We start from the raw sequence: 109436 nt of genomic DNA on the forward strand, positions 1-109436 counted from the left end.
CCTCGTCCACCGTCCCGACGTATTCGGCGAGCGCCGAGCGCACCAGCTGGTACTCGTCGGCGTCCAGGCTGATCGCGCCGTACACCCGCGGCATCAGCGTGGTCTCGATGAACCGCTGCATGGTCGCGTGGACCAGGTCGTTCTTGTCGGAGAAGTAGCGGTAGAGCACGGTCTTGGAGACGCCGATCTCCGCGGCGATCTCGTCCATGCCCGCGTTGCTGCCGCGGGCGCGCACCGCGGCGAGGGTTCCGTCGACGAGTTCCTCGCGGCGGTCGATCTTGTGTTGCCGCCACCGGCGCTTGCGGCCATCCATCCGGCCGCCGCGCACCGCCGACGGTCGCTCGTCGACATCGACAAGGTCTTCGGTGGACAGCGTGGGCTCCCTCGTTCGTATGGGCTCGGTGGCTCCAGCTTAGGTCCCCGCTACCCGTGATATGCGCTTTTGAGCCCGGATGCGGTAGGAACCACAGCTTCGGCCGCGTCCGGCGTGTCCACATCGCGCTCGGCCGCTCGCCCACTTCGCCGCGCACAGCAGAATGGGAGGCATGGAGAAAGCTCCCGGCAACACCGCGGTGGCGGATGCCCCCGCCGGGCCTGCCGCCGCGCCCTTCGGCCTAGCCGCCGTACTCGACGAGGCGGCCAAGCGTCGTGACCTCTGGCGGATGAAGGCGTTCGCCACCGGCCTGCTCGCCTTGGCCACCGCGATCTATCTGTTCTGCCGCTGGACCGAATCGCGGGGGGCGGGTGGCGACTGGGTCGGCTACCTGCGGGCCGCGTCGGAGGCGGGCATGGTCGGCGCGCTGGCGGACTGGTTCGCGGTGACCGCCCTGTTCCGTCATCCACTCGGCCTGCCGATTCCGCACACGGCGATCATCCGGCGCAAGAAAGACCAGCTCGGCGCCAGCCTCGGTAGCTTCGTCGGCACGAACTTCCTGGCCCCGGAGGTGGTGTCGGCGAAGGTGAACTCGGCACAGGTCTCCTGGCGGGTCGGGCGCTGGATGGCCGATCCCGGTCATGCCGCTCGCGTGGCGCAGGAGAGTTCGACGATCCTGCGGGCCGTCGTCGGCGTGCTGCGCGACGAGGACGTGGAGCAGGTCATCGACAACACCATCGTCAAGCGGATCGCCGAGCCGCTGTGGGGTCCGCCGATCGGGCGGGTGCTCGCCGAACTGCTCGCCGACAACCGGCAGCAGGCGCTGCTGGATCTGCTCGCCGAGCGCGCGCACCAATGGGCGCTGGGCTCACAGGAGACGATCGATCGGATCGTGCTGCGGGACGCGCCGCAATGGGCGCCGAAATTCGTCAACATCCTGCTTTCCGAACGGATCTACCGGGAACTGGTCGAGTTCACCTGGAAGATCCGCTCCGACCCGGAGCACGAAGTCCGCCTCGCCGCGAATCGGTTCCTGGAGGAATTCGCCGAGGACCTGCAGAACGACGACGCCATGATCAAGAAGGCGGAGCGCATCAAGGCGCAGATCATGGGCAGAGAGGAAATCACCGGACTCGCCTCGGCCACCTGGCGCGCGGCGAAGCGGCTGATCCTGGAGTCCGCCGACGATCCGCGCAGCACGCTGCGGCGCAAGGTCGCCGAGAACGTGCAACAGCTCGGCGAGCGATTGCGCGACGACGCGGACATGCGCGCCAACGTGGACGGCTGGATCGACCGCGGCGCGCGCTACTTGGTGGAAAACTATGCCGGTGAGATCAGCACCCTGGTCACCGACACGGTTGCCAGGTGGGATGCCGAAGAGGCGAGCAAGAAGATCGAATTGCAGGTCGGCCGGGATCTGCAATTCATCCGCATCAACGGAACCGTCGTCGGTTCGCTTGCCGGACTGGCGATCTACACGATTTCCCATTTGATGTTCGGCGGTTGAGCCGCGGCACGCGGACCGTTTGCCCGAACACTGCTAGCAGACTGCTTGCAATAGCTAGCACCCTGTCCTAGAATCGAACTCGTACAACCGCCAGAAGGTGAGTGATGGCAGACCAGCCCGAGGTTTCCGCCGAGTACACCGACAGATCGGACGAGCACTCGTCCGGCGTCGGCGAACGAGGGGGACGCGTCGTCAACGCGGCGCACGACATCGGAGGCTTCATCAGGGCGCAGCGAGAAGCCGCGCAAGTCTCGCTGCGTCAGCTCGCCCAGCTGGCGGGGGTGAGCAATCCGTACCTCAGCCAGATCGAGCGCGGACTGCGTAATCCGTCCGCCGAGGTGCTCACGCAGATCGCGAAAGCGCTGCGGGTCTCCTCGGAGGTCTTGTACGTACGGGCCGGCTATCTCGAGCAGCGGCCGCACAGTCCGGTCCGGGATGCCCTGCTCGCCGACACGTCTATCAGTGAGCGGCAGAAGCAGGTGCTGCTGGACATCTATGAATCGTTTCGCCGGGAAAACGGAGGAAACGAGGCAGGGGGGGACGTATGGGACAGCGACGTTCCGCGCACGACAACCGACACTCCGCCACGCCAGGAGAACGAAACACCATGACCGAGAAGAACGCCACCGTCACCAAGCCCTTGCTCGCCACCGTCGGTGCGGGTGACGCCCTCTACGCCGCCGTCAACGACGTGGTCGCGCAGGTGCGCGAACGCGCGGTCACCACCGATGTGCAGGCCCGGGTCGAGGAGGCGCGCGAGCGCTTCGCCACCGTCCCCGCCGACGTCCAAGCGCAGTTCGAGTCGCTGCGCGAGCGGCTGTCCGGACTGCCGTCGGAGCTGCCGGAGGACCTCGCCGAGCTGCGCGAGAAGTTCACCGCCGACGAGCTGCGCACGCTGGCCGAGAAGTACTACCGGCAGGCGCTGGACCTCTACGCCGATCTCGCCGTCCGCGGTGAGGAGGCCATCGAGCGGCTGCGCGCCAACCACTTGGTCGAGGAGCGGATCGGCAAGGTCGAGACCATCTACGGCGACGCGGTGAGCCGCGCCGAGGACGTGTTCGGGCGCGTCAATGGGCTGCTCGGCCGCCCGGCCAAGGTCGAGGACGCCGAGGACGCGCCGGTGGCCGAGCCCGCGCCGGTCGTCGAGGCCGAGGTCGTCGAGGTGACCACCGAGGCCACCCCGGCTCCGGTGACGAACGGTGCGCCGAAGAAGGCTCCGGCCAAGAAGGCGACCACCCCCGCCGCCGCGGCCAAGAAGGCTCCGGCGAAGAAGGCCGCTCCCAAGAAGGCCTGACCACCCGCAGCCGAAGCTGTCCGACGCCCCCGCGCACCCCTGGTGCGCGGGGGCGTTGCTTCTATGATGGGTGGGGTGAATATGGTGCACGGATTGACCGGGATGATCCTGCTGGTGTTGTGGCTGGCGGCGCTCGGTGCGACGATTTTCGCGCTGATCCACGCCGTTCGTCAGCGTCCGGACGCGTTTACCGCGGTAGACAAGCTGACCAAGCCGATCTGGCTGGCGATTCTCGGGGCGGCCGTGCTCGTGCTCCTCCTCTCGCCCGCGGGTCTGGGCCTGCTTTCCTTCGCGGCGATCATCGCCACCGGCATCTACTTGGCCGACGTCCGGCCCAAGGTCGACGAGGTGCAGCGGGGTCCACGCTGGTGAGAGCGGAGATCGCCGACGGGTAAGGGTGCTTGCACTAGCAAGCGGTGCGAATCGGGGTTACTGTATCTATCAGTAACACAAAGGAGTGTCCGATGCGTGCCATGCTGCCGACCGCGTTGACGAGCTTCCCGGGGCTGCTCCGGAGCTTGCGCGACGCGCACAGCGCCGACTTGCGTTCCCGTACCTACCGGATCGCGGCGTTCAACCCGCCGGCCGTGCCCCACGAGGTGATCCCGGTCCGCGCCGGGGACGGAGCCCGGCTGCGCGTCCATGCCTACGGTTCGTCGGACAAGCCGGTCATCGTGCTCGTGCACGGGTGGACCTGCTGCCTCGAATACTGGAATCCGCAGATCAACGCGTTCGCGGGCGAGTACCGAGTGATCGCCTACGACCAGCGCGGCCACGGCGAGAGTGAATACGGGTCGAGCGAGTTGAGCATGGACCTGCTGGCCGACGACTTGGCCGCGGTGCTCGACGCGGCGCTCGCGCCCGGACGGCGTGCCGTGCTGGTGGGGCACAGTCTCGGCGGCATGACGTTGCAGGCCTGGGCGGGACGCTACCCCGAGCGGGTCGCGCGCCAGGCGCAGGCGGTGCTGCTGACCAATACCGCGGCCGATCGGCTGATCCTGGAGACCACGGTGGTGCCGCTGCTGAACCGGCCGTGGCGGATGCTGCAATTGAAGGTGCCGCTGCCGTTCCTGTTCGGCAGGCTGGGGCTCGGTGCCCCGATGGTCTTCCCGCCCATCGCGCCGGTGCGCTGGCTGTTCGCGCGCCAGATCCTCAGCACCGCGGCCAAGGGCGAGCTGCTCGACTTCAGCATGGCCATCGTGCGGTCCTGCCCGGCCCGGGTGCGTTCCAGGTTCGGTTTCCTGCTCGCCACGATGGATGTGGGGGAGTCGGCGCGCAATCTCGTGGTCCCCACGACGGTGCTCTCCGGACAATTCGACGACATGACGCCGCCGGTCCACTCCGAGCGGATCGTCGAGCTGCTGCGGGAGACCGGCAGCCTCGTGCGTTACCAGATGCTGCCGACCGGCCATCTCGGCAATGTCGAGGCCTACGAGCGGTTCAACGAGGAACTCGGGCGCCTGCTCGCCGAGGTGGGCAAGCGCGCCCGCGCCGACCTCGCGGGCTGACGCGCCGGGGCGGCGTTCGCCCCGTCAGGAGAAGACGACCGTCCGGCGGCCGTGCACCAGCACACGTCCCTCCAGATGCCAGCGCAGCCCGCGCGCCAGGACCACCCGCTCGATGTCGCGGCCCTGGCGGACCATGTCGCGCACTTCGTCCGCGTGATCGATGCGAATGACGTCCTGCTCGATGATCGGGCCCGCGTCCAGTTCCGCGGTCACGTAGTGACAGGTGGCGCCGATCAGCTTCACGCCGCGGGCGAACGCCTGGTGGTAGGGGCGAGCGCCGACGAACGACGGCAAGAAGCTGTGATGGATGTTGATGGCCTTGCCCGCCCAGTGCTCGCACAGCTCGGCGGGCAGCACCTGCATGAACCTCGCCAGCACCACCGCGTGCGGGTTGTGCGCGTCCACCAGGGCGCGGACCTCCTCGAACGCCGGACCGCGCTCGGCCGGGTCCTTCGGGAACGGCACGTGATGGAACTTCACCCCGTGCGCCTCGGTCATCGCCGCGAGATCCGGGTGGTTGCCGATCACCGCCTCGATGGTGGCGGGCAGTTCACCGCTGGCGGCGCGCCCGAGCAGATCGTGCAGGCAGTGGCCGTCCTTGCTGACCAGCAGCACCGCGCGGCGGCGGGCGCGGGAGTCCAGCAATTGCCATTCGGTGTGCGGACCCAGGTCGGCCGCCACCCCGGCGAACCGGTCGCGCAGTTCCTCGATCCCGAACGGCACCGTCGCCGCCTTGATCGCCTGGCGAGTGAAGAACCAGCCCGTCTCCACGTCGGAGTGGTAGCCCGCCTCCACGATCGAGCCGCCGAACTCGGCGATGAACGACGTGATCCCGGCGATGATGCCCGGACGATCCGGGCAGCCGAGCGTCAGCACGTAGCGGCGGTCGTCCAGGACGGGTGGAGCGGAACTCATGCGTTCATCCTCGCAGGTGCGCCAGGCGGGATTCGCCGCGCCTTCGCCCAGTCTTCCCGTTGCAGGTGGTCGGCCCTATGCTTGAAGTCAATGAAGTCAATGAAGGCAATGGCGCTATTGCTGACACATGGAGTAGGTGAGTGGACATGGCGAGACTGACCGTCCGGGATCTACCCGACGACGTACGCGAGGCGCTGCGTGTCCGCGCGGCACAGCACGGCCGCAGCACCGAGGCCGAGGTCCGCGCGATCCTCATCGAAGCAGTTACCCCGGCCGCCCAAGTCGAACTCGGTACATTGCTGGCGGAGATCGGTCGCGAGATCGAACTCACCGACGACGAAATCGACGCGCTGACCGCGCGTGACCGCCGCCCGGTTGTACCCCTGGAGTTCGAGTGATCCTTCTGGACACCACTGTCCTCTCCGAACCGCTTCGCAAGGCGCCGGACCCTCGTGTAGTCGCCTGGATCGATGCTCAGCCCTTGCGCACCTTGTACCTGTCGGCGACTACCGTGGCCGAACTGCGGTTCGGCATTGCCGCGATGCCAGAGGGCAGGCGACGAGAAGTTCTCCGCGACAGGCTCGAGACTCGGGTATTGCCTCTGTTCGCGGGGCGAGTTCTCGCTTTCGACCTGGCCGCCTCCACCGCGTACGCCGAACTCATGGCCGCCGCCCGCGCCGCCGGGGCCGCGATCGGAACCGCCGACGGCTATATCGCCGCGACGGCGGGCGCCGCGAACATGGCCGTGGCCACACGCGATACCGCGCCCTTCCGGGCTGCCGGAGTACCTGTCATAGACCCATGGTGTTAGTGCCCGCTAGGCGCTCGGCTCGGGCGGGCCGAACTCCACCCGGCGGCGGCGAGTCGTCTTCGCTCGACTATTCGTGTCGTGGTCAGAGGTTGTAAAACGGCTCCGCGTAGTGGAATTCGCCGGCGATCCGGGAGTCGTAGGCCGACAAGGAGCGGACCTGGAAGTGGCTGATCCAGGCCGGGTCGTCCGGGGTGATGCCGAGACGGGCGGCGGGGACGAAACCGAAGCGCGGGTAGAACTCCAGGCTGCCGAGCAGGCCGATCAGGGGTTCGTCGAGGGCGTCGGCGGCGCCGAGCGCCGCGTGCATGAGGGCCGAACCGACCCCGGAGCCTTGATGATCGGCGAGCACACCGATCGGGCCGAGCGCCAGCACGGGGAACGGGCCGACGGCGGCTCTGGTCAGGCACAGGTGGCCCACCACGCTGTCGTGCTCGATCGCCACCAGGGAGAGCGTCGGGATCCAGCCCTCGTCGCTGCGCAACCGCGTGATCAGGTTCACCTCGGGCGGATCGGCGCTGCCACCGGGCACGGCGGCGCCATCGGTATCGCCGGCACCGGCATAGCGCGGTGCGAATGCGCTGCGGTGCACCGCAGCGATCGCAGCGGCATCGTCGGCGCGTTCGCGACGGATCAGCACGGTCGTCTCCTCCCGAACGAAGTAGGGCCCATCCGCACACGTTAGTCAGTCGACCGTGGCGAAACGTTCTCCGATGCGCCATCAGCTACGAGTGTGCGGGAAGTGGCGCCAGGCGCGCAACGGAATTCGCCTCCGGTGTGCCAGACTCTCACCCCATGGCAAGTTCCGCGTCGCTGACCAGGGCCGAAGTGGCCGCCATGATCGATCACACGCTGCTCGCCCCGGAGGCGGCGCCCGCCGAGGTCGACGTGTTGATCGAGGACGCGCGGGCATTGGGCGTGCTCGCGATCTGTGTGTCGCCGTCCATGTTGCCGGTGCGCGCGCCCGGACTGGTGGTCGCGACGGTCGCCGGATTCCCTTCGGGGAAGCATCATTCGCTGGTGAAGGGCGCCGAGGCGCGGCTCGCGGTGGACCAGGGCGCGGCCGAGGTCGACATGGTCATCGATGTCGGCGCGGCCCGCGCGGGGGATTACACGGCGGTGCTCGCCGACATCGTCACGGTGCGCGAAGCGGTGGGCGATCGGGCCCTGTTGAAAGTGATCATCGAATCCGCCGCCCTGCCGGACGAAGCGATCGTGCAGGTGTGCCGGGTCGCCGAGCGCGCGGGAGCCGATTTCGTGAAGACCTCCACGGGGTTTCATCCCGCCGGCGGCGCGAGCGTCCACGCCGTGCGGTTGATGGCCGAAACGGTCGGCGGGCGGCTCGGCGTCAAGGCCAGCGGCGGGATCCGGACCGCCGAGGCGGCCGCGGAGCTGATCGCGGCGGGCGCGACCCGGCTCGGGCTGTCGAGATCCCGCGAGGTGCTCAACGGCTTCGCGCCCTGATCGGCAGCCGAAAAGCGTTCGTGGATATCCGGTCTTCCCCCGTCTGTTTACGCAACGCCCGAAGGCGTTGTGGCGGGGCGCGTTCAGCAGCGCATGTCGGAGCTGTCGCCCGCGGGCTCGAGCTGGGTGCGTCCACCCGACAGGTGGACCGCGACGCCGGAGTCGGTGACCTGTAGTTCGGTCGCCGCCATGCCGAGCGGGTAGCTCTGCAAGCTCTGGGTGAACAGGTCGACGATGCTCTGCACCAGGTCGGCGGGCAGGCCCATGCCGAGCAGCTCCGCCGACATCGTCTCCACCTGCACCGTCCCGTTCACGATCTGGGGCTTCAGCTGGAGCTGGGCGAGGCCGCCGAGCACCGACAGGGTGAGCAGGCCGGTACTCGCCGAGGAGCTGACGTCACTGACCATGCTGCCGAGGGTCTCCTTGATCCCCTCGTTGCTCCACGTGACATCGGCCGAGGAACTGCCGATCTCGCCGCCACCGTGGTCGGCGAGGTCGACGTCCCGGAAGACGGCGTGCACCACCATCCCGACGGCGGGACCGAACTTGGTGTCGTCGCTGTTCACCCGCACCGAGGGCACCTTGCCGTCGATCCAGGTGATCAGCATCGGCTTGGGGCCGAAGCCGACGTCGATCTTCGATCCCATCTCCTTCTCGAACTGCGAACTGATGCACTTCGACACCGTGTGCCTGGCATAGGCCTCGCCGCCGACCAGGATCGTGGCGAGCAGAACAGCTACCACGGTCAGGGCGATCAGCAGGGCTCGCCGGTTGATCGTCTTGGTGGAGGTTGTGTTCGTACTCATGGCGAAAATTCTTCCCGACCTTTCTGTGCCGTCTCTGAGGAGGCAGTGAGGGGTTCGAATGTGACATGCAGCACAAAAACCGAGCGTAGCCTGATGCCCATGGCTGGCGATGTGGCAAGCCGCGCGATCGGATCCGCGGAACAAGGATGGCGTGTTCTGCGCCGCTGGGCCGGTCGGCACGCCGGTTTCTTCACGACTCGGCAGGTACTGCGCACGGGGTGCGGGGCGCGAGTGCGGGCAGGCCTGGGCGACGGTTCGGTGACCAGGGCAGGAATCGGCATGCTGCGGTTGGCCGGGTGGCCGGAAGGTCCGCTCGACGAATACGCGATGTGGGCTGCCTGGTTCGACGGCGCCGCGGTGGTCTCCCATCAGAGTGCGGCGGAGCTGCACGGGCTCGGCAGCCTCGGTCCGCGGTTCCTGCACCTGTCCGTGCGCGCGGGACGTCCACCGGTGACGCCGCGGCTGGCGGTCGTGCGCCGGTCGCTGGCCGGCGCCGATGTGGAATCGGCGGGCCCGTTCCTGGTGACGACGCCGGTGCGCACGGTGCTGGACCTGGCCGAGGGCGATATCGGGCAGGCGGCGTTGAACGAGGTGGTCGCCGACGCGGTCGCCATCGACCGCTGCGCGGGCCGGGAGATCACCGACGCGGGAGCGCGCCTCTCGCCCCGCGCGGCGAGACGGGTGTACCAGGCGCTAGCCGTAGCGTGACGAAACTCCGGCTAGCTCGGATCGAGCGGCGCGACGGCCGACCACGGCACCGAGAGCACATTGTCGCGCAGGCGACGGCGGTAGGGGCGGATCGGGAAACCTTCCGCGCGCAAGGCCTGGGCAGCCACACGCCAGCGGACACGAGGACCGAACGGCGCCATCGGCGCGGCGTGAGCCCACGCACGATCGGCTGCCGCGAGCAGCGCGTGGATGGGTTCCCCGGGGACATTGCGGTGGATCAGCGCCTTGGGCAGGCGTTCGGCGAGGTCGGAGGGCCGCTCGACGGTGAACGGATCCCAGGCCAGCGTGAGCGAGCGCGGCCCGTCGCGGTCGAGCAGGATCCACGCGCAGCGCCTGCCCAATTCGTCGCAGGTGCCGTCGACCAGCAGTCCGTCCGGCGCCAGCCCCGCCAGGACGGTCGACCACGCGTCCGGGACCGCCGATTCCGGATACTGCCGCAGCACATTGAAGGCGCGAACGAGGACCGGTCGCAGCCCCGCCAATTCGAAGCCGCCGCGTGCGAAGGTGACGCCGTCGCGGCCGGGCACCACGCGCTGCGGGTCGATCTCGAGCCCCACCACGCGCACGTCGGCGCGGATCGTGCGCAGGCGCGCCGCCAGCTCGAAGGTGGTCCACGGGCTCGCGCCGTACCCGAGGTCGACCACCAGCGGATCGGGTGCGCAGGCCAGCCGGTCGGCGACGAGGTCGTCGTTGATCAGCCGGCGGTCGCTGCGACGGAGGCGGTTGACGGCGGTGGTGCCACGGGTGATGTTGCCGACCGGTCGGGTCAGCGAGTGGGGTGCTGTTCTTCCAGCCACTTGACCGTGAACTCGGCCTCGCCGCGGAATAGGTCGACCAGGTTCACCAGCATCAGCTGCTCCAGGCGCGGCCCGACCATCGGGATGAACACCTTCGCCTCCGAGGAGAAGCGCATGGTGCAACCGGTGTCGGTGGGGAAAAGGCGGATGGTGCCGCCGAGGCTGCCGGGGCCCGCCGGAATGGCCGCCGAGTACTTGCCGGTGACCTCGTCCGGGGCGAACGGGCTGTAGGTCTCCTTGCGGGTGATCACCATGTCCTTGCGGATGACCGTCTGGGCGATCTCCGGCAGCATCTCGCGGGGCAGGATGTGGTGCAGTTCGACGTCGATCCCGCCGTCGCCCGCCTCCAGCCGGACCACCTCGTTGCCGGGCGAGTACTTCCTCATCTCCTGCATCCGCGCGTCCCAGTAATCGCGGTTCGACAGCGCCGCGTACAGCTCTTTTGTGGTGTGCAGCGGATAGCGGGCGGAGTAGTCCAATCGGCGTGCCATGGGCTCACACGTTACTGGGTGCGGCACCGCCGACCTCGGCGGGCGGGGGGAGTGCGGACCTGCCACGAACGCGGGGACCGCAGGTGTGACGTCGAACAAAGTCCGCATTCCCCGCGTGGATCAGTGCTCCGCGAGCCAGCGGCCGGTGAATTCCGCCTCGTTCTTCAGCAGCTCGGTGAGATGCTCCGCGATCGCCTTCTCGATCTTGCTGCCGAACAGCGGGATCTTCACCTCGATGGTGCCATCGACCGTGGCGACGGTGCCGGAGCCGTCGGCGGCCAGCGTGACGGTGCCGCGCACCTCGGCGGGCGCGCCCTCGACGCGGGCTTCGAAGTCGGCCCGATCGCCGGTCCAGTCTTCGACGCGCGGGATGATCAGATCGCCGGGGCGCACCGCGGTGACCGCGGCGGGCAGCTGTTCGGCGGCGATGGCCTGCACCATCTCGACGCGCACCTGATCACCGCTGACGGCGACCGAATCCAACCGGGCATTGGGGCCGCCGACCGCCGCGATGCGATCCTTCCAGTACTGATCGTTCGCGAACGCCGCGCGCACCGCGGCGGGCGGATGAGAGTAGCGGGCCGTGTACGCCAGCGGTGTAGCCATGGGTGCACACGCTACCGTGCAGCGCCGGAGCCACACGAGTGGTGTTGTCCGATCCGCTCGCGGGCCGAACGACGCCCCTGCGGCCATCGGCGCGCCGCTATCGGGTGGCGCTCGTGCCGTCCGAGTGGTGCCATCCGATCCGCCGCCAGAGGAATACACCAGCGTGTAGCCGTCAGCACGCACGCTACCGTTTAGCACCGTGCGAACTTCACGAGTTGTGCCGTCGGACCTCCTCGCCGGTACCGGTGCGCGGCTGCGCGCCGACGTGCGGCTGGCGGAGCTGACCACACTGCGGGTCGGCGGCCCCGCCCTGGTCGCCGAATGCGCGACGACCGAGGCCCTGGTCGCGACGGTGCGCGCACTGGACGAGGCGGGCGTCCCGGTCCTGCTGCTCGCGGGTGGCTCCAATCTGCTCATCAGCGACGACGGCTTCGACGGCGTAGTGGTCCTGGTCGCCACCACCGGCGTCGAGATCGGCGACGGCGGTGTGATCGCCGAGGCGGGCGCGAACTGGGACGCCGTGGTGCGTGCGACGGTCGACGCCGGTCTCGGGGGACTGGAGTGCCTGTCCGGCATTCCCGGTTCGGCGGGCGCGACGCCCGTGCAGAACGTGGGCGCCTACGGCGCGGAAGTGGCGGGCCTGCTGCGCCGGGTGCGCCTGCTGGACCGCGCGAGCGGGGAGATCCGCTGGGTGGAGCCCGGCGAACTCGGATTCGGTTATCGCACCAGCGTGCTCAAACACCGTGACGACGCCGTCGTGCTCGCGGTCGAGTTCGCGCTGCGCCCGGACGGTTCCAGCGTGCCGCTGCGTTACGGCGAACTGGCCTCGGTGCTGGGCGCCGGGGACGGGGAGTCCCGGCCCGCGGCACAGGTCCGGGACGCGGTGCTGCGGTTGCGCGCGGGCAAAGGCATGGTGCTCGATCCCACCGACCACGACACCTGGAGTGCGGGCTCGTTTTTCACCAACCCGGTCGTCGCGCCGGAGCGGGTGGCGCAGGTGCGCGCCGCGATCGCCGCGCACCTGGGCGATGTCGCGGTGCCGACCTATCCGGCGCCGGACGGGGTCAAGTTCTCGGCGGGCTGGCTGATCGAGCGCGCGGGTTTCGCCAAGGGCTTCCCCGGCGCCGGAGCGCCCGCTCGGCTGTCGACGAAACACACACTGGCGCTGACCAATCGCGGCGCCGCCGGTGCCGCCGATCTGGTGGCGCTGGCCCGGACGGTCCGCGACGGCGTCGCCGAGCGCTTCGGGATCCGGCTGGAGCCGGAGCCGGTCACCGTGGGCGTCACGCTCTGACGCGCTGAGGCCGACACCACACGCCGCGGAAACGAGACCGGCCGCGCGCCGCGCGTAGATTCGACGAAGTGAACCACCGTCCGATGATCCGCCGATCGGTTGCCGTGGCGTCGGCCGTCCTGCTGGTGGTCGTCGCCCTGGTGGCCGGTTGCACGATAGACCGTGACTCCGGCCCGTCGAGTCGCGACTCCGGCCCGATCGCCAAAGTGAAGTTGACCCCCGCAGACGACGACACCGATGTCAACCCGACCGCCCCGGTCTCGGTGACGATCAGCGACGGCACCATCGATCAGGTCGCGCTGACCAACGCCGCTGGCAAGCAGGTGCGCGGTGAGTTCGCTCCGGATCGGCGCGGCTACACCATCACCGAGCCGCTCGGCTACGACGCCACCTACACCTGGTCGGGCACCGCCGTCGGCACCGATGGCAAGCCGATCCCGATCGATGGCTCGTTCCGCACCCTCGCGCCCAAGAACACCGTCCCCGCGACCCTGAACATCGGTGACAACCAGGAGGTCGGCATCGCGGCGCCGATCATCTTGCAGTTCAAGTCCTCGGTCGTGAACAAGGCCGCGGTGGAGAAGGCGCTCACGATCACCACCGACCCGCCCACCGAGGGCGCGTGGGCCTGGTTCCCGGACGACGGCGGCTCCCGCCTGCACTGGCGTCCGAAGAACTACTGGACCCCGGGGACGAGCGTGCACGTCTCGGCTCGGCTCTACGGATTGGACCTGGGCGCGGGCAACTACGGCGATTCCGATCTGACCACGGATTTCCGCGTCGGCCGCAGCCAGATCGTCAAGGCGAGCGCTCCCAGCCACCGCATCCAGGTGGTGCGTGACGGGCGGACCGTGTTCGATCTCGCGGCCAGTTACGGCGAGGGCAACGAACCGCGCAACGTGACCCGCTCCGGCGTTCACGTGGTCACCGAGAAATACGAAGACTTCATGATGTCGAACCCGCCGTACTACACCAACGTTCGCGAACGCTGGGCGGTACGCATCTCCAACAACGGCGAATTCATCCACGCCAACCCGGAATCGCTGTCGGCGCAAGGCTCGGCGAACGTCACCAACGGGTGCATCAACCTGTCGCCCGCCGACGCCCAGGCCTATTTCCCCACGGCTTTGTACGGCGATCCGGTGGAGGTGACCGGAACCTCGATCCCGCTCTCGGCCGCCGACGGCGACCTCTACGACTGGACCATCGACTGGAGCACCTGGAAGACCATGTCGGCGTTGCAAGGCGCGCCGTCGCCCGTGGTCTCCGCCACGCCCCTGCCCCCGCAGCCCGCGGGAGCGCGCTGACCGGTTCTAGCGCGCCTTCACGTTCTGATCTTCGAACTCGCTGTCGGCCGAGTGTTCCGCTTCGATTCTGCGGTCGGCGGATTGTTGCGCGCGGACCGCTTCGTGCCGCTCGGCCAGCAGGTCGCGGATCTCGGTCAACAGCTCGATCTGGGTCGGTTCGGCGGCCTTGGGAGTGCCGAAGCGGTTCTTGATCGTCTTCATGGGCAGGATCAGCACGAAGTACAGCACCGCGGCGACCATGACGAAATCGATGGCGGCCGTGATGATCGGGCCGATGGCGATGAAGGTGGCGGGCTTGGAGGGGATCAGCTGAACGCCGAGGCCGAGCGCGTTGGTGCTGCCGAACACCGCGAGCAGCGGATTGACGACGCCCTTCGTCACCGAGGTCACCACGGAGGTGAACGCGGTGCCCATCACGACGGCGACCGCGAGGTCGATGACGTTCCCGCGCATCAGGAACTCTTTGAAGCCCTTGAGCATGAGCCGAACCACTCCCATCCGATGTCCTTGAACTGACGGCTCCTCGGATGCTAACGGCTCGGAACGCACAGCGAAGACCGAGCAATCCGCGACCCGGCTCAGGTCGCCGAACGAGTAATGCGATTCTGCTATGAAATGTTCAGGTGCGGCGGGCGAACCGCCCCGCGTCGGCCTGGTCACGCGGCTTGATGATGATCTGGTCCAGGTTGACGTGCGCGGGCCGCGACGCGACGAACCCGATGACCTCCGCGATGTCCTGGGCGACCAGCGGGTCGATACCCTCGTACACCTTTGCCGCCCGCTCGGCGTCGCCATCGAATCGCACCAGCGAGAACTCGGTCTCCACCGCGCCGGGAGCGATCTCCGTCAGGCGTACCGGCTGCCCGAGCAGCTCACCGCGCAGGGTGCGGTGCAGCACGGCCTGCGCGTGTTTGGCGGAGGTGTAACCGGAACCGTTGTCGTAGGCGGTGAACGCGGCCACCGAGGTGATGGTGACGATCAATCCGTCGCCGGAGGCGATCAGTTTCGGCAGCAGGGTTTTGGTGACACGCAGCGTGCCGAGCACGTTGGTCTCCCACATCCAGCGCCAGTCGTCCAGGTCGGCCTCGGCCACCGGCGCCAGGCCCTTGGCGCCGCCCGCGTTGTTGACCAGCACGTCGACGCGTTCGACCGCGTCGCCGAACGCGCGCACGGACTCGTCGGAGGTGACGTCGAGTTCCACTGCGGTGCCGCCGATCTCCTCGGCGAGGCGGCGCAGCCGATCGACCCGGCGCGCACCGACGTAGACGTGATAGCCCTGCTTCGCCAGCTCCCGGGCGGTGGCCTCGCCGATGCCCGAGCTGGCTCCGGTGACGACGGCGCTGCGAGTGCTCATGCCGTTAGATCCTAGGTGCGGGAGGTTTGCCCGATCACCCGCGGTCACCGGAACGACGGTTAGCCTCGGTGGCATGGCTATTCGGGACGTGGTGAGCGCGGACGGAACGAACATCGTCTATCGGGTGAGTGGTCCGGCGCACGGTCGTCCCTTGCTGCTGGTGCACGGCTGGTCGGCGGATCTGCGCTGCTGGGGTGCGGCCGCCGACGACCTCGCCGCGCGGTTCCGGGTGATCGCCGTCGACCTGCGCGGCCACGGCTACTCCGACGCGCCCGCGACGGGCTACGACGATCCGAAGAACTGGGCGGCCGACCTCGCGGCGGTACTGGCGGCCGAGGGCATCGCGTCCGGCGCGGTGCTGCTCGGCTGGTCTTACGGGGGGATCGTGCTGTCGGACTACTTGACCGCCTACGGTACGGACGCCGTCGCGGGCGTCGTCTACACCGGCTCGATGGCGAACATCGGTCCCGGTGTGCCGGGCGCGGCGACCGGCCGCATGATGGGCGAGGCCATACCGGGCGTCTTCGAGGAGAGCGCGGGGCGGGCCGTGCGTGCCTTCGGTGTGTTCGGCAACGCCAACACCGGACCCGGCGCGGACAAGGGGCCCGACGCGCAGCGCCTGTTCGGTGCCGGCCTCGCCACCCCGCCCGCGGTGCGCAAAGCGCTGTTCTACCGGACCGTCGACAACACCGAGACACTGCGCACGCTGGACGTTCCCGTGCTCGTCCTGCACGGCACGGCCGACCAGGTCGTCCCGATCGAGAACGGCCGCTACATCGCCGAGGCCGTCCCGGACGCGCGCGCGTCGTTCTGGGAAGGGGCCCAGCACGGGCTGTTCATCGAGGACCGCTCCCGCTTCGTCGCCGAGGTGAGTGCGTTCGTCGACAGTCTGTGATCGGATTCACGTCCGCCCTGTGATAGCTCTCACTTGCCGCGGATAGCGTGTCTGGGCCGGGGAAGGCAACGTGCACTATGGATAGTGTGAGCCAGCGCCCGGGCCTACGGCCGAACCGTATCGCCGTGTTATCGGTGCACACCTCACCACTTGCGCAGCCGGGCACCGGCGACGCGGGCGGCATGAACGTCTATGTCCTGCAGACGGCCGTCGAGCTGGCCCGCCGCGGCACCGAGGTGGAGATCTTCACCCGGGCCACGTCGTCGAACGTCCCGCCCGTCCAGGAGGCCGCGCCCGGCGTGCTGGTGCGCAACGTGGTGGCAGGCCCGTTCGAGGGGCTGGACAAGCACGATCTGCCCACCCAGCTGTGCCCCTTCACCGCGGAGGTGCTGCGGCAAGAGGCCCGGCATCTGCCCGGTTACTACGACCTGGTGCATTCGCACTACTGGCTGTCCGGCCAGGTCGGCTGGCTGGCCAGGGACCGGTGGCGGGTGCCGCTGGTGCACACCGCGCACACCCTGGCGGCGGTGAAGAATTCCGCGCTGGCCGAAGGCGACTGTCCCGAACCGGTGACCCGCGAGATCGGCGAAAAACAGGTGATCGCCGAATCCGATCGGCTGGTCGCCAACACCGCGGAGGAGGCACGCCAGCTGGTCGAGCTCTACGGCGCCGACCCGGAGCGCATCGACGTGGTACCGCCCGGCGCCGACCTGAGCCGCTACCACCCCGGTGACAAGGCGGCCGCCCGCGCCGAACTGGGGCTGGCCGCCGACGAGCGGATCGTCGCGTTCGTCGGCCGGATCCAACCGTTGAAGGCGCCCGATGTGCTGGTGCGCGCCGCGGCCGAGGTGTTGCGCGCCGACCCGGAGCGCAAGCTGCGCGTGCTGATCGTGGGCGGTCCGTCCGGCAGCGGGTTGGAGCGGCCGCACGCGCTGATCGATCTGGCCGCCGAACTGGGCATCGCCGCACGGGTCAGCTTCCTGCCCCCGCAGCCACCGCAGCGGCTGGTGCAGGTCTACCGCGCCGCCGACCTGGTCGCGGTGCCGAGCTACAACGAGTCCTTCGGCTTGGTCGCCATCGAGGCGCAGGCCAGCGGCACGCCGGTGCTGGCCGCCGACGTCGGTGGTCTCGGTACGGCCGTGCGGCACGATGTCTCCGGTCTGCTGGTCCCCGGGCACCGCACCGCGGACTGGGCGAACGCGCTGGGCCTGCTGCTGGACGACCCCGACCGCCTGCGCCGGATGAGCGAGCAGGCCGTCACGCACGCGGCCAACTTCTCCTGGGCGCACACCGCCGACGGGTTGCTGGCCAGCTACGCCGCGGCCCTGGCCGGTTTCCGGGAGGAGCGGACGGCGTTGGGCGGCCGCGGCTTGGCGCACAGCGTCGTGCGGGAGGATGCGTACGATTCGGACACCGCCGACCGCACCGGCCCGGCCGGGGAGCGGACGGCGGCCCTGCTCGGTGAGACCAGCCAGGCCAGATCACGGGCGCTGTGGCGGCGCCGGATGGGAGTACGCCGGTGAACGAGGTGCAGGCGACCGCGCAGCTCATCGACGAGACGCTGCGCGACAGGGAGATCGAGTACACCCGGCCGGGCGAGGAGACCTTCGTCGTCGTCCTGCCCGGTGAGCGCAAACTCAAGACCACGGTGATGCTCACGGTGGGCAAGCACGGTGTCCGGGTCGAAGCGTTCGTCTGCCGCAAGCCGGACGAGAACTTCGAAGGCGTCTACAAGTTCCTGCTGCGCCGCAATCGCAGGCTTTACGCCGTCGCCTACACCCTCGACCGGGTCGGCGACATCTATCTGGTCGGCCGCCTGTCCGCGCATGCCGTCACCCCTGACGAACTGGACCGGGTATTCGGGCAGATTCTCGAGGCCGTCGACGCCGACTTCAACGTGCTGCTGGAACTCGGCTTCGCCGAATCGATTCGGCGGGAATGGAAGTGGCGCGTCTCGCGCGGTGAATCGTTGCAGAACCTGCGCGCTTTCGAGCACTTGGTCGACTCCGCCGACAAGCCCTGACCGGTCGCCGGATCCGGCCCGTCGTGGCACCGACCGGGTGACAATCGCAGGTGGCTCGGCTCGGCGAAGGGACACGGCGTTGGCGATTCTCGCTCTGGACATCGGCGCGACCAAGTTCGCGGCCGGAGTGGTTGGCCCCGGTCCCGAGGTGCTCGAAGTACGCCGGGTGGACGTGCCGGACGCGGGTGTCTGGGAGGCCTGTCGGGAACTGCTGCTCGCGGTGGCGGGGGCGGAACCGGTCGGCGCCGTAGGGATCGGTGCGGCCGGTCCGGTGGACGTGCGGGCCGGCGTCACCGGTCCGTTGAACATTCCCGAGTGGAAAGCGGGCTTCCCGGTGGTCGCCGCCGTGCGAGAGCTGTTCCCGGCCGCCACGATTCGTTTCGCCATCGACGGCGCCTGCCTCGCGCTGGCCGAACACCGCCTCGGCGCGCTGCGCGGCGTGCCCGACGCGCTGGCCATGACGGTGTCGTCGGGGATCGGCGGTGGGATCGTCGCCGGCGGAAAGGTGCTGCTGGGGCGCACCGGTAACGCGGGCCACGTGGGGCACATCGTCGTGCCCGGCTGGGACACACCCTGCGGTTGCGGCGGCCGCGGTTGCGTCGAGGCGATCGCGAGCGGCATGTCGTCGGTGCGCTGGGCGCGCGAGCAGGGCTGGTCCGGCGGCACGGGTGCGCGACTGGCCGCGGACGCGCACGCGGGTGACGAGATCGCGGTCGCCGCCCTGCACCGGGCGGGCACCGCGCTCGGCACGGCGATCGCCTCGGCCGCCGCCCTGCTGGACGTCGACCGGGTGGTGATCGGCGGCGGGTTCGCGCAATCCGGTGCGCCGCTGTGGGATCCGCTGCGCGCCGCGGTGGACGCGCACGCCGGGCTGAATTTCCTGCACGGCCTGCGGGTGGAACCCTCCGCGATCACCGAGGGCGCGACGCTGGTCGGAGCGGGCGTGCTCGCCACCGATGAACCGGTCTGACATCGCGCTTTGCCGCGTAGGCGGTGGCGGCGGGGCGGGAACCGATGCGACCCGGCCGGACGCGCATGGGAGGATGGCCGCATGACGTACACCCTCGTGCTGCTGCGCCACGGCGAAAGCGAATGGAACGCCCTGAACCTGTTCACCGGCTGGGTGGACGTGCACCTGACCGACAAGGGCATCGCCGAGGGCAAGCGCGCCGGGGAGCTGCTGGCCGAGCACGGCATCCTGCCGGACGTCGTCTACACCTCCCTGCTGCGCCGGGCGATCTCCACGGCGAACATCGCGCTGGACGCCGCCGATCGGCACTGGATCCCGGTGATCCGGGACTGGCGGCTCAACGAGCGCCACTACGGTGAGCTGCAAGGCAAGAACAAGGCGCAGGTCCGGGAGAAGTACGGCGACGAGCAGTTCATGCTGTGGCGCCGCAGCTACGACACCCCGCCGCCGCCGATCGACCCGGCCAACGAGTACAGCCAGGAAGGCGATCCGCGCTACGCGGGCATCGATGTCCCGAAGACCGAATGCCTGCTCGACGTGGTCAACCGGATGGTTCCGTACTGGGAGTCGACCATCTCCAAGGACCTGCTGTCCGGCAAGACCGTGCTGGTCGCCGCGCACGGCAACTCGCTGCGCGCCCTGGTCAAGCACCTCGACCAGATCTCCGACGAGGACATCGCGGGTCTGAACATCCCCACCGGGATCCCGCTGCGGTACGAGCTGGACGAGGACCTCCGCCCGGTGCGCCCGCACGAGTACCTGGACCCCGAGGCGGCCGCCGCGGGCGCCGCCGCCGTCGCCGGTCAGGGCGGCAAATAGCCGGCACATCGCGAACTGCGCAACGCGCTGTCACCCCTTCGGGTGGCAGCGCGTTGTCGTTTCGGGCGCGGGCTCAGGGGGTTGCGGGCGACACGCCGGTAGAGGGGCCATCGAACGGTGCTACAGCATCGGCCGATTAAGTTACCCACTGTTTTTACCGGCAAGTAGGTCGGTACACTCTGGTCGTTCGACCAGCCGAGAGGTGGATCACGTCCGATGAAGTACGCGTTGCGGGCCACGGTGGCGGCAGTTGCCGTCACGATGCTCGCCCCCTTCCTCGCAGGCGGCGCGGATGCCGTCGCGCCGCCCACCGGCCCGGACGGCGGCGCCGCCGGAGCGGAGTGGGCGGCCACGCAAGACGGCCCCCAGCAGTACCCGGGCATCAACATCCAATGGGACGTCCCCATCACGATGAGTGACGGGACCGTCCTGAAGGGCAACGTCTACCGCCCCGCGGACGCGTCCGGCCGGCCCATCGACACGCCCACGCCGACGATCGTCAACCTCACGCCCTACACCAAGCTGGTGTCGAACCTGGCCGATCACGCGCAGTCGATTCCCGGCCTTTCCGACGCGCTGATGGAGTTCTTCCGCCAGATCGATATGAGCGGCACCCCGCTGTCCGGCGTCACCGATCTGACCAAGGCGTTCGGCGGCGGCGAACTGCGCAACTTCACCGTCGACCGGCAGCTGATCAAGAGCGGTTACTCGCAGGTGGTCGTCGACGTGCGCGGCACCGGTTTCTCCCAGGGCGTCTGGGACATGCTGCGCGACCGCGAGCAGCAGGACACGGTCGAGGTGATCGACTGGGCGTCCCGGCAGCCGTGGTCCAACGGCCGGATCGGCATGAACGGCATCTCCTACTCCGGGATCAACCAGGTGCAGGCCGCCGAGCAGCGCCCACCCGCCTTGCGGGCGATCTTCCCGGTGGTGCCGGGCAGCGACCTGGTCAACGACGTGCTCGCGCCCGGCGGCGGCTTCGGTTTCAACTTCATCCCGCTGTGGCTGACCGCGATCAACGGCCTCAAGCTGATTCCCGATCTGGCTTCGGTGCTCAACGGGCAACTGGACACCACGTGGCTGGCCGACCGCGCCCGAGATCCGTTGACGTTCATGGACGTCCTGCTGAACGTCTACACCACCGCGCGCTTGGAGGATCTCGACCCGCGCGCCAAGGAACTGCTGACCGACGGTTCCCGGCCGCGTCAGGACTGGCTCGGTGATCCGAGCGGGATCCGGACGCCGACCTTCGTCACCGGCGGTTGGCACGACCTGTTCGCCTACTCGGAATCCAAGATCTACAACGAGATTCCGCTGCCGCCGGGCCGGAAGCAATTGCTGATGGGCAACACCTACCACCTCAATTCGGGCAACGAGTACGGCCGACCGGGTCTGCCGCCGCGGCTGGACGTGTTGCAGCGCGCCTGGTTCGACAAGTGGCTCAAGGACGTCGACAACGGCATCGACCAGTACGGCCCGATCACTCTGCGCCAGCAGGGTGGCGGCTGGATCACCACCGACTCGTTCGCCGCGCCGGCTCCTGCGGCGGAGGCGCGACAGGCGGTGCACCGCAGGATGTATCTGTCCGCAGCGCCCAGCGGCACCGCCAACAGCGTCTACGACGGTTCGCTCAGCCCCGAGGGCAGCGGCGAGCCCGCCCGCCTGACCGTCGCGCCCGGCCTGACCAGCCTGTGCTCCAACGACGCCGCGCAGGGCACCGCCGGTGTGCTGTCGGTGATCGACGGTTGCGCCAAGGACTCCAGGGTCGAGGAGCTGAACGGCCTGACCTTCACCGGTGCACCGGTCGCCGAACCGACCTCGATCTCCGGGCGGATCGCGGTGCGGCTCAACACCGTGCAGGACGCCGCCGACGGCTACTGGGTGGTCACCGTGAACGACGTCGCGCCGGACGGGCAGTCCAGCGTGCTGTCGTCGGGGCAGCTCATGGCTTCGCTGCGGGCGATCGACGACGCGAACAGCAGCAAGTCGGCCAACGGCGACTACACCGATCCGCGGCCGTTCACCTCGCTGGAGCAGCGGCAGCCGACGGTCCCCGGCGAGGCGACCACACTGGACATCGCGCTGCCCGCCACCGAGGCGCTCTTGCAGCCGGGCCACCGCCTGCGCGTCGACGTGTACGCGGGCAACTTCCCCAAGGGCCTGCCCATCCTGCCGATGCTGATCGACACCGGCCTGCGGCCACAGCATCTGGAGCTGGATCCCGGCCGTCCGAGCTTCGTCAACATCCCGGTCAGAGGAAATCCGGGCTGGTAGATCCGGGCGTGTGCCCTTCGCGCATCATGATCGACGCTGCGGGGTATGGGCGAGGGCACACGCTCCGATCGAAGGTCCGGCGAACCGGATCGAAAAAATTTCGGCGCGTCTGTCGATCTCCGAAGGCCCTCGTTCGACCTATGGGTGAGAGGGTCCGGAGAGGGACTCGACAGCCAGGGAGACAACCATGAAGTACATGCTGATCATGCGCGCCACCGACGAGGCCTACGCGGGGATGGTGAACACCGACTTCGACCAGCTGCTCGACACCATGGGCAAGTTCAACGACGAGCTGATCCGGGCGGGCGTGCTGCTCGCGGCGGAGGGGTTGGAGGACGCCGCCGAGGGCGTGGTCGTCGACTACTCCTCCGAGACACCCGTCGTCACCGACGGCCCGTACGGCGAGACCAAGGAGCTGTTCGGCGGGTTCTACATTCTCAACGTGGCCTCGAAGGAGGAGGCGATCGAATGGGCCAAGCGGATGCCGATGACCGGTCCCGGCTTCAAGACCGAGATCCGCCGGGTTCCGACGATCGACGAGTTCCCGCAGGACAACGTGTGGATTCAGAAGGAGCGGGCGTGGCGCGAGGCCACCGGTCAGCTCTGAGCGGATCGAGCGGCGATGGGCGACCACACCGGCCGTGAGGCCGTCGCCGCGGTCTGGCGGATCGAGTCGGCCCGGATCGTCGGTGCGCTCGCGCGGTATACCGGCGACTTCGCGCTGGCCGAGGATCTGGCGCAGGAAGCGCTGGCCGAGGCGCTCGTGACCTGGCCGCGCGACGGCGTGCCGCGCAATCCCGCCGGGTGGTTGCTCACCGTCGGCCGCCGCCGCGCGATCGACGCGTTCCGGCGGCGCTCCGCCCTCGACGAGCGGTACACCGCCCTCGCCCGGGATCTGGGCGAGGGCGGCGCCGTCTCGGGAGGAGCGCCGATCGATCCGGCCCGGGACGCCGAGGATGTGCTGTGGGATCCGGACCGGATCGATGACGACCTGCTCGCGCTGATGTTCATCTCCTGCCATCCCGTGCTGTCACGGGAGGCGCGGGTCGCGCTCACCCTGCGTGTGGTCGGCGGTCTGACCAGCGACGAGATCGCCAAGGCTTTCCTCGTTCCGGCCGCCACCGTGCAGGCCCGGATCACCAGGGCGAAGAAGACCCTCGCGGCGGCCCGGGTGCCTTTCGAGGTGCCACCGGCCGAGCAGCGCACCGAGCGCCTCGGCTCGGTGCTCAGTGTGGTCTACCTGATCTTCACCGAGGGGTCATCGGCCAGCTCCGGCGCGGACCTGATCCGGCTCGACCTCGCCAGCGGGGCGTTGCGCCTGGCTCGGGTGCTGACCCGGCTGGTGCCGGAGGCCCCCGAGACGCACGGCCTGCTGGCGCTGCTCGAATTGACCGCGGCGCGGTTCCCCGCCCGAACCGGCCCGGACGGCGAGCCGGTGCTCCTCGAGCACCAGGACCGCCGCCAATGGGACCGCGCCGCGATCCGTCGGGGCCGAGCCGCCTTGGCCCGCGCCGAGCAGGTCGGCCGGGGACTGGGCGCCTACGGGTTGCAGGCGGCGATCGCCGAATGCCATGCCATAGCCCCGTCGGTCGAGGCGACGAACTGGGAGCGGATCGTGCTCATCTACGAGGCGCTCGGCAGGCTCGCGCCCTCGCCGGTGGTGGACCTCAACCGGGCGGTGGCCGTCTCGATGGCGCGCGGGCCCGCCGCGGCGCTGCCGATCGTGGACGAGCTCGCCGCCGCCGCGGCGCTGTCACATTGGCATCTGCTGCCGAGCGTTCGCGGGGAACTGCTCGTCCGGTTGGGACGCACGAAGGAGGCGCGCGCCGAACTGGAGCGCGCCATCGGCCTGTGCGGCAACCAGCGCGAGCGGGTGGTGCTGGAGCGCAAGCTCGCCGAGCTCGGCTCTGTCGATCCGGCTTGACGCCCCGCCGGTCAGTCGGTGACGGCGAACGCGGCGTCCACGGGCGGGAACATGGCGCGAGCATCATGTCCGCCGAACCACAGACCGACGGTGAACACCGACATAGCCTCCAGATAGCGGGCCCGGTGCAGCCCACCCGCCGGGATCGGTTGCAGCCCGAGGTCTTCGGCCAGCGCCGCGACCGCTCGCACCGCCGCCTCGTCGTCGCCGCACAGCGGCATCGCGAGGCGGCGGCCGTCGAAGATCCGCTCCTTCGCCTCCCATACCTCGGCGGCACAGAGGTTGAACGCCTTCACTACGTGCGCGCCGGGCGCCTGCGCCGCGATCCCCTCCGCGACAGCGTCTTCGGCGAGCACGAACGCGGTGGTTCCCTCGGGTGCCGCGGCATCCGGCGCGAAGGCGTTCGTACAGTCGACGATCGTGCGACCGGCCAGCAGGGTCCCGACGGCGCGCAGCACCTCCGGCAACGCCTGGACCGGCAACGCGAGCACGACGACATCGCCGAATCCGGCCGCCTCCCTGATCGTTCCGGCCCGCGCGCCGATCGTGGCGGCCAGTTCTCCTGCGGCGGTGGCGGACCGGGCGCCGACGAGCACCTCGTGACCGGCCGCGCTCCAGCCGCCGCCGAGCGCCCGCGCCATCGCGCCCGCGCCGATGATTCCGATTCGCATTCCAACTCCTGACTCGACAGTGTTCGCTCACAACGCTAGGAATCCCGATGGGCACTCCGGGGTGCGCGACGGCGCTGGCAAGCTGGAGCGGTGAGCACGGCACCGATCGAACCGGTCACCGCCGAGCGGGTGGAGTTCGCGCCGTACGGCGCCTTCGAATCCGATTGCCCCGCGCGGATGGGTGTGGACATCTTCGGCAACTCCTGGTTGCCGGTGATCGTGTACATGCTGCGCGAGGGGCCCATGCGGCCCGGCGAGTTGCGCGCGGCCATCGGCGGGATCAGCCAGAAGATGCTGACGCAGACGCTGCGCCGGATGGAGCGGATGACGCTGGTGCGCCGTCACCGCTACGCCGAGGCGCCGCCGCGAGTCGAATACGAGCTGACCGCCGCGGGCGCGGACCTGCTGATCCCGATCTACGCCCTCGGCGACTGGGTGGACAAGCACGGTCGCGCCGTGAACGAGGCGCTCGCCGGGGCCGAGGACGAAGCAGACTGACCGCCCGGTGAATACGTTGCCGGTACCCCATGCCGAACAGTGCGTAAACATGCGGCTAACGGGGTCGGAAGGGCCTGTGACCTGCGCGAAACTTCACGTACCCGGCGGTGGCCTACTGGTCGGCGACCGTACGATTCAAGTGTGAGTGTTCCCCAGGCCGTGCTGCTGGCCATCTTGGCGGCTGTCGTCGGCCTGGCAGTCGGCGGGCTATTGATCCCGTATGTGAATGCCAGGCAGGCCGCGCGCAGGCAGGCCGACTCCGGTCTCACCATGTCCCAGGTCCTCGACCTGATCGTGCTCGCCTCCGAGAGCGGTATCGCGGTAGTCGACGAATACCGCGACGTCGTGCTGGTCAACCCGCGTGCGGAGGAACTCGGCCTGGTCCGCAATCGCCTGCTCGACGAGCGCGCCTGGGCCGCGGTGGAGAAGGTGCTGGCCACCGGCGAATCCGCCGAGTTCGACCTCACCGCGAAGAATCCGGTCCCCGGCCGGGGCCGCATCGCGGTACGCGGCGTCGCCAGGCAACTGTCGCGCGAGGAGACCACCTTCACCGTGCTGTTCGCCGACGACGATTCCGAACAGGCCCGCATGGAGGCCACCCGCCGCGATTTCGTCGCAAACGTCAGCCACGAGCTCAAGACGCCGGTCGGCGCGATGAGCCTGCTTGCCGAGGCTCTCCTGGAATCCGCCGAGGACCCCGACGCCGTGCGACACTTCGGTCAGCGCGTGCTCGGCGAATCGCGCCGCCTCGGCAAGATGGTGACCGAGCTGATCGCCCTCTCCCGCCTGCAGGGCGCGGAGAAACTGCCCGAACTCGAGGTGGTGGACGTGGACACCGTGGTCACGCAGGCGGTCGATCGTTCCCGCACCGCCGCCGAAGCCGCCGGGATCACGGTCAGCACCGACCGCCCGAGCGGGCTCGAGGTGCTCGGCGACGAAACCCTGCTGGTCACCGCCCTGTCCAACCTGGTCGAGAACGCGATCGCGTACTCACCGGCCGGTTCGCACGTGTCGGTGAGCCGCTCGCTGCGCGGCGATCACGTGGCGATGGCGGTCACCGACCGCGGCATCGGCATCGCCAAGGAGGACCAGGAGCGGGTGTTCGAGCGATTCTTCCGGTCCGACAAGGCGCGTTCGCGTCAGACGGGCGGCACCGGACTGGGCCTGGCTATCGTCAAACACGTGGCCGCCAACCACAACGGGGAAATCACCCTGTGGAGCAAGTTGGGCACCGGATCGACGTTCACCTTGCGCATACCCGCCCACCACGAAGCAGGCGCCGACGACGACCACGACGGCGCCGTGGTGAGCACGATAGAAACAAGCCCGCGTCCTACCGGACCGGGCCGACCGAATGGTGTGGAGGCACGCAGATGACGAGTGTTCTGATCGTCGAGGATGAGGAGTCGCTGGCCGATCCGCTCGCGTTCCTGCTGCGCAAGGAGGGTTTCGAGGTCACCGTGGTCGGTGACGGGCCGTCCGCGCTCGCCGAGTTCGACCGGTCCGGTGCGGACATCGTCCTGCTCGATCTCATGCTGCCCGGCATGAGCGGCACCGACGTGTGCAAGCAGTTGCGTACCCGCAGCGGCGTCCCGGTGATCATGGTCACCGCGCGCGACAGCGAGATCGACAAGGTGGTCGGCCTGGAGCTGGGCGCCGACGACTACGTCACCAAGCCGTATTCCGCTCGCGAACTCATCGCGCGCATCCGCGCCGTGCTGCGCCGCGGCGCGGGCGACGAATTGGACGGCACCAACGAGAGCGGCGTGCTGGAAGCCGGTCCGGTCCGGATGGACGTGGACCGGCACACCGTGATGGTGAACGGCAAGCCGGTCACGTTGCCGCTCAAGGAGTTCGATCTGCTCGAATACCTGCTGCGCAATTCCGGGCGGGTGCTCACCCGCGGTCAGCTGATCGACCGCGTGTGGGGCGCCGACTACGTCGGCGACACCAAGACTTTGGATGTGCACGTCAAGCGACTGCGCTCGAAGATCGAGGCGGACCCGGCCAAGCCGGAACACCTGGTCACCGTGCGCGGCCTCGGCTACAAACTGGAGGCATGACCGCCCGCGCGGCGCGGAACACGAACGGCCGAGAGCACTGCGGTGCTCTCGGCCGTCCCGTCGGCGGATGTCAGGGGAAGTAGATCCAGGTGGTGCCGAGCGGGGTCTCGGTCTTCTGCAGGGTGATCCAGCCCAGATCGTCTTCCTGCATGCAGTCGTAGAGGTCGGCGGTGTTGGTGCCGCGGCAGGCGATGGTGTGCGAGGTGCCGTACGGGCTGGCGATCAGGAGCTTGCCGGCGGCCTTGGCGTTGACCGCCGCCGGATCGGTGGCCGCCACGAACTCCGTGGTGAAGTCGTAGAACTTGTGCGGGTCGCCGTTCGGCTCCGCGTGGGCTACTCCGGTCAGCGAGAGGGCGGCGCCCAGGGCGATGGTCGCCGCGGTGAGAACTTTCTTGGACATAACGGCACATCAAACCCCATCGGAGTGAAGCGCGCATGGCGACGGGGTGAACCACGCGCGGTACCGCGCGGCGAACGGCCGCCCTATCGGGCGCTCGGTCGGCAAACGATCAGGCGAGCGGATCGGTGGAATCGGGCATCCGCTCGGCATGCACCGTCGCCGGATGGATGGCGATCAGGCCGAGGCCCTCGCGGCGCTTGCAATGCCTGGCCAGCTCCGCGTAGGCGGGCGCGCCGATCAGTTCGGTCAGCTCGGGGCCGTAGGACTGCCAGACCGGCTTGCTGCCGACGTGCGCGTCGGGGGAGCCGGAGCAGTACCAGTCCAGATCCTCGCCGCCTGGCCCCCAGCCGCGGCGGTCGTACTCGGTGATCACGGTGCGCAGGATCTGCACGCCGTCGGGCCGGTCCACCCAGTCCTGGGTGCGGCGGATCGGCAGCTGCCAGCACACGTCCGGCTTCACCTCCAGCGGCTCGATGCCGCGCCGCAGCGCCATGGTGTGCAGGGCGCAGCCGACGCCCCCCGCGAAGCCGGGGCGATTCAGGAAGATGCAGGCGCCCTCGAACCGGCGTGTGCGCAGCGCGGGCTCATCGTCCAGCTCGTCGAGTTCCAGGTAGCCGCCCCTGGTGATCTTGCCCTGCGCGTTGGTCGCCTCGCACCGCAGCTGCCAGTCCTGGGGTGTGAGCATCTTCACAGCGCGACTAAGCCGTTTGCGGTCGTCCTCGTCGGAGAGGAACGCGCCGTGCGAGCAGCAGCCGTCATCCGGCCGGTCGGACAGGATGCCCTGACAGGCGGGGGTGCCGAACACGCACGTCCACCTCGACAGCAGCCAGGTCAGATCGGCGACGATCAGATGCTCGTCGTTTGCCGGATCGACGAACTCGATCCACTCCCGGGGAAAGTCGGGATCGACTTCGGGGGCTGGGTCGATCTTCCCCGCTGGTCGGGGCCGGGTCGGGCTGCTCGCGGATGCGCCTACCGTCACGAAATAGGACGCTAACAGTTCAGTCGCCTGGGTTGTAGTGCCGCGTCACCCAGTACCGTGTTCATGTGCGGCTTGGGGTACTCGATGTCGGAAGCAATACCGTTCACCTGCTCGTGGTGGACGCGCATCGTGGCGGTCACCCCCTGCCGATGAGTTCGACGAAGGCCACCTTGCGGCTGGCGGAGAACATCGACGCCGCAGGTTGCATCACCGAGGCGGGCGCGCAGCGGCTGATCGACACCGTCGCGGAATTCGCCAGCATCGCCGAGACGTCCAAGTGCGTCGAACTGATGCCGTTCGCCACCTCGGCGCTGCGCGAGGCGGCCAACTCCGAAGAGGTGCTCGGCCGCGTGCGCGCCGCGACGGGCGTCGACCTGCGGGTGCTGACCGGCGTCGACGAGGCGCGGCTGACCTTTCTCGCGGTGCGCCGGTGGTACGGCTGGAGCGCCGGGCGCATTCTCAACCTCGACATCGGCGGCGGCTCGCTGGAAATGACCAACGGCGGCGACGAGGAACCCGACGTCGCGGTGTCCCTACAGCTCGGCGCGGGCCGGTTGACCAGGGAATGGCTGCGCGAGGACCCGCCGGGCAAGCGGCGGGTGGCCGTGCTGCGCGACTGGCTCGACGCCGAGCTGGTGGTGCCTGCGAAGAAGCTGCTCGAGCCGGGCAAGCCCGATCTGGCCGTTGGCACTTCGAAGACATTCCGGTCCCTGGCCCGACTGACCGGAGCGGCGCCTTCGGCGGCGGGCCCGCGTGCGCGTCGTACACTCACGAGCTCGGGCCTGCGCCAACTGATTGCGTTCATCTCGCGAATGACGGCGGCGGACCGTGCAGAATTGGAAGGCGTAAGTTCCGATCGGTCACAGCAATTGGTGGCCGGCGCATTGGTCGCGGAGGCGAGTATGCGGGCACTTTCGCTTGATTCCTTGGAGATTTGTCCGTGGGCGCTGCGTGAAGGGCTCATCCTGCGCAAACTGGATACCGATATGAATGGTGGACCCGAAGCAACGTACTCAGCGGGCACGGCGACCGGAGACGGTCGGCCTGCGTCCGGCGGCGGCACGCCCGCGCCGGGCTCGATCGGGACGGTGTCGTCATGAGTGAGGACTCCAAACAGCTGTCGGTCGCGGAACTGCTGGCACGAAACGGCCAGCAGAGCGGTGGCTCGTCCGGCGGTGGCAGGCGCCGCCGCAGTGGCCGGGGCATCTCCGTCGCCGAACTGACCGGCGACCTGCCGGTCATCCGGGAAGGCGGTGGTCACTCCGCGCACGCGGCGCCCGATGCCGGAGCGGAGGAGGCCGCCTACGCGCCGCCCTCGTTCGATCCGCCCCCGCCTGAGCCCGCGTCCTACGCGCCCGAGCCGCAGCCCGACCCGTCGTCGTATTCGCCCATGTCGGGCCCGATTTCGATGTACGACCCGCTGGCCGGCTACGCGCAGCCCGACCCGCCGCGAGCCGATCCGCCCCCCGGGCGATCCAGCCGGGTCATGCCCGGCAGAGACATGCCCTCCGCGCGGCACGGCACGTCCTACGATCCGCTGTCGCCGGATACCCCGGTGTCGGACCTGTTTTCGGCGGCCCCCGGTCCGTATGTGCCCGACCTGCCGGGTGGCGTGCCCGAGACGCCTCCGCGCTCGGGGCGCAGGCGCAGGCGGGAGGAACCGGAGGATGAGGCCACCGAGGTCCGGTCCTGGCAGGAGGTCCGGCCCGAGCAGTTCGGCCGGGACCCGCTGCCCGGTCGCGGAGCGGGCGAACCGGGCCGCAACGGTCACGCGGAATTCGACGAGCCCGGCTTCGGCCGCTCGCCTCTTCCCGAGCGTAACGGCGCCGGGGGCGGCCGCGCCGCGCGGCGCAGGGCGGCGGAGGCCGCGGAAGCGGCCGAGGATCTCGGCCCGTCCACCGCGGCATGGTCACCCAGCACCGGTGGTTTCGCCCCGGAGTCGGAACCGCTGCCCCTTCCGCCGCCGCCCGATCCGCGTCCGAAGCCGGGCAGGCCCGCGGCGCCCGAGCCGCAGCCGGATGCGCATCGAAGACCAGCTCGCCGGGAGGGCGTCGGCGAGAACGGTCTACCGGCCTGGTCGGCCCGGCGGCACAAGCCGCAGGGCGATCCCCCGCCGGAATCCGCCGGCATTCCGACGGCCGCGTGGTCGCTGGCCAACCAGGACCAGCAGTTGCTCTCCGGCCAGACGGTCGCCGGCGACCTGCTGCGCGATGGCGTCGATCGGGCCGAGCGCGGCGCTGCGCGGCGCGGTGGGCGCGGTGGGCGCGCCGCCGAGATGGCGGAGATGGACGGCGTCACCGACGTCTACGAGCCGATCGAGCTGGACGAGGACGACGATGACGACCTCGCCGACGAACCTCGCGCCGTCACCAGGGCAACCGCGCCGCGCCGGTCCAGGGCGGCCAAGAAGGCGGAGGACGACGAGAACCGGCGCCAGTGGATGATCCTCGGCGGTCAGAGCATCGGTGCCGCTGTCGCGGGCATGCTGCTGTTCAAAGGCTTCGAGCGCATGTGGGAGATGCTCCCGTGGGTGGCGCTGGCGCTGGCGATGATCGTGATTCTCGGTCTGGTGGCCCTCGTGCGGATTCTGCGCAGGACCGACGACATCCTCAGCACCGTGATCGCCGTGGTCGTAGGCATCTTCGTCACGCTGGGGCCGTTGGCATTTCTTCTCAGCACGAACTGAGCAGGGAGCAGTCGTGGCGAATATAGGACAGGCGAACGAGACCGGAGTGGGATCGCGCACCGGCGCGGGCCCCCCGGACGGCGGCGGGGATCTGTCCCGGCCGAAGCCGATCCCGGTGGGGCTCTCGACCGCCTCGGTGTACCCGCAGAATACGGAGGCCGCGTTCCGGTACGCCGCCGAACTCGGTTACGACGGCGTCGAGCTGATGGTCTGGGCCGAGCCCGCCAGTCAGAGCATCGCCACCGTGCAGGCCTACTCGCGCCAGTACGGTGTGCCGGTGCTCGCGGTGCACGCGCCATGTCTGTTGATCTCGCAGCGGGTGTGGGGTTCGGATCCCGTGGCGAAACTCGAGCGCAGTGTGCGTACCGCCGAGTCGCTCGGCGCGAGCACGGTGGTCGTGCACCCGCCGTTCCGCTGGCAGCGCCGCTATGCCGCCGGGTTCGCCGCGCAGGTGGCCGAGCTGGAAGACAACAGCCCGGTGATCGTCGCGGTGGAGAACATGTTCCCGATGCGGGCGGACACGCTGTTCGGCCGGCGCGAGGGCGCGGTGAAACGGCTGGAGCGGCGCGGCGGCCCGGGTCCGGCGCTCACCGCCTTCAGCCCCTCCTACGACCCGACCGACACCGGCTTCCGCCACTACACGCTGGATCTGTCGCACACGGCCACCGCCGGTGCCGACCCCTTGGCCCTGGCCGCCCGCATGGGCCCCGGTCTGGCCCATCTGCATCTGGCCGACGGCCGGGGCGCCGCGCACGACGAACATCTCGTTCCCGGCGAGGGCTCCCAACCGTGCGTGGAGGTGTGCGCGACCCTGGTCCGCACCGGTTTCAGCGGTCAGGTCGTCGCCGAGATCAATACGCAGAACGCGCGCACCACCAAGGAGCGGGCGGACATGCTGCATCGCACGCTGGCCTTCGCGCGCAAGCATCTGGTCGTGGCCGCCGCGCCCACGCCCGCCGGCGCGAGCCGGAGGTCGCCCGAACCACCGATGTGACGCTCGTCGCTACTCCGGTATGCGGCGATGCGATCCTGTCCGAGGTGCGTTGTACGCTGTACGAACCCCTCGGCGGCAGTCCGGCTACATGGCCGCGAATGCCGCCATCGGGTGGGGTCGACGAAGGACAGGAGTGAGGATGACGACGGAGCTGACGGCCGATTTCGGCCCGGCGGCCACGACCGACGCACCGTTCAGCCGGGTGTGCGCGCTGGAAGAGGCGCCGCCCACCACCCCGGGAACCGGCCGCTATCTGGGCATCATCGACGACATCTGGACCATCGGCCCGAAGGTGCACGGCGGGACGATGGTCGCCGCGAGCGCGGCAGCGGCGACGAATTGGCTGCGTGCGTCCGATCCCGCGCTGGTCGGCATGGCGCCGATCGCCGCCAGTTCCGATTTCCTCGGTGCCCCGAACCCCGGCGAGGTCGAATACGAGGTGCGGGTTCGCAAGATCGGTCGACAGATCTGCCTGGCCGACACCGACCTCGTCCAGGACGGTCGCGTCCTGGTGCGCACGGCACTGACGTTCAGCCGCCTCGACGACGGCGACCCGATCTACGCGCCGGAGCATTCCGACATGCCCGAGCAGCCGCCTGCCGACGCCGTCGGCTACGAGCCCGGCTCCACGATGGGTGACATCGTGCACGTCGGCCGCGGCGCCGAGATCTATCTCGACCGCGAGTGGGCCCGCTTCCTCGAGGGCGCGAAGGGCGAGCCGCGGTTGCGGATGTGGATGCGCCCGAGGCCGGGCGACGAACAGGACCCCGACGTCGCGATGTACTTCGCCATGATGAGCGCCGACATGAGTCCGCCGGTGCCGATGAACCTCGGTCACTTCGGCTGGGCCCCCACCGTGCAGATGACCACCTACCTGCGTCGCAGGCCCGCGCCGGGCTGGCTGCGGATCATCGCGACCACGCACGAGGTGGGCGGCCGCATGTTCGACGAGGACCAGCTGGTGCTCGACTCGACCGGGGCGGTCGTCGCGCAGAGTCGTCAGCTGGCGCTCGTTCCCCAGCGCTGAGCCCCGGCGCGCGCCGTCTAGCCTTGACCCCCATGACGAGAATTGCGGTGATCGGTGGCGGGCGCATCGGGGAGGCGTTGGTCGCCGGGTTGCTGGAGTCCGGGCGGCTGACCAAGGACCTGGTCGTCGTGGAGACCCACCGGGAGCGGGCCCATCAGCTCGCCGACCGCTTCGGGATCCGGGTCACCGACGACTTGGCCGATGCCGCCGTGGGCGCGGATCTGCTGGTGATCGCGGTGAAACCGGGCGATGTGGACGCCGTGCTCGCGCCGCTGGGCAAGGCGGAGATCGGCAGCGACCGCGATCAGGTCCTGGTCTCGCTGGCCGCGGGTGTGCCGACCGCGCGGCTGGAGGGCAAGATGCCCGCCGGATTTCCGGTGGTCCGGGTGATGGCGAATACGCCGATGCTGGTGGGACAGGGGATGAGCGTCATCGCGCCGGGTCGCTACGCGCGCGAGCAGCATCTGGAGCTGGTGGCCGAGATTCTCGGCGCGGTCGGCAAGGTGGTCACGGTGGCGGAGAGCCAGATGGACGCGGTCACCGCCGTGTCCGGATCGGGGCCCGCCTATTTCTTCCTGGTCGTGGAGGCCATGGTCGACGCGGGCGTCGGGCTGGGGCTCACCAGGGATGTGGCCACCCAACTCGTCGTGCAGACCATGGTCGGCTCGGCCGCCCTGCTGGACGGCTCAGGCCAGACCGCCGCGGAACTGCGCGCCGCGGTCACCTCGCCCGCCGGCACCACCGCCGCGGCGATCCGCGAGCTGGAGCGCGTAGGACTACGCTCGGCATTCCTGGAAGCGCTCTTCGCGGCCAAGCAACGGTCGGTCGAACAAGGCGCGTCCGCGGAGTGACCGGTCTGTATGAAATCGGAAAACCCGATTTCTCACTCCCGTCGCAGTAACACCACTGGTCCCGCTAAGCTTCAAGGAGCACGTGCGTGTCTGTTCCGTCGGTGGGGAAGCCGGTGGCGCGGACGTGCCGGAGGTCAATGGTGCAATGATGTCTGCGAACAAGATGTCTGCGAATTCCGGAGCGTCCGGCGGCTCCGGTCCCGCGGGCGGTCGGGGGAATTCCCGTACACAGCGTGAGGCCGCGACACAGGGGCAATCCGTGCTCGGCGGCGGCACCCAGTTTCTCACCGTCGCCGAAGTGGCGAGTCTGATGCGGGTGTCCAAGATGACGGTCTACCGGCTGGTGCACTCGGGCGAGTTGCCCGCCGTGCGCGTCGGCCGATCGTTCCGAGTGCACGCCAAGGCGGTACACGACTATCTGGAAACGTCCTATTTCGACGCCGGATGAGGCGGTTTCGAGACCAGCGGGGCGTGCCGGTACGATAGATCCTCGGTTCGTGTTCGCCCGCCGGTGGCATCGCTGTTCGTTGCCTCGTGGTATCCGGCGGCGCGAACACGGGGCGTGAGCTTGCCCAGCGACCCCGGCCCTCGGCCGGGGCCGGGGCGGACGGACGTCCGGCAATCGCGCACGGGCAGCGTGCGCGCCGAGTAGAGAGAACGCGAGGACAACCCTATGGGTTCTGTGATCAAGAAGCGCCGCAAGCGCATGTCGAAGAAGAAGCACCGCAAGCTGCTTCGCCGCACGCGTGTCCAGCGGCGCAAACTCGGCAAGTAGGCATCGCTGCGTGTTAGCTGCGAGGGGCCCGTCACCAATAGGTGACGGGCCTTTTGTTTGAAATTTGAAATTTTGAAATCGCCATTTGTATCACGTGACTGAAGTCATCGTTAGATCCTGGTTAATACTCTCGGTGAGCGGGTAGGCAGCCGCTACGCTGGGCACTGGGAATAATCACAAGGGCGGGCTGGCAAGGGAAAGGGTGCCGGTGGGTTCTGAGGGTCGGGAAGGACACGCGCCGAAGGTAGTGCTGGTCACTGGAGCCAGCCACTTCTTCGGCGGCACGGTCGTCGCACGCCTCGCCCAGGATCCCGGGATCGAGCGCATTCTCGCCGTCGACACGATGACCCCCGGCCGAGAGTTGCAGCGGCGCATGGGCCGCGCCGAATTCGTGCGAGCGGACATCCGAAACCCGTTGATCCGTAAGGTGATCGATGGTGCGGAGGTGGACACCGTGGTGCACACCGCCCTGCTGACCCGCCCGCCCGCGGGCGGCGGTCGCGCGGTGATGAAGGATCACAACGTTCTCGGCGCGATGCAGCTGTTCGCGGTGTGCCAGAAGGTGGCTTCGGTGCGCCGGGTGGTGGTGCGCTCCTCGTCGGCGGTGTACGGGTGCAGTGCGAAGGATCCCGCGAAATTCAGCGAGGAAATGAGCGCCCGCACGCCACCGCGCGGCGGGTTCGCGCGCGACATGATCGATATAGAGGGTTATGTTCGCGGCCTCGCCCGGCGGCGTCCCGATATCGCCACGTCAATTTTGCGATTCGCACCGATCGTGGGCCCGCGGCTGGCCGCCCGCGGTGCGCAATATCTGCGTTCGCCGGTGACCCCGACCGTATTCGGCCGGGACGCCAGGATGCAGCTGCTGCACGAGGAGGACGCGGTGGCCGCGCTGACCCACGCGGCACGGCGTACGGTCAGTGGCACGTATAACATTGCGGGTGACGGCGCGCTGTCGCTGTCGCAGGCGGTCCGGCGGGCGGGCCGGATCGAGTTGCCCGTTCCCTTCACGATGTTCCGCACCGCGGGTCGCTTCCTCATGGGCCCGGTGATGCGGGAGTTCTCCGCCGAACAGCTCGACTATTTCCACTTCGGCTGTGGCCTGGACACCACGCGCATGCGCACCGAACTCGAGTTCGTGCCGCGCTGGACGACGGTGCAGGCGTTCGACGACTTCATCGGGGGCGCAGCGTTGCGGCCCGTAGTCGATCCAGCGTGGATCGACGCCGCAGAACACAAACTGCTCGGCCTGCTCGGGGCCGGTACGGGAGCACACCAATGAATGACGTAGCGAAAGTCATCCAACTCCACGATCTTCAGATCGAGACGCGTCAGCGTCCGGCGCCACGCCGCTTGGCCGCTCCGAGTCCGGTGACCTCGCTGGTCGAGCGGCGCGCGGCGGTGACGCCCGCCGCGCCGCAGTCGCTGTCCGGGATGCTGCGTGGCGCACTCGGCAAGCAGATCTCCAAGACCGCGGACTTCGCGCGCCGCAGGCTCACCGGCGACTACCAGCTCGATGAATTCGGTTTCGACGAGCACCTGCTCGAGTCGGTCATCCTGCCCGCCCTGCGCCCGCTGTCGGACCTGTGGTTCCGGGTGGAGGTCAGCGGGATCGAAAACCTGCCGGAGGCGGGCGGCGCGCTGATCGTGGCCAACCACGCGGGCACCGTGCCGCTGGACGGCCTGATGCTGCAGCTGGCCGTGCACGACCGGCACCCCAAGCAGCGCGCGCTGCGCTTGCTGGCGGCCGACCTGATCTTCGAGACACCGGTGCTCGGTGTGCTGGCGCGCCGCGCGGGTCACACCCTGGCCTGCCGGGAGGATGCCGAACGACTGCTGCGCTCCGGCGAGCTGACCGGCGTTTTCCCGGAAGGGTTCAAGGGCGTCGGCAAGCAGTACACCGATCGCTACAAGCTGCAACGCTTCGGCCGGGGCGGCTTCGTCGCCGCGGCGGTGCGCACCGGCGTGCCGATCATCCCGTGCTCGATCGTCGGCTCCGAGGAGATCTACCCGAAGCTGGCCGATCTCAAGCCGCTGGCCCGGTTGCTCGGCCTCCCGTACTTCCCGGTGACGCCGCTGTTCCCGCACCTGGGCCCGCTCGGCGCGGTACCGCTGCCGTCCAAGTGGTACATCGAATTCGGCACCCCCGTCCCGACCACGCCCTACGAGCCGGAGGCCGCCGACGACCCGATGACCATGTTCGAGGTCACCGACCAGGTACGCGAGACCATCCAGCAGACGCTCTACAAGCTGCTCACCAAGCGCCGCAACGTCTTCACCGGGTAGGGGTTGCTAGTGGTCGTCGCGGCGGCGGGTGACGGCCGCGGCGACGGCGCCGCCTGCCGCGCCGAGGGCCAGGGCGGTGGGCACGCCGATCTTCGCGGCCTTGCGGCCGGTGCGGAAGTCGCGGATCTCCCAGCCGCGGTTCTTGGCGACTTCGCGTAGGTCCGAGTCCGGGTTGATCGCCACGGCGGTGCCGACCAGCGAGAGCATCGGCACGTCGTTGTGGCTGTCGGAATACGCGGTGCAGCGCTTGAGGTTCAGGCCCTCGCGGATCGCCAGCGTGCGCACCGCGTGCGCCTTGCCCAGGCCGTGCAGGATGTCGCCGACCAGTCGCCCGGTGAACGTCCCGTCCACGCTCTCGGCCACGGTGCCCAGCGCTCCGGTGAGGCCGAGCCGCTTGGCGATCACCTGCGCCAGTTCCACCGGGGTCGCGGTCACCAGCCACACCTGCTGGCCCGCGTCCAGATGCATCTGCGCGAGCGCGCGAGTGCCGGGCCAGATCTTGTCGGCGATGATCTCGTCGTAGATCTCCTCGCCCAGCGCGGCCAGTTCGGCGGTCGAGCGCCCGGCGATGAATGCCAGCGCCTTCTCCTTGCCGCTGGCCATATCGGTGCTGCTCTCCTTGCCGGTGACCCGGAATTTCACCTGTTTCCAGGCGACGTCCACCAGATCGGAGGTCTTGAAGTACTTGCGCGCCGCCAGACCGCGGGCGAAATGCACGATGGACGCGCCCTGCACCATGGTGTTGTCGACGTCGAAGAACGCCGCCGCGGTCAGGTCGCGCGGCGCCTCCAGGCCTGCCACCGCCTCGCCCGCGGCGAGTTCCGCGTCGTGCAGGGTGAGTGCCGCGTCGGCGCTCGCCTCACCGGCCAGATTGGCCCGCAATTCCTCTTCACTCGGGCCGAAGGGGCTGCGCGAGATGCGGGCGAGCTGGTCTTGCAGACCCTGGCCCATCTGGCTCAGATTCCACCGCGCCGGAAACTCACCGAACCGTCCCGCGATGAATCCGGCCCTCGCCACCTTCGATCGTTCCGGCACCAGTACCTCCGCCCGTCGCGCGAACCATGTCAACAGTAGCCGGATCATGCGACAGTCACGGCAGAAGGCGGCGCGCGACACATTCGCGTGGCGCACACCGAGCCCTCGCGGTGTTCGGCCCCGGATTAAATTTCGGTCATGACCAATCACACACATTCGGTGACATTGCTGACTCGCGCGGGGTGCGGGCTGTGTGCGACGGCACTGCGACAGCTGAGCGTGATCTGCGCCGAATTCGGTATCGAACCGGGGACCGTCGACGTCGACGAAGCCGCCGCCACCGACCCTGGCCTGCGCGCGGAGTACGGCGACCGGCTTCCCGTCGTTCTGCTCGACGGCCGCGAACACAGCTATTTCGATGTCGACGAGACCCGATTGCGGGCGGACTTGAAGCGCTGAGTACCCCGTTTTCCGTCCGATTCGGCCGCTGCGCTGGTCGCGGCGGAAAATGAGGCCAATTTCACCGACTTTGTGCAGGGCTTCACAAGCAGTTACGGTGGTGGCACGCGACCCGCATGCCGAGGCTGCGGAGCCGCCCCGAAATCCGAAACTTCGACACCATGGCACCGGACCGCCCCCGGGTCAGCGGGGTCGAGCGACGAACCGGAGCCCGAGGCCCGGGACGAGGAGCCGACGACGTGACAGAGCAGCATGAGGCGCCGGGTGGCGTCTCCGGCAGGGCTCTGCAGAAGGACATCCCGCAGGCCACCGTCGCGCGACTGGCTACCTACCTCCGGGTCCTCGCCATGTTGGCCGACGACGGTGTTGCCATCGTATCTAGTGAGGAACTGGCTGTCGCGGCGGGTGTCAATTCGGCCAAATTGCGCAAGGATCTGTCCTTCCTCGGCCCCAACGGAGTTCGCGGCGTCGGTTACGACGTGGCCAAGCTCCGCGCCCGGATCGAGGGCGTCCTCGGCCTGTCCCAGGGCCACCGTGTCGTGCTGGTCGGCGCGGGGAACCTGGGCCGCGCCCTGGTCGGCTACGGCGGATTCCGGCGGCGCGGTTTCACGGTGGTCGGCATTTTCGACAGCGACCCCCGCGTGATCGGCATACCGGTCGCAGGCCTGGTGGTGCGTGACGTCACCGAGTTGGCCGCCGCGGTCGCCGATCTGAAGCCGACCATCGCGGTCGTCACCGTGCCCGACGACGCCGCCCAGGACGTGTGCGACCGGCTCGTCGCGTCCGGACTGCAGTCGATTCTGAGCTTCGCCCCCTGCGAGCTGGTCGCACCGGCGACGGTCGAGGTCCGTCGCGTCGACCTGGCCGTCGAGATGCAGATGCTCTCGTTCGAACGGGTGCGCAACGCCGAGCAGCCTCCGCTGCCGGAGGTCGCGCACGCCGGGTCGGGGCGCATCGCGCACCGTCTGCCCGCGCCGCACGTGGCGCCCGCGCACCCGGCGCTCCAGCACTCGGCAACCCCCCATACGGCAACCTCGCATACGGCAACGGAGCCAAGCAGCAAGGGATCGGTGGTCACACCATGAGTGAGCGCAGCGAGCGAATCATGCAGCACAGCACGGCGGTGTGTCCCGCCCGTGCCGGGATGGTGGCGGCATGAGCGTTCTCCTCGTCGGCATCTCGCATCGCAGCGCGCCGGTCCCGGTCCTGGAGAAGGTGGCCGTCACCGACGCCGACCGGCCGAAACTGATCGACCGCCTGATCTCCTCCAGCCACGTGTCCGAGGCGATGATCGTCTCCACCTGCAATCGGGTGGAGGTCTACGCGGTGGTCGACGCCTTCCACGGCGGCCTCGCCGAGATCGGTGACCTGCTGACCAAGCACTCCGGCCTGCCGATGCCGGATCTGACCAAGCACGCCTACGTCCGTTACTCCGAGGCCGCCGCCGAGCATCTGTTCGCCGTGGCCAGCGGACTGGACTCGATGGTGGTCGGCGAGCAGCAGGTGCTCAGCCAGATCCGCGGCGCCTACGCCTCCGCCGACGCGCAGCAGGCGGTCGGACGGACCCTGCACGAACTGGCGCAGCACGCGCTGCGGGTCGGCAAGCGGGTGCACGCCGAAACCGGCATCGATCGCGCGGGCGCGTCGGTGGTTTCGGTGGCGCTCGATCGCGCGCAGCAGGTACTCGGCCCGCTGGCCGGCCGGACCGCCGCTGTGGTCGGAGCGGGCGCCATGGGCGGTCTCGCGGTCGCGCATCTCTCACGCGCCGGGATCGGCCGGATCATCGTGGTGAACCGCACTCTCGCGCGGGCGCGCAGACTCGCCGAGACCGCGCGAACGCACGGCGTCGAGGCCGAGGCCATGGAGCTGTCGCGGCTCACCGAGGCGATGTCCGCGTCCGACGTGGTGGTCACCTGCACCGGTGCGGTCGGCACGGTCGTGACGCTCGCCGACACCCACCGCGCGCTCACCGAGCGCGAGCGCGGCGAGGAATTCGCCACCGTCGAGCGGCCGTTGGTGTTCTGCGATCTCGGCTTGCCGCGCGATGTCGAGCACGCCGTGGCCGGACTGCCCGGCGTCACGCTCATCGATATCGAGACATTGCAACGCGATCCGGCGGCGGGCGCCGCCGCCGACGACACCGCGGCCGCGCGGTCGATCGTGGCCGACGAATTGGCCAAATACCTTGCCGGTCAGCGGATGGCCGAGGTCACCCCGACGGTGGCGGCGCTGCGCCAGCGCGCCGCGGAGGTGGTCGAGGCCGAACTCCTCCGGCTGGATTCGCGGTTGCCCGGCCTGGCCGACCCGGAACGCGACGAGGTCGCGCGCACGGTGCGCCGGGTGGTCGACAAGCTGCTGCACGCGCCGACGGTGCGGGTCAAGCAGCTCGCGTCCACGCCGGGCGGCGACAGCTACGCCGAAGCGCTGCGCGAATTGTTCGAACTCAAACCAGGTGCGGCCCAAGCGGTCGCCGCGCCTATGGAGATCACCGCGCTCGCCGGAGATCATGCGGAGATCACAGCGGCCGACGCGGAGATCGCGCTGGCCGACGACTTCACCGCAGGCCATCGCGGCGAGGAACAGGGGCAGACGGCATGACCATGGTGCACCGAGAAGACAACGCGACCGCGGAGGGCACCCGTACCCCGTGGCGGATCGGCACCCGGGGGAGCCTGCTCGCGCTCACCCAGGCGGGCACGGTGCGCGACGCGCTGATCGCGGCCGGGCAGCCGGCCGAGCTGGTCGTCATCAAGACCGCGGGCGACCTGTCGTCGGACCCGGTGCAGCAGATCGGCGTCGGCGTGTTCACCTCCGCGCTCCGCGACGAGCTGGCGGCGGGCGCGATCGATATCGCCGTGCACTCCTACAAGGATCTGCCCACCGCGCAGGACCCGCGCTTCACCATCGCCGCCATCCCGCCCAGGGAGGACCCGCGCGACGCACTGGTCGCACGCGACGGGCTGGTGCTCGGCGAGCTGCCCGCCGGTGCCAAGGTCGGCACCTCCGCGCCGCGCCGCGCGGCCCAGCTGCGGGCGCTCGGGCTCGGCCTGGACGTCGTCCCGCTGCGCGGCAACCTGGACACCCGGCTGCGCAAGGTCAGCGAGGGCGAGCTGGACGCCGTGGTGGTGGCCAGAGCCGGACTGGCCCGCATCGACCGGCTGGACGCGGTCACCGAGGCCTTGGAGCCGGTGCAGATGCTGTCGGCGCCCGCTCAGGGCGCGCTCGCGGTGGAATGCCGCAGCGACCACGCCGCGCTGGTGGAGATCCTGTCCGGACTGGACGACGCGGCCACCCGCGCGTCGGTCGTCGCGGAGCGGTCGCTGCTGGCCGAACTGGAGGCGGGCTGCACCGCGCCGATCGGCGCGCTCGCCGAAGTGGTCGAATCGCTCGACGACGACGGGCGGATCGTGGACGAGTTGTCGCTGCGCGCCTGCGCGGCGGCCGTCGACGGATCCGACGTGCTGCGGGCCTCGGTGGTCGGCGCCCCGGCCGACGCGGAGGAACTCGGCCGTGCGCTTGCCCGCGAGTTGCTCGACATGGGTGCGCGCGAGTTGCTCGCCGCCGAACCGGACGACGGTTCCCCCGCCCGGGCGGTGAGTTCGCCCGCCACAGACTTGCCCAACCCCAGCCCAATGGAGAACAGCCGATGAGCGGAAGCACAGGCACCGTGCCCTCGGGTATGCCGGAGCCGAGCGCAAGCGAGGTGCAGGCATGAGCCGAGCCACGAAGAAGCACCCCGGTCGCATCCTTTTCGTCGGATCGGGTCCTGGTGACCCGGCGCTGCTCACCGTCCGGGCCCGTGAGGTGATCGGACGGGCGACGCTGGCGTTCACCGACCCGGACGTCGACAAGGGCGTGCTCGCCCTGATCGGCACCTCGGTCGAGCCGGGGCCGGAGGGGGAACGTCCCGTCGACGTGCGGCCCGCGCTCGGCGAGCCCGCCGAGGTGGCCAAGACACTGATCGCCGAAGCGCGCGCCGGGCACGACGTGGTGCGTGTGGTCGCGGGCGACCCACTGACCACCGACTCGGTGATCGCCGAAGTCAACGCCGTCACCAGGTCGCACATGGTCTTCGAGGTGCTGCCCGGCCTGCCCAACGGCTCCGCGGTGCCCAGCTACGCGGGCATCGCACTGGGTTCCGGGCACACCGAGGCGGACGTGCGCGGCGAGGTCGACTGGGCCGCGCTCGCGGCCGCTCCCGGCCCGCTCGTGCTGCACGCGACCTCCGGGCATCTCGCGGAGACCGCGAGCGCCCTGGTCGAGCACGGCATGGCGCCGCAGACCCCGGTCGCGGTGACGGTGCGGGGCACCACCCGCCAGCAGCGCACCATCGAAGCCACCCTGGCCACGCTGAACAGCGCGGCCTCGGAACTGGTCGGCCCGCTGGTGGTGACCATCGGCAAGGTGGTCGCGCACCGGTCGAAGATGTCCTGGTGGGAGTCGCGCGCACTGTACGGCTGGACCGTGCTGGTGCCGCGCACCAAGGATCAGGCCGCGGAGATGAGCGAACGGCTCGTCACGCACGGCGCCATCCCGATGGAGGTGCCGACCATCGCGGTCGAGCCACCGCGCAGCCCCGCCCAGATGGAGCGCGCGGTCAAGGGTCTGGTCGACGGGCGCTACCAGTGGGTGGTGTTCACCTCCACCAACGCGGTGCGCGCGGTCTGGGAGAAGTTCGCCGAGTTCGGCCTGGACGCGCGGGCGTTCTCCGGCGTGAAGATCGCCTGCGTGGGCGAGGCCACCGCGGAGAAGGTGCGGTCGTTCGGCATCAACCCGGAGCTGGTGCCCAGCGGCGAGCAGTCCTCCGAGGGGCTGCTGGCCGACTTCCCGCCCTACGACGACGTGTTCGACCCGGTGAACCGGGTGCTGCTGCCGCGCGCCGACATCGCCACAGAGACGCTGGCCGAGGGGCTGCGCGACCGCGGCTGGGAGATCGATGACGTGACGGCCTACCGCACGGTGCGCGCCTCGCCGCCGCCCGCGGAGACCCGCGAGATGATCAAGACCGGCGGCTTCGACGCGGTCCTGTTCACCTCGTCCTCCACGGTGCGCAACCTGGTGGGCATCGCGGGCAAGCCGCACGCGCGCACCATCGTGGCGTGCATCGGCCCCAAGACCGCCGAGACCGCCATCGAATTCGGCCTGCGCGTGGACGTGCAGCCCGAGGTGGCCCAGGTCGGTCCCCTGGTCGAAGCGCTGGCCGAGCACGCGGCCCGGCTGCGCGCCGAAGGCCTCCTGCCGCCTCCCCGGAAGAAGAGCCGCCGCAGTAGGTAGCTGTGTTGGATTTGCCGCGCCTTCGCGCGGCGTGTTCGCGGCCCCCTAGTGGCTCGCGTTTGCGCGACCGCCGCTTGCTCCTTCGTCGCGTACGCGGCGGCCGCGCAAACGCGAGCCGGGCCGCGAACGGCGCATGCTCGGTCTCGCTTCGCTCGGAAGACGTGGTTGGGGTGCGCTGGGTGCGTAAGGCCGACCGCTACGGATCGGAGCTCGCCGTTCTGGGTGCGGAGGGCGGTCCCAGTCGGCGGCCGCGTTTACGCCCTGGGCCGCAAGGGGCGATGCTCGGTCTCGGTCTCGCTGCCGGGTACGCAGGCCAGGTGGTCGATGCGGCGTCGGCGCGTTACGACCTGCGTCGTGATGTGGGCTCGCGCTGTTCGCTGACTGTGGCTCCGAGGAATTCCCGGCCTCGTGATATCCCTGCTCACAGAAACCGAACTCGACTGGACGGTCGTGCGCCCGAGTGGCCTGTACACCTCTGCGCTCGTCATGATCCTTGTCGGCCCGCGGGTGGACGAACAGGGCATCGACCCCTGGCCGCCCTTTGTTGGTTCGCGGTCGCGAATACGCGCTGCGTCAAGCGCGACGTGGCTTCGCGACCGCGAACCGATCGAGTGATCGGCGCTCAGTACCGCTTGCGCATCAAGGTGCGGACCATGGAGCAGGTCGCGTCGGACGGAGGTCGGATGCCGATCACCTCGGCGGTGTGCCTGATTCGCTTGTTCGTGGCGTAACTCGGGGCGTAGACGCCGGAGTCGAGCAGCGCGATCGCCAGGCGCATCGCCTTCAGCCGCCGGTTGTGCAGGACATACCACGCCCGCGGACGGCCCGCGGGCAGCCTGCGCTTCTCCAGCGGGGCATAGGGGCGATCGATGAGAACGGTTTGTGGTGTGCGCATTGGCATCCCTCCCGTGGCGATCGGGGGCGGAAGCCCCCTCGAACGTACCTTCGATTCTACCCGGGGGCACCGACAAAGTCCGCAGGCCACAAGGGCTTTCACCCCGTCGGCGGCTCACAGATCGTGCAACAGCCGCAGCGACTGCGGATGGCCCAGCGCGGCCGCGCGTTCCAGCCACCGCCGAGCTTCCCGCTGCGCCGGTGTGCGGCCGGTCGCGATGGCGGCGGCGGTTCGCAGCACCTCGGGGTCGGCGAAATCGCCTGCCAGGTAAGGCGTGTTGGCCGCACGCAGCAATAGTGCGAGATGGAACATCGAGTCGGGGTCATCCGCTTCGGCGCCCTTGCGCAGCCACCGCTCACCCTCGGCTCGGTCGCCACGGTCCAGGTGCAGCGCGCCCAGTATCGCCATCGCATCGGTTCTTCCGCGGCGCGCGGCCTCGGTGAGCAGGTCGATCGCACGGCCGAATTCGCCGCGACGCGCCAGGTGCAGACCCAGGCTGCGCATGGCCGTCGGGTTGCCGGCACGAACCGCTCGTTCGTACCACTGCTCGGCCTCTTCGTCGCGGCCGCGCCGATTCGCGAGTACGCCCATGTTGCAGAGAGCCTCGGGCAATCCGCGCTCGGCCGCGGGCCGCAGCCAGCGCTCGGCCTCGTCCAGATTTCCGCGCTCGGTGTGCAGCAGGCCCAGCTGCATCCCCGCCGCCTCGTTGCCGCGCGCGGCGGCGGTCTCCAGCCAGCTGATCCCCTCGCCGATCCGGCCGTCGGCCCCCAGCAGGGCGCCGAGCATTCCCATGGCGGGCGCGCTGCCACCCGCGGCGGCCCGGCGCAGCCAATGTTCGGCGCCCGCCGCGTCGCCCGCGTCCCACAGCGCTTCGGCGCGTCGTTGCATGGCGAGCAGTTCGACCTCGCTCGGTCGCTCGGTCATCTCAGCACCCCGCCTCGCGAGACTCCGCGGAATCCACGCTGTCCATCATCGCGCCTGTTGGAGCGGGGCGCGGTACCCGTTCGCCCGCGCGTATGCGGCCAGCTGCGCGTCGTAGTTGCGGAGGCTGTCCAGCAACCAGGTGTGTCCGGTGTCCTTGACGACCACGATCGGCCCGCGGCTGCCCGGCGGAAGCGTGGGAACCGAGCCGTCGAGGTACCAGGATGTGGTCGACCACGGGAAGATGAAGGCCCAGCCGATGTCGGCGACCCGCTGCGGCGGACCGAGCTGCAACGGGTCGGCCGGGGTGGCATGGCGTGCGCTGTGCTCGGCCAGCAAGTGCCGTGCGCTGTTACGGGCCACCCGCACGTCGAGCGGCCCCGAAGTGGTGCAGGGGAACCGCAGGCTGATTTCCGCCCCGGGGCGCAGCAGTCGGCCCGCCTCTTCCAGCACCCGGCACGGCCTGCTCCGCAAGCGCAGGAAGACGCTGCGGGCGGTGTCGGAGAACCGTAGCTGCACCGTGGCGTCCTCGGTGCCGCCGACCAGGTGCGTGCCCCGGCTGCGCACCCACTCGTGCTCGTCGGGACGGATGCCGAGGCTGGGAAAGGCTACGTGCGCGCACGGCATCACCCCGGACGTGGCCGATTGCCGGGCGAGGAACTCGACGCTGAAGTTCTGCCCCGTGGCGTCGGTGGCGCGCCAGGTTCGCAGCGCTGCCGCGGGCGGGGGGAGACCGTCGGTCAGTACCGGCCACCAGTCCGACAGCAGTACCGCCACCCACGACTCGAAGTCGGCGGCTCTGGCCAGCGAGATGTCGATGTGCGGATCGGTCATGCTGTCCCCCAGCGGGTCTCGCCCCTAGTCGGAGTATGCGCCTCCGGGCGCGGTGCGAGGTGTGATTTCACACACCGTTATCAGTCGGATGACATGCGCGATCGCCGCGTAACGGGCCGGGGGCCGTAAGCGGGCGACGGGCGCTCGCGACAGTCGATCGCGCCGGGCGTATCGTGCGATTCATGACCGGAATGGACCGCCCACGGCGGTTGCGCCGCACCCCGGCTTTGCGTCGTCTCGTGGCCGAAACGACACTCGAACCACGACAATTGGTACTGCCGATGTTCGTGGCCGACGGCTTGGCGGAACCGCGCCCGATCGGCTCCATGCCGGGCGTGGTGCAGCACTCGCTGGACTCGCTGCGCAAGACGGCCGTCGAGGCCGTCACGGCCGGTGTGGGCGGCATTATGCTCTTCGGCGTGCCGCGCCCGGAGGACAAGGACGCCGTCGGCGGCGCCGCCAGTGACCCGCGCGGCATTCTCAACCGCGGCCTGCGTGCGCTCGCCGACGAGGTGGGCGACTCGACCGTGGTCATGGCGGACACCTGCCTCGACGAGTTCACCGACCACGGCCACTGCGGCGTGCTCGCCGCCGACGGCGCGGTCGACAACGACGCGACGCTGGACCGCTACGTCGAGATGGCGCTGGCCCAGGCCGAGGCGGGCGCCGACCTGCTCGGCACCAGCGGCATGATGGACGGCCAGGTCGGCGCGATCCGGCGCGGCCTGGACGCGGCCGGACGCATCGACACCGGCATCCTGGCCTACTCCGCGAAATACGCCTCGGCGTTCTACGGCCCGTTCCGGGAGGCCGTCGGCTCCTCGCTGGAAGGCGACCGGCGCACCTACCAGCAGGACCCGGCCAATCGCCGCGAGGCGATCCGCGAACTGGAATTGGACCTGGCCGAGGGTGCGGACATCGTCATGGTGAAGCCGGCCATGTCGTATCTGGACATCCTGCGCGAGGTCGCCGATCGCACGACGGTCCCGGTCGCCGCGTATCAGATATCCGGTGAGTACGCGATGATCACCGCAGCCGCCGAGCGCGGCTGGATCGACCGCCGTGGCGCCGTCCTCGAGTCACTGATGAGTATCCGCCGCGCGGGCGCGGATATCGTGCTCACCTACTGGGCGACCGAGGCCGCGAACTGGCTGTCGTGACGAACATGGCGGGACCGTTCGCCGCGGGCCCGGCCCGGCCCCCGATGCCGGAGGACGTCGGTACCGCGCGGCAGCTGTGGTGGGGTGTGATCGGATTCGGCGTCGTGCAGTTGATCGCCTCGATCGTCGCCGCGCTGGATCAGCGGCGCACGTTCGCCGAAGAGGTCTTCGAGCAGGCCAGGGTGCAGGATCCGCAGGTCACCATGGCCAGCGCGGAATTGATGGTGTCGCTGGTCTACGTCGTCGTGGTGCTGATCGGGCTGGGCGTCGCGGCGCTGGCGTCGGTGATCGTGCACCAGTTCGGGCGTGGCAAGCCATGGGCGCGCACCGTGCTGACGGTGCTCGGCGCGTGGGTGGTGGTGATCGGCGTCGGCGCGCTGCTGGCGATCGACGCGGTGGCCGGGACGGCTTCGCTCGTCGCGGGCGGCGCGTCCATCGTGCAGGCGGTGCTTGCGGTGGGCGCCATCTATCTGTCCCACCGGCCCGATTCCACCGCCTACTTCCAGCCCGGCGGGCGCTGATGCAACACGTTCCCAATTTGTCCGAGACAGTCCGGCATGTATGGTGAGGGTTGTCACAGTGGACGTGGGAACCGGTAGTCGTTTGTCATGCGTTGTCGTGTATTACGTGCGGGAACTCGGCAGATGGCTCCGGAGGATCGGAGGCATCGATGCGAGTGGTGATCCAGCAGCCGCACAGCATTCGGCGGGATCTGGCCGTCTTGAGTCTGTTGATCCTGTTCGCCGTGTTGACCGTCGCCGTGCTGTTGCTGCCCGGCCTGAGTCGCTGATCTCACTTCTCGCCGTGTCGGCGCGCGCTGCCGCGGGAGGCCCGGCGTGACCGCTGCCGCCGTCTTGTTCGCCGAACCGGGCGCCCGCTGGCGCGCGGTGGCCTACGGTCCGATCCTGTGCCTGGCCGTTCTCGTCCTCGAATTCGCCACGGGCGGTGCCGTGCACTGGTTCGCCCTGGTGTTCTGCGCCGCGCTGATCGCGGGTTTCGTCGCCCTGCAGGTGGTCGCGGGCAAGCGGCACGTCAGTGTCGAGCTCACCGAGGAGACGCTGCGGTCGGGCACCGAGTCGCTACCGCTGGACTCGATCGCGGAGGTGCTTCCCGAGCGCGACGAGGATTCCTGGGACGACGAGGACTGGGAGTCGGCCAGGGCGCTCGGCGAGCTGAGCGGGGTGCCCCGCCGCCGCACCGGCATCGGTCTGCGGCTGGCCGACGGCGGCCTGGTGCAGGCATGGGCCAGAGACCACAAGGCGCTGCGAACGGCGTTGACCGAAGCCGTCCAGCGCAGTTCGGACGGAGTGGACCGATGAGGCGCTGGATCGTCGCGGTGCTCGTGGAACTGGATCTGTTCGTGCTCGCCCTGATCGCGGCGGCGCTGAGCGCGCGCGCAGGCGTGCGCGCCACCGACTTCGCGCCGGTCGGCGACGCCCCGGGTTTCACCGCCACCCGCTACGCGGGCCCTTGGTGGCTGCTGGCCACGTTGCTCGTCGCGGTGGCCGGTGTGCTCGCCATCGACGCCGTGGCCCGGCTGTGGCGCGGTCGCCGTGGCGCCGCGACCGGCGGCTGATCGGCGCGAGTCCGCTTGCGGCCGTTTGACCTCGCGTAACCCGGGAACGCCACGGACATGAAACCAACTGTCCAGCGAACACTTTTCGGTGCGGTGGCGGCCGGTGTGATCGGCGCGGCCGCGGCCGTACCCGCCACCGCGTCCGCCGAAGCCGTTCCCGGAACGTCTGTTCCGGTGACACCGGTCTTCGCCGCCACTCCGCCCGCACCGCTGCTGCATTTGCTACCCACGCCGTTGGCGTGCCTGGTGACCACCGGATTCGCCAAGTTCTGCCTGGGCCTCACGTAGCCGCGGATTGCCTGCGAACCGCTGCGGACGGCGCGCGAGCGAGTTACCGTGCAACCGCGCTCCGTCCGCTGCCCGACGCCTGCCGACTGTGCGCTTTGGCTGGAATGGCTCTGGGGCCGTTAGTATTTCGGCCGTAGTTCCAACGCGCGTCAATGAAGGAAAGTGTTTGATGAACCGGTTCGCCGTGAAGATCTGTGCCGCGTTTGCCGTGGCCGCCGCCCTCGGAATCGGGGCCGCGCCCGCGGGCGCGAACCCGGGACTGCCCCTGGAGGAGGCGAACCCGGTCGACGCGCCGATTCTCGTGCCGGATTCGGGTTCGGCGGGTCCCTACAACGGGTTCATGTGCTTCCTGCACACCATGTCGGCGCAGGTCCCGTGCATGTACGCCTGACGGCGGCGTCGCGGCGCCCGCTCAGTTCCAGTGCTGGTAGATGTCCAGCACCCGGCCGTTGCGGGCGCCGGGAGCGTTGAGATAGACGGTGACCGTCCCGTCCGGATGGCCCGCGGCCTCCAGGACCACTTGGCGCAGAGTGGCGTGCACCGCGCCGCGATCGTCGCGGTAGATCGCCGAGTCGTCCTTCAGCCCGGCGCCGATCCGGTTCGGCGGGACGACCATGGTGATCAGCGCCGGGATCGGTCCGCCTGCCAGCATGGTGGTCGCCGTGTGGTCCAGCGGGACGGCCAGCCGCGCCTGGTCGAGTTGATCGACCGGCTGCGCGGCGGCGGACCCGGCCCCGAGAGTCACGGCGGCTCCCGCGACGACGGCGAGCACACCCACGCTGACGATGGCAATCCGCATGCAGACCCTCCCGAACGATGGACGAATGTGAGCTGAGACTACGCACCGGCAACCGTCCAGCGATCGGATTTCGCACGAACCTCACCTCGGCGTGTTGCCAGGCGGCTGCGGCCTGCATCACTGCACTACACCCTGTCGTCGAACCGATTTTCCGGTGCTGCGAGACTGGAACGCGTGAGTTCTTCTCCGCGCGTGACCAGTGCGACCGTGCCGGTTTCCGCTCAGCTCTTCGACCGGGCGAGTTCGGTGATTCCGGGGGGCGTCAACTCTCCGGTGCGGGCATTTCGATCCGTCGGCGGCACACCGCGATTCATCGCCTCGGCCGCCGGCTGCACGCTCGTCGACGCCGACGGCAACGAGTACGTCGACCTGGTCTGTTCCTGGGGGCCGATGATCCTCGGCCATGCGCACCCCGCGGTCGTCGAGGCGGTGCGCCGCGCGGCGAGCGGCGGCCTGTCCTTCGGTGCGCCGACTGAAGCCGAGATCGAACTCGCCGAGGCGATCGTGCGCCGGGTCACGCCGGTGGAGCGGGTCCGGCTGGTGAACTCCGGCACCGAGGCAACCATGAGCGCGGTCCGGCTGGCCCGCGGCTACACCGGCCGTACCAAGATCATCAAGTTCGCCGGTTGTTATCACGGTCACGTCGACGCGCTGCTCGCCGACGCGGGCTCGGGCGTCGCCACGCTCGGTCTGCCCACTTCCCCGGGGGTGACGGGCGCGCAGGCGGCCGACACCATCGTGCTGCCCTACAACGACCTCGACGCCGTCGCCGCCGCCTTCGCCGCGAACCCCGGCGAGATCGCCTGCGTGATCACCGAGGCGGCGGCGGGCAACATGGGCGCCGTCGCGCCGCTGCCCGGCTTCAACGCGGGCCTGCGCGCCCTCACCACCGAGCACGGTGCGCTGCTCGTCATGGACGAGGTGATGACCGGCTTCCGGGTCAGCAGTGCGGGCTGGTTCGGCCGCGAAGGCGTCGCGGGCGATCTCTACACCTTCGGCAAGGTGATGAGCGGCGGACTGCCCGCGGCCGCGTTCGGCGGACGCGCCGAGATCATGAACCACCTCGCGCCGCTCGGCCCGGTCTACCAGGCCGGCACGCTGTCGGGTAACCCGGTCGCGGTGGCCGCGGGCCTCGCCACGCTGCGGGCGGCCGACGACGCGGTCTACGCCGCACTCGACCGCAACGCACAGCGGCTCGGCGAGCTGTTCGGCTCGGCGCTGAGCGCCGCGGGGGTCGGGCACCAGGTGCAATTCGCAGGCAATATGGTGAGCGTGTTCTTCGCCGAACGCCCGGTCACCGATTACGCCGCCGCCAAGGCGAGCGAGACCTGGCGCTACCCCGCGTTCTTCCACGCCCTGCTCGACGGTGGCGTGTACGCGCCGCCGAGCGCGTTCGAAGCGTGGTTCGTCTCCGCGGCGCTCGACGAGGACGCGTTCGACCGTATCGCCGCCGCCCTGCCCGCCGCCGCGCACGCGGCGGCGGCCGCCACCCCCGAAGGATCCCGCGCGTGACCTCCGACCTCGATCAGCCCGATGCCGACCGGCGCGAGCCGGCCAAGCCGTCCGCCGAGCCGGACGTGACCGCGACCAACGGCGCGGTCGCCGTCGCATCGGTCGTCGACCCGGTCGCGGAGGCGACCGTGGTCGACGCGGGTGAGCAGTTCGCCGCCGCGCCCCGGTCCGCGACCACCGAGCCCGTGGCATCCAGCCTGGTCGACGCGGGCGCTCACTTCGCCGCGGCCGCGGGGACGACGTCGCAGGCCGGGGGAGAAGAGGCCCCCGAGGCCGCGCCGGCGGAGGGCGAGACCCCCGAGCCGGTCGAGCGCGCCGAGGGCCGGATCAGCGCCCCCGAGCGGGTGCACGACGGCGGCGCCGCCATCGAGACGATCGTCCACGTGCTGCGGCACGGCGAGGTGCACAACCCGAACGGCATCCTCTACGGCCGCCTGCCCGGCTTCAGCCTGTCGGTGACGGGGCGCGCGCAGGCCGCCGCCGTCGCTCGGACCCTGGCCGATCACGACATCGCGCTGGTCATCGCCTCGCCGTTGCAGCGCGCGCAGGAGACCGCCGAGCCGATCGCCGCGCAGCACGACGTCATCGTCCGCACCGACGAGAACCTCATCGAGGCGGGCAACACCTTCGAGGGCCTGCGCGTGTCGGTCGGCGACGGCGCCCTGCGCAAGCCGCGGCACTGGTGGAAGCTGCGCGATCCCTTCACCCCGTCCTGGGGCGAGCCCTACTTGCAGATCGCGCACCGCATGCTGGCGGCGGTGAACAAAGCCCGGGTCGAAGCGGCGGGCCGGGAGGCGGTGCTGGTCTCGCACCAGCTACCGGTGTGGACGCTGCGGCGGTTCCTACAGGGGCAGCGGCTCTGGCACGACCCGCGCCAGCGGCAGTGCTCGCTCGCGTCGCTGACCTCGCTGGTCTACCACGGCGACACGCTCGTCGACATCGTCTACTCCGAGCCCGCGGGCGGCTCGGACCCGTCGGTGCACGGCGCATGACCCGCTCCACCGCGTTCCACCTCCCGCCCTCGGTGCGCACCGGGCGGGCGCTGCCGGTTCTGCTCGCGTGCGTGGCGCTGATCGCCGCGCTCGCGGGTTGTTCGACCGGTTCGGACGCGGTGGCCTCGGGCGGCACCTTCGAATTCGTCTCGCCCGGCGGCAAGACCGACATCCGCTACGACCCGCCCGCCGCGCGCGGCACCATCGGCAAACTGGCCGGCCCGGACCTGATGACGGCGGGCAAGACCACCTCGGTCGAGGACTACGCGGGCAAGGTCGTGGTGCTCAACCTGTGGGGCCAGTGGTGCGGTCCGTGCCGCGCCGAGGCGCCCGCCTTGGAGCAGGTCTACGAGGCGACCAAGGACAAAGGCGTCGCGTTTCTCGGGATCAACGTCCGCGATCCGCAACAGGACAAGGCCCAGGATTTCGTCGTCGACAACAAGGTCGGCTACCCGTCCGTCTACGACCCGTCGATGCGCACGCTCTTGGCGCTCGGCGGGAATTTCCCTACCAGTGTCATCCCAACCACGCTCGTCCTCGACCGGCAACACCGGGTCGCCGCGGTTTTCCTGCGGTCCCTGCTGGCCGAGGATCTACAGCCGGTAATCGAAAGTATCGCCGCGGAGGAATCACAGTGAATCGCGACCGCCGTACCCGCCACCTGCGTGCCTGCCGGCCACGGCAGGGCGCCCGACGCATCGGCGGAGGATGGGCCGTCGACGACCGGTGGGCGGGTATCGCCACCGTGCCGCGCAGCGTCGCCGCCGACTCCCTCTTGGACTTCGCCGTATTCGAGGCGGCCGAGGAACCCACCGCCACCGAGCACAAGGTGTCGTTGCGCCGCGGCGCCGGACGATCGCCAGAGGACACGCCGGAGGAATCGGTGTGACGCTTGCGCGCACCGCGCCGCATAACGGGGAGAACCTGTGATGGTGCTCGCCGGAGTCGGTGATTCGTTCCAGCAGACGGCGGCCTCCGGGCCGCTGCTGCTGGCGCTCGGCGCGTGTCTGCTCGCGGGTCTGGTGTCCTTCGCCTCGCCGTGTGTGGTGCCGCTCGTGCCCGGCTACCTCTCCTACCTGGCCGGACTGGTCGGCGCCGAGGCGCCGCCCGCCACCGTCGCGCAGGCCACCGGGGGCCGTGCCGGAGCAGCGGTGACCGCCGCCGAGTCGCTTCGCAGGGGGCGGATGCGGGTCGCGGGTGCGGCCGGCTTGTTTGTGGCCGGTTTCACCGTGGTCTTCGTGCTCGCCACGGCGACCGTCTTCGGCGTCATCCAAACCCTCAACGTGAACCGTGAACTGCTGCAACGCATCGGCGGCGTGGTGACGGTCCTGATGGGCTTGGTCTTCATCGGCCTGGTGCCCGCGTTGCAGCGCGACACCCGGATGGAGCCGCGCAGGCTCACCAGCATCATGGGCGCGCCGCTGCTGGGCGGAGTGTTCGCGCTGGGCTGGACACCGTGCCTGGGCCCCACGCTCTCCGGCGTCATGGCCGTGGCCGCGGGCACCGACGGGACGACGGCGGTGCGCGGGGTCGCGCTGATCGTCGCCTATTGTCTGGGACTCGGTCTGCCGTTCGTCGTGCTGGCCTTCGGTTCGGCGAGCGCGTTGCGCGGGGTGGGGTGGCTGCGCCGCAATTCCCGCACCATCCAGATCATCGGGGGCCTGTTGCTCGTCGCGGTCGGCGCCGCGCTGGTCACCGGGGCGTGGGACCAGTTCGTCGCCTGGGTGCGCGACGCGTTCGTCTCCGAGGTGACCTTGCCGATATGACCGTGACCGACCAGCCGACGATCGAAAGCACCGAGCGGCCGCCGCGCCAATCCCTGCCCGGACGGGCCTGGGCATTGCTGCGCAACACCTGGCGCGGGCTCACCAGCATGCGCACCGCCCTGGTGCTGCTGTTCCTGCTCGCCTTGGCCGCGATTCCCGGTGCGTTGCTGCCGCAGCGCAACCTCAACGAGCAGAAGGTCGAGCAGTACATCGCCGACCGGCCGACGCTCGGCCCGTGGATGGACCGCTTCGAGCTGTTCGATGTGTTCTCCAGCTTCTGGTTCACCGCCGTCTACGTGCTGCTGTTCATCTCCCTGGTCGGTTGCATCCTGCCGCGCACGCTCGACCACTACCGCGCGCTGCGCACACCGCCGGTGCGGGCGCCGCGCAACCTGACCAGGCTGCCGCACCACTACTCGGGCCTGGCCGAGCGGTCGCCCCGGGAACTCGTCGACCACGCCCGCGCCCAGCTGCGCGGCTGGCGCACCGAGGTCCGCCCCGGCCCCCGCGAGGGTGAACTGGCGCTCTCGGCGGAGAAGGGCTACACCCGCGAACTCGGCAATCTGGTGTTCCATCTGGCGCTGGTCGGGCTGCTGATCGCCATCGCGGCGGGAAAGCTGTTCGGCTACGAGGGCAGCGTCATCGTGCTGGCGAACAACGGCCCCGGCTTCTGCACCACCTCGCCCGCGGTGTTCGACTCGTTCAAGGCGGGCAACGTCAACGACGGCACCGGGATGACCCCGATCTGCGTCCGGGTGAAGGATTTCCGAGCCGACTACCTGACCAACGGCCAGGCCGAGATGTTCACCGCGAACCTCGCCTACCAGGCGGGCGACGACCTGCGGACGAACACCTGGCGCGATACCCGGGTGCAGGTCAACCACCCCTTGCGCGTGGCAGGCGACCGGCTCTACCTGCAAGGTCACGGCTACGCGCCGACCTTCACGGTCACCTTCCCCACCGGCCAGACCCGCACCGAGTCGATCCAGTGGCGTCCCGACGACGCCTCCACGTTCCTGTCCAGCGGCGTGCTGCGGATCGACCCGCCCGGTGGCATGTACGCCACCGACGAGGAGCGCCGCAAGAACCAGATCGCGATCGAGGGGTTGTTCGCGCCGACGGCGATGTTCCACGGGTCGTTGCTGACCTCGGCGTTCCCCGCGATGAACGATCCCGCCGTCGCGGTCGACATCTATCGCGGCGACACCGGCCTGGACACCGGGAAGCCGCAGTCGCTGTTCGCGCTGGACCCCGAGCAGGTCAAACAGGGCCGGCTGGCCAAGGAGGCCAGGGTCAATCTGCGCCCCGGCGAGTCGACCACGCTGCCGAACGGCACCAAGGTCACCTTCGACGGCGCGCAGGAGTTCGTCAATCTCCAGGTCTCGCACGACCCCGCGCAGAAGTGGGTGCTGGTGAGCGCGCTGTTCATGATGGCGGGCCTGCTGGTCTCGCTGCTGATCAAGCGCAGGCGGATCTGGGTGCGGGTCTACCCGGCCGAGGACACGGCCGGTACCGTAGACCAACGACGCACTGTAGTAGAGATGGGCGGGCTGGCCAGGACCGACCAGGCGGGCTGGGGCGGCGAGTTCGACCGGCTGCGCGCCCGCCTGCTCGACGAGCACGCCGAGACCACGGGAGAGTGACCATGCCGATCGACGAAACCATCGCCAGGTACAGCGATCTCGCGTTCAAGACGGCGATCGTGGTGTACGCGCTGGTGCTGGTACTGCTGATCTGGCAGTACGCGACGGCGCGCAGCCGCCAGGTCAGCGAGCGTGAACTGGTGACCGTGGGCGGCGGATCGACACCGCAGGGTCCCGGGCGGGTCATCGAGCCCGCGCGGCGGCCGCTGTCGGATCGGCTCGGCAACATGGCGTTCTCGGTGCTGATGGTCGCCATCGCGTTGCACGTCGGCGCGATCGTGTTGCGCGGCTTCGCGACCAACCGCTTCCCGCTGGGCAACATGTACGAGTTCGTCACCATGGCGACGGCCGCCGCCGTGCTGGTCGGGGTGGTGCTGCTGCGCGAACAGCGCTACCGCGCGATGTGGGCGTTCCTGCTCGTCCCGGTATTGATCCTGCTGTTCCTCGCCGGCACGGTGCTCTACGCCGACGCCGCGCCCGTGGTGCCCGCGTTGAAGTCGTTCTGGCTGCCGGTGCACGTCACCATCGTGAGCGTGGGCAGCGGCGTGTTCCTGTTCGCGGGCGTGGCGAGCATGCTGTTCCTCTACCGCCTGCGCCAGCCGGAGGGCCAGGAGTCCGACAACGTCCTCGGCGTCATCGCCCGCCGCCTGCCCGACGCCCGCACCCTGGACCGCCTGGCCTACAAGGCCACCATCATCGGTTTCCCGCTGTTCGGCGCCGGCGTCATCCTGGGCGCCATCTGGGCCGAGGCCGCCTGGGGCCGCTTCTGGGGCTGGGACCCGAAGGAAACCTGCTCCTTCATCGCCTGGGTCCTCTACGCCGCCTACCTGCACGCCCGAGCCACCTCCGGCTGGCGCGACACCAAGGCCGCCTGGATCAACATCGCCGCCTTCGTCGCGATGTTGTTCAATCTGTTCATCATCAACATGGTGATCAGCGGGTTGCACTCCTACGCCGGGCTGAACTGAGGCTTTACCCGCGCCTTCCTGCGCTCGGCGGCGGGCTCGCCCGGGTCGCTTGGACAAGTCGGTCGCAGCGGGCAGCTCCGTGGCGCTTGCCGAGGAAACAGCCATCCGTCGGGGACAGTGCCGCGGGACCCGGACGGCGTCGAGTTCGACTTTCCGTTCCCGATCAGCATTCCGTGGGCCGAACTCGAATACTGAGGAGATCGGCTCGCACATTGATGCGGCTCGCCGGTGTGCGCAGCCGCATGCCGGCACCGCGATCGGTCACAGGCCTGCTGCGCCGATGAGCCGGGAGTGAGGCCGGTGGGGGCCGGGGTTGTGGTCGGGTTGCCTTCCGGGGTTCAGGTTGGTCTGTCCGCCGGGGGTGAGATTCGCCTGCGGGCCGCACGCCGTATAGGGCCAGGAACAGCTCGCTAGGGTGTGGTCCTGACCGGCTTGGGCGACACCGGCCGTCACCAGACCCATACCGAGCAGGGCGGGTGCGGCGGCCATCGCCAGAGCGCGGGCGAGCCGATGGGTGCGGCGGGTCGAGCGCTGGTTTCGCATCATGTGGTGTGCTCCTCGGGGTCCGTGTGGCGGGGCGGTCCCGCTGTCGTGATGACGCTGTCCAGCCTCATGGACACGGAAATGCGCCGAAAGGACACCAAGGGTGCACGGCCACCCACCCCCTGCGGTAAGCCGATTCCCCCGAGGTGGGCTTCCGTTCCGTCATCCGGCGGGTGGGGTCATCGACGATCGGCGATAGTTGAAAACGCAGCTTCATCAGGCTCGATGCACCGGGCGCTTCGCGCACATGTGCCGCCGAACGATTTGCGTTGGTGGTCGCCATCGCGCTCGGCGATCATCTTCTGGTGCGGAGGAACTCGGAGCCGGCCGGGAAACGTCGAGTACCGGAATTGGACGCAGCAGCAGGCGAGTTGAGGCTCAGACCTTGGCAGATGTCTTCTGCCGATGTCGATCTCGTGCGGGAAGCGGCGGATGACGAGCTGATTCCGCTGATCACCACGGTGCCGTCGGTCTACACCGCCGAGGAGGCGGCGAGATTCATCGAGCGTCAGTGGGATCGAACCGAGAGCGGGAGCGGATACCCCTTCGTGATCGCGCGGGCGTCGGACGGTAAACCGCTCGGCAGTATCGGCGTGTGGTCGAAGGATCTCAGCGAAGGACGAGCGTCCATCGGCTACTGGCTGGTGAGATCCGCTCGCGGGCAGGGCATCGCGGCGCACGCACTGCGGACGGTCACCGCCTGGGCGTTCGAGCACCTGCCCGTTTCCCGGCTCCAGCTCTACGTGGAACCCTGGAACGTCGCGTCCATCCGGACCGCCGAGCGTGCGGGCTTCCGGCGTGAGGGGCTTCTGCGGGGGTGGCAGCGAGTCGGCGACAGCCGCCGCGACATGTACATGTACGCGCGGCTCCGGCCGACTCGGCCACAGGAGAGTCCGCTGCGCCGCGGGCAAGCCATTCGAGTGGCGCTACCGGCAGACGTCGACGGGATCATCGAGCTGCTTTCAGCGGTCGCAGCCGAGGGCAAATGGATCAGGGCCGAGGCGCCGTTCGATACCGAAGCCGCTGCCCGCCGGATCCTGGCGATGTCGGGCGATGAAAAGCACGGCGTCTTCGTGGCCGAGATCGACGGATCCGTCGCGGGCACGGCGACGGTCGAATTCACCGCACGCGGCGTCACGTCCTTCGCCATGATGGTTGCGGCTGACCAGCGTGGACGCGGCATCGGAACGGCGCTGCTCGACCGAGTCGTCGAATGGTCGCGGGATCATGGCGCCCACAAGGTGACGCTCGAGGTATGGCCCCACAATCAAGCGGCGATGGCGTTGTACGACCGAGCCGGTTTCGAGGTCGAAGGCGTGTTGCGCGCGCATTACCGGCGGCGCAACGGCGAGCTGTGGGACGCGGTGCTCATGAGTCTGGGCTTGGCCGGTGCTCCTGACCTCGGCCGTGGCTCGGGTTAGGCCCCGGCCGGAGGTCAGTTCTCGCGTACGCGCAGGTTGCGAAGGCATTGCCGGGACCGCGGTGGCGAGCTGTGGGAAAGGCAATCGGGATCACTGAACACCGCAACCCGGACCGGTGCGTACCCGGAATGGGCATTTCGCGGAATGCCGTAATTTTTATTGAGGGCTTTGCGTGGGAACAATCTGGAGGAAAACATTTTCAGAGTTTGTGGCCGAATTGCGCGGGACCGTCTTCGGTTCACGGTGCGCGCAAAGCTTCGGTCGGCAACGCGCTGAAATATCCCACAGTGGAACCGATAACGCTACGAGTCCATCGTCCTACGAGACACGAGACTTCGCATGTCTGTTAACTAACCGCGCGAGCGCCTACGGGGGCGCCCGTGGCAGCCGGGCGGGTGGGTCTAGAGCCGCGCGACGCAGACGACGAAATGCCGTTGCTGGTAGACGATTCCGCTGTCGGCCGAGCCGCAGGCGTTGACGTCGACGGTGTTCTGCTTGATGTCGATCACCCGGACCGCGCCGGGGGCGGGGGCCGCGCAATCCAGTCGCTTGGGATTGCCGGGGGTCAGTTCCATGCAGCCGCCGACTACCCAGTCGATGTCCAGGCAGAGCGCAGCCTGTGCCGCCCCGTGCAGGGTCTCGTTGTAGGTGTGGTCGGCGTCGGTGGGGCACGCGGCGTTCGCGGGCGCCTTCTCGATGACCCTGTAGACGGAGTTAGGGCTGCCACAAGCGGTTTTGTCGATCCCGCCCGCGCCGCCGAGCTGCACGCAGTCGCCGATGCTCACTTGCAGGCTGGTGGCGCTCTTGTTCGACGCGCCACGCATCGCCGAGGTGGTCGGCAGGGGCTCGGTAGTGGTGGGCAGTTCCTCGGTCGTCGGCGGAGGTGTCGATGTGGTTGGTGCGGTGGCGGTCTGGGCGGCTGCGGCCGGCTCCTCGGCGGGGCCGGACATCGAGAGCGCGGCGACGACCACGAGGGTGGCCGCCAGTCCGGTCCCGACCATGAAGGCGGCCAGGGTGATACCGGCGCGGACACGTTGGCGCGACACGTACGTCCTCCAGAGCTGTGAACCCTTCGACCCACCTAGCGACTCGAAGTTGTGAATCTTGCGGATTGAAGACCACGCCATGCTTACACTACGCGGCACGTCCGCGTCGAGTTTTGCTTCCCAGGCATAGCGATCCGCCCTGGGAATTCACCTGCTGCGCACATCCGAAGCCATACTGATCACAATTGGATAACGAACCGCTCGATCATGTGTGCCGACCGCCAGATCTGGAAACAAGTCACGGGCGCTGTACAGTCACACGCCATCCGGCCTCCGGAGCCGGTGTCTCGGTGAGAAGGAATTCCAGAATGAAGTTCGGCACTATTGCCGCCATTACGCTCGGTGCGGTTGCCGCAGTGGGCATCACGGCGGGGGCCGCGAACGCGCAACCCGTAGAACCGGATCGAGAGATCACGACAGCAGGTGTCGAACAGGGGGTGGACTACCGCACCACGGTCTCGCGCGAGACCGGGGCCATCAGCACTGCCGTCGAGCACGGCACCTTCGCGGTGGTCGATGACGGCACCAAGATCAAGCTGACGTCCGATACCGGAGCCGTGGTCGCCGAAGTGCCGCTGACGTTCCAGGTTTCCGGCAGCAAGCTCTCGGTGGCGCACGAAATCTCCGACAGCGGACGGCGTCTCGCGCTCACCCCGAAGGCGGACGCCAAGGAGATCGGCGAGATGCAGCCGATCAGCTCGATGAACCGGCTCATCGCCGAACTGAACCAGAACGTCGTCGGCGTGGTCGGCGGCGCGCTGCTCGGCGGACTGCTCGGGGCCCTGATCGGCCTGGGCTTCTTCAGCATCATCACCGGCCCGATCGGCTTGGTCGTCGGCGCGATCGCGGGCGGAGCCATCCAGGGCGGGCAGCCGTTCATGGACGCGCTGATGGCGGTCGTCAACGGCGAACCCTGATCGGTACCCGCGGATCGGGTGTGGCAGGCGCACCGCAGCGCGCCTGCCACACCCGGACCGGGGTGTCGATCGCCGTGGTGTCCGGCGAGGGAGAGGGAGTTCCCCCCGGCGGCCGGCCACGGTTGATACGCGGAACAAAGAGAAACGCGCGAACGCCGGATATCCCTGGACGCGTGCTATCGCGCGGGTACTGCGAACGATCAGCGCTCGGTGGAACCGGACTCCCCGTCGCGGTGCTGGCGAGATAGTCGCCAGAGAAACTCCGGGTCGTCGTCGGGTCCGATGACGCGCTTGCGCTGTGGTGAACGGGTCTGCGGGGCAGTGGGTCCAGTCCGCTCGGGGCCGAACGCCTTCCAGCACAACACCGCTATTGCCACCACCGCGATGAGTGCCAACAGGTACGTCACGTCGCTCACCTCCTGATTACGAGGGTAGCCGCGGACGTGACTCCCGCACACCGCAGACGCAGAAAATGGTCTGCGGGCGAGCGCGGACCCGAGCACGACGGGCCCGCGTGCCCTGCGATCAGCGTACTGCGGTCGCCTCGGTGGTCAGCGACTTGAGCAGCTGGAGTACTTCCGATTCGCGAAACCGGCGATGTCCGCCCGGTGTGCGCAGCGACCCGAGGCGCCCGGCGTGGGCCCAGCGCGTCACGGTCTTGGGGTCGACGTGGAACAGGGCAGCAACCTGGCCCGGAGTCAGCAGGGTGTCCTGGCCGCCGACGGTGATCGCAGTCATAGCAAACCTCTCCGTTCTCGACAGTTCCCTCATCAGATGGCGCCATCGTCGCACTGAAACCCCTAGGTACTCGAACCACCTACAGTTAGTAAAGGGGAGGTAATGGACAAATCGGATGCGCGCCCCACCCCCGGCCATTGGGCGTGCACCGGGGGCCGGCAACAGCTTCGCATAGGCTGAGGGATGTGCGTGACGCAACTCCACCAAAAGGTGCTTCCGGACAGCAAACGGCTGGCGCAGGTCGTCGGCTGGCCCGCAATCTGGCCCTCTACACCGTCGCCAGGTTGGGTCTCGTGGTAGTGCTGACCGCGGTGATCGTGCTGGCCGCGCGACTGGTGTCGGTGGACATTCCATTGGTGGTCGCGGCCCTGTTCGCGCTCATCATCGCCATGCCGCTGTCACTGGCCCTGTTCAAGCGGCTGCGGGCCAAGGTCAACGAGGACATCGCCGTGGTCGACGAGCGCAGGCGCCGCGACAAGGCCGAGCTACGGGCGCGGTTGCGCGGCGACGAGCCGCCCACCCCGCCGGAGTCGGGGACGTCTTCGTGAAGTCCTGCGATCACACCGCACCGCGCGACTGGGTCGACAACGCGGTGCGGTTGATCGACGCCGACTCCCAGCGCAGCGCGGATACCCACTTGCTGCGCTACCCGCTACCCGCCGGGTGGAACGTCCAGCTCTACCTCAAGGACGAGTCCACGCACATCACCGGCAGCCTCAAGCACCGCCTGGCCCGCTCGCTGTTCCTGTACGCCATCTGCAACGGCTGGGTGACCGAGGGGACGACCGTGGTGGAGGCGTCCTCCGGTTCGACCGCGGTCAGCGAGGCCTACTTCGCGAAGCTGCTCGGCTTGGACTTCGTGGCGGTGATGCCCGCGAGCACCTCCCCGCAGAAGGTCGCGCTGATCGAGGCGCAGGGCGGTCGCTGCCATTTCGTGCGGCGCCCGCCGGACATGTACACCGAGGCGGCGCGGCTGGCGGCCGAATGCGGCGGTCACTACATGGACCAGTTCACCCACGCCGAGCGCGCCACCGACTGGCGTGGCAACAACAACATCGCCGAGTCGATCTTCCAGCAGATGGCGTTGGAGGCCGATCCGGTGCCGGAATGGATCGTGGTCGGCGCGGGCACGGGCGGCACCAGCGCCACGATCGGCCGCTACATCCGGTATCGCAGGCATGCGACGAAGCTGGCCGTGGTCGATCCGGAGAACTCCGCTTTCTACGGCGGTTACGAGACGCGGGACGCGGGCTATCAGACCGGAATGTCCTCGCGGATCGAAGGCATCGGCCGCCCGAGGGTCGAGCCCTCGTTCGTCGGCCAAGTGGTGGACCGCATGTTCGAGGTGCCCGACGCGGCGTCCATCGCGGCGGCCAGGTTCGCCAGCACGGCGCTGGGCCGCCGGGTCGGCGGATCGACCGGGACCAACCTCTGGGGCGTGTTCGCCCTGATCGCCGAGATGCTCGCCGAAGGGCGCGGCGGCAGCGTCGTCACTCTGCTGTGCGACGGCGGGGACCGCTATGCCGGAACGTATTTCGACGATGCGTGGGTCGCGTCCCAAGGGCTGGATCTCGTCGAGCCCACCGCCGTCCTGGAGAAGTTCGTGGCGACCGGAATCTGGGACGCCTGATCGGTTCAGGCCTCGCCTGAGCGCGAAAACTTTCTTGTTCGCCGAGCGTGGAATCGGGCTCTGCTATGCCATCGCGTGTCAATTTTTGTTGACATCGCGCGCGAGCGTCAATAAAAATTGACGACATGACAGAAGCAACCACCCTGGCGGCCGCTGCGGGCAGCCCCGATCCCAAGGTCGGGCTGCGCGCGGTGCTCGCGCTACGCAGGCTGCTCGAACGTCTCGAAGCGATCCAGGTGGCCAACGCCCGCGCCCAGGGCTGGTCCTGGCAGGCGATCGCGGAAGCGCTCGAGGTGAGCAAGCAGGCGGTCCATCAGAAGTACAACCGGAAAGGCAGGAGCCGCTGATGTTCGAACGGTTCAGCAGGTCGGCGCGTACAGCGATCGTCGTCGCCCAGGAGGACGCGCGCGAACTCCGCGCGTCGAATATCGAGGTCGAGCACGTGTTGCTCGGATTGCTCGGCCAAGCCGAGCCGGAATTGGCGGCGTTGCTCGCGGAGGCGGGACTCACGCGCGAGGGCGTGCGCCGCGCGCTGGCCGAGCAGAGCAATGGGGTGCCCCTCGGCCCCGAGGACGCCGAGGCACTGCGGTCCATCGGCATCGATCTGGACGCCGTCCGGGAGTCACTGGAAGCGCATTTCGGCGAGGACGCGCTCGACCGCGCCGCGCCGGATCCGCGACGTGGGTCGTTCCCCTGGGGTCGCGGCGGGTACTACGGGCACATCCCGTTCACCAGGGAAGCGAAGAAAGTGCTCGAGCTCTCCCTGCGGGAGGCGCTCGGCCGCAAGGACAAGAGCATCGAATCCGGGCACATGCTGCTCGGCATCCTGCGCGCCCCCAACGAGACGACGGTGCGCCTGTTCGGCGGGCCCACCGTGATCAAGGAGTTGCGCCCCAAGGTGCACGCCCTGCTCGACCGTGCGGCCTGAGCCCGCGGACATGCGCAGGCGGAGTTCGCGTCTTCGAGCGGCGCGTGTCCGCACCCTGGGCCTAGCATTGGGCCATGCAGCTCGTGATTCGGTTGATCATCAACGCGGTGGCCATCTGGCTGGCCGCCTTCTGGGTCGACAAGATCGACATCCTCGCTCCCGAAGGCGGCAACGGCGCCAAGATCGCGGTCGTCCTCGCCGTGGCCGCGGTGTTCACGGTGGTGAACGCGCTGGTCAAGCCGATCGTGAAGTTGCTGTCACTACCACTGGTGATCGTGACGCTCGGCCTGTTCCTGCTCGTGATCAACGCGTTCATGCTGTGGCTCACCGCCGAGATCACCGAAGCGTTCACCGATTACGGCCTGCGCGTCGAAGGTTTCTGGGCCGCGGTGATCGGCGGCATCATCGTCTCGATCGTGAACTGGGTGCTCGGCATCCTGGTGCCGGACGAGGACTAGTCCGCCACGCCGCTCGTGCGGAACCCGTCACCGGGCCGTGTCGGTCGGCCGGCGCGCTAGCCCAGCCCGACCGCGAGCGCGGTGACCGCCGACCAGACCAGCAGGGCCAGTCCGGAATCCCGCAGCGCGGGAATCAGTTCCAGGCCGCCCTTGCCGCAGCGCACCGGCGCGTTGGCGCGCACCGCGAGCGGGATCGCGATCAACCCGGCCAGTGCCCACGGTGTGCGGGCGACCAGCGCCAACGTCACGAGGAACGGCACGGCGAGCAACGCGAGGTGCAGCGTGCGGGTGCGCGGGTCGCCGAGTTTCACCGCGAGCGTGACCTTCCCGGACTCGGTGTCGGTGGGAATGTCGCGCAGGTTGTTCGCGACGAGCACGGCGCTGGAGAACGCGCCCACCGCGACCGCGAGCAGCGCGCCCACCCAGTCGATCCGGTCCGCCTGCACGAACTGGGTGCCGAGCACCGCGACCAGGCCGAAGAAGACGAACACCGCCACTTCGCCGAATCCGCTGTAGCCGTACGGGTTGCTGCCGCCGGTGTAGTACCAGGCCCCCGCCAGGCAGGCCGCGCCGATGAGCAGCAGCCACCACGCGCTGGTGAACACCAGCACCAGGCCGAAGCCGGCGCCGATGACCAGGCTGACGATCGCGGCGGTCTTCACCGCGCCTGGCGAGGCCAGTTTCTGCCCGACCAGGCGCAACGGACCGACCCGGACGTCGTCGGTGCCGCGGACGCCGTCGGAGTAGTCGTTGGCGTAGTTCACACCGATGATCAGGGCCAGCGAAACGAGCAGCGCGAGAATCGCTTTCCACCACACCGCACCGTCGACGGACGCGGCGGCTCCGGTTCCGGCGAGCACCGGGGCGATCGCGTTCGGCAGGGTGCGGGGTCGCGCGCCCTCGATCCATTGCGCTGCAGTAGCCATGTCCGCAGCATAATGGGCGCATTCGGACACGGTCCGCCCTCAGCTCGCGCGCGGCGATCAGGCCGTTTCGGTCGTCGCCGCCTGCTGCAACCGCGCGAGCCCCTTTTCGAAGTCCCGGCCGACGAATCTGTCCATCGGGATGAACTTGCCGATGACGCCCATCAGGCCGGTCTGCCTGCCGGTCATCCGCCAAGTCACTTCGGTGCCGGTCTCGACGGGTTCCAGAATGAAGGTCACCATGTTGGTCGCCTTCATCGGCTTCAGGAAATCCAGGCGAACGCCGATCTCGCGGTCGGCGCTGCCGATGATCTCCATGCTGCCCGCGCCGGCTTTGCGGTTGCCGCTCCAGGCGTAGCGCGCGCCGACACCGGAGTCCGCGCCGGAATAACTGCGCTGCAGCTGCGGGTCGAGGTCCTCCCACGGCGACCACTCGACCCACTTGTGGAAATCGTTGATCAGCCTGTGCACACGCGCGGGCTCGGCCGTGACCACGGCCGATCGGACCACCTCGAACTCAGCCATGGGGGTCAGACTATGCCACCGACCGCGCACAGTCCCGGCAGAGAAATCGTGTCGGCCCCGTGGGGCCAGCTCGCCTACGATGACCGCGGGATGTTTCCGGAGCGCAGCGGCCCGCACGGCCACAGTCGAGCAGTGACGACGCCCGCAGGCGAATCGGTCGTGGTGGCCCTGCTGGGCGAGGTCGCGCTGCGCCGTGACGGCCTGCTGACGCCGCTGCCGGGCGCGCGATCCCGGCTGCTGCTCACCGCCCTCGGGCTGCGACCCGGCCGCAGCCGCGGCGCGCACGCCCTGATCGAGGACGTCTGGGGCGAACAGCCGCCGCGGTCGCCGATGAACGCGCTGCACACCCAGGTCTCCCGGCTGCGGTCGGCATTGCCGGAGGGCGCGCTGGAAATCGGCCCGGCGGGCTACCGGTTGACACTCGCCGCCGAACAGGTCGATTTGTCCTCGGTGGGCGAGCGCGTCACGCGGGCGCGCGAGCTGCACGCCGCGGGTGACATTTCCGGATGCCTGGCGCAGATCGCGGGCGCGCGGGCGCTGTGGCGCGGGGATCCCGGCGCCGACCTGCCACCGGGTGACCTCGCCGACGAGCTACGCCACGCGGCCGGGCGGCGAAGCGCCGAGCTCGATGAGCTCGAACTCGCCGCACGCGAGGGCAGCGGTGACATCGACGGCGCCTTGGACCTGGCTCGGCTGCGCGCCGCCGCGGACCCGTTGGACGAGCCCGCGCAGCTCACCCTGATGCGTCTGCTCGCCGCCTCGGGACGGAGCAATGAGGCGCTGGAATCGTTCGCGGCCTTCCGTTCGCGATTGGCCGACCAGCTCGGCGCCGATCCAGGACCGGCACTTTCCGCGGCGCACACGGCGATCCTGCGCGGAGAGCCGATCGGGCCCACCGCGCCGCCGCGTGCCCCGACGCCGGTGGCGAGCGCCGGATACCGAACCGGGTTCCCGGCTACTTCCACGCCCTCGGCCGAAGCGACCCCGGAACCGCAGCCTGCCGCGATGGGGCTGCGTGCCGCTCCCAACGCGCTGCTCGGCCGGACGGACGATCTCGCCGCGCTCACCGATCTACTGGACGACTCCAGGGTGGTGACCGTGCTCGGCCCGGGCGGCGCGGGCAAGACCAGGGTCGCGAACGAGCTCGGTGCGCGGGTGGCGCGCACCCGCCCGGTGGCGCTGGTGGAACTGGCCTCGGTGCGTGCCGAAGGAGGCGACGCCAGGGTCGAGATCGAGGCGGCGATCGCCGCGGTGCTCGGGCTCAGCGAGGTCACCTTCGACACGGCGACGCTGCGCTCCGGGCAGACGGTCGATCTGCGCAGGCGGTTGCGCGACGCGGTGTCGGCGCGCTCGATGCTGCTGATCCTGGACAACTGCGAACATCTGGTCGACGCGGTCGCCGTGGTGGTCGCCGACCTGATCGGCGTCGCGCCACGGCTGACCGTGCTCACCACGAGCCGATCGCCGCTGGCGATCACCGCGGAGACCGTGTATCCGTTGCCGCCGCTGACCATCGATCCGGCGGGCTCACCCGCCACCGAACTATTCGCCGCCCGCGCCAGGGCGGTGCGCCCGGCGGTCCGGCTGGACCCCGAGATCGTCGCCCAGCTCTGCCACACGCTCGACGGGCTGCCGCTGGCCATCGAACTGGCCGCCGCCCGCGTCCGGGCGATGAGCGTCGAGGAGATCAACGAGCGGTTGGCCGATCGGTTCGCGCTGCTGCGCCACGGCGACCGCAGTTCGCCCGAACGGCATCGCACGCTGCACGCGGTGATCGACTGGAGCTGGAACCTGCTCGATACCGAACAGCAAGCGACACTGCGCAGGTTGTGCCGATTTCCGGCCGGTTTCACGCTCTCGGCCGCCGAGGCGGTCGCGGGTGGAGACGACGTGACCGATGTCGCCGCGGCCGTCGACGGTCTGGTCAACCAATCGCTGCTCACCGTGCTGGACGACGAGCTGCTCGGCACCCGCTATCGCATGCTGGAGACGGTGCGGGAATTCGGTGAAGAGCAGCTGGCCGCCACGGCGGGGGAGCCGGACGCGGTCGACACTCGGATGATGCGGTGGGCCAAGGACTACGCCGACGACGCGGCGAGCCGGTATATGACCGGCGATCAGGTTCACCTCGCCCTCTCCGTGGCGGCGGAGCTGGACAACTTGCTCGCCGCGCTGCGTTGTGGCATCGAACGGCGGGACGCGGCGACGGCCTACACGGTGTTCCCGGTCGTCGCCACGCTGTGGGTGATCCGCGGATCGCATATGGAAGTGATCGCCTGGGCGCAGCGGGTCATCGAATTGGAGCCGGCCGATTTCGGCCGGGAAGGTCCGCGTCCGGACCTCGTGCTCGTCACCTACCAGATGACGTTCCTGCATCTCGCTTACACAAACGGCAGCGCCAGGGAGATCGCCGTGCTGCGCCTGCGCGTGCGCCGATTGCTTCGTCGCTCCGTCGAACTCAGCGAGAACAACCGATTCATCGCCCGGGTGGTGCTCACCAGAGCCGACACGCGCGGACTCAGCAGGCTGCTCGCGGAGGCAGCGCGATCGGCCGATCCGGAAACCAGGGGCACGGCGCTGCTGTTGCGGGCCAACATGCGCGAGAACCAAGGTGACGTGCGCGGCTCCACCATCGACGCGATCAATGCGCTGGATGTCCTCGGGCGCGAGAACGTCTGGAGCGTGGCCATGGTGAGCAGGCACCTCGGACAGGTCTGTGGACAGATCGCCCAGTACGCCGAATCGGTGACCTATTATCGCCGCTCGCTCGACTTGCTACAGCGGCTCGGCGCCTACGAGGACACGGTGGAGATCCGCAGCCTGCTGGTGGCTTCGCTGGTAGGCGCCGGCGATCTGGAGCAGGCCCGGCGGGAACTCGACCTCGCGCTGGGCACGCCGGACCTGGACACCTCGTCTCTCGGACAGAATCGGCTGCTGTCCACGGTGATGCAGAGTTCCGCGGAAGTGGCGTTCGCGATGGGTGACACCGCAGGCGGTTTCGCGCGCTACGAGCGGGCACTGGAGCTGTTCGGCTGGCCGGACCAGGCGCTCGGTCCCGGGCCCGGCGCCCTGATGCTCGCCGCGGCTGCGCTCGCCGCGCAGGTACTCCACGGTGGCGTCGGCTCGAGCGCGGTCCTGGCCGCACAGCTGGCCGAGCTCACCGTGCCGATGATGACCCAGTACCGGGACCTGCCGCAGATCGGCGGCGTCGCCTGCGCGGTCGGGTCGTATCTCATCGCCGTCGACCGCGAGGTCGGCACGGGTCTCGACTTGTTGATGCTGGCGCCGAACGTCTTCTGCCGTCAGGATTTCCCCTCCATGCGCTGGCAACGGCACCTGGACGCGGCCATCGCGACGCTCGGTGCCGACCAGGTCGCGCAAGCCCGCCGCCGCCTCGGCCACCTGCGCCGCAGTGAATCCGCCGACCGCATCATGCGAATGCTCCACAGCCTCAATCCCACCCACTGACGGTCTTCGCATACGCCATTCGTTCTTCGCCCGCGCTTGGGCATGCGCGAGGGATTCCGGTCTCGTACGAAATACGCCGAAAGCAGGCCGGGTAACAGTCGTCACCCGGCCTGCTCGTGTGTGGAGAGGGCTCACGCCCGCCGCATGTACGCCTTGACCGTGAGCGGTGCGAAGATCGCGATCACGACCAGCGCGCCGATCAACGACCAGGCCAGGTCGCCGCCGAAACCGGCGCCGTTCATCAATCCGCGGCACGCGTTCACCATGTAGTACACGGGGTTCACGTGATTGAGCCCCTGCATCCAGCCCGGCATCGTGCTCACCATGGCGAAGGCGCCGGACATGAAGGTCAGCGGGAACATGATCATCATCGAGATGCCCTGCACGCCCGCGGCGCTCTTGCCGGTGACCCCGACCAGCGCCCAGATCCAGCTGATCGCGAACGAGCAGACCACGATGACCAGACCCGCCGCGACCACGCCGAGCACACCGCCCTCCGGGCGATAGCCGATGGCGACGCCGACGACGATGGTGAGCACGGTCGCGATGACGTAGCGCACCATATCGGCCAGCAGCGCGCCCGCCAGCGCCGAGATGCGGGCGATGGGCAGGGACTTGAACCGGTCGAAGACGCCCTTGTCCATGTCCTCACGCAACTGGGTGCCGGTGACCACCGAGGTGAGCACCACGGTCTGCACCAGGATGCCGGGGATCAGGACCGGCAGATAGTCGTGCACGCTGCCGCCGATGGCGCCGCCGAAGATGTAGGCGAACAAGGCGGTGAACAGGATCGGCTGGATCGTCACGTCGAACAGCTGCTCGGGCTTGTGCTTGATCTTCAGCAGGCCGCGGTAGGCCATGGTGAACGAATTCGATACCGCCTGGCCCAGCGGAACATGGTTGCTGACTTCGGGAATCTTCGTCGGCGCGGCACGGCGCGCCTCGGTCGTGGTGATGGTGGTCATGCTGGGTTCCTTATCGGCGTGCGCGGGAGCTTCGTGGTCGCGCAGGCTGCCGCCTGCGGGCCGGGCGTTCACGCCGCGCTCTTCTCGGACTCGTCGGTGGTGTCGTCGGCGGGGTGGCCGGTGATAGTGAGGAAGACCTCGTCCAGGCTCGGCTTGGTCACGGTGATCTCGTCGACGCCGATCTCCCGCTCGCGCAGGCGGATCAGCAGATCGGCGGTGACGCCCGCGTCGGTCAACGGCGCGGTGAGCCGCCCGGCCTCCGGGGTGATCTGCGCTTCGACGCCGAGGAAATCGCCGATGATGTGGCGCGCCTCATCGAGCCTGCCGCGATCGACCAGGGTCAGGTGCAGGCTGGAGCCGCCCACGGAGGCCTTCAGTTCGTCGGCCGTGCCGTCGGCGATCACCTTTCCGTGGTCGATCACCGCGATCCGGTCGGCCAGCTGATCGGCCTCGTCCAGATACTGGGTGGTGAGCAGCACCGTCGCGCCCTCGCGGACGAGGCGGCGGATGGTCTCCCACATCTGGGCGCGGGTGCGCGGGTCGAGGCCGGTGGTCGGTTCGTCGAGGAACAGCAGCGGCGGCGTCGCGATCAGGCTGGCCGCCAGATCGAGCCTGCGCCGCATGCCGCCGGAGAAGTTCCGCAGCGGCTTGTTCGCCGCCTCGGTGAGATCGAACTCCTCCAGCAGGTCGGCAGCTTTGCGCCGGGCATCGATGCTGCTGAGCCCGAGCAGGCGGGAGAAGACGATCAAGTTCTCGGTGGCGGTCAGATCCTCGTCGACGGAGGCGTACTGGCCCGTGACGCCGATGAGCGAGCGGACCGCCGTCGGCTCCGCCACCACGTCGCGGCCGAAGATGCGGCCGCGGCCGCCGTCCGGTCGCAGCAGGGTCGCGAGCATGCGGATGGTCGTGGTCTTGCCTGCGCCGTTCGGACCGAGCACGCCGTACACCGAGCCCTGCGGCACCGCCAGGCTCACCCCATCGACGGCACGCTGTTCCCCGAACACCTTGACCAGGCCGTCCGCCTCGACGGCGAGCGCTGAAGTTGGTGCGAAAGAAGTCATGTGGACAACTGTGGACACCGAGACTTGCACGGCTCTTGCACGGCGCTGTCGCATTGGGCTGTGTTGTTTTTCCAGCGCCTGCGGCGCTGGGTGTTCGCGGCCCCCTTGTGGCTCGCGTTTGCGCGACCGCCGCTTGCCTCCTTCGTCGCGTACGCGACGGCCGCGCAAACGCGAGCCGGCGCATGCTCGGTCTCGCTTCGCTCGAAACCGGGAGTGGGGTGCGCTGGGCGCGTCGGATGGTGGCGGCCTGATTCCGGGTACGCGGTCGCCGGTGGCGCGACTCGGCGCGCTGTGCTGCGGGCGCTGCCCCGCTGTCGTCAGTGGGCCGAGTCGGCCAAGAGGTATTCGCGGACTTTGGCGCGGTCGGGCTTGCCGGGGCCGCGCAGGGGGAACTCGTCGAGAACGGCGAGTTCGCGGGGAGCGGCGATGGAGTCCAATTCGTCGGCGACGTATTCGCGCAGCTCGGCCAGGTCCGGGGTGGCGCCGGGGGCGGGGATTACAGCGACGGCGACGCGCTGGCCGAGGCGTTCGTCCGGCAGGCCGACGACGACCACCTCGCTGATCGTGGGGTGGTTGATCAGCACGGCCTCGACCACCTGCGGGATCACCAGCAGGCCGCCGGTGGTGATCGCCTCGTCGAGCCGTCCGGTGATGCTCAGCAGGCCGTTGTCGAAGGTGCCCGCGTCCTCGGTGCGGAACCAGCCCGGTTCGGCGAAGGCGGGATGGTCGGGCTGATTGCGGTAGCCCGTGGCGATCATGGCACCGCCCAGCACCACCCGGCCGTCTTCGATCCGGACCTTCGTGCCCTCCAGCGGCACACCGTCGTATACGCAGCCGCCGCAGGTCTCGCTCATGCCATAGGTGCGCACCACGGTGATGCCCGCGGCTCGCGCGCGCTCGTAAACCGGCAGCGGAGTGGCCGCGCCGCCCACCAGCACGCCGTCGAGCTCGGCCAGCGCGGTGGTGGCCACCGGCGACTCGAGCGCCTTGATCAGCTGGGTCGGGACCAGGGATGTGTAGCGCCGTTCACCGCGCATACCCGTGATCGCGCCGGCCAGCGCCTCGGGCAGGAATCCGCCGGACACGTCCAGCACGGTGGGTTCGGTCCCCGCCAGGATGCTGCGCAGCAGCACCTGGATACCGGCGATGTGATGGGTGGGCAGGGCCAGCAACCAGTTGCCAGGACCGCCGAGCCGGTCGTGTGTGGCGGTGCCGCTCGCGTGCAGGGCCGCCGAACTCAGCATCGCGCCCTTCGGCACGCCCGTGGTGCCGGAGGTGGTCACCACCAGAGCGACTTCCTCGTCGATCGGCTCGCCGGGGGAGAGGGCGTCGCTCAAGCGTCTCGACTCGCGTCGATCGCTGTTGGGAATGGGCAGCCACGCGGCCCCGCTACCTTCCAGCGCCGCCCGCAGATGGGGCATGACATCGCCGAGACCGGACCCGGTGGGCATCGGCAAGGTGCGCAGTGTCTTGCTCATGCCATGCCTCGCCGCTCGCCAGGCTCGGTCGTGCCCAGAGCCGCTGTCCCCATGGCTCGCTCGCTGCACTCCCTCACGGTAGGGATCGTGTCATGCCCGCGTAACCGCGTGCGGAACGGGTCGGTATGCCGGAGTGGCGCACCCGCGGCGCGGTCACCCGGTCGGATCGGGGCTCAAGTACGACAGACATCGAGACTGCGATTCACTCGGTCGGACGGGACACGGACACAGCCGGCCCGGACGTCGGCGGTCGGGTGGCCGTCCGAGCGTTATCGTCCTCGCCGGTTCTCGCGTTGGCAACTCGGTGGCGCCCGCCGAACCACCTATCCGAACCGTTGCTACGACGGCGACCAGCGGGAATCCCGCCTGATCGGATGCGACGGCGGGACCTCCACCAGAACGATCGGCACGCCGTCGGGATCGTGCACCCACATCTCGTGCAAGCCCCACGGCTCCTCGACCGGGGCGCGGTCGATCGCGATGCCCTTCAGCGCCAGTTCCACGGCGGCGGCGGACACGTCGCGCACCTGGAGCCAGATGGCACCCTCGAACGACGACGATTCCCCCGACCCGCCGTGCGCGGCCACCTCGATCAGCGACTGGCCCGCGAAGAAGACGGTGCCGCCCGGATATTCCCGCGCGATGGCCAGCTCCAGGCCGTCCCGGTAGAACGCGAGGGTGGCCTGGTAATCGGCGGGCCGCAGGATGATCCGGCTGCTGAGGATGTCCATATCAGAAGTACCAGGGGTAGGGAGACCAGTCCGGCTCGCGTTTCTGCAGGAACGCGTCGCGGCCCTCGACAGCCTCGTCGGTCATGTACGCCATCCTCGTCGCCTCGCCCGCGAAGAGTTGCTGGCCGACCAGACCGTCGTCCAGCAAATTGAACGCGTACTTCAGCATGCGCTGTGCCTGCGGGGATTTGCCGTTGATGTCGGCGGTCCACTCCAGCGCGACGTCCTCCAGTTCGGCGTGGTCGACGACCTTGTTCACCGCGCCCATCTGGTGCATTTCCTCGGCGGTGTAGGGGCGGCCGAGGAAGAAGATCTCGCGGGCGAACTTCTGACCGACCATCTTGGCCAGGTAGGCGCTGCCGTAGCCGCCGTCGAAGCTGCCCACATCGGCGTCGGTCTGCTTGAAGCGGGCGTGCTCGCGGCTGGCCAGGGTGAGGTCGCAGACCACGTGCAGGCTGTGACCACCGCCCGCAGCCCACCCGTTCACCAGGGCGATCACCACTTTCGGCATGAAACGGATCAACCGCTGCACCTCCAGGATGTGCAGGCGGCCCGCGCGGGCCTGGTCGACCGTGTCCGCGGTGTCACCGCTGGCGTACTGGTATCCGCTGCGGCCGCGGATGCGCTGGTCACCGCCGGAGCAGAACGCCCAGCCGCCGTCCTTGGGGCTGGGGCCGTTGCCGGTGAGCAGCACCGCGCCGACGTCCGAAGTCATCCGCGCGTGGTCGAGTGCCCGGAAGAGTTCGTCGACCGTGTGCGGGCGGAACGCATTGCGCACCTCCGGCCGGTCGAACGCCACACGCACGGTGCCCTGCTCGATGTGCCGGTGATAGGTGATGTCGGTCAGGTTCTCGAATCCCGGAACGGGACGCCACAGCTTCGGATTGAACGTCACCCGGGCAATGCTAGGTCGCGCTGCGCCCGAAAGTCGTGAGCGGGCAGCGGGATCTCGATTTGACGGTGTAAAAATACGCGTTACCGTGCAAGTTATGAGCGAGCAAGTGAAACCGGTTATCGACCGGAGCGCGATGGACGGGTCCCGGTACGAGAAGCACGGCGGATTTCCGAAGGTCACCCCCGCGCGGGTCGGACCGAACTTCGGCGGATTCGTGGAAGCCATGCGGACGTTGCAGGATCTCGCCGTGTCCGTGGACGCGCCCGACGACGTGTTCGGGGCCGCGCAGGCCAAAGCCCGCGAGCTGATCGATCTGCTGGAGCCCTACCGCGCACCCGAGTTGCAGGGACCGGCCGGCCGCGCCGTCGAACTGCCGGGCCGGGGAAGCCTTCTGCTGCTGCCGTGGCAGGTGGTCGAGGCGGGGCGCGACGGCATCGAGATGACGGGTGTGTTCCGCCGTTTCCATCTCGGCGGCAACGGCGCCGCGCACGGCGGTGTGCTGCCGCTGCTGTTCGACGATCTGCTCGGCATGATCGTGCACTACGCCGGACGGCCGATCAGCCGCACCGCGTACCTTCATGTGAACTACCGCAAGATCACTCCGCTGGAAACACAACTGACGGTTCGCGGACGGGTCGACCGGATCGAAGGGCGCAAAACTTTCATCGCCGCCGAATTGCTCGATGAGCAGGGCGATCTGCTCGCCGACTGCGAAGGTCTGATGGTGGAGTTGCTGCCGTGGCAGCCGTAGCCGGGTGAATGCTGGCGCGGGTGCGTATAGTTGCCCTCGCTCGTTCATCGATACCGATCCGGAGGAACCTGAAAGTGGTTGCAGCACTGTCTGAATCTCTGCTCGACGACGCGAAGCGCCCGGCTTTCCTTGCCGATGCCGTCGAGGTTCTCGACGCCGAGGTCTCGGACAAGGGTGGTGCGTCCGGCCTCGCTGTGAAGGGTGGCTACGCGGCGGTCAAGAAGATCAGCCCGTCCATCGTGCCCGATGCGCTGGAGTCGTTGGCGCCCAAGCTCGTCGCGCAGCTGGAGCCGTTCTGGCAGGAGTACACGGCGTCGGGCTCCGGCAAGTTCGCCGATCTGCTCGTCGCCAAGTCGGACGAGGTCGCCGAGGCGTTGCTCGCCGTCACCGACGCGCGGGCCGAGTCCTCCTCTCGCCCTGCCCTGCAGAAGGTCTACTCCTCGATGCGTTCCTCGGCGAAGAAGAACGTCATCGAGGCGCTGCCGCGCGTGGGCGACCTGATCCAGAAGCACGCTCAGTAGTTTCTGCCGCGACTTCGTCGCGGCGTGTTCGCGGCCCCTTCATGGCTCGCGTCCGAGCAACCACCGCTGGCGACTTCGTCGCGTACGCGGCGGCCACTCGGACGCGAGCCGGGCCGTGTTGGTTTGCCAGCGCCTGCGGCGCTGGGTGTTCGCGGCCCCTTCATGGCTCGCGTCCGAGCGACCGCCGCTTGCTCCTTCGTCGCGTACGCGGCGGCCACTCGGACGCGAGCCGGGCCGCGAACGGCGCATGCTCGGTCTCGCTTCGCTCGAAACCGGGAGCTGAGCGGTGTGGTCGAGTGAGTAGGCAGGGCCGCGATTTGAGCCCTGCCTTGCAACGGTCGTGTCCGAGTGATGACTGCTGGCCCTGTTGGTTGCGGACCTAGTCGGGTTTGGACGTGAGCTGGGCGGTGTGCGCCTGCGAGGCCGCAGTGTTGCGGGTCCCTCCCTTGGAATGCGACTGAGCACCTATCGATAGCGACCTCCCTGCGGCATGCTCGGATGTCAGCCGAGCCGCGCGGGCTCGTCGGCCATCCTCGGGACCGACCACCGCTGCGTCCCGGAGGCAGTGTCCGAGGACACAGTGTGATTGCGAGCCTCCCGGCGGCGACTTCTAGTTGACTGTCTGCCAGTCTGGAGACGTGAACCCGTCAACAGCACAAGCGCAGGTCGTCGTCGACGAACTCGTGCGCGGGGGCGTGCGGGATGTCGTCCTGTGCCCCGGCTCCCGGAACGCTCCGCTGGCCTTCGCCCTCCAGGGTGCCGACGCGGCGGGGCGGCTGCGGCTGCACATGCGGATCGACGAGCGAACGGCGGGCTTTCTCGCCGTCGGGCTCGCGGTCGCGAGCGGGCATCCGGTCCCGGTCGTGATGACCTCGGGTACCGCGGTGGCCAACCTCGGGCCCGCCGTGCTGGAGGCGAACTACGCCCGCGTCCCGCTGGTGGTGCTCAGCGCCAATCGGCCCTACGAACTGCTCGGCTCCGGAGCCAACCAGACCGTCGAACAGCTCGGCTTGTTCGGCAGCCAGGTCCGCGCCACCATCTCGCTCGGTCTGGCGGAGGAGGAGGCCGGGGACGCCGACCACTCGCCCTACGGCCAGCAGAACAGCCAGTGGCGTTCGGCGGTGTGCCGGGTGCTTGCGGCGGCGCGCGGCACTCGCTCCGGCAACGCGGGCCCGGTGCACTTCGACGTCCCGTTGCGCGAGCCGCTGGTCCCCGACCTGGCGCCGGGTGAGTCGGCTCCCACGGGTCGCGCGGGCGATTGCGCCTGGACCGAGACCCAGTACGCCACCCTGGACGTGCCGCTCGATCTCGACCTCACACCCGACACGGTGGTGATCTCCGGACACGGCGCCGGGTTGCGCCCGGAGCTGGCGGATCTGCCGACCGTCGCCGAGCCCACCGCCCCCATGCACGGGCCCGCGCTGCATCCGCTGGTGCTGTCGCTGCTGCGGCCGAAGCAGGCGATCATCACCGGCCGCCCGACCCTGCACCGGCAGGTCTCGAAGGTGCTCGCCGATCCGGATGTCCGGGTCTACGCGCTCACCACGGGTCCGCGCTGGCCCGACGTGTCCGGCAACGTGGTCGGTACCGGCACGCGCGCGGTCATCAGCGGCGCCCCCAGCGCGCGATGGCTGGAGCACTGTCGTGAACTGAACGCGAAGGCCGACCAGGTGGTGCGCGCCGAACTCGCGCGGCATCCGAAACCCACCGGGCTGCACGTCGCCGCGGTCGTGATGGACGCGCTGCGGGACGGCGACCAACTGCTGCTCGGCGCCTCGAACCCGGTGCGGGACGCCGCACTGGTGTCGCATCCGCGCCCCGGGATCAAGGTGCTGTCGAATCGCGGCGTGGCCGGGATCGACGGCACGGTCTCCACCGCGGTGGGCGCCGCCCTGCACCACGAGGGGCGCACCATCGCGCTGATCGGCGACCTGACCTTCCTGCACGACGCGTCCGGTCTGCTGATCGGCCCCGGTGAACCGCGACCGGCCGACTTGACCATCGTGGTGGCCAACGACGACGGCGGCGGCATCTTCGAGCTGCTCGAGCAGGGCGACCCGCAGTACGCGGGGGTGTTCGAACGGGTCTTCGGCACCCCGCACGGCATGGATCTGGCCGCCTTGTGTGCCGCCTATCGCATCCCGCACCGGCAGGTGGACCCGCAACAGCTGGCCGTCGAACTGACCGCGCACGCTCATGGCATGCGGGTGCTCGAGGTGGCCACCGAGCGGTCCAGCCTGCGGGAACTGCACGCGACGGTGCGGGCGAAGATCCAGCCCTGAGCCGTAGGGTCAGAAGCCGAATTCGTCCTCGGGGTCGTCGTCCATCGGAACCACGATGGACTGCTCGAGCACGTCCGCCGGATTCGCCTCCAAGACGTCGCGCTCGGGAATCGCCCGTCCGACGGCGTCGTCCTGCTCCGGCAGGTCGTCGGCGACCACCGGCTCCTCCGGATACGCCGGGACGGACTGCTCGGCGAGATCCGCCTCCGGGACCGCGTCGGCAAGGGGATCTGACATCGTGCGCTCCTCTCCGCGTAGGCGTCTCGATGGGCATACCCGTCGCGGGATGCCGCAATCGAGGCGGACGATCGACTCCGACTGCATCGAGGATGCCCGTGGTCGGGACGGACGGCAAGCATTTTCGCCTCAGCGTTGTCGCTCTTCGTCGACCCGCGCCGCCGTGGCATCGGCGGGGTGCTCGACCAGTGCGAGCGTGCGCCCGGCCATGAACCGCGCGGTCCGCACCGCCGTCCCCGATCGCGTCACTTCGCTGACTTCGACCACGCCACGCGCGATCCTGACCTCGACCCGCCGCCCCGCCCGGGTAGCCGCGATCTCGTAACTGCGAGAGCCGTCGCCGACGTCGACGACGATCTCCACCCGATCACCCTTCATCTACCAATTATCCGCTTTTCCAGCGCATTTCGCCGCTACGAGTGCGTAACGGCGGCCCCTCGCGCGCCGGTCGAGACGTCCCGGTGCAGCGCGGTTACCGAGCGGGCCGGCGCGGTCCGACTCCGAGCCTGCGTGCCGCGCGGCTCATGAGGCGCGACATTCCGGCCGGAAGGGAATCCGGTTCGGGAACCGTCACCGGGCGGATCCGGCCGTTGTGGATCGCGGTTATCCGCCAGCCCTCGGAGGTACGTACCAGCACCAGCGTCTGGCGCGATCGCCTGCGCTCCGGCAGCCGCGATCGCCACGGCATCAATACCGACGCCGTGCCGTGCAGGATCGCCACGTCCGGGGTGACGAAGCGAATCGACTCCAGGTCGCCGACCAGTGCGGAGCCTGCCAGCACGCCTCGGAAGAGCTTGTCGTGATTGCGCTGGTGCTCGGCTCGGCCGATCGCGCGGGTGCCGTCATAGGACACGTAGTCGGAGTCGGCGGTGAAATGGCCGGCGTAGGCCTCGGCGTCGTTGTCGGTCCAGGCCTGCATGAGGTCGCGGAACAGCGTGCGGATCTCGGCGTCGTCGATGTCGGTGTCGTGCATGGCAGCGTCCTTGTGCGTGCTATTATTTCGATGAACGAAAGATACGATAGCAGAAAGTTTCGAATGTCGAAAGAAACTCTTATCGGTGCCATCGGCGCGCAGTTGCGACTGCTCCAGCAGAGCTTCGACGTCTTCGACGAGGCGGTCGCCGCGCACCTGGGCATGAACCGCACCGATCTTCGCTGCCTCGATGTGGTGCTCGGCCGTGGCCCGCTGCCCGCGGGGGAATTGAGTGCGGCGGTGCGACTCAGCCCCGCGGCCACCACCGCGGTGATCGATCGACTGGAGCGGGCGGGATTCGTCACACGCGGTCAGGATCCGGCCAATCGGCGCCGTGTGCTGGTAACCGCCACTGCCGCCGCGCACGACGTGGCGGAGCGGATCTTCGAGCCGGTCGGCAGGGCGGGTGCGCGGGCGCTCGGTCGCTACGACCCCGACCAGCTCTCACTGATTCTCGACTTCCTGCACACGGCCCTGGATGTGCATCGCGCACAGACCGATCGCATCGCATCGCAGAGCTGACCGCAGCGCTATTTCCCGCGGTGTTCGACTTCGCGTTCCTCCGGGCCGATGAGTTCGGCCCGGCTGGGACGTCTGCATGGATGAACCTGTCCCCGGCTCAGGAGATTCGATGAATCCGGAATTCGATTTCGAACCCGCCGCTGTCGCTCTGTCGTCCGTGGTCGGCCGCATCACCGACGACCAGCTCGCCGCGCCGACGCCGTGCGCCGACACCACGGTGCGTGATCTGCTCGCGCACGTGCTCGATCTGACCGAGGCGTTTCGTCAAGCGGCCACCAAGGAGGCCGTCGGTGGCTCGGTCGCGCCGGCTCCGCCGGTGGATCGCGCCTTGTCCGAGGATTGGCGCGACCGCGTTCCGGCCCAGCTCGATGCCCTGGTGGCAGCGTGGCGGGAGCCCGCGGCCTGGGACGGCGTGACCGAGGCGGGCGGAGTGAGCGAACCGGCCCCGGTGATGGCCAGGATCGCCCTGGACGAGGTGGTGGTGCACGGCTGGGATCTCGCGAAGGCCACGGGGCAGCCCTTCGCCTGCGACAACGGGCACTTGGCAATCCTGCTGGACATGCTTCGCGAGACCCCGGCCGAAGGGGTGCCCGGTCTGTTCGGACCGGTGGTGCCGGTCGCGCCCGATGCGCCGGCCTTGACGCGAATGCTCGCTTACACCGGTCGCCGCGCCGACTGGACCGCGGACGCCAGGGGGGCGGTGCTCGGCTAGCCGAACGGCGGATCGGGGGTTACGAAAGTGCCCGCGATCACGGCATCGACCGCGGCTTGGGCGGCGGTATCCGCGGCGGCGTCGTCGATCGGGTCGCCGCTGGCGAGCAGCCGGTAGTAGAGCGGGGCCGACACCGCGGACAGCACCGCGCGTGCGTCCGTGCGCTCCGGCGCTTCGCCGCGCGCGACGGCGGCCGCTACGCACGCCGACCACTCGGTGAGCCGCACGTCGTAGAAGCGGCGCAGCGCGGTCGCGGCGGACTCGTCGCAGGTGGCGGCAGCGATCACGGCGCGGAAGAGTTCGCCTTGGCGGGGGTCGGACAGCGTCTTCGCGACCAGGCGGGCGTTGGCGGTGAGATCTCCGAGCAGCGAGCCGGTGTCGGCGTGCGGCAGCGACTGCTCGGCCATGTCGGTCAGCAGGTCGGCGATCAGGCCGGTGGGCGTGCGCCAGCGGCGGTAGACGGTGGTCTTGCCGACCTCGGCGCGCGCCGCGACCTCGGCGAGGTCGAGGTGGGCGAACCCGTGTTCGGCCAGCAGGTCGCCCGCCGCTCGCAGGACGGCGACGCGAACCCGCGCGGTCCGCCCACCGGGGCGAACCGATCCGGGTGTGGCCTCTTCCGGCTCCATAACGGCACTCCAGTTTCATTTATCGGCGAACGGGTGTACCGTCCGAAGTGTTAACGGAACTATAGACCCTTTAGGAGGGCTGTCCAGTGAACATTCGGATGGTCGACACGCAGATGGAGTACCGGCGGCTCGGCGCATCAGGTCTCCACGTCCCGGCCTTGAGCTTCGGCGCGGGCACTTTCGGCGGCCGGGGCGAACTGTTCGGCGCGTGGGGCGACACCGATGCCGAACAGGCGCGGCGGCTGGTCGACATCAGCTTGGACGCGGGCGTGAACATGTTCGACACCGCCGACGTCTACTCCGACGGCGCCTCGGAGGAGGTGCTGGGCGCCGCCGTCCAGGGCAGGCGTGATCGGGTGCTGCTGTCCACCAAGGCGACGCTGCCGACCGGCCCCGGCCCGGCGGACGCCGGTTCCGGCCGGGCCAGGCTGATCGGTGCGGTGGAGGCGTCGCTGCGCAGGCTGGGCACGGACTACATCGATCTGTTCCAGCTGCATGCCTTCGACGCGGGCACGCCGGTGGAGGAAGTCGTCGCGGCCCTGGACGATCTGGTGCGCGCGGGCAAGATCCGCTACGCCGGCGCGTCGAACTTCGCGGGCTGGCAGCTGATGAAATCCCTTGCCGCGGCGGATCGCAACGGACTGACCAGGTACGTCGCGCACCAGGTCTACTACTCGCTGGTCGGGCGGGACTACGAGTGGGAACTCATGCCGCTCGGCCGCGACCAAGGTGTCGGCGCGGTGGTCTGGAGTCCCCTCGGCTGGGGCAGGCTCACCGGCAAGATCCGTCGCGGACAACCGCTTCCGGAGGGCAGCCGCCTGCACCGGACCGCCGAGGCCGGTCCGCCGGTGGACGAGGAGAAGCTCTACGACGTGGTCGACGTCCTCGACGAGCTGGCCGCCGAAACCGGCAAGACGGTGCCGCAGATCGCCCTCAACTGGCTGCTGCGCCGCCCCACCGTCGCCACCGTCATCGTCGGCGCCCGCAACGAGGAGCAGCTACGCCAGAACCTCGGCGCGATCGGCTGGGAACTCGACGCCGACCAGATCGCCCGCCTGGACAAAGCAAGCGCCACCACCCCGCCCTACCCTTACTACCCGTACTACCGCCTCCCCGACTTCACCCGCCTGAACCCACCCGCGGTGTGAGCGCCGAGGCCGTGCTGATCCGCTCTGTCCCTGCCCCGAGTTCTCGTCAGTAGACGTCGCGGACGTAGCGCTTTTCGGCGACGAGCTGCTTCTTGAAGGCCAGTGCGCCGTCCTCGTCGAGCTTGCCGTGGATGCGCGCGATGCGCAGGAGGGCCTCGTCGACGTCTTTGGCCATGCGGCTCGCGTCGCCGCAGACGTAGAAGTGGGCGCCGTCGCGCAGCCAGGACCACAGCTCGGCGCCGTGTTCGATCATGCGGTGCTGCACGTAGATCCGCTCCCGCTGGTCCCGGGAGAAGGCCAGGTCGAGGCGGGTCAGGAAGCCGGAACGGAACATGTCCTCCAGTTCGGCGCGGTAGTAGAAGTTCTGCGCCGCATGCTGATCGCCGAAGAACAGCCAGTTGCGCCCGGTGCAGCCGAGTGCCCTGCGCTCGTGCAGGAACCCGCGGAAGGGCGCGATGCCGGTGCCGGGGCCCACCATGATCATCGGTGCGGCCGGGTCGGCCGGAGGACGGAAGTGCGGTGCGCGTTGCAGGAAGATCGGCACCGCCGCGCCGGTGTAATCGGCGGCCGCCCGATCGGCGAGGAAGGTCGAGCACACTCCGCCGCGCCGCGCCGCCGAACCGGTGGCGGCCGGATCGCCGTAGCGCACGATGCCGACGGTCAGCTCCACCTCGTCCGGGCTGACCAGCGGACTCGACGAGATCGAATACTGGCGCGGCTGTAGCTTCTTCAGCGTGCCGAGCCACTCCACCAGATCGGCTCGAATCGGGAAGTCGCGCAGCACGTCCACGGCCTGCCGGTCCCACAGGTAACTCGCCAGTTCGTTACGGTTGTCGCGGCGCAGCAGTTTGGCGAGTTTGCCGCTGTGGTTGTGCTCGGCGAGGAAGCCGAGCAGATCCTGACCGACCTTGGTGATGTCGTAGTGCGTGCGCAGCGCCTCCGCCAGCGTGAGTTCGCGCTCGTCGACCTCGACCACGCGGCGACCGTCCAGCCCGGTGGCGTCCAGCCATTCGGTGACCAGCACGGCGCTGTTCACCGGCCAGACGCCCAAGGAGTCGCCCACCTCGTAGGTGGCGTCCAGGCCGCGCAGATCGAACCCGAAGCGGCGCACCTCTTTCGTCGATCCTCCGGTCGACAGCAACTCGTTGCGCAGCAGCGGGGCACGCAGCGGCGCGGTGCGGGTGAACGGCGCGGAAACGGTGCGGGTGCGCCCGAGCGCCGGTGCGGCACTCGGCTTTTCCAGCGTCGCGACCCCGCCGCTCCGGGGCGTGGCGCGGCCCGTGCCGCCTGCTCCGCGCACCGGTGGATCGGCGGGGGACCCGGGCTCCTCGGCGCCGAACGCGGCGAGCACATCGTCGAGCCAGCGCTGAGCCGCGTCTTCGTAGTCGGGTTCGCTGTCGACGCGCGTAAGCAATCGGGTCGCACCGAGTTCGGCGAATCTCTCGTCGAGTTTGCGACCGTAACCGCAGAAGTCGTCATAGGAGGAGTCGCCGAGGGCGAAGACCGCGTAGCGCACACCGGTCAGCCGCACGACCGTGTCGGCCAGGCGATCCCAGAAATCGGCTCCGTTGTCCGGCGGCCCTCCGTCGCCGAACGTGCTGCTGACCACCAGCACGTCGCCCTGAAGCGTGCTGAGGTCGCAGGAGTCCAGGTCCAGTAGTCGTGGCGTGAAGCCGTGCCCGGCGAGGTGTGCCGAGACGGTGGCCGCGAATTCCTCCGCAGTGCCGGTCTGCGAGGCCCACAGCACGGTGATCGCGCGGGCGGCCGCACCCTCGTCCACCGCGGGTGCCGGGCCCGCCGCACCGCGGGAATACATCCCCGCCAGCAACCCGTCGACCCACAGCCTGCTGTGCGGGGTCATCGGCGCCGAGTCCGGGAGCACCGGCTGACCGGTCACCGGAAGCGCTTGCAGCGCGGCCAGGTATCCGCTGAGGTAGATCCGCTCGGTTTCGCTGAGCGTGGGGGCGGTGCCGCTGTGGAGACCGAGCACGGCCGCCAGCGGATGCGCCGACTCCGCGGCGGGCAGCGCGGCGGGCGTCTCGGGCCGCGGCACGACGGACACCCTGCGCAGCGCCACCGCGCAAGCCTTGAACTCCGGTTGCAGCGACGCCGGATCGACCGCGTCGTTGGTGACGGCGTTTATGGTCAGGTATTCGCCCTGCTCGTCGTTCCAGTGGAACGGCGCGAAGCAGTCGCCCGGCCGCACACGGTCGCTGACCTGGACCGGAAGCACCGCTCGACCCCGGCGCGAGGCGATCTCGAGCTGGTCGCCCTCGCGCAGACCGAGGCGTTCGGCGTCGGCCGGGTGCACCTCGACGAACGGCGCGCCGGTCAGCTTGGTCAGCTTACCGATCCTGCCGGTCTTGGTCATGGTGTGCCACTGGTGCTGCAGGCGTCCGGTGTTGAGCAGGAACGGGTAATCGTCGTCCGGCATCTCCGCGGGCGGCAGGTGCGGGCGCGGCCAGAACACCGCGCGGCGGCTCGGCGTGGCGAAGGCCAGCCGGGGCCGGTGGCCGTTGGCGTCGACGAACAACGTCTGGCTGACACCGTCGTTGCGGTACCGGATCGGATTGCGCCTGCCCTCCGGCTCGGCGCACGGCCACTGCATCGGCCCGTCACGCAGCGCCTCGTAGCTGACGCCGCGCAGGTCGTAGCCGGTCGCGGGATTCGCGAAGCGCTTGATCTCCTCGAAGATCTCGGCACCGGAGGCGAAGCCGAAACCGGGGAACCCCATGGCGGTGGCGATGTCGGCGATGATCCGCCAGTCCGGCCGCGCGTCGCCGGTGGGCGGGACCGACTGCCGCATCAGGGTGAGGTTGCGCTCGGAGTTCACCATCACCCCCTCGGCTTCCGCCCACAGCGTTGCGGGAAGCAGCAGGTCGGCGTAGGCGTTGGTCGCGGTCTCGGTGTAGGCGTCCTGAGCGATCACCAGTTCGGCGGCTTCCAGGCCCGCGATCACGGTCTTGCGGTTCGACACGGTGGCGACGGGATTGGTGCAGATGATCCAGGCGGCTTTGATCGTGCCTTCGGACAGGTTGCGGAACATCTCCACCGTGCCGGGCCCGGCTTCGGTGCGCAGCGTGCCGGGCTCGAGGTCCCACACCGTCTCCACGAACGCGCGGTCCTCGGCGGAGAGCACGCTGCGCTGGCCGGGCAGGCCGGGGCCCATGTACCCCATCTCCCGGCCGCCCATCGCGTTCGGCTGCCCGGTGAGCGAGAACGGCCCGCTGCCGGGACGGCAGATGGCGCCTGTGGCCAGGTGTAGGTTGCACAGCGCGTTGGTGTTCCAGGTGCCGTGCGTGGACTGGTTGAGTCCCATCGTCCACAGCGACATCCATTCGCCTGCTTCGCCGATCCACTGGGCGGCGGTGCGGATGTCGGCCTCGGTCAGCCCGGTGATCTCCGCCACCCGCCGCGGCGGATAGTCGGCCAGGAACTCCGGCATCGCCTCCCAGCCCTCGGTGTGCTCGGCGATGAACTCCTCGTCGATGTGGCCGCCCTCGACCAGCAGGTGCAGCAGCCCGTTCAACAGGGCGAGATCCGTGCCGGGGGCGATCTGCAGGAAGAGATCGGCGCGCGCGGCGGTCTCGGTGCGGCGCGGGTCGACCACGATGAGCCGCGCACCCGCCTTGAGCCGATCGGCCATCCGCAGGAACAGGATGGGATGGCAGTCGGCCATGTTCGCGCCGATCACGAAGAACAGGTCGGCGTGCTCGAAATCGTCGTAGGAACCGGGCGGCCCGTCCGCGCCGAGCGACTGCTTGTACCCGGTCCCGGCGCTGGCCATGCACAGCCGCGAGTTCGCCTCGATGTGCACCGTGCGCAGGTAACCCTTGGCGAGCTTGGTGGCGAGGTACTGCGCCTCCAGCGACATCTGCCCGGAAACGTAGAGCGCGATCGCGTCGGGGCCGTGCTCGTCCAGGATCGCCCGCAATCGGGTGGCCGCCTCGTGCACCGCCTCGTCCACGGGGAAGGGCACCGGGACCTGGCCGCGCTCCGAGCGCCGGTAGGCGGTCTCCATCCGTCCGGTGGCACGCATCAGCTCCGCGTGCGTCGCGCCTTTAGTGCACAGCCTGCCCGCGTTGGACGGGTGCAACTTGTCGCCGCTGACCTTGGCGATCACCGGTTTCCCCGCGTCGTCCGCGGCGGTCGTCACGGTGATCCCGCAGCCCACGCCGCAGTACGAGCACGCCGTTCGGGCGGTGCCGTCGCTGTGGCCGGTCACTGGGTCGGACATGCCTTCGATCATGCGGACCGCCGATTGCGCGGGATTTACCCCGCGTTATCGCCAGGTGACATTCCACCTCACAGTGCTCTAATCCGGCGGTGAGGTGTGACCGGGGTCTCCGGTTCAGCCGAGTTTGTAGGCCCGGTGCAGGGCGACGACGCCCCCGGTGAGATTGCGCCACTTCACCGACGACCACCCGTTCGCCGCGATCCGCATCGCCAACCTGCGCTGATTGGGCCACTCCGTGATGGATTCGGCGAGGTAGACGTAGGCGTCGGGGTTGCTGCTCACCACGCGCGCCACCTTCGGCAGCGCTTTCATCAGATACTCCAGGTACACCGTGCGGAACACCGGGAGCACCGGCGCGGAGAATTCGCACACCACCAGCCTGCCGCCGGGCTTGGTGACCCGCAGCATCTCGCGCAGGGCGAGGTCGGTGTCGGCCACGTTGCGCAGCCCGAACGAGATGGTCACCGCGTCGAAGGAGTCGTCGGCGAACGGCAGCGCCATCGCGTCGGCCGCCACCATCGGCACGTCGCGGAACCGGCCCGCGCTGAGCATGCCCTTGGAGAAGTCGGCTGCGAGGCACCATGCGCCGGACTTCTGCAGCTCCAGCGTCGATACACCCGTGCCCGCGGCGAGGTCGAGCAGCCGCTCACCCGGCCGCGGCGCCAGCGCCTTGCGGGTCGCCCAGCGCCAGTAGCGATCCTGCCCCGCGGAGATCACGGTGTTGGTCAGGTCGTATCGCCGGGCGACGCCGTCGAACATCGCCGCGACTTCATGCGGCTGCTTGTCCAAGGAGGCCCGGTTCGATTGCGTTTTCGCCACGCGAAGACCCTAACTCGCGGTCTGTTACGAACCGAGCGTGGCGCGAGGATACTTCCGTCACGCCGGAGCGCGGTTCAGGCCGTATGGGGCAAGGAGATCCGGGCGCCCGACACCTCGGCGTAGTGGCCCATCAGCTGGGTACAGACGGCGGGCCAGGTCCGCGACAGCACCGACTTCCTGGCCGCCCCGGCGAACCGGGTCCGCAGCCGCGGATCGTGCAACGCCCCGACGGCACTGGGCAGCAACTCGCCGAAACGATCCACCGGAAGCAGATAGCCGTTCCGGCAGTGGGCGATCAGGTCGCGTGGACCGCCCGCGTCGGGGCCGATCACCGGGACGCCCGACGCCAGCGCCTCCTGCACGCCCTGGCAGAACGTCTCGTGCTCGCCCGCGTGCACCATGACGTCGAGACTGGCGTACGCCCGCGCCAGCTCGTCGCCGCCGAGTTCGCCGGTGAACACCGCGGTCGGCATCAGCCGGGCGAGCCGCCTGCGTTCCGGCCCGTCGCCGACGATCACCAGCTGGACATCCGGGTCGGTGCCGAGCACCGCGAGCCGCTCGACGTGCTTCTCCGGCGCGAGCCGCCCCACGAAGCCCACCAGCAGGCGGTCGCAGCCGGCGAGCCAGGCGTCGCGCAGCTCGGCGGAGCGGGCGTCGGGCGTGAACCGCGCGATGTCGACGCCGCGCCCCCACCGGTGCACGCGCGGGACGCCGTGCCGGGCCAAGTCCTCCGCCGCCGCTCGGGACGGCGCGAGCGTGCGGGTGGCCCCTTCGTGGATGCGCCGGGTCCAAGCCCAGGCGGCGCGGCTCGTCAGCCCGAGCCCGTAACTCTTGGCGAAGCCCGCGACGTCGGTCTGATACACCGCGACGGTCGGCAGGTCCAGCCGCAGCGCCGCCCCCAGTCCGCCCGCGCCGAGCAGGAACGGGGAGGCCAGGTGGACCACGTCGGCGTCGAAGTCGTCGATGGCCGAGACGATGCCCGGCTGCGGCAGCCCCACCGGCAGCGAGCTGATCCTCGGCACCATGACCGCGGGGACTCGGTGGACCCGGAAACGGTGATACTCCCGCGGCGCGGCAGGCTGCCCGCGCGGTGTGTCGGGCGCGATGATCAGGGCATCGTGTCCGTGCCGGTCCAAGTGCTCCAGCACCCGCAGCACGGAGTTGACGACGCCGTTCATATTCGGCAGAAACGACTCCGCGACGATCGCTACACGCACATTCCCAGCCTGACCGGTGCACCGCGCCGCCCCGCCACACCGAAGTGAAGGGCACGGAAAGATCCGGCGAACTGTCGGGACGCGCGGATCAACCCACCGGCGTCGGGCCGCGCCTGTTCACGCGGGACAGCAACCACAGCGCGGGCAGCGCGAGCAGCCACACCACCACGATGACCGACAACGCGGGCGGAACGGCGACGCGCACGTCCCGGCCTTCCACGCGCACCAGGTCGGGATCGCTGCGGCTGTATTCCACGCGGATCCGCTCACCTGCGGTCAGGTTTGTCGGATACAGGACGCCGACCTTCGGATTGTGCGTCTCACCGTCCGGTGTGACGTACATGACCGCCGAGCGCAGCCGCCCCGCCGAGAGCACCTCGGCCGTGGTGCTGCCCTTGTCGGAGCTGATCAGATAGTCGTTGCGCCACGCGGCGAGCACCAGCAGCCCGACGAGCACGCTCACCGCCGTCGCGGCGATCAGCACCCCGATCCTGGCCCGCCGCAGGCGGATCGGCCGCCCGTTGGACTGGCTGGTTTCCGACACCGCCACAGGCTACCGACCGGCTCGGCTACGGTGGCGGCCATGTCCCGAAAATTCAGCTTCACCGTGCCGTACGCAGTCCCGGTCGAAGATCTCCACCGGGCACTCACCACCGATGACGTCTGGCGGGCCCGCTTCGCCGACGCGCCCACCGCCACGCTGGAGGTGTCGCATCCCGGCGGCGCGGGCACCATTCGCATCCATATGACCGAAAAGGCCGCCGAAGACAAGGTACCCGCGCTGGTCCGCAAGGTACTCAAGAGCGAACTCACGTTCTCTCGCACCGACGACTGGCAGCCGCTGGTCGGCGAGGTCGCCAAAGGCACCTTCGAGGCCACCACCGGCGGCATCAACACCGCGATGTCCGGCTCCTACGAGATCCGCTCCACCGCGGAAGGTTCCGAGATCGAGGTCGCGGGCACCGTGCAGGTGAAGGTGCCCGTGGTCGGCGGCGCGATCGAGCCGCTCGCCGAGCAGTTGCACCATCGGGTGCTCAACAGCGAGCGCAAATTCATCGAGGAGTGGCTGTCGGCGAAGCCGACCGCCTGACCACGGGTGTTGCCCCGGCAGGCGCTGGGGCAACATCGCCGCGTCCTAGGCGAAATCCTGCGGCGAGTACTCCTTCCGCTCCACCAGGACCAGCCAGTTCCCAGAGTTGTCCCGGACCACCGCCTCGGTCCCGTAGGGCCGCTCGGCGGGCGGCTGGACGAACTCCACCCCCTTGGCGGTCAGCTCTTCGAAGGTCTTCTGGCAGTTCTCGGTTCGCAGGCCGAGCGAGCCGTGCGTGCCGTTGGCCAGCGCGCGCCGGACGGCCTCGGCGTAGTGCTCGTCCAGCGGCGGGCCCGGGATCATCAGCGTGATCTCCAGCTCCGGGTGCGCGGGGTGGGCGATGGTAACCCAGCGGAAACCGTTGTCGCCCATGGTGACGTCGGCGGTCTCCACGAACCCCAGCTTGTCGATGTACCACTCCTTGGCCGCGTCCTGGTCCGTGACGTACACCGTGACCAGGGAAACGTTCGTAATCGTCGTCATGCGGGCCACGCTATGGCCCGCGCCGTGCCACCGGCTTCTCCGAAATTGCGCCGTTTGCTCAGCCGGGCGGCTTGCGGTCGGACAGCCCGTGCATGAAGACGAAACAGCCGGGGATGCGCGGAGCGCCGTCGGCGAACTTCGCCTGGTACTCCGACGGCGTCACGCCGACCAGCTGCCGGAACTTGCTGCTGAACGAGCCGAGGCTGCTGTAGCCGACCAGCATGCACACCTCGGTGACGGTGAGATTGGTCGCGCGCAGCAGATCCTGGGCGCGTTCGATGCGCCGCTCGGCCAGGTACGCGGCGGGGGTCAGGCCGTAGACCGCGGCGAACGCGCGCAGGAAGTGGTATTTCGACACCCCCGCGGCCGCCGCCAGCCCATCCAGATTCAGCGGGTCGGCGTAGTGACGGTCCGCCACGTCCTTGGCTCGGCGCAGATGTGGCAGCAGATACAGCGCGGGCAATCCGCGCGCTCGCTGTTCGCCCATCGCGCCACCCGTTCCTAGGCGAACGGCGGACGCTCGTCGAAACGCAGCGACGCCCGCCCCGCCATCCGCCAAGCTCGCGCGGTCAGGTCGACATCCTCGTCGGTCACCAGGTTGCCCATCACCCGGACCGCGGTGCGCTGCAAATACTTCGAGCGCATCACGGGCGGACCGCCCAGCGGCACCATGCGCGGGTGCGTGGCCAGGCCCGCGATCCGCCGGGCTACCGAGAACGTGCGTCCGTAGCGGGCGCGCAGCACCTGCGGCCAGATCGCGGTGAGGTCGGGCTCGTCCAGCAGCTCCGACAGCAGGTGACCGCCCTCCAGGCCGTAATCGATGCCTTCGCCGTTGAGCGGGTTCACACAACCGGCGGCGTCGCCGATCAGCACCCAGTTGCGCCCCGCGACGTTCGAGACCGCCCCGCCCATCGGCAGCAGGGCCGAGGCCACCGCGCGCAGCGAACCCTCGAACTCCCATTCCTCCGTGCGCTGCGCGGTGTAGTGCGCCAGCAAGGGCTTCAACGCGATGTGCGAGGGCCGGCGTTCGGTGGCCAGTGACCCGACCCCGATGTTCACCTCGCCATTGCCCAGCGGGAACACCCAGCCATAGCCGGGAACCAGCTCGCCGGAGGCATCGCGCAACTCCAGATGCGAGGTGATCCACTGATCGTCGCTGCGTCCCGACTTGATGTAGGCCCGCGCGGCGGTGCCGTACGCGTACTGCCGATGCCAGACGCGGCCGAGCAGCCGCCCGATCGGTGAACGCACCCCGTCGGCGACCACCAGCGTCCGGCAGCCGATCGTGCGCGTGCCGTCGGCTGTTCGCACCGTCACGCCCGTGACCCGGTCACCCTCGCGGGTGACGTCGACCACTTTCGTCCCGTCCACCATGCGCGCGCCGGACTTCACCGCCGTCTCGCGCAGTTTGTCGTCGAGTTCGGTTCGAGGAACCGCGCTTCCGTAGGTCGGGAAGGATCCGCCCGGCCAGCTCAGCAGCGCCTCGCGGCCGAAGCCGGTCATCCGGAGGCCGTGGTTGACGACGTGCGCGCGCACCCACTCGCCGAGGCCGAGCTGCTCCAGTTCGGCGGTCGCGCGCGGGGTCAGCCCGTCGCCGCAGGTCTTGTCCCTGGGAAAGACGGCGGAATCGATGAGCACCACGTCCCGTCCCGCCCGCGCCGCCCAGGCCGCCGACGCCGACCCGGCCGGGCCCGCGCCGACGACCAGCACCTCGGCTCGGCTGGGCAACGCGTCCTCGTCGCGCGCGGGACTCGCTTCCGGTGCACCCATGCGCTCCATACTCGCAGGGCCGTCTCGTCCATGTCGACGGCGGCCGCGCGCGCGTCGTGGATGATCACCGGCGAAGCGGCGTGCGAGTGGCCGATACACCACAGAGTGACGGTGTTCATGGGCCATCCGCCGGGGACACGCTAGGTTCTCTACCGTGGGGTCGGACGCATCGCTGGGAGAAGAAATGAGCACATCGGCCATGAGCGAGCGCAGCGAGCGAATCATGGACACGGCGCACGGCGGAGCCGCGGGCGACGTGAGCACGGTCGTGGCCGGGGTCGACCTCGGTGACGCCGGCCTCGCCGACACGGTGCGCGACGGCCTGGCCGACGTGGAGAAACTCCTGGTCGAGGAGCTGTCCGACGGTGCGGAATTCCTCCAGGAAGCCGCGCTGCACCTGGCCAAGGCCGGCGGCAAGCGCTTCCGTCCGCTCTTCACCATCCTCACCGGACAGCTCGGGCCGCGGCCCACCGATCCCGCCCTGATCACCGCGGGCACCGTCGTCGAACTCGTGCACCTGGCCACGCTGTACCACGACGACGTGATGGACGAGGCCACCATGCGCCGCGGCGCCCCGAGCGTCAACTCACGGTGGGGGAACAACATCGCGATCCTCGCGGGCGACTATCTGTTCGCGCACGCGTCCCGGCTCACCTCCACCCTCGGCCCCGACGCGGTGCGCATCATCGCCGAGACCTTCGCCGAACTCGTCACCGGTCAGATGCGCGAGACCATGGGCGCTCGCGAATCCCAGGACCCGGTCGAGCACTACCTGCGCGTGGTGTGGGAGAAGACCGGTTCGCTCATTGCCGCGGCCGGGCGTTTCGGCGGCACCTTCTCGGGCGCGGACGCGGAGCACGTCGAACGGCTGGCCCGCCTCGGCGACGCGGTCGGCACCGCCTTCCAGATCTCCGACGACATCATCGACATCTCCTCCGCGTCCGAGCAATCGGGCAAGACCCCCGGCACCGACCTGCGTGAAGGTGTGCACACCCTGCCGGTGCTGTACGCGCTGCGCGAGGAGGGCGCCGACGGCGACCGCCTGCGCAAGCTGCTGGCCCGTCCGCTGGAAACCGACGAGGAGGTCGAGGAGGCACTCGCCTTGCTCGCCGACTCGCGCGGCATGGCGCTGGCCAAGGAGAAACTCCAGGGCTATGCCGACCTCGCCTATGCCGAGCTGTCCGCCCTGCCCGACGGCCCGGCCAACGACGCGCTCGAGCGGCTGGTCCGTTACACCATCGAACGCGTGGGGTGAGGGTGCGTTGTCGGCGCGGCGCGGGCCGCACCGGAACTTTGCTCGCGGCTTCTATCGTTGAGCTGCTGTAAGGCGACTCGGTGAACGGGGGAGCGGCAAGGGAGACGTATGCACGGGCACGGGTTTGCGAACGGGCTGAAGACCTTCGGGCTGATGGTGGGCCTCTCCGCCATGATCGTGTTCATCGGTGCGCTGTTCCGCAACCCGACGATCCTCGTCGTCGCGATCGTGCTCGCGGTGGGCATGAACGCCTACGCGTACTTCAACAGCGACAAGATCGCGTTGAAGGCCATGCACGCGCAGCCGGTCAGCGAGCTGGAAGCCCCGGTCATGTACCGGATCGTGCGTGAGCTGGCCACCATCGCGCGGCAGCCGATGCCCCGGCTGTACATCAGCCCGACGAACGCGCCCAACGCCTTCGCCACCGGACGCAATCCCCGCCGCGCCGCGGTCTGTTGCACCAGCGGCATCCTGCAGATTCTCGACGAACGGGAACTGCGGGCCGTGCTCGGGCACGAACTCTCCCACGTCTACAACCGAGACATCCTCATTTCCTCGATCGCGGGCGCGCTCGCGGCCGTCATCTCAGGCGTGGCGAACCTGGCGGTGTACCTGTCGATGTTCGGCGGCAACCGCAACGGCGAGGGCCCGAACGTGCTCGCCGTGCTGCTGGTGTCGCTGCTCGGTCCGATCGCCGCCTCGCTGATCAAGCTGGCCGTCTCGCGCTCGCGCGAATTCCAGGCCGACCAGTCCGGCGCCGAACTGACCGGCGACCCGCTGGCGCTGGCGTCGGCGCTGCGGAAGATCGAACGCGGCGTGCACACCGCCCCGCTCCCGCCCGAGCCCCGGCTGGCGGCGCAGTCGCATCTGATGATCGCCAACCCGTTCCGTCCGGGCGAGAAGGTCGCGCGCTGGTTCTCCACCCATCCGCCGATGAACGAGCGCATCGCCCGGCTGGAGGAGATGGCAGGCGGCCCGGGCCGGTACTGAGTCCCGGCAGCGTCAGTCGTCCGAGGCCAGCTGGTCTTCGTACGCGCGAAACGTATCGACGAACAACTTCCGCTGCTGGGCGGTGAGCGGCTCGAGGACCGTACGCCAGGCTCGGGCGCTGCGCCCCAGCCATTTGCGCACGGACTTCTCGTGCGCCGGTGCGATGGCGACGATGGTGCGTCTGCGGTCGTCCGGATCCGCGCCGCGCTCGAGCACACCCTGCTTGCTGAGTTCGCCGACCATCAAGCTCACCGTCGTGGGCGCCACCTCGAGGCGTGTGGCCAGATCCGTCACCGTGGTCGGTCCGTCGAACACCAGATTGGCCAGCAGCGACAGGTGCCGAGGCGCCAGCGAGAACGACTCCAGTTCCTTGGGAACGCCCAATTTCTTGGCCCGTCCGACGACACGCGGCATGAGCAGCAGCAGCATGCGGATGCCGTCGTCCACGCCGAGCCCGTTCCGCTCCTCGGTTGACATGCCGACCGCCTCTCAATAGCCTTTGTTTACAAAACAGTTTTGCTTGCAAAGAAAAACTCCCGCTCGTCAACAGGCTATAACCGGCGGTCGCGGTGCGCGGCGAGCCGTGGAAGGGGCATGGACATGACCGATCCGGAACGGATCCAGCCGGGAGAGTTCAACCGGGCGATCATCGCGGAGTTCCGCGCGAACGGGGGCGAAGTCGGCGGGATGTTCGAGGGGGCGCCGCTGCTACTGCTCACCACCGTCGGAGCGAGAACCGGACGCGGGCACACCGTGCCGGTCGTCTACCGCCGCGACGGTGCTCGTGTGCTGGTGTTCGGATCCAACGCGGGCGCGGACATCCATCCCGCCTGGGTCCACAATGTGCGGGCGAATCCGGAGGTCACCGTGGAGATCAGGGCGGGGGACCGGATCGAGACCTACGCGGCCGACGCCCGAATCCTGCAGGGCGCGGAGCGGGACCGTCACTACGCCGCGCAAGCGAGCGACGATCCGGCCTTCGCCGCCTATCAGGCGGCGACCGATCGGACCATTCCCGTGGTCGCGGTGGAGCGGGTGATACGTGCCGGGCTGGGCCGGCGCCGCTTTCTGGCGGGAGTGGGTGTGACCGCGACCGCGGCGGCGGGTGTCGCTGGTACGACGGCCCTGGCCGGCTCGCCCGACGCGGGCGCACCCGGGCAACAGCGCGCGGCGGCGATCGGCGACCACCTCCGTCACGTCCATGCCCAGCTGCGACGCGATCTCGCCGCCGTCCGAACGGGCCTCGAGCAGCACGTGCGCGCGCCGGACGGGGTGGGCAAGCCTGCCCTGCCGCAGGATCTGCGCACCCATTGTCTCGCGTTCTGCGGCGCGCTCGGCGAACATCACACCGGCGAGGACGGCGTCTTCCCGGCCCTGGCCCGGCTGCATCCCGAACTCGTGCCGGTGATCGACCGGCTGAATCGCGAGCACGGTGTGGTCGCGGGTGCGTTGACCGAGCTGCGGACGCTCCTCGACGCCGCGGAACCGGGCGACCCGGCGCGGCTACTCGCCGAATTCGACCGCCTCGCAACGGAATTGGAAACCCACTTCACCTACGAGGAGAACACGCTCCTGGACACGCTGAACGCGACCGACCCGGCCGCGCTCCGGCCCGGTCAGCGGTAGTTGACGAACTGCAGCGCGATCCCGAAATCCTCGCCCTTCAGCAGCGCGATCACCGCTTGCAGATCGTCGCGCTTCTTGCTGCTCACCCGCAGCTCGTCGCCCTGGATCTGCGCCTTCACGCCCTTCGGGCCCTCGTCCCGGATCTTCTTGGAGATCTTCTTCGCGTGCTCGGAATCGATGCCCTGCACCAGCGAGCCGGTGATCTTGTACACCTTGCCGGAGGAGACCGGCTCGCCCGCGTCGAACGCCTTCAGCGAGATGTCGCGGCGGATCAGCTTCTCCTTGAACACCTCCAGCGCGGCCTTGACGCGCTCCTCCGCCTCCGCGGTGAGCACGATCTTGTCCTCGCCGGACCATTCGATCGACGCGCCGGTGCCGCGGAAGTCGTAGCGGGTGCCGAGTTCCTTCTCCGCCTGATGCAGGGCGTTGTCGACCTCCTGCCGGTCGACCTTGCTCACAACATCGAAAGACGAATCAGCCACGCTGCGCTCCTGTTCTGACGGTCCGACGGGTGAGCTGAGCGGGACGCTTCCAGCCATCGTCAGTTCTACCCGGAGCCCCGAGGGTAGTCGCGTCGCAGGGCCGATAGCCAGCCGGTTTGCATTCAGGGTGCGGGTTCGATGTATTCTGCTCAGCGCGTGAAACAATGCGCGAACGGCAGGTTGCCCGAGCGGCCAATGGGAGCAGACTGTAAATCTGTCGGTGAAAGCCTACGTAGGTTCGAATCCTACACCTGCCACTCCGCTCACCAGGCGAGCCCTGTACGCAGAAAGCGCGTACAGGGCTCGCTTCGTAATGTTTTGTGGGGGTGCAACCCCCACGCCCCGCCCGGCGGGGCTTCGCCCCCCGGACCCCCCATTTCCAGTGGTTGCGTTGGTCGCGGGGTGTTGCGTTGGTCGCGGGTGTTCCGTCGGTCGTTCACACGGGCGCGTCAATGACCGACGTTCTTGTCGAGCCGGATCGCGTGTTGGTGCGGCCGGGCTCTGTTTCACGCCGATTCGCCGGTCGCTTCGGTCGTCGCCGCTTCGGTCGGCCGCTTCGATTCCGGCCTCGAACCGGCAGTTGTCCGGTCGAAGACTCACGGCATGTTCGCTCGGGGCCGCCACATTTTCGGGTTGGCGTGGGGCGCGCAGTTCGTGTCCACGCGCAGCGCGCAGTTTGTCCGCACTTACAGCGCGCTTCTTGTGATCGTTGCGTGGCCACGTCGCGTCGCGGAGGTCAGGTTTGTGTGGGAACGGGCCGTATCTCGCGAGCAGGCGTTACTCCCGAGAGCCGTAAGGGTGCGCCGAATCGCTGCGGCTGTGCGCGGAAACACCCCTCTGACCACGCGGTTTGGTACGAAGACCGGTGAGTGTGTAACCTCGTTCAAGACTTCACCGCGCTGAGGTCGAGTATTTGGGGCTCGGTGCGGAAGTAGTCATGCCCCCTTAGCTCAGTCGGCAGAGCGTTTCCATGGTAAGGAAAAGGTCAACGGTTCGATTCCGTTAGGGGGCTCGCCGGATTGCCGGTGGTGACCGACTCGGCATCGCTCCCGTAGTGCGGGCTCGGCACCATGGCAATGCGACGCCGTGGCGGTGTAGCTCAGTCGGTAGAGCAAACGACTCATAATCGTTGTGTCGCCGGTTCAAGTCCGGCCATCGCTACCACAACCCGATACAAGACCATCAGGTACCGGAAAGAAGGCATATCGTGGCCGCGAAGTCCACCGATGTCCGGCCAAAGATCACCTTGGCCTGCGAGCAGTGCAAGCACCGCAACTACATCACCAAGAAGAACCGGCGCAACGACCCGGACCGGCTGGAGCTGAAGAAGTTCTGCCCGAACTGCGGCACGCACCGGGCGCACCGCGAATCCCGCTAGTCCTCCACGCGTGAACTACCGCGTGGTGTAGCGCCGGGAGTCGTATCCCGGTATCTCGGGCCGTGGCACCGCGAGGGCCGGACAACTGTCCGGCCCTGACGCATTTTCACGGTGTGGGTGCGGTGGTGAGCGCTCCGCAGACTCCGGGTGACGGGGTCAGATAGGTACAGTCCTCCCGTGACAATCAACACCGGTACAGACGAAGCGGTCAAGACGGGCGAGGAGCTCGACCCCGCGGCGAACGCCGCGGCGATGGTCGGTCACCACTACCGCGTCGACGACTACTACGAGGTCGGGCGCGAAAAGGTGCGTGAGTACGCCCGCGCCGTGCAGGACTACCACCCGGTGCACTGGGACGAGGACGCGGCGCAGGAGTACGGGTACGACAACCTGCTCGCACCGGTCACCTTCATCTCCCTGGTCGGGATTCTCGCGCAGCGCAAATTGTTCGAAGAGGTCGTCACCGGCTACGACCTCAGCCAGATCATGCAGACCGACCAGATCCTGGAATTCCATCGCCCGATCAAGGTCGGCGACCAGCTCACCTGCGATGTCCACCTGCACTCGTTCCGGCAGGCCTTCGGCGGCGACATCATGGTGACCAAGAACATCGTCACCGCGCAGAACGACGAACTGGTGCTCACCACCTACACCACCCTCGTCGGGCGCAGCGGCGGCGACATCGACCCGAACCTCAACGCCGCCGTCCGCAACGTGCTCATGCACGGCATCGGCGAGGACGCGCCGGGGCATCGCCCGCGTAGCGCGCTCGCGGTGACCGAGGCACCCTCTCCGGTCGTGCCGCCCGCGGAAGGGGTGCGCACGAAGCACGCCATCCGCTTCGAGGACGTCTCCGCCGGTGACGAACTGCCCGCGCGCATCGTCCGGCTCACCCGCGGCGATCTGGTGAACTACGCGGGCGTCTCCGGCGACGCCAACCCGATCCACTGGAGCGACGAGGTCGTGAAGCTGGTCGGCCTGGACAACGTCGTGGCGCACGGCATGCTCACCATGGGCCTGGGCGGCGGATTCGTCACCTCGTGGCTCGGCGACCCCGGCGCGATCAAGGAGTACAACGTCCGCTTCACCAGCCCGGTCTACGTGGGCTCCGACGAGGCCGCCGAGATCGAGTACACCGGTAAGGTGAAATCGGTCGATCCGGAGACCAGGACCGCGGTCGTGGCCATCGTGGCCAAGGCGGCGGGCAAGAAGATCTTCGGCCGGGCCACCGCGACCGTGCAACTGGCCTGACCAGGGACAGCGACCCGGATTGGCTAATGCCGCGCACGGTAACGTACACTCAGGTTTCTGGGGTCGCCAGCCGCTGCGCGCTGCTCTGAGGGGCTGGTTCCAGGCGATCCGCGAGGATCGTCCAAGGGGCCGGCAACTGCCGGAGTGGCGCGCGTGTTGTGTGACACCAGGGAACAACTGAATATCGAACAGTGGTTGGACAGCCAACACCGTCCGACCAAAGGGGCGTAGCTCAACTGGCAGAGCAGCGGTCTCCAAAACCGCAGGTTGCAGGTTCAAGTCCTGTCGCCCCTGCCCTGGATGCCAGCGACGAGAGAGGACCGACGTGAGCGAGCGTAGCGAGCGAGCCATTGGCACAGCGCGCATCGCGCACGGCGGCACCGAGCGCAGCGAGGAGAAGGCGTGAGCGACGAGCGGGACACTCGCCGCGGCGCACATGCCGCCGACGACGGCGACGACACCGCCGCAGCGACACGACCGAGCGGAAAGCGTTCCGCCCGGCGGGCCCGCTCTGCGTCCTCACAGGTCGATACGGGCGCTGTCGCCACGCTCGACCGTCCGTCGCGGAAGGCAGCCAAGACGACCGATCGGGCCGAACGCAAGACGACGGGTAATCCGTTCAAGCGTTTGCTCAAGTTCCTGCGTGAGGTCATCGCGGAACTGCGCAAGGTGATCTGGCCCAACCGGAAGCAGATGGTCACCTATACGAGCGTTGTTCTGGTGTTCGTGATTTTCATGGTCGCGTACATCAGCGGGTTGGATCTGGCGTTCATCAAGGGTGTCAACTGGCTGTTCGGCTAGCTGAACGACGCCGACGCCGGTAGCCGATCCCGGGGCGGACACGGGTGGAAGCGATTTCGCCGCGCGCCCGGCCCCGGCACGCAGAGGATGTACGTGACGACACAGGAAGCGAGTGCCCCAGTGAGCACCCCGGAGAACGACACACACGACAAGTTCCCGGCCGACGACGCGGTGGCCGAGCCCACCGACTCCGTCGAGGAGTTCGCGACCGACGAGCCCGCGGTCGAGGAATCGGAGCCCGCTGAGCCCGCTGAGTCCGTCCCCGCCGCTCCGATCGATGCCGAGCCCGCCGATCCGGTCGCCGAGATGAAGGCAGCGCTGCGGCGCGCCCCCGGCGAGTGGTACGTGATCCACTCCTACGCCGGCTACGAGAACAAGGTGAAGGCCAACCTCGAGACCCGCGTGCAGAACCTGGACCTGGAGGACTACATCTTCCAGGTCGAGGTGCCCACCGAAGAGGTCACCGAGATCAAGAACGGGCAGCGCAAGCACGTCAACCGCAAGGTGCTGCCCGGTTACATCCTGGTCCGCATGGAGCTCAACGACGAGTCGTGGGGCGCGGTGCGCAACACCCCCGGCGTCACCGGCTTCGTCGGCGCCACCTCCCGTCCGTCGCCGCTGTCCATCGACGACGTGGTGAAGTTCCTCGTGCCCGCCGCCCAGCAGCAGAAGAAGCCCGCTGCCGCGTCCGCGTCGGCGGCCGCCGAGTCCGCCGGTGGCGAGGTCGCGCCGAAGCCGGTCATCGAGGTCGACTTCGAGGTCGGCGAGTCGGTGACCGTCATGGACGGCCCCTTCGCGACGTTGCCCGCCAGCATCTCCGAGGTCAACGCCGAACAGCAGAAGCTCAAGGTGCTCGTGTCGATCTTCGGCCGCGAGACCCCGGTCGAGCTGGCGTTCACCCAGGTCGCGAAGATCTAGATCCGTTCCGTCGACGACGGGATGAATCGGCCCGCGCGGCGGGTTGATTCACAGACTTGCAAAGAGCAAGGACACCAAACACCTAGGAAAGAAAGATGCCCCCCAAGAAGAAGAAGCTCGCCGGGATCATCAAGCTTCAGATCCAGGCCGGCCAGGCGAACCCGGCCCCTCCGGTCGGCCCCGCGCTCGGTCAGCACGGCGTCAACATCATGGAGTTCTGCAAGGCGTACAACGCCGCGACCGAGTCGCAGCGTGGCAACGTCATCCCGGTCGAGATCTCGGTGTACGAGGACCGGTCGTTCGACTTCAAGCTGAAGACCCCGCCCGCCGCCAAGCTGCTGCTCAAGGCCGCAGGCGTGCAGAAGGGCTCGGCGGAGCCGCACCGCCTCAAGGTCGCCAAGGTGACCATGGACCAGGTGCGCGAGATCGCCAAGACCAAGCAGGAAGATCTGAACGCCAACGACGTCGAGCAGGCGGCCAAGATCATCGCGGGTACCGCGCGTTCGATGGGCATCACCGTCGAAGGCTGAGCGGAATCGCTCCCCGGTGGGAGGGCCGGCCAGGCCCGATAACCACGTCTGAACTATCGAACAGGACAGAGAATCATGGCAAAACGAAGCAAGGCGTATCTCGCCGCGGCCGAGAAGGTCGATCGCACCCAGCTCTACTCCCCGCTGGCCGCCGCGCGCCTGGCGAAGGAGACCGCAAGCACCAAGACCGACGCGACCGTCGAGGTCGCCGTGCGTCTCGGTGTGGATCCCCGTAAGGCCGACCAGATGGTCCGCGGCACGGTCAACCTGCCGCACGGCACCGGTAAGACCGCCCGCGTCATCGTCTTCGCCGCGGGCGAGAAGGCCGCCGAGGCCGAGGCCGCGGGCGCGGATGCCGTCGGCGCCGAGGACCTGATCGAGCGGATCCAGGGCGGCTGGCTGGACTTCGACGCCGCGATCGCCACCCCGGACCAGATGGCCAAGGTCGGCCGGATCGCGCGTGTTCTCGGCCCGCGCGGCCTGATGCCGAACCCGAAGACGGGCACGGTCACCACCGACGTGACCAAGGCCGTCAACGACATCAAGGGCGGCAAGATCAACTTCCGCGTCGACAAGCAGGCCAACCTGCACTTCGTCATCGGCAAGGCGTCCTTCGACGACGCCAAGCTGGTGGAGAACTACGGCGCCGCGCTGGACGAGATCCTGCGTGCCAAGCCGTCGACCGCCAAGGGCCGCTACGTCAAGAAGGTGACGGTCTCGACGAACACCGGACCGGGCATCCCGGTGGACCCGAACCGCACCCGCAACCTCCTCGACGAGGACGCGTAAACAGCGGCTGAGCCGACCGCGACGGCGGGAACGCGTAATGCGTTCCCGCCGTCGCGCGTTTGCGGACTAATCCGCCCGGCGGCGTGGTTGGGGTTCGATGTGACCGTCGTTCTTCTGATCTCCGGCAGCACTCGCGCCGCCTCCACCAATTCCGCCGCACTCCGGACCGCCTCCGCCGTCGCCCCGGATGGCGTCGAAACCGTCTGGTACGACGGTCTCGCGGACTTGCCCGCGTTCAGCCCGGACGACGACGGCACCGCTCATCCATCGGTCGTCGCGCTGCGCGAACACCTTTCGCGCGCCGACGCCGTGCTGTTCTGTACCCCCGAATACGCGGGCACCTTGCCGGGCAGCCTGAAGAACCTCCTGGATTGGACCGTCGGGACCGGTGATCTCTATCGCAAGCCGGTCGCCTGGATCACCGTGGCGGCCCCCGGGCGTGGTGACGGTGCGACCGCGACGCTGCGCAGCGTGCTCGGCTATGTCGGGGCCGAGATCGATCCGGATGTCTGCCGGCGATTGCCCGTGCTGCGCGAGGACGTCGGCCCGGACGGGCTGATCGCCGACGCCGAATTCCGGTCCGGCGCCGTGGCCGCGTTGCGCGGGCTCGCCCGGTTCGCGGAGACCGCGACGCCGTGAGAAAAGTCACCGGCAGGTGCGGAGCGGCTGCCATCGAACGGGCGTGACGGAAAGGCGTGTCGCCGCACAACGATTCGACGGCCGGCGGGTTTCGGTCAGGCGTCCTGCCCCGGCCCGTTTTGGCAGATGGGAACCCGTCCGGGTACATTGGACATCAGTTATCGACGAGTTCGATCGCTACCCAATCCGTTCTACCGAAGACCGTTGGTCGTCGAGCCCGCATGGGTTCGGTCGAAGGTCCGGCGACATTGCCGGCGGCCCACGCAGGGAGAGCCGAGGCTGGGAATTGATCCGGGTATGTCCCGGCTCGGTTTTCTGTTGCGCCCCGGAACGCTCTGCGTTCGGGGCGTTTGTTTTGTCGCCGGCCCCTGATCGGTAGTTCGAGTACACGAACCGACCAATCAGAGAGGAGGCGAAGTATGGCAAAACCCGAGAAGGTCACCGCGGTCGAGGAGATCGCGGAGCAGTTCAAGAGCTCGACGGCCACCGTCGTCACGGAATACCGTGGCCTGTCGGTCGGCAAGCTCACCGAGCTGCGGCGCGCGCTCGGCGCCGACGCCACGTACTCCGTCGCCAAGAACACCCTGGTCAAGCGTGCCGCCGCCGAGGCGGGCGTGGAAGGCCTCGACGAACTGTTCGTCGGGCCGACCGCGATCACCTTCATCACCGGTGAGCCGGTCAACGCGGCCAAGGCCCTGAAGACCTTCGCGAAGGACAACAAGGCGCTCATCATCAAGGGCGGCTACATGGACGGCGCGCCGCTGTCCGTGTCCGAGGTCGAGCGGATCGCCGACCTGGAGACCCGTGAGGTGCTGCTGGCCAAGCTGGCCGGTGCGCTCAAGGGCAACCTCGCAAAGGCCGCCGGTCTGTTCAACGCTCCCGCCTCGCAGGTGGCCCGCTTGGCCGCCGCGCTGCAGGAGAAGAAGCAGGCCGAAGAAGGCGGATCTGCCGCCGAGTAATGCCGTGTGGCACGACTCCCCGCTCAGACATTCACTACCGAAAGGAAAACAACAATGGCCAACGTTGACGAACTGCTCGAGACCTTCGGCAACATGACCCTGCTCGAGCTCTCGGACTTCGTGAAGAAGTTCGAGGAGAAGTTCGAGGTCACCGCGGCTGCTCCGGTCGCCGTCGCCGCCGTCGGTGGTGCCGCCGCTCCGGCCGAGGCCGTCGAGGAGCAGGACGAGTTCGACGTCGTGCTCGAGGGTGCGGGCGACAAGAAGATCCAGGTCATCAAGGTGGTCCGCGAGATCGTCTCCGGCCTGGGCCTGAAGGAAGCCAAGGACCTGGTCGAGAGCGCCCCGAAGCCGATCCTGGAGAAGGTCGCCAAGGACGCCGCCGAGGCCGCCAAGGCGAAGCTGGAAGAGGCCGGCGCCAAGGTCTCGGTCAAGTAATTCACGACCGAACACGCCGAACGGGCGATCCCCTGTGGGGGATCGCCCGTTCGCGTTTTCCGGCAATCTCGCCGCTATCGTCGATACCGAAACTATTGCGGAGTTACTACGCAGTCAGGTCGGGGTGTGCCCGATCTGTCCCATGAGTTACAGTGACCGAACCCACTGTGACGTGACGCACCGCGATAACCGAGCGCGCGGTTCGCCGGTGGGCAGCTCGCTGAGAATTGTGGAGGTTGGCGTGGGCGTCGAGGTCAGGACCGAGAGTGTAACCAAGTCTTTCGGTTCCCAGCGAATTTGGCAGGACGTGTCTCTGACGTTGCCCTCGGGCGAGGTCAGCGCGCTGCTGGGCCCATCGGGCACTGGTAAGTCGGTGTTCCTGAAGTCGCTGATCGGACTTCTGCGCCCCGAGCGCGGCTCGATCTACATCGACGGCACCGATATCACCACCTGCTCCAACAAGGAGCTCTACGAGATCCGCAAGCTCTTCGGCGTGCTGTTCCAGGACGGCGCGCTGTTCGGCTCGATGAATCTGTTCGACAACGTGGCCTTCCCGCTGCGCGAGCACACCAAGAAGAGCGAATCCGAGATCAAGAAGATCGTCATGGAGAAGCTGGAGCTCACCGGTCTGCTCGGGGCCGAGGGCAAGCTGCCCGGCGAGATCTCCGGCGGTATGCGCAAGCGCGCCGGGCTGGCCCGCGCCCTTGTGCTGGATCCGCAGATCATCCTCGTCGACGAGCCGGACTCGGGTCTGGACCCGGTCCGCACCTCTTACCTGAGCCAGCTGCTGATCGACATCAACGCTCAGATCGACGCCACCATCCTGATCGTCACGCACAACATCAACCTGGCGCGCACGGTGCCGGACAACATCGGCATGCTGTTCCGCCGCCAGCTGGTCATGTTCGGCCCGCGCGAGGTGCTGCTCACCTCGGACGAGCCGGTGGTCAAGCAGTTCCTCAACGGCCGCATGATCGGCCCGATCGGTATGTCCGAGGAGAAGGACGAGGCGCAGATGGCGCGCGAGCAGGCGCTCGTGGACGCCGGGCACCACCACGGCGGCGCCGAGGAGGTCGAAGGCATCATCCCGCAGATGCGCGCCACCCCGGGTATGCCGGTGCGCCAGGGCGTGCTTCGCCGCAAGGAACGTGTGCGCGAAATCATGCACACGCTGCCGCATGCGGCCCAGGTCGCGATCCGCGAATCACTTGCGGAGAACGACGATACGCAGGTGATGGCGTACAACAGCGGCGACCTGGCTAATTATCAGGGCGGCTCGTACGACACCACCGTGCGACACAACACAACTAACGGGTAACATCTGCGATCGTGAATTCGACCCTGGCGCGATTGCGAACTCCCCTGGAGTCGGGGTTTGCCCAGGCCGGCAATATCTTTGCGCTGCTCATCGACGTTTTACGGAAGACATTCCGTCGCCCCTTCGAGTGGCGGGAGTTCATCGAGCAGTCGTGGTTCATCGCGAGTGTCTCGATCCTGCCCAGCGCGCTGGTCGCGATTCCGTTCGGCGCGGTCGTGGCACTGCAGACCGGTTCGCTGATCAAACAGCTCGGCGCGGAATCGTTCACCGGCGCGACCAGTGTGCTGGCAACCGTCCAGCAGGCGGCTCCCGTCGTGACGGCCCTGATCATCGCGGGCGCGGCCGGGTCGGCGGTGGCCGCCGATCTCGGCTCGCGCACCATCCGCGAGGAGATCGACGCGATGGAAGTGCTCGGCATCGATCCGGTGCGAAAGCTGGTGGTGCCGCGCGTGCTCGGCATGATGCTGGTCGCGCTGCTGCTCAACGGCCTGGTCTCGGTGGTCGGCATCGCGGGCGGGTACTTCTTCAACGTGCTGCTGCAGGGCGGCACGCCCGGCGCCTACCTGGCGTCGTTCTCCGCGCTCGCCCAGTTGCCGGACCTGTGGATCGGCGAGATCAAGGCGGCGGTGTTCGGTCTGCTCGCCGGCGTCATCGCCGCGTACAAGGGGCTGCATCCCAAGGGGGGCCCGAAAGGAGTCGGTGACGCGGTGAACCAATCCGTGGTGATCACGTTCATGGTGCTGTTCTTCGTGAATCTCATCCTGACCCTGGTGTACCTACAGGTCGTTCCGGCCAAGGGCGCCTGACCGATGGCCACGTCATACCGAACCCCGGTCGCCAAGTCCATGCGCCGGGTGGGTGAAATCGCTCGGATGCCGCTCAACGTGATCGATCGCGCGGGCGAGCAGATGTCGTTCTACACGCGAGCCATCGCGTGGATCCCGCGGACCGCGGTGCACTACCGCAAGGAAGTCATGCGGCTGCTCGCCGAGGTCACCTTCGGCACCGGCGCGCTCGCGGTGATCGGCGGCACCATCGGCGTCATCGTGTTCATGTCCGGTTCCGTCGGCGTCGTCGTCGGCCTACAGGGTTTCAAGGCCCTCGACGCGCTCGGCAGCTCGGTGCTCACCGGCTTCCTCACCGCCTACATCAACACCCGCGAGATCGCCCCACTGGTCGCCGCGCTCGCCCTGTCCGCCACGGTCGGTTGTGGTTTCACCGCGCAGTTGGGCGCCATGCGGATCTCCGAGGAGATCGATGCGCTCGAGGTGATGGCGGTGCCGGGCGTGCCGTTCCTGGTGACCAGCCGGGTGATCGCCGGATTCCTCGCGGTGATCCCGCTCTACATCGTCGGGCTGCTCGGCACGTTCCTGGCGTCGCGGGCGATCAGCATCTGGTTCAACGGGCAATCCAGCGGGTCCTACGACCATTACTTCAGTTTGTTCCTGCCACCGGAGGACGTGCTCTATTCGTTCCTCAAGGTGCTGGTCTTCGCCTTCGTGATCATCATGGTGCACTGCTACTACGGATTCCACGCCACCGGCGGGCCTGCGGGCGTCGGCGTCGCGGTCGGCCGCGCGGTCCGCGCCGCGATCGTCCTGGTGAATGTGCTCGACTTCTTCCTCAGCCTCGCGATCTGGGGCACCACCACCACGGTGCGGGTGGCCGGATGAGCCGCACCCAGGCCTGGCGCTCGACCGCGAAGCTACGCATCCGAGTGCTGGGGATCGCCTTCTTCGTCGTGGTCGCGTTGTTCCTCTGGACCACCGTCGCGATCTACAACAAGCAGTTCGTGCGCACCGTGCACGTCGACCTGATCACCGACAGCGTGGGCAACGCGCTGACCCGCAACGCCGACGTGAAGGTGCGCGGCATCACCGTCGGCGAGGTGCGCTCGAGCAGTTCCGAGGGCGGCGAGGTGACCTTGGACCTGGCCATCAATCCGGACAAGGCGCAGCAGATCCCGGCCAACGCGACCGCGCGCCTGCTGCCCAAGACGCTCTTCGGCGAGCGCTATGTGGATCTGGTGATCCCGGAGAACCCGAGCCCCCAGCATCTGACCGACGGCTTGACGCTGCACCAAGACGTCAGCGGCAACGCCATCGAGCTGAGCAAACTGCTCGACGACCTGCTCCCGCTGCTGCAGTCCATCCCGCCGCAGGATCTCGCGGCCACCCTCGGCGCGCTGTCGCAGGCGCTGGCCGGTCAGGGCTCCGCGCTCGGCGAGACCGTGGACAAGCTGGACGACGCCTTCCGCCAGGTCAATGTGGTGCTGCCGGACCTGCAGGCGGACCTGCGCAGCTTCGCGGAGGTGGCGGCCACCTATTCCGACGCTGCCCCGCAGCTGATCCAGGCACTGGACAACCTGCGCACGACCAACGCCACCATCGTGCAGCGGCGCACCGACATCGACGTTCTCTACGCGACGCTGACGCCGACCGCGGCCACCACCACCGATTTCCTGATCGCCAACCGCGACAACATCATCGACGTGGCCGCCGATTCCCGGCCCGCGCTGGAGCAACTGGCCTACTACTCGCCGAACTACGCCTGCTCGCTGGCGAACTTCGCGCAGCTCAAGCCGCGCATCGACCGGATCTTCGGCAAGGGCACCGACCTGCCCGGCTCGCGGGTGACCATCGAACTCACCAACACGCGCGGCAAGTACCTGCCCAACCAGGACGAACCGCGCTGGCTGGACCCCAGGGGGCCGTGGTGCATCCCCGAGATGCCGCTGGGCGTCGACCCCGGCCAGTACACCGGCGGCCCGAACAACGACGGCTCCTACGCCGTCCCCAGTCGCAACCCCGGTGACCAGCAGATCGGAAATCTGGAACCGCCGCAGTTCGGCGTCCACCCGGCGAGCAAGATGCCGACGATCGCCGGTTCGCCCATGGAGCAGCAGTCGCTCGGCGCGATCTACGGCGCGGCCAATGGCGTCGCTCCGGATCAGGTGCCCGGCTGGGTGACCAGGGCCGGTGCGCCCGCGTTCCGCGGAAGCGAGGTGAGCGTGCGATGAAGCAGCATCTGCGCGGCCTGGGCGGCCCGCTGACCAAGCTGGTCATCTTCGTCGTGGTAACCCTGTTCGTGACGGTCATGCTCGCGCTGTCCATCGCCAACTACAGCGGCGGCGGCACCGCGTTCAAGGCCAGGTTCACCGACGTCACCGCGCTCAACCGCGGCGACGAGGTCCGCATCGCGGGCGTCCGGGTCGGCAAGGTCACCGACGTCTCGATCGTGGACAAGCGCCTGGCCGAGGTGAAGTTCGAACTCAGCGACCGGGATTGGCTGCCGTCCTCGACCACCGCCACGATCAAGTACCGCAACCTGGTCGGCCAGCGCTACATCGCGCTGGAGCAGGGGACCGGCGAGCAGGGCCGCAAGCTGAACGAGGGCGGCACCATCCCGCTCGAGCACACCAGGCCCGCGCTGAACCTGACCACGCTGTTCAACGGCTTCCGGCCGCTGTTCCGCACACTGACCGCCGACGACGTCAA

Annotated in this window: 123 protein-coding genes and 4 tRNA genes (2 of these 127 running past the window's edge); 86 read left to right on the forward strand and 41 right to left on the reverse strand. The window is 69.0% G+C overall.

What is annotated here, in order from left to right:
* Positions 1–328, reverse strand: the 5' end (the start) of a protein-coding gene (locus NG1_RS04195; protein WP_157106771.1) for a TetR/AcrR family transcriptional regulator. Its footprint begins 356 nt before the window's first position; only the first 328 of its 684 coding nucleotides appear in the window; its start codon is at positions 326–328; the stop codon falls past the left edge of the window.
* A gap of 217 nt (positions 329–545) precedes the next feature.
* Between NG1_RS04195 and NG1_RS04200 the strand changes: the two genes are divergently transcribed.
* The 5 genes from NG1_RS04200 to NG1_RS04220 all read left to right on the forward strand — a co-directional run bounded on the left by NG1_RS04200 (position 546) and on the right by NG1_RS04220 (position 4682).
* Positions 546–1880: a DUF445 domain-containing protein gene (locus NG1_RS04200; protein WP_174315361.1), complete on the forward strand. Its 1335-nt coding sequence runs from the start codon at positions 546–548 to the stop codon at positions 1878–1880.
* Between the two features lie 104 nt (positions 1881–1984).
* Positions 1985–2491, forward strand: coding sequence for a helix-turn-helix domain-containing protein (locus NG1_RS04205; RefSeq protein WP_062968146.1), 507 nt, complete (start codon positions 1985–1987; stop codon positions 2489–2491).
* Positions 2488–3174 (forward strand): hypothetical protein, encoded by a 687-nt coding sequence (locus tag NG1_RS04210; protein WP_062968148.1) that lies wholly within the window; start codon positions 2488–2490, stop codon positions 3172–3174. The genes NG1_RS04205 and NG1_RS04210 overlap by 4 nt, the downstream gene beginning before the upstream one ends.
* 81 nt (positions 3175–3255) lie before the next feature.
* The gene (locus NG1_RS04215) at positions 3256–3546 is read left to right on the forward strand and encodes a DUF2516 family protein (RefSeq protein WP_062968150.1); all 291 of its coding nucleotides are present in this window, start codon (positions 3256–3258) and stop codon (positions 3544–3546) included.
* A 92-nt stretch (positions 3547–3638) separates the two neighbouring features.
* Positions 3639–4682: an alpha/beta fold hydrolase gene (locus tag NG1_RS04220; protein WP_062968152.1), complete on the forward strand. Its 1044-nt coding sequence runs from the start codon at positions 3639–3641 to the stop codon at positions 4680–4682.
* Positions 4683–4706: 24 nt separating this feature from the next.
* Here the strand turns inward: NG1_RS04220 and purU are convergent, their stop codons facing one another.
* On the reverse strand, positions 4707–5597 hold the full coding sequence (gene purU, locus NG1_RS04225; RefSeq protein WP_062968154.1) for a formyltetrahydrofolate deformylase: 891 nt from the start codon (positions 5595–5597) through the stop codon (positions 4707–4709).
* 146 nt (positions 5598–5743) lie between these two features.
* Here purU and NG1_RS04230 point away from each other — a divergent pair, with 146 nt between their 5' ends.
* Together NG1_RS04230 and NG1_RS04235 are read left to right on the forward strand one after the other, a co-directional pair.
* Entirely contained in the window at positions 5744–5995 is a 252-nt protein-coding gene (locus NG1_RS04230; protein ID WP_062968156.1) for a FitA-like ribbon-helix-helix domain-containing protein, read from the forward strand.
* Positions 5992–6408, forward strand: coding sequence for a PIN domain-containing protein (locus tag NG1_RS04235; RefSeq protein ID WP_062968158.1), 417 nt, complete (start codon positions 5992–5994; stop codon positions 6406–6408). The genes NG1_RS04230 and NG1_RS04235 overlap by 4 nt, the downstream gene beginning before the upstream one ends.
* 82 nt (positions 6409–6490) lie before the next feature.
* On the opposite strand, the gene NG1_RS04240 is transcribed toward NG1_RS04235, so the two are convergent.
* Entirely contained in the window at positions 6491–7045 is a 555-nt protein-coding gene (locus tag NG1_RS04240; RefSeq protein WP_062968161.1) for a GNAT family N-acetyltransferase, read from the reverse strand.
* 155 nt (positions 7046–7200) lie between these two features.
* On the opposite strand from NG1_RS04240, the gene deoC reads away from it, so the two are divergent.
* Positions 7201–7869, forward strand: a complete 669-nt coding sequence (gene deoC / locus NG1_RS04245; protein WP_062968162.1) for a deoxyribose-phosphate aldolase — start codon at positions 7201–7203, stop codon at positions 7867–7869.
* 83 nt (positions 7870–7952) lie between these two features.
* Here the strand turns inward: deoC and NG1_RS04250 are convergent, their stop codons facing one another.
* A complete protein-coding gene (locus NG1_RS04250; RefSeq protein ID WP_084498684.1) occupies positions 7953–8675 on the reverse strand; it encodes an LmeA family phospholipid-binding protein in 723 nt (240 codons plus the stop codon).
* Between the two features lie 99 nt (positions 8676–8774).
* Here NG1_RS04250 and NG1_RS04255 point away from each other — a divergent pair, with 99 nt between their 5' ends.
* Complete coding sequence (locus NG1_RS04255) at positions 8775–9383, forward strand: hypothetical protein (protein ID WP_062968373.1); 609 nt, start codon at positions 8775–8777, stop codon at positions 9381–9383.
* Between the two features lie 11 nt (positions 9384–9394).
* Here the strand turns inward: NG1_RS04255 and NG1_RS04260 are convergent, their stop codons facing one another.
* The 3 genes from NG1_RS04260 to NG1_RS04270 form a co-directional block, all read right to left on the reverse strand.
* Positions 9395–10201: a hypothetical protein gene (locus NG1_RS04260; protein ID WP_062968164.1), complete on the reverse strand. Its 807-nt coding sequence runs from the start codon at positions 10199–10201 to the stop codon at positions 9395–9397.
* The gene (locus tag NG1_RS04265) at positions 10171–10692 is read right to left on the reverse strand and encodes a DUF2505 domain-containing protein (RefSeq protein ID WP_062968166.1); all 522 of its coding nucleotides are present in this window, start codon (positions 10690–10692) and stop codon (positions 10171–10173) included. Before NG1_RS04265 ends, NG1_RS04260 begins: the two co-directional genes overlap by 31 nt.
* A gap of 120 nt (positions 10693–10812) precedes the next feature.
* Entirely contained in the window at positions 10813–11298 is a 486-nt protein-coding gene (locus NG1_RS04270) for a DUF2505 domain-containing protein (protein WP_062968168.1), read from the reverse strand.
* A gap of 199 nt (positions 11299–11497) precedes the next feature.
* Here NG1_RS04270 and NG1_RS04275 point away from each other — a divergent pair, with 199 nt between their 5' ends.
* Entirely contained in the window at positions 11498–12592 is a 1095-nt protein-coding gene (locus NG1_RS04275) for a UDP-N-acetylmuramate dehydrogenase (protein WP_373686094.1), read from the forward strand.
* Between the two features lie 83 nt (positions 12593–12675).
* On the forward strand, positions 12676–13899 hold the full coding sequence (locus tag NG1_RS04280) for a L,D-transpeptidase (RefSeq protein WP_062968172.1): 1224 nt from the start codon (positions 12676–12678) through the stop codon (positions 13897–13899).
* 6 nt (positions 13900–13905) lie between these two features.
* On the opposite strand, the gene mscL is transcribed toward NG1_RS04280, so the two are convergent.
* Entirely contained in the window at positions 13906–14379 is a 474-nt protein-coding gene (gene mscL, locus NG1_RS04285) for a large conductance mechanosensitive channel protein MscL (RefSeq protein ID WP_062968174.1), read from the reverse strand.
* A gap of 139 nt (positions 14380–14518) precedes the next feature.
* The gene (locus NG1_RS04290) at positions 14519–15253 is read right to left on the reverse strand and encodes an SDR family NAD(P)-dependent oxidoreductase (RefSeq protein WP_062968176.1); all 735 of its coding nucleotides are present in this window, start codon (positions 15251–15253) and stop codon (positions 14519–14521) included.
* Between the two features lie 73 nt (positions 15254–15326).
* On the opposite strand from NG1_RS04290, the gene NG1_RS04295 reads away from it, so the two are divergent.
* The 8 genes from NG1_RS04295 (at position 15327) to NG1_RS04330 (ending at position 24158) form a co-directional block, all read left to right on the forward strand.
* Positions 15327–16148 carry an alpha/beta fold hydrolase gene (locus NG1_RS04295; protein ID WP_062968178.1) on the forward strand — a complete coding sequence of 274 codons (822 nt, stop codon included), beginning with the start codon at positions 15327–15329 and terminating at the stop codon, positions 16146–16148.
* Between the two features lie 77 nt (positions 16149–16225).
* Positions 16226–17671 carry a D-inositol-3-phosphate glycosyltransferase gene (mshA, locus tag NG1_RS04300; RefSeq protein ID WP_157113853.1) on the forward strand — a complete coding sequence of 482 codons (1446 nt, stop codon included), beginning with the start codon at positions 16226–16228 and terminating at the stop codon, positions 17669–17671.
* A gap of 5 nt (positions 17672–17676) precedes the next feature.
* Positions 17677–18171, forward strand: coding sequence for a type III secretion system chaperone family protein (locus NG1_RS04305; protein WP_062968379.1), 495 nt, complete (start codon positions 17677–17679; stop codon positions 18169–18171).
* Positions 18172–18250: 79 nt separating this feature from the next.
* Positions 18251–19141 carry an ROK family protein gene (locus tag NG1_RS04310; RefSeq protein WP_062968180.1) on the forward strand — a complete coding sequence of 297 codons (891 nt, stop codon included), beginning with the start codon at positions 18251–18253 and terminating at the stop codon, positions 19139–19141.
* Between the two features lie 81 nt (positions 19142–19222).
* On the forward strand, positions 19223–19960 hold the full coding sequence (locus tag NG1_RS04315) for a phosphoglyceromutase (RefSeq protein ID WP_040870406.1): 738 nt from the start codon (positions 19223–19225) through the stop codon (positions 19958–19960).
* A 216-nt stretch (positions 19961–20176) separates the two neighbouring features.
* The gene (locus tag NG1_RS04320; RefSeq protein ID WP_062968181.1) at positions 20177–22234 is read left to right on the forward strand and encodes a CocE/NonD family hydrolase; all 2058 of its coding nucleotides are present in this window, start codon (positions 20177–20179) and stop codon (positions 22232–22234) included.
* 187 nt (positions 22235–22421) lie between these two features.
* On the forward strand, positions 22422–22841 hold the full coding sequence (locus NG1_RS04325) for a YciI family protein (RefSeq protein ID WP_040870403.1): 420 nt from the start codon (positions 22422–22424) through the stop codon (positions 22839–22841).
* Between the two features lie 15 nt (positions 22842–22856).
* On the forward strand, positions 22857–24158 hold the full coding sequence (locus NG1_RS04330) for an RNA polymerase sigma factor (RefSeq protein ID WP_062968183.1): 1302 nt from the start codon (positions 22857–22859) through the stop codon (positions 24156–24158).
* A gap of 11 nt (positions 24159–24169) precedes the next feature.
* On the opposite strand, the gene NG1_RS04335 is transcribed toward NG1_RS04330, so the two are convergent.
* Positions 24170–24829 carry an NADPH-dependent F420 reductase gene (locus tag NG1_RS04335; protein ID WP_062968186.1) on the reverse strand — a complete coding sequence of 220 codons (660 nt, stop codon included), beginning with the start codon at positions 24827–24829 and terminating at the stop codon, positions 24170–24172.
* Positions 24830–24919: 90 nt separating this feature from the next.
* On the opposite strand from NG1_RS04335, the gene NG1_RS04340 reads away from it, so the two are divergent.
* From NG1_RS04340 to NG1_RS04350, 3 genes are all read left to right on the forward strand, one after another.
* Entirely contained in the window at positions 24920–25327 is a 408-nt protein-coding gene (locus NG1_RS04340; RefSeq protein ID WP_218018933.1) for a winged helix-turn-helix transcriptional regulator, read from the forward strand.
* A 141-nt stretch (positions 25328–25468) separates the two neighbouring features.
* Entirely contained in the window at positions 25469–26704 is a 1236-nt protein-coding gene (locus NG1_RS04345) for a sensor histidine kinase (RefSeq protein WP_062968188.1), read from the forward strand.
* Positions 26701–27390, forward strand: a complete 690-nt coding sequence (locus NG1_RS04350) for a winged helix-turn-helix domain-containing protein (RefSeq protein WP_043733312.1) — start codon at positions 26701–26703, stop codon at positions 27388–27390. Before NG1_RS04345 ends, NG1_RS04350 begins: the two co-directional genes overlap by 4 nt.
* A 70-nt stretch (positions 27391–27460) precedes the next feature.
* On the opposite strand, the gene NG1_RS04355 is transcribed toward NG1_RS04350, so the two are convergent.
* Both NG1_RS04355 and NG1_RS04360 read right to left on the reverse strand, forming a co-directional pair.
* The gene (locus tag NG1_RS04355) at positions 27461–27790 is read right to left on the reverse strand and encodes a hypothetical protein (protein WP_040870397.1); all 330 of its coding nucleotides are present in this window, start codon (positions 27788–27790) and stop codon (positions 27461–27463) included.
* A 109-nt stretch (positions 27791–27899) separates the two neighbouring features.
* Complete coding sequence (locus tag NG1_RS04360; RefSeq protein WP_062968190.1) at positions 27900–28772, reverse strand: DUF3109 family protein; 873 nt, start codon at positions 28770–28772, stop codon at positions 27900–27902.
* Between the two features lie 65 nt (positions 28773–28837).
* On the opposite strand from NG1_RS04360, the gene NG1_RS04365 reads away from it, so the two are divergent.
* From NG1_RS04365 to NG1_RS04400, 9 genes are all read left to right on the forward strand, one after another.
* Complete coding sequence (locus NG1_RS04365) at positions 28838–29872, forward strand: Ppx/GppA family phosphatase (RefSeq protein WP_051175599.1); 1035 nt, start codon at positions 28838–28840, stop codon at positions 29870–29872.
* Positions 29869–31458: an Rv0497 family membrane protein gene (locus NG1_RS37715; RefSeq protein WP_062968192.1), complete on the forward strand. Its 1590-nt coding sequence runs from the start codon at positions 29869–29871 to the stop codon at positions 31456–31458. Before NG1_RS04365 ends, NG1_RS37715 begins: the two co-directional genes overlap by 4 nt.
* A gap of 115 nt (positions 31459–31573) precedes the next feature.
* Positions 31574–32452 carry a sugar phosphate isomerase/epimerase family protein gene (locus tag NG1_RS04375; protein WP_062968383.1) on the forward strand — a complete coding sequence of 293 codons (879 nt, stop codon included), beginning with the start codon at positions 31574–31576 and terminating at the stop codon, positions 32450–32452.
* Between the two features lie 139 nt (positions 32453–32591).
* Positions 32592–33479: a thioesterase family protein gene (locus tag NG1_RS04380; RefSeq protein ID WP_084498687.1), complete on the forward strand. Its 888-nt coding sequence runs from the start codon at positions 32592–32594 to the stop codon at positions 33477–33479.
* A 32-nt stretch (positions 33480–33511) separates the two neighbouring features.
* Positions 33512–34330, forward strand: a complete 819-nt coding sequence (proC, locus tag NG1_RS04385; protein ID WP_062968194.1) for a pyrroline-5-carboxylate reductase — start codon at positions 33512–33514, stop codon at positions 34328–34330.
* Positions 34331–34475: 145 nt separating this feature from the next.
* A complete protein-coding gene (locus tag NG1_RS04390; RefSeq protein ID WP_371855955.1) occupies positions 34476–34778 on the forward strand; it encodes a helix-turn-helix domain-containing protein in 303 nt (100 codons plus the stop codon).
* Between the two features lie 225 nt (positions 34779–35003).
* On the forward strand, positions 35004–35105 hold the full coding sequence (locus NG1_RS35190) for a 30S ribosomal protein bS22 (protein WP_003402602.1): 102 nt from the start codon (positions 35004–35006) through the stop codon (positions 35103–35105).
* 208 nt (positions 35106–35313) lie between these two features.
* Complete coding sequence (locus tag NG1_RS04395; RefSeq protein ID WP_062968387.1) at positions 35314–36387, forward strand: NAD-dependent epimerase/dehydratase family protein; 1074 nt, start codon at positions 35314–35316, stop codon at positions 36385–36387.
* Positions 36384–37391: a lysophospholipid acyltransferase family protein gene (locus NG1_RS04400; protein WP_062968196.1), complete on the forward strand. Its 1008-nt coding sequence runs from the start codon at positions 36384–36386 to the stop codon at positions 37389–37391. The genes NG1_RS04395 and NG1_RS04400 overlap by 4 nt, the downstream gene beginning before the upstream one ends.
* 6 nt (positions 37392–37397) lie before the next feature.
* Here the strand turns inward: NG1_RS04400 and NG1_RS04405 are convergent, their stop codons facing one another.
* The gene (locus NG1_RS04405; protein WP_062968389.1) at positions 37398–38342 is read right to left on the reverse strand and encodes an HAD family hydrolase; all 945 of its coding nucleotides are present in this window, start codon (positions 38340–38342) and stop codon (positions 37398–37400) included.
* A 222-nt stretch (positions 38343–38564) separates the two neighbouring features.
* Here NG1_RS04405 and NG1_RS04410 point away from each other — a divergent pair, with 222 nt between their 5' ends.
* The 6 genes from NG1_RS04410 (at position 38565) to NG1_RS04435 (ending at position 44714) form a co-directional block, all read left to right on the forward strand.
* Positions 38565–38825, forward strand: coding sequence for a glutaredoxin family protein (locus NG1_RS04410; RefSeq protein ID WP_062968198.1), 261 nt, complete (start codon positions 38565–38567; stop codon positions 38823–38825).
* A gap of 239 nt (positions 38826–39064) precedes the next feature.
* Positions 39065–39910 (forward strand): redox-sensing transcriptional repressor Rex, encoded by an 846-nt coding sequence (locus NG1_RS04415; protein WP_062968200.1) that lies wholly within the window; start codon positions 39065–39067, stop codon positions 39908–39910.
* Between the two features lie 70 nt (positions 39911–39980).
* Positions 39981–41423: a glutamyl-tRNA reductase gene (locus NG1_RS04420; protein ID WP_062968202.1), complete on the forward strand. Its 1443-nt coding sequence runs from the start codon at positions 39981–39983 to the stop codon at positions 41421–41423.
* Positions 41420–42475, forward strand: a complete 1056-nt coding sequence (hemC, locus tag NG1_RS04425) for a hydroxymethylbilane synthase (RefSeq protein WP_062968204.1) — start codon at positions 41420–41422, stop codon at positions 42473–42475. Before NG1_RS04420 ends, hemC begins: the two co-directional genes overlap by 4 nt.
* 61 nt (positions 42476–42536) lie before the next feature.
* Complete coding sequence (locus NG1_RS04430; RefSeq protein ID WP_062968206.1) at positions 42537–44099, forward strand: bifunctional uroporphyrinogen-III C-methyltransferase/uroporphyrinogen-III synthase; 1563 nt, start codon at positions 42537–42539, stop codon at positions 44097–44099.
* A 408-nt stretch (positions 44100–44507) separates the two neighbouring features.
* Entirely contained in the window at positions 44508–44714 is a 207-nt protein-coding gene (locus NG1_RS04435) for a hypothetical protein (RefSeq protein WP_062968209.1), read from the forward strand.
* Between the two features lie 7 nt (positions 44715–44721).
* Here the strand turns inward: NG1_RS04435 and NG1_RS04440 are convergent, their stop codons facing one another.
* The 3 genes from NG1_RS04440 to NG1_RS04450 form a co-directional block, all read right to left on the reverse strand.
* Positions 44722–44994, reverse strand: coding sequence for a hypothetical protein (locus NG1_RS04440; RefSeq protein ID WP_040870381.1), 273 nt, complete (start codon positions 44992–44994; stop codon positions 44722–44724).
* Between the two features lie 114 nt (positions 44995–45108).
* Entirely contained in the window at positions 45109–45918 is an 810-nt protein-coding gene (locus tag NG1_RS04445; protein WP_062968211.1) for a tetratricopeptide repeat protein, read from the reverse strand.
* Positions 45919–45963: 45 nt separating this feature from the next.
* A complete protein-coding gene (locus tag NG1_RS04450; protein ID WP_062968213.1) occupies positions 45964–46749 on the reverse strand; it encodes a hypothetical protein in 786 nt (261 codons plus the stop codon).
* 182 nt (positions 46750–46931) lie between these two features.
* Here NG1_RS04450 and hemB point away from each other — a divergent pair, with 182 nt between their 5' ends.
* The 6 genes from hemB (at position 46932) to NG1_RS04480 (ending at position 50164) form a co-directional block, all read left to right on the forward strand.
* The gene (gene hemB, locus NG1_RS04455; RefSeq protein WP_062968215.1) at positions 46932–47909 is read left to right on the forward strand and encodes a porphobilinogen synthase; all 978 of its coding nucleotides are present in this window, start codon (positions 46932–46934) and stop codon (positions 47907–47909) included.
* Between the two features lie 5 nt (positions 47910–47914).
* On the forward strand, positions 47915–48430 hold the full coding sequence (locus NG1_RS04460) for a hypothetical protein (protein WP_062968391.1): 516 nt from the start codon (positions 47915–47917) through the stop codon (positions 48428–48430).
* A 315-nt stretch (positions 48431–48745) separates the two neighbouring features.
* The gene (gene mce1N, locus NG1_RS04465) at positions 48746–49228 is read left to right on the forward strand and encodes a transport-regulating membrane protein Mce1N (RefSeq protein WP_062968217.1); all 483 of its coding nucleotides are present in this window, start codon (positions 48746–48748) and stop codon (positions 49226–49228) included.
* On the forward strand, positions 49225–49485 hold the full coding sequence (locus NG1_RS04470) for a hypothetical protein (protein WP_062968220.1): 261 nt from the start codon (positions 49225–49227) through the stop codon (positions 49483–49485). The genes mce1N and NG1_RS04470 overlap by 4 nt, the downstream gene beginning before the upstream one ends.
* 57 nt (positions 49486–49542) lie before the next feature.
* Positions 49543–49773, forward strand: coding sequence for a hypothetical protein (locus tag NG1_RS04475; protein WP_157113854.1), 231 nt, complete (start codon positions 49543–49545; stop codon positions 49771–49773).
* A gap of 169 nt (positions 49774–49942) precedes the next feature.
* Entirely contained in the window at positions 49943–50164 is a 222-nt protein-coding gene (locus NG1_RS04480; protein ID WP_062968224.1) for a hypothetical protein, read from the forward strand.
* Positions 50165–50185: 21 nt separating this feature from the next.
* Here NG1_RS04480 and NG1_RS04485 read toward each other — a convergent pair whose 3' ends face one another.
* A complete protein-coding gene (locus tag NG1_RS04485; RefSeq protein ID WP_062968226.1) occupies positions 50186–50572 on the reverse strand; it encodes a hypothetical protein in 387 nt (128 codons plus the stop codon).
* A 174-nt stretch (positions 50573–50746) separates the two neighbouring features.
* Between NG1_RS04485 and hemL the strand changes: the two genes are divergently transcribed.
* The 7 genes from hemL (at position 50747) to ccsB (ending at position 57453) form a co-directional block, all read left to right on the forward strand.
* Positions 50747–52084, forward strand: a complete 1338-nt coding sequence (gene hemL, locus NG1_RS04490; RefSeq protein WP_062968228.1) for a glutamate-1-semialdehyde 2,1-aminomutase — start codon at positions 50747–50749, stop codon at positions 52082–52084.
* A 344-nt stretch (positions 52085–52428) separates the two neighbouring features.
* Complete coding sequence (locus NG1_RS04495) at positions 52429–53076, forward strand: histidine phosphatase family protein (RefSeq protein ID WP_062968393.1); 648 nt, start codon at positions 52429–52431, stop codon at positions 53074–53076.
* A complete protein-coding gene (locus NG1_RS04500) occupies positions 53073–53714 on the forward strand; it encodes a TlpA disulfide reductase family protein (protein ID WP_084498689.1) in 642 nt (213 codons plus the stop codon). Before NG1_RS04495 ends, NG1_RS04500 begins: the two co-directional genes overlap by 4 nt.
* Complete coding sequence (locus NG1_RS04505; protein ID WP_040870368.1) at positions 53711–53965, forward strand: hypothetical protein; 255 nt, start codon at positions 53711–53713, stop codon at positions 53963–53965. The genes NG1_RS04500 and NG1_RS04505 overlap by 4 nt, the downstream gene beginning before the upstream one ends.
* Before the next feature lie 40 nt (positions 53966–54005).
* Positions 54006–54842: a cytochrome c biogenesis CcdA family protein gene (locus NG1_RS04510; protein WP_062968230.1), complete on the forward strand. Its 837-nt coding sequence runs from the start codon at positions 54006–54008 to the stop codon at positions 54840–54842.
* Positions 54839–56485: a cytochrome c biogenesis protein ResB gene (gene resB, locus NG1_RS04515; RefSeq protein ID WP_062968232.1), complete on the forward strand. Its 1647-nt coding sequence runs from the start codon at positions 54839–54841 to the stop codon at positions 56483–56485. The genes NG1_RS04510 and resB overlap by 4 nt, the downstream gene beginning before the upstream one ends.
* A gap of 2 nt (positions 56486–56487) precedes the next feature.
* A complete protein-coding gene (gene ccsB / locus NG1_RS04520) occupies positions 56488–57453 on the forward strand; it encodes a c-type cytochrome biogenesis protein CcsB (RefSeq protein ID WP_062968233.1) in 966 nt (321 codons plus the stop codon).
* Positions 57454–57714: 261 nt separating this feature from the next.
* Here ccsB and NG1_RS36375 read toward each other — a convergent pair whose 3' ends face one another.
* Positions 57715–57999: a hypothetical protein gene (locus tag NG1_RS36375; protein WP_157113855.1), complete on the reverse strand. Its 285-nt coding sequence runs from the start codon at positions 57997–57999 to the stop codon at positions 57715–57717.
* A gap of 302 nt (positions 58000–58301) precedes the next feature.
* On the opposite strand from NG1_RS36375, the gene NG1_RS37345 reads away from it, so the two are divergent.
* Positions 58302–59417 carry a GNAT family N-acetyltransferase gene (locus NG1_RS37345; RefSeq protein ID WP_281218068.1) on the forward strand — a complete coding sequence of 372 codons (1116 nt, stop codon included), beginning with the start codon at positions 58302–58304 and terminating at the stop codon, positions 59415–59417.
* 401 nt (positions 59418–59818) lie between these two features.
* Here NG1_RS37345 and lppU read toward each other — a convergent pair whose 3' ends face one another.
* Positions 59819–60463 (reverse strand): LppU family putative lipoprotein, encoded by a 645-nt coding sequence (gene lppU / locus NG1_RS04530; protein ID WP_062968235.1) that lies wholly within the window; start codon positions 60461–60463, stop codon positions 59819–59821.
* A gap of 308 nt (positions 60464–60771) precedes the next feature.
* Here lppU and NG1_RS04535 point away from each other — a divergent pair, with 308 nt between their 5' ends.
* On the forward strand, positions 60772–61380 hold the full coding sequence (locus tag NG1_RS04535) for a DUF8020 domain-containing protein (RefSeq protein ID WP_040870361.1): 609 nt from the start codon (positions 60772–60774) through the stop codon (positions 61378–61380).
* Positions 61381–61580: 200 nt separating this feature from the next.
* Here NG1_RS04535 and NG1_RS35195 read toward each other — a convergent pair whose 3' ends face one another.
* Positions 61581–61787 (reverse strand): hypothetical protein, encoded by a 207-nt coding sequence (locus NG1_RS35195; RefSeq protein WP_084488442.1) that lies wholly within the window; start codon positions 61785–61787, stop codon positions 61581–61583.
* 118 nt (positions 61788–61905) lie between these two features.
* Entirely contained in the window at positions 61906–62118 is a 213-nt protein-coding gene (locus NG1_RS04540; RefSeq protein ID WP_062968237.1) for a BldC family transcriptional regulator, read from the reverse strand.
* Between the two features lie 185 nt (positions 62119–62303).
* Between NG1_RS04540 and NG1_RS04545 the strand changes: the two genes are divergently transcribed.
* The 5 genes from NG1_RS04545 (at position 62304) to NG1_RS04565 (ending at position 65134) form a co-directional block, all read left to right on the forward strand.
* Positions 62304–62666, forward strand: a complete 363-nt coding sequence (locus NG1_RS04545) for a DUF4229 domain-containing protein (protein WP_062968238.1) — start codon at positions 62304–62306, stop codon at positions 62664–62666.
* On the forward strand, positions 62663–63748 hold the full coding sequence (cds1, locus tag NG1_RS04550; RefSeq protein ID WP_062968240.1) for an L-cysteine desulfhydrase Cds1: 1086 nt from the start codon (positions 62663–62665) through the stop codon (positions 63746–63748). Before NG1_RS04545 ends, cds1 begins: the two co-directional genes overlap by 4 nt.
* A gap of 125 nt (positions 63749–63873) precedes the next feature.
* The gene (locus NG1_RS04555; RefSeq protein ID WP_040870358.1) at positions 63874–64095 is read left to right on the forward strand and encodes a helix-turn-helix domain-containing protein; all 222 of its coding nucleotides are present in this window, start codon (positions 63874–63876) and stop codon (positions 64093–64095) included.
* Complete coding sequence (locus NG1_RS04560; protein WP_062968242.1) at positions 64095–64676, forward strand: Clp protease N-terminal domain-containing protein; 582 nt, start codon at positions 64095–64097, stop codon at positions 64674–64676. The genes NG1_RS04555 and NG1_RS04560 overlap by 1 nt, the downstream gene beginning before the upstream one ends.
* A 74-nt stretch (positions 64677–64750) precedes the next feature.
* Positions 64751–65134, forward strand: a complete 384-nt coding sequence (locus NG1_RS04565; protein ID WP_040870356.1) for a phage holin family protein — start codon at positions 64751–64753, stop codon at positions 65132–65134.
* A gap of 56 nt (positions 65135–65190) precedes the next feature.
* Here the strand turns inward: NG1_RS04565 and NG1_RS04570 are convergent, their stop codons facing one another.
* Together NG1_RS04570 and NG1_RS04575 are read right to left on the reverse strand one after the other, a co-directional pair.
* Positions 65191–66060: a 1,4-dihydroxy-2-naphthoate polyprenyltransferase gene (locus tag NG1_RS04570; RefSeq protein ID WP_062968244.1), complete on the reverse strand. Its 870-nt coding sequence runs from the start codon at positions 66058–66060 to the stop codon at positions 65191–65193.
* Between the two features lie 57 nt (positions 66061–66117).
* A complete protein-coding gene (locus NG1_RS04575; protein ID WP_062968246.1) occupies positions 66118–66582 on the reverse strand; it encodes an SRPBCC family protein in 465 nt (154 codons plus the stop codon).
* 132 nt (positions 66583–66714) lie between these two features.
* On the opposite strand from NG1_RS04575, the gene NG1_RS04580 reads away from it, so the two are divergent.
* On the forward strand, positions 66715–70050 hold the full coding sequence (locus tag NG1_RS04580) for an AfsR/SARP family transcriptional regulator (RefSeq protein WP_309247296.1): 3336 nt from the start codon (positions 66715–66717) through the stop codon (positions 70048–70050).
* A 131-nt stretch (positions 70051–70181) separates the two neighbouring features.
* Here the strand turns inward: NG1_RS04580 and NG1_RS04585 are convergent, their stop codons facing one another.
* The 5 genes from NG1_RS04585 to NG1_RS04605 form a co-directional block, all read right to left on the reverse strand.
* The gene (locus tag NG1_RS04585) at positions 70182–71015 is read right to left on the reverse strand and encodes an ABC transporter permease (RefSeq protein ID WP_062968397.1); all 834 of its coding nucleotides are present in this window, start codon (positions 71013–71015) and stop codon (positions 70182–70184) included.
* 68 nt (positions 71016–71083) lie between these two features.
* On the reverse strand, positions 71084–72076 hold the full coding sequence (locus NG1_RS04590) for an ATP-binding cassette domain-containing protein (protein ID WP_062968249.1): 993 nt from the start codon (positions 72074–72076) through the stop codon (positions 71084–71086).
* 317 nt (positions 72077–72393) lie between these two features.
* Positions 72394–73554 carry an o-succinylbenzoate--CoA ligase gene (gene menE, locus NG1_RS04595; protein ID WP_062968251.1) on the reverse strand — a complete coding sequence of 387 codons (1161 nt, stop codon included), beginning with the start codon at positions 73552–73554 and terminating at the stop codon, positions 72394–72396.
* A gap of 338 nt (positions 73555–73892) precedes the next feature.
* Positions 73893–74285, reverse strand: a complete 393-nt coding sequence (locus tag NG1_RS04600; RefSeq protein ID WP_062968253.1) for a VOC family protein — start codon at positions 74283–74285, stop codon at positions 73893–73895.
* Between the two features lies 1 nt (position 74286).
* Positions 74287–75180: a 1,4-dihydroxy-2-naphthoyl-CoA synthase gene (locus tag NG1_RS04605; RefSeq protein ID WP_040870346.1), complete on the reverse strand. Its 894-nt coding sequence runs from the start codon at positions 75178–75180 to the stop codon at positions 74287–74289.
* A 94-nt stretch (positions 75181–75274) separates the two neighbouring features.
* Here NG1_RS04605 and NG1_RS04610 point away from each other — a divergent pair, with 94 nt between their 5' ends.
* The 3 genes from NG1_RS04610 to menD all read left to right on the forward strand — a co-directional run bounded on the left by NG1_RS04610 (position 75275) and on the right by menD (position 78734).
* A complete protein-coding gene (locus NG1_RS04610; protein ID WP_062968255.1) occupies positions 75275–75931 on the forward strand; it encodes a PaaI family thioesterase in 657 nt (218 codons plus the stop codon).
* A 74-nt stretch (positions 75932–76005) separates the two neighbouring features.
* A complete protein-coding gene (locus NG1_RS04615) occupies positions 76006–76452 on the forward strand; it encodes a DUF6918 family protein (protein ID WP_062968257.1) in 447 nt (148 codons plus the stop codon).
* 638 nt (positions 76453–77090) lie between these two features.
* A complete protein-coding gene (gene menD / locus NG1_RS04620; RefSeq protein WP_062968260.1) occupies positions 77091–78734 on the forward strand; it encodes a 2-succinyl-5-enolpyruvyl-6-hydroxy-3-cyclohexene-1-carboxylic-acid synthase in 1644 nt (547 codons plus the stop codon).
* Positions 78735–78743: 9 nt separating this feature from the next.
* On the opposite strand, the gene NG1_RS04625 is transcribed toward menD, so the two are convergent.
* The 3 genes from NG1_RS04625 to NG1_RS04635 all read right to left on the reverse strand — a co-directional run bounded on the left by NG1_RS04625 (position 78744) and on the right by NG1_RS04635 (position 79944).
* The gene (locus tag NG1_RS04625; protein WP_062968262.1) at positions 78744–78971 is read right to left on the reverse strand and encodes an Rv3202a family protein; all 228 of its coding nucleotides are present in this window, start codon (positions 78969–78971) and stop codon (positions 78744–78746) included.
* Between the two features lie 129 nt (positions 78972–79100).
* A complete protein-coding gene (locus tag NG1_RS04630) occupies positions 79101–79349 on the reverse strand; it encodes a DUF8836 family protein (RefSeq protein ID WP_062968263.1) in 249 nt (82 codons plus the stop codon).
* A 94-nt stretch (positions 79350–79443) separates the two neighbouring features.
* Entirely contained in the window at positions 79444–79944 is a 501-nt protein-coding gene (locus NG1_RS04635; protein ID WP_062968265.1) for an SgcJ/EcaC family oxidoreductase, read from the reverse strand.
* 63 nt (positions 79945–80007) lie between these two features.
* Here NG1_RS04635 and NG1_RS04640 point away from each other — a divergent pair, with 63 nt between their 5' ends.
* Positions 80008–80466: a MarR family winged helix-turn-helix transcriptional regulator gene (locus tag NG1_RS04640; protein ID WP_062968267.1), complete on the forward strand. Its 459-nt coding sequence runs from the start codon at positions 80008–80010 to the stop codon at positions 80464–80466.
* Between the two features lie 109 nt (positions 80467–80575).
* Positions 80576–81178, forward strand: a complete 603-nt coding sequence (locus tag NG1_RS04645; RefSeq protein ID WP_062968269.1) for a TIGR03086 family metal-binding protein — start codon at positions 80576–80578, stop codon at positions 81176–81178.
* Here the strand turns inward: NG1_RS04645 and NG1_RS04650 are convergent.
* A complete protein-coding gene (locus NG1_RS04650) occupies positions 81175–81804 on the reverse strand; it encodes a TetR/AcrR family transcriptional regulator (RefSeq protein WP_062968271.1) in 630 nt (209 codons plus the stop codon). The genes NG1_RS04645 and NG1_RS04650 overlap by 4 nt on opposite strands.
* 113 nt (positions 81805–81917) lie before the next feature.
* Between NG1_RS04650 and NG1_RS04655 the strand changes: the two genes are divergently transcribed.
* Positions 81918–82952 carry an aldo/keto reductase gene (locus NG1_RS04655; protein WP_062968399.1) on the forward strand — a complete coding sequence of 345 codons (1035 nt, stop codon included), beginning with the start codon at positions 81918–81920 and terminating at the stop codon, positions 82950–82952.
* A gap of 46 nt (positions 82953–82998) precedes the next feature.
* Here the strand turns inward: NG1_RS04655 and NG1_RS04660 are convergent, their stop codons facing one another.
* The 4 genes from NG1_RS04660 to NG1_RS04675 form a co-directional block, all read right to left on the reverse strand.
* A complete protein-coding gene (locus NG1_RS04660) occupies positions 82999–87189 on the reverse strand; it encodes a bifunctional nitrate reductase/sulfite reductase flavoprotein subunit alpha (RefSeq protein WP_062968401.1) in 4191 nt (1396 codons plus the stop codon).
* Positions 87190–87303: 114 nt separating this feature from the next.
* The gene (locus tag NG1_RS04665) at positions 87304–88008 is read right to left on the reverse strand and encodes a demethylmenaquinone methyltransferase (protein WP_062968273.1); all 705 of its coding nucleotides are present in this window, start codon (positions 88006–88008) and stop codon (positions 87304–87306) included.
* A gap of 74 nt (positions 88009–88082) precedes the next feature.
* Positions 88083–89225 (reverse strand): glycosyltransferase family 4 protein, encoded by a 1143-nt coding sequence (locus NG1_RS04670; protein ID WP_062968276.1) that lies wholly within the window; start codon positions 89223–89225, stop codon positions 88083–88085.
* An 88-nt stretch (positions 89226–89313) separates the two neighbouring features.
* On the reverse strand, positions 89314–89769 hold the full coding sequence (locus NG1_RS04675) for a DUF3592 domain-containing protein (RefSeq protein ID WP_083864084.1): 456 nt from the start codon (positions 89767–89769) through the stop codon (positions 89314–89316).
* 39 nt (positions 89770–89808) lie between these two features.
* On the opposite strand from NG1_RS04675, the gene NG1_RS04680 reads away from it, so the two are divergent.
* Positions 89809–90315 (forward strand): DUF2505 domain-containing protein, encoded by a 507-nt coding sequence (locus NG1_RS04680; protein WP_062968279.1) that lies wholly within the window; start codon positions 89809–89811, stop codon positions 90313–90315.
* A 45-nt stretch (positions 90316–90360) separates the two neighbouring features.
* On the opposite strand, the gene NG1_RS04685 is transcribed toward NG1_RS04680, so the two are convergent.
* The 3 genes from NG1_RS04685 to NG1_RS04695 are packed head-to-tail and all read right to left on the reverse strand — an operon-like array spanning position 90361 to position 92568.
* Complete coding sequence (locus NG1_RS04685) at positions 90361–90798, reverse strand: VOC family protein (protein ID WP_040870330.1); 438 nt, start codon at positions 90796–90798, stop codon at positions 90361–90363.
* A 58-nt stretch (positions 90799–90856) separates the two neighbouring features.
* Complete coding sequence (locus tag NG1_RS04690) at positions 90857–91285, reverse strand: helix-turn-helix transcriptional regulator (RefSeq protein ID WP_040870329.1); 429 nt, start codon at positions 91283–91285, stop codon at positions 90857–90859.
* A 14-nt stretch (positions 91286–91299) separates the two neighbouring features.
* The gene (locus NG1_RS04695; RefSeq protein WP_062968403.1) at positions 91300–92568 is read right to left on the reverse strand and encodes a geranylgeranyl reductase family protein; all 1269 of its coding nucleotides are present in this window, start codon (positions 92566–92568) and stop codon (positions 91300–91302) included.
* A gap of 223 nt (positions 92569–92791) precedes the next feature.
* On the opposite strand from NG1_RS04695, the gene NG1_RS04700 reads away from it, so the two are divergent.
* Both NG1_RS04700 and htpX read left to right on the forward strand, forming a co-directional pair.
* On the forward strand, positions 92792–93823 hold the full coding sequence (locus tag NG1_RS04700) for a polyprenyl synthetase family protein (protein ID WP_062968405.1): 1032 nt from the start codon (positions 92792–92794) through the stop codon (positions 93821–93823).
* Between the two features lie 108 nt (positions 93824–93931).
* Positions 93932–94813: a zinc metalloprotease HtpX gene (gene htpX / locus NG1_RS04705; RefSeq protein WP_062968281.1), complete on the forward strand. Its 882-nt coding sequence runs from the start codon at positions 93932–93934 to the stop codon at positions 94811–94813.
* Positions 94814–94825: 12 nt separating this feature from the next.
* Here htpX and NG1_RS04710 read toward each other — a convergent pair whose 3' ends face one another.
* Positions 94826–95290, reverse strand: a complete 465-nt coding sequence (locus NG1_RS04710; protein ID WP_062968283.1) for a MarR family winged helix-turn-helix transcriptional regulator — start codon at positions 95288–95290, stop codon at positions 94826–94828.
* 123 nt (positions 95291–95413) lie between these two features.
* Between NG1_RS04710 and NG1_RS38945 the strand changes: the two genes are divergently transcribed.
* A complete protein-coding gene (locus NG1_RS38945) occupies positions 95414–96439 on the forward strand; it encodes a nitroreductase/quinone reductase family protein (RefSeq protein WP_063910257.1) in 1026 nt (341 codons plus the stop codon).
* Here the strand turns inward: NG1_RS38945 and NG1_RS04720 are convergent.
* On the reverse strand, positions 96430–96921 hold the full coding sequence (locus NG1_RS04720) for a YajQ family cyclic di-GMP-binding protein (RefSeq protein ID WP_062968288.1): 492 nt from the start codon (positions 96919–96921) through the stop codon (positions 96430–96432). The genes NG1_RS38945 and NG1_RS04720 overlap by 10 nt on opposite strands.
* Before the next feature lie 174 nt (positions 96922–97095).
* On the opposite strand from NG1_RS04720, the gene NG1_RS04725 reads away from it, so the two are divergent.
* The 18 genes from NG1_RS04725 to NG1_RS04810 all read left to right on the forward strand — a co-directional run.
* Positions 97096–97178: transfer RNA gene (locus NG1_RS04725), tRNA-Tyr, on the forward strand.
* A 682-nt stretch (positions 97179–97860) separates the two neighbouring features.
* Positions 97861–97933: transfer RNA gene (locus NG1_RS04730), tRNA-Thr, on the forward strand.
* Positions 97934–98009: 76 nt separating this feature from the next.
* A tRNA-Met gene (locus NG1_RS04735) sits at positions 98010–98085 on the forward strand.
* A 43-nt stretch (positions 98086–98128) separates the two neighbouring features.
* A complete protein-coding gene (gene rpmG, locus NG1_RS04740; protein ID WP_011211653.1) occupies positions 98129–98299 on the forward strand; it encodes a 50S ribosomal protein L33 in 171 nt (56 codons plus the stop codon).
* Positions 98300–98482: 183 nt separating this feature from the next.
* The gene (locus NG1_RS04745) at positions 98483–99550 is read left to right on the forward strand and encodes a fused (3R)-hydroxyacyl-ACP dehydratase subunits HadA/HadB (RefSeq protein ID WP_062968407.1); all 1068 of its coding nucleotides are present in this window, start codon (positions 98483–98485) and stop codon (positions 99548–99550) included.
* A 221-nt stretch (positions 99551–99771) separates the two neighbouring features.
* Positions 99772–99844, forward strand: a tRNA-Trp gene (locus tag NG1_RS04750).
* A 108-nt stretch (positions 99845–99952) separates the two neighbouring features.
* Positions 99953–100351, forward strand: a complete 399-nt coding sequence (gene secE, locus NG1_RS04755; RefSeq protein WP_062968290.1) for a preprotein translocase subunit SecE — start codon at positions 99953–99955, stop codon at positions 100349–100351.
* Positions 100352–100471: 120 nt separating this feature from the next.
* Positions 100472–101269 (forward strand): transcription termination/antitermination protein NusG, encoded by a 798-nt coding sequence (gene nusG / locus NG1_RS04760; RefSeq protein WP_062968292.1) that lies wholly within the window; start codon positions 100472–100474, stop codon positions 101267–101269.
* Positions 101270–101364: 95 nt separating this feature from the next.
* Positions 101365–101799 (forward strand): 50S ribosomal protein L11, encoded by a 435-nt coding sequence (gene rplK, locus NG1_RS04765; RefSeq protein WP_040870318.1) that lies wholly within the window; start codon positions 101365–101367, stop codon positions 101797–101799.
* Between the two features lie 75 nt (positions 101800–101874).
* On the forward strand, positions 101875–102588 hold the full coding sequence (gene rplA, locus NG1_RS04770) for a 50S ribosomal protein L1 (RefSeq protein ID WP_040870317.1): 714 nt from the start codon (positions 101875–101877) through the stop codon (positions 102586–102588).
* 99 nt (positions 102589–102687) lie between these two features.
* A complete protein-coding gene (locus NG1_RS04775) occupies positions 102688–103227 on the forward strand; it encodes an NADPH-dependent FMN reductase (RefSeq protein ID WP_062968294.1) in 540 nt (179 codons plus the stop codon).
* A gap of 419 nt (positions 103228–103646) precedes the next feature.
* Positions 103647–104186 carry a 50S ribosomal protein L10 gene (gene rplJ / locus NG1_RS04780; RefSeq protein WP_040870314.1) on the forward strand — a complete coding sequence of 180 codons (540 nt, stop codon included), beginning with the start codon at positions 103647–103649 and terminating at the stop codon, positions 104184–104186.
* Positions 104187–104240: 54 nt separating this feature from the next.
* Positions 104241–104621, forward strand: a complete 381-nt coding sequence (gene rplL / locus NG1_RS04785) for a 50S ribosomal protein L7/L12 (RefSeq protein WP_039802004.1) — start codon at positions 104241–104243, stop codon at positions 104619–104621.
* A gap of 241 nt (positions 104622–104862) precedes the next feature.
* Positions 104863–105939: an ABC transporter ATP-binding protein gene (locus NG1_RS04790; protein ID WP_040870444.1), complete on the forward strand. Its 1077-nt coding sequence runs from the start codon at positions 104863–104865 to the stop codon at positions 105937–105939.
* A gap of 11 nt (positions 105940–105950) precedes the next feature.
* The gene (locus NG1_RS04795; RefSeq protein ID WP_051175592.1) at positions 105951–106745 is read left to right on the forward strand and encodes an MlaE family ABC transporter permease; all 795 of its coding nucleotides are present in this window, start codon (positions 105951–105953) and stop codon (positions 106743–106745) included.
* Between the two features lie 3 nt (positions 106746–106748).
* Positions 106749–107612, forward strand: a complete 864-nt coding sequence (locus NG1_RS04800) for an MlaE family ABC transporter permease (protein WP_040870310.1) — start codon at positions 106749–106751, stop codon at positions 107610–107612.
* On the forward strand, positions 107609–108958 hold the full coding sequence (locus NG1_RS04805; RefSeq protein WP_062968296.1) for an MCE family protein: 1350 nt from the start codon (positions 107609–107611) through the stop codon (positions 108956–108958). The genes NG1_RS04800 and NG1_RS04805 overlap by 4 nt, the downstream gene beginning before the upstream one ends.
* A protein-coding gene (locus tag NG1_RS04810) for an MCE family protein (protein WP_174315359.1) crosses the window boundary here: on the forward strand, positions 108955–109436 show its 5' portion. It continues 595 nt past the right edge of the window; the window shows 482 of its 1077 coding nt (coding positions 1–482); it begins with the start codon at positions 108955–108957; its stop codon lies off the right edge, out of view. The genes NG1_RS04805 and NG1_RS04810 overlap by 4 nt, the downstream gene beginning before the upstream one ends.

Source organism: Nocardia gamkensis NBRC 108242, assembly GCF_001612985.1.
GTDB lineage: Bacteria > Actinomycetota > Actinomycetes > Mycobacteriales > Mycobacteriaceae > Nocardia > Nocardia gamkensis.

Excerpts from the sequence above, each read along its gene's own strand:
- NG1_RS04380 (WP_084498687.1), top strand. The coding sequence starts at position 32,592 with ATGACGACGGAGCTGACGGCCGATTTCGGCCCGGCGGCCACGACCGAC.
- NG1_RS04555 (WP_040870358.1), top strand. The coding sequence starts at position 63,874 with ATGACAGAAGCAACCACCCTGGCGGCCGCTGCGGGCAGCCCCGATCCC.
- NG1_RS35190 (WP_003402602.1), top strand. The coding sequence starts at position 35,004 with ATGGGTTCTGTGATCAAGAAGCGCCGCAAGCGCATGTCGAAGAAGAAG.
- proC (WP_062968194.1), top strand. The coding sequence starts at position 33,512 with ATGACGAGAATTGCGGTGATCGGTGGCGGGCGCATCGGGGAGGCGTTG.
- NG1_RS04570 (WP_062968244.1), bottom strand. The coding sequence starts at position 66,060 with ATGGCTACTGCAGCGCAATGGATCGAGGGCGCGCGACCCCGCACCCTG.
- NG1_RS04485 (WP_062968226.1), bottom strand. The coding sequence starts at position 50,572 with ATGCGGATTGCCATCGTCAGCGTGGGTGTGCTCGCCGTCGTCGCGGGA.
- rplL (WP_039802004.1), top strand. The coding sequence starts at position 104,241 with ATGGCCAACGTTGACGAACTGCTCGAGACCTTCGGCAACATGACCCTG.
- NG1_RS04655 (WP_062968399.1), top strand. The coding sequence starts at position 81,918 with ATGGAGTACCGGCGGCTCGGCGCATCAGGTCTCCACGTCCCGGCCTTG.
- NG1_RS04700 (WP_062968405.1), top strand. The coding sequence starts at position 92,792 with ATGGACACGGCGCACGGCGGAGCCGCGGGCGACGTGAGCACGGTCGTG.
- NG1_RS04800 (WP_040870310.1), top strand. The coding sequence starts at position 106,749 with ATGGCCACGTCATACCGAACCCCGGTCGCCAAGTCCATGCGCCGGGTG.
- NG1_RS04635 (WP_062968265.1), bottom strand. The coding sequence starts at position 79,944 with ATGCACGACACCGACATCGACGACGCCGAGATCCGCACGCTGTTCCGC.
- NG1_RS04470 (WP_062968220.1), top strand. The coding sequence starts at position 49,225 with ATGAGGCGCTGGATCGTCGCGGTGCTCGTGGAACTGGATCTGTTCGTG.
- NG1_RS04500 (WP_084498689.1), top strand. The coding sequence starts at position 53,073 with ATGACCCGCTCCACCGCGTTCCACCTCCCGCCCTCGGTGCGCACCGGG.
- NG1_RS04430 (WP_062968206.1), top strand. The coding sequence starts at position 42,537 with ATGAGCCGAGCCACGAAGAAGCACCCCGGTCGCATCCTTTTCGTCGGA.
- NG1_RS04680 (WP_062968279.1), top strand. The coding sequence starts at position 89,809 with ATGTCCCGAAAATTCAGCTTCACCGTGCCGTACGCAGTCCCGGTCGAA.
- NG1_RS04560 (WP_062968242.1), top strand. The coding sequence starts at position 64,095 with ATGTTCGAACGGTTCAGCAGGTCGGCGCGTACAGCGATCGTCGTCGCC.
- hemC (WP_062968204.1), top strand. The coding sequence starts at position 41,420 with ATGACCATGGTGCACCGAGAAGACAACGCGACCGCGGAGGGCACCCGT.
- NG1_RS04405 (WP_062968389.1), bottom strand. The coding sequence starts at position 38,342 with ATGGGCCAGGGTCTGCAAGACCAGCTCGCCCGCATCTCGCGCAGCCCC.
- NG1_RS04265 (WP_062968166.1), bottom strand. The coding sequence starts at position 10,692 with ATGGCACGCCGATTGGACTACTCCGCCCGCTATCCGCTGCACACCACA.
- NG1_RS38945 (WP_063910257.1), top strand. The coding sequence starts at position 95,414 with ATGACCGATCCGGAACGGATCCAGCCGGGAGAGTTCAACCGGGCGATC.
- NG1_RS04200 (WP_174315361.1), top strand. The coding sequence starts at position 546 with ATGGAGAAAGCTCCCGGCAACACCGCGGTGGCGGATGCCCCCGCCGGG.
- NG1_RS04460 (WP_062968391.1), top strand. The coding sequence starts at position 47,915 with ATGGCGGGACCGTTCGCCGCGGGCCCGGCCCGGCCCCCGATGCCGGAG.
- mshA (WP_157113853.1), top strand. The coding sequence starts at position 16,226 with ATGGATAGTGTGAGCCAGCGCCCGGGCCTACGGCCGAACCGTATCGCC.
- ccsB (WP_062968233.1), top strand. The coding sequence starts at position 56,488 with ATGCCGATCGACGAAACCATCGCCAGGTACAGCGATCTCGCGTTCAAG.
- rplK (WP_040870318.1), top strand. The coding sequence starts at position 101,365 with ATGCCCCCCAAGAAGAAGAAGCTCGCCGGGATCATCAAGCTTCAGATC.
- NG1_RS04695 (WP_062968403.1), bottom strand. The coding sequence starts at position 92,568 with ATGGGTGCACCGGAAGCGAGTCCCGCGCGCGACGAGGACGCGTTGCCC.
- NG1_RS04540 (WP_062968237.1), bottom strand. The coding sequence starts at position 62,118 with ATGACTGCGATCACCGTCGGCGGCCAGGACACCCTGCTGACTCCGGGC.
- NG1_RS04290 (WP_062968176.1), bottom strand. The coding sequence starts at position 15,253 with ATGAGCACTCGCAGCGCCGTCGTCACCGGAGCCAGCTCGGGCATCGGC.
- NG1_RS04645 (WP_062968269.1), top strand. The coding sequence starts at position 80,576 with ATGAATCCGGAATTCGATTTCGAACCCGCCGCTGTCGCTCTGTCGTCC.
- NG1_RS04230 (WP_062968156.1), top strand. The coding sequence starts at position 5,744 with ATGGCGAGACTGACCGTCCGGGATCTACCCGACGACGTACGCGAGGCG.
- NG1_RS04355 (WP_040870397.1), bottom strand. The coding sequence starts at position 27,790 with ATGTCCAAGAAAGTTCTCACCGCGGCGACCATCGCCCTGGGCGCCGCC.
- NG1_RS04280 (WP_062968172.1), top strand. The coding sequence starts at position 12,676 with ATGATCCGCCGATCGGTTGCCGTGGCGTCGGCCGTCCTGCTGGTGGTC.
- NG1_RS04600 (WP_062968253.1), bottom strand. The coding sequence starts at position 74,285 with ATGGACATCCTCAGCAGCCGGATCATCCTGCGGCCCGCCGATTACCAG.
- NG1_RS04575 (WP_062968246.1), bottom strand. The coding sequence starts at position 66,582 with ATGGCTGAGTTCGAGGTGGTCCGATCGGCCGTGGTCACGGCCGAGCCC.
- NG1_RS04450 (WP_062968213.1), bottom strand. The coding sequence starts at position 46,749 with ATGACCGATCCGCACATCGACATCTCGCTGGCCAGAGCCGCCGACTTC.
- NG1_RS04535 (WP_040870361.1), top strand. The coding sequence starts at position 60,772 with ATGAAGTTCGGCACTATTGCCGCCATTACGCTCGGTGCGGTTGCCGCA.
- NG1_RS04650 (WP_062968271.1), bottom strand. The coding sequence starts at position 81,804 with ATGGAGCCGGAAGAGGCCACACCCGGATCGGTTCGCCCCGGTGGGCGG.
- NG1_RS04315 (WP_040870406.1), top strand. The coding sequence starts at position 19,223 with ATGACGTACACCCTCGTGCTGCTGCGCCACGGCGAAAGCGAATGGAAC.
- hemB (WP_062968215.1), top strand. The coding sequence starts at position 46,932 with ATGACCGGAATGGACCGCCCACGGCGGTTGCGCCGCACCCCGGCTTTG.
- NG1_RS04210 (WP_062968148.1), top strand. The coding sequence starts at position 2,488 with ATGACCGAGAAGAACGCCACCGTCACCAAGCCCTTGCTCGCCACCGTC.
- NG1_RS04330 (WP_062968183.1), top strand. The coding sequence starts at position 22,857 with ATGGGCGACCACACCGGCCGTGAGGCCGTCGCCGCGGTCTGGCGGATC.
- NG1_RS04690 (WP_040870329.1), bottom strand. The coding sequence starts at position 91,285 with ATGGGCGAACAGCGAGCGCGCGGATTGCCCGCGCTGTATCTGCTGCCA.
- NG1_RS04295 (WP_062968178.1), top strand. The coding sequence starts at position 15,327 with ATGGCTATTCGGGACGTGGTGAGCGCGGACGGAACGAACATCGTCTAT.
- NG1_RS04410 (WP_062968198.1), top strand. The coding sequence starts at position 38,565 with ATGACCAATCACACACATTCGGTGACATTGCTGACTCGCGCGGGGTGC.
- NG1_RS04325 (WP_040870403.1), top strand. The coding sequence starts at position 22,422 with ATGAAGTACATGCTGATCATGCGCGCCACCGACGAGGCCTACGCGGGG.
- NG1_RS04510 (WP_062968230.1), top strand. The coding sequence starts at position 54,006 with ATGGTGCTCGCCGGAGTCGGTGATTCGTTCCAGCAGACGGCGGCCTCC.
- NG1_RS04350 (WP_043733312.1), top strand. The coding sequence starts at position 26,701 with ATGACGAGTGTTCTGATCGTCGAGGATGAGGAGTCGCTGGCCGATCCG.
- htpX (WP_062968281.1), top strand. The coding sequence starts at position 93,932 with ATGCACGGGCACGGGTTTGCGAACGGGCTGAAGACCTTCGGGCTGATG.
- NG1_RS04565 (WP_040870356.1), top strand. The coding sequence starts at position 64,751 with ATGCAGCTCGTGATTCGGTTGATCATCAACGCGGTGGCCATCTGGCTG.
- NG1_RS04640 (WP_062968267.1), top strand. The coding sequence starts at position 80,008 with ATGTCGAAAGAAACTCTTATCGGTGCCATCGGCGCGCAGTTGCGACTG.
- NG1_RS04220 (WP_062968152.1), top strand. The coding sequence starts at position 3,639 with ATGCGTGCCATGCTGCCGACCGCGTTGACGAGCTTCCCGGGGCTGCTC.
- NG1_RS04475 (WP_157113854.1), top strand. The coding sequence starts at position 49,543 with ATGAAACCAACTGTCCAGCGAACACTTTTCGGTGCGGTGGCGGCCGGT.
- NG1_RS04630 (WP_062968263.1), bottom strand. The coding sequence starts at position 79,349 with ATGAAGGGTGATCGGGTGGAGATCGTCGTCGACGTCGGCGACGGCTCT.
- NG1_RS37715 (WP_062968192.1), top strand. The coding sequence starts at position 29,869 with ATGAGTGAGGACTCCAAACAGCTGTCGGTCGCGGAACTGCTGGCACGA.
- NG1_RS04440 (WP_040870381.1), bottom strand. The coding sequence starts at position 44,994 with ATGCGCACACCACAAACCGTTCTCATCGATCGCCCCTATGCCCCGCTG.
- NG1_RS04710 (WP_062968283.1), bottom strand. The coding sequence starts at position 95,290 with ATGTCAACCGAGGAGCGGAACGGGCTCGGCGTGGACGACGGCATCCGC.
- NG1_RS04255 (WP_062968373.1), top strand. The coding sequence starts at position 8,775 with ATGGCTGGCGATGTGGCAAGCCGCGCGATCGGATCCGCGGAACAAGGA.
- resB (WP_062968232.1), top strand. The coding sequence starts at position 54,839 with ATGACCGTGACCGACCAGCCGACGATCGAAAGCACCGAGCGGCCGCCG.
- NG1_RS04585 (WP_062968397.1), bottom strand. The coding sequence starts at position 71,015 with ATGACCACCATCACCACGACCGAGGCGCGCCGTGCCGCGCCGACGAAG.
- NG1_RS04270 (WP_062968168.1), bottom strand. The coding sequence starts at position 11,298 with ATGGCTACACCGCTGGCGTACACGGCCCGCTACTCTCATCCGCCCGCC.
- NG1_RS36375 (WP_157113855.1), bottom strand. The coding sequence starts at position 57,999 with ATGATGCGAAACCAGCGCTCGACCCGCCGCACCCATCGGCTCGCCCGC.
- NG1_RS04320 (WP_062968181.1), top strand. The coding sequence starts at position 20,177 with ATGAAGTACGCGTTGCGGGCCACGGTGGCGGCAGTTGCCGTCACGATG.
- rplJ (WP_040870314.1), top strand. The coding sequence starts at position 103,647 with ATGGCAAAACCCGAGAAGGTCACCGCGGTCGAGGAGATCGCGGAGCAG.
- NG1_RS04250 (WP_084498684.1), bottom strand. The coding sequence starts at position 8,675 with ATGAGTACGAACACAACCTCCACCAAGACGATCAACCGGCGAGCCCTG.
- NG1_RS04805 (WP_062968296.1), top strand. The coding sequence starts at position 107,609 with ATGAGCCGCACCCAGGCCTGGCGCTCGACCGCGAAGCTACGCATCCGA.
- purU (WP_062968154.1), bottom strand. The coding sequence starts at position 5,597 with ATGAGTTCCGCTCCACCCGTCCTGGACGACCGCCGCTACGTGCTGACG.
- NG1_RS04480 (WP_062968224.1), top strand. The coding sequence starts at position 49,943 with ATGAACCGGTTCGCCGTGAAGATCTGTGCCGCGTTTGCCGTGGCCGCC.
- NG1_RS04625 (WP_062968262.1), bottom strand. The coding sequence starts at position 78,971 with ATGTCAGATCCCCTTGCCGACGCGGTCCCGGAGGCGGATCTCGCCGAG.
- NG1_RS04390 (WP_371855955.1), top strand. The coding sequence starts at position 34,476 with ATGATGTCTGCGAACAAGATGTCTGCGAATTCCGGAGCGTCCGGCGGC.
- NG1_RS04420 (WP_062968202.1), top strand. The coding sequence starts at position 39,981 with ATGAGCGTTCTCCTCGTCGGCATCTCGCATCGCAGCGCGCCGGTCCCG.
- NG1_RS04590 (WP_062968249.1), bottom strand. The coding sequence starts at position 72,076 with ATGACTTCTTTCGCACCAACTTCAGCGCTCGCCGTCGAGGCGGACGGC.
- NG1_RS04205 (WP_062968146.1), top strand. The coding sequence starts at position 1,985 with ATGGCAGACCAGCCCGAGGTTTCCGCCGAGTACACCGACAGATCGGAC.
- NG1_RS04400 (WP_062968196.1), top strand. The coding sequence starts at position 36,384 with ATGAATGACGTAGCGAAAGTCATCCAACTCCACGATCTTCAGATCGAG.
- NG1_RS04215 (WP_062968150.1), top strand. The coding sequence starts at position 3,256 with ATGGTGCACGGATTGACCGGGATGATCCTGCTGGTGTTGTGGCTGGCG.
- NG1_RS04660 (WP_062968401.1), bottom strand. The coding sequence starts at position 87,189 with ATGTCCGACCCAGTGACCGGCCACAGCGACGGCACCGCCCGAACGGCG.
- NG1_RS04335 (WP_062968186.1), bottom strand. The coding sequence starts at position 24,829 with ATGCGAATCGGAATCATCGGCGCGGGCGCGATGGCGCGGGCGCTCGGC.
- rplA (WP_040870317.1), top strand. The coding sequence starts at position 101,875 with ATGGCAAAACGAAGCAAGGCGTATCTCGCCGCGGCCGAGAAGGTCGAT.
- menE (WP_062968251.1), bottom strand. The coding sequence starts at position 73,554 with ATGAGCAAGACACTGCGCACCTTGCCGATGCCCACCGGGTCCGGTCTC.
- NG1_RS04685 (WP_040870330.1), bottom strand. The coding sequence starts at position 90,798 with ATGACGACGATTACGAACGTTTCCCTGGTCACGGTGTACGTCACGGAC.
- deoC (WP_062968162.1), top strand. The coding sequence starts at position 7,201 with ATGGCAAGTTCCGCGTCGCTGACCAGGGCCGAAGTGGCCGCCATGATC.
- NG1_RS04445 (WP_062968211.1), bottom strand. The coding sequence starts at position 45,918 with ATGACCGAGCGACCGAGCGAGGTCGAACTGCTCGCCATGCAACGACGC.
- NG1_RS04610 (WP_062968255.1), top strand. The coding sequence starts at position 75,275 with ATGAGCGAGCAAGTGAAACCGGTTATCGACCGGAGCGCGATGGACGGG.
- mscL (WP_062968174.1), bottom strand. The coding sequence starts at position 14,379 with ATGCTCAAGGGCTTCAAAGAGTTCCTGATGCGCGGGAACGTCATCGAC.